Source organism: Meiothermus sp., from assembly GCF_026004075.1.
Taxonomy (GTDB): domain Bacteria; phylum Deinococcota; class Deinococci; order Deinococcales; family Thermaceae; genus Meiothermus.
Window position 1 is genome coordinate 487,501 of sequence record NZ_BPIK01000001.1, and the last position, 111,360, is coordinate 598,860.

Annotated in this window: 107 protein-coding genes, 3 tRNA genes, 1 rRNA gene and 1 pseudogene (2 of these 112 cut by a window edge); 53 read left to right on the plus strand and 59 right to left on the minus strand. The window is 61.7% G+C overall.

From position 1 onward, the window contains the following. The 9 genes from Q0X18_RS02320 to Q0X18_RS02360 all read right to left on the minus strand — a co-directional run. Positions 1-66 (minus strand): 23S ribosomal RNA (locus Q0X18_RS02320); it reaches 2,851 nt to the left of the window's first position. Between the two features lie 252 nt (positions 67-318). After that, a complete protein-coding gene (locus Q0X18_RS02325) occupies positions 319-1,215 on the minus strand; it encodes a response regulator (RefSeq protein WP_297558023.1) in 897 nt (298 codons plus the stop codon). 180 nt (positions 1,216-1,395) lie between these two features. Continuing rightward, positions 1,396-2,133, minus strand: a complete 738-nt coding sequence (locus tag Q0X18_RS02330; protein WP_297558026.1) for a DUF4388 domain-containing protein — start codon at positions 2,131-2,133, stop codon at positions 1,396-1,398. Positions 2,134-2,205: 72 nt separating this feature from the next. Next, positions 2,206-4,950, minus strand: coding sequence for a response regulator (locus Q0X18_RS02335; RefSeq protein WP_297558028.1), 2,745 nt, complete (start codon positions 4,948-4,950; stop codon positions 2,206-2,208). Between the two features lie 8 nt (positions 4,951-4,958). Next, positions 4,959-7,277, minus strand: coding sequence for a methyl-accepting chemotaxis protein (locus tag Q0X18_RS02340; RefSeq protein ID WP_297558031.1), 2,319 nt, complete (start codon positions 7,275-7,277; stop codon positions 4,959-4,961). 11 nt (positions 7,278-7,288) lie between these two features. Further along, positions 7,289-9,265: a methyl-accepting chemotaxis protein gene (locus Q0X18_RS02345; RefSeq protein ID WP_297558033.1), complete on the minus strand. Its 1,977-nt coding sequence runs from the start codon at positions 9,263-9,265 to the stop codon at positions 7,289-7,291. 284 nt (positions 9,266-9,549) lie between these two features. Next, positions 9,550-10,305, minus strand: coding sequence for an MHYT domain-containing protein (locus Q0X18_RS02350; protein WP_297558036.1), 756 nt, complete (start codon positions 10,303-10,305; stop codon positions 9,550-9,552). 27 nt (positions 10,306-10,332) lie between these two features. Further along, positions 10,333-10,800 (minus strand): chemotaxis protein CheW, encoded by a 468-nt coding sequence (locus Q0X18_RS02355; protein WP_297558038.1) that lies wholly within the window; start codon positions 10,798-10,800, stop codon positions 10,333-10,335. A 46-nt stretch (positions 10,801-10,846) separates the two neighbouring features. After that, a complete protein-coding gene (locus Q0X18_RS02360; protein ID WP_297558041.1) occupies positions 10,847-11,203 on the minus strand; it encodes a response regulator in 357 nt (118 codons plus the stop codon). A 303-nt stretch (positions 11,204-11,506) separates the two neighbouring features. Here Q0X18_RS02360 and Q0X18_RS02365 point away from each other — a divergent pair, with 303 nt between their 5' ends. Continuing rightward, positions 11,507-11,923 (plus strand): universal stress protein, encoded by a 417-nt coding sequence (locus tag Q0X18_RS02365; RefSeq protein WP_297558043.1) that lies wholly within the window; start codon positions 11,507-11,509, stop codon positions 11,921-11,923. A 40-nt stretch (positions 11,924-11,963) separates the two neighbouring features. On the opposite strand, the gene Q0X18_RS02370 is transcribed toward Q0X18_RS02365, so the two are convergent. Next, entirely contained in the window at positions 11,964-13,610 is a 1,647-nt protein-coding gene (locus Q0X18_RS02370) for a dynamin family protein (protein ID WP_297558044.1), read from the minus strand. A 466-nt stretch (positions 13,611-14,076) separates the two neighbouring features. Here Q0X18_RS02370 and Q0X18_RS02375 point away from each other — a divergent pair, with 466 nt between their 5' ends. Further along, entirely contained in the window at positions 14,077-14,430 is a 354-nt protein-coding gene (locus tag Q0X18_RS02375) for a hypothetical protein (RefSeq protein ID WP_297558047.1), read from the plus strand. A 26-nt stretch (positions 14,431-14,456) separates the two neighbouring features. Here the strand turns inward: Q0X18_RS02375 and carB are convergent, their stop codons facing one another. Further along, a complete protein-coding gene (carB, locus tag Q0X18_RS02380) occupies positions 14,457-17,588 on the minus strand; it encodes a carbamoyl-phosphate synthase large subunit (protein WP_297558049.1) in 3,132 nt (1,043 codons plus the stop codon). Between the two features lie 191 nt (positions 17,589-17,779). On the opposite strand from carB, the gene Q0X18_RS02385 reads away from it, so the two are divergent. Beyond that, the gene (locus Q0X18_RS02385; protein WP_297558051.1) at positions 17,780-18,277 is read left to right on the plus strand and encodes a ferritin; all 498 of its coding nucleotides are present in this window, start codon (positions 17,780-17,782) and stop codon (positions 18,275-18,277) included. A gap of 134 nt (positions 18,278-18,411) precedes the next feature. Next, positions 18,412-18,711: a rhodanese-like domain-containing protein gene (locus Q0X18_RS02390; protein WP_297558055.1), complete on the plus strand. Its 300-nt coding sequence runs from the start codon at positions 18,412-18,414 to the stop codon at positions 18,709-18,711. Positions 18,712-18,717: 6 nt separating this feature from the next. On the opposite strand, the gene Q0X18_RS02395 is transcribed toward Q0X18_RS02390, so the two are convergent. The 4 genes from Q0X18_RS02395 to Q0X18_RS02410 form a co-directional block, all read right to left on the minus strand. Then, on the minus strand, positions 18,718-20,058 hold the full coding sequence (locus Q0X18_RS02395) for a hypothetical protein (protein WP_297558056.1): 1,341 nt from the start codon (positions 20,056-20,058) through the stop codon (positions 18,718-18,720). A 101-nt stretch (positions 20,059-20,159) separates the two neighbouring features. Further along, the gene (locus Q0X18_RS02400) at positions 20,160-21,020 is read right to left on the minus strand and encodes a sulfurtransferase (RefSeq protein ID WP_297558058.1); all 861 of its coding nucleotides are present in this window, start codon (positions 21,018-21,020) and stop codon (positions 20,160-20,162) included. Positions 21,021-21,174: 154 nt separating this feature from the next. After that, positions 21,175-21,693 carry an Rrf2 family transcriptional regulator gene (locus tag Q0X18_RS02405; protein WP_297558061.1) on the minus strand — a complete coding sequence of 173 codons (519 nt, stop codon included), beginning with the start codon at positions 21,691-21,693 and terminating at the stop codon, positions 21,175-21,177. 9 nt (positions 21,694-21,702) lie between these two features. Beyond that, complete coding sequence (locus Q0X18_RS02410; RefSeq protein ID WP_297558064.1) at positions 21,703-22,662, minus strand: nitrilase-related carbon-nitrogen hydrolase; 960 nt, start codon at positions 22,660-22,662, stop codon at positions 21,703-21,705. Between the two features lie 99 nt (positions 22,663-22,761). On the opposite strand from Q0X18_RS02410, the gene Q0X18_RS02415 reads away from it, so the two are divergent. Both Q0X18_RS02415 and Q0X18_RS02420 read left to right on the plus strand, forming a co-directional pair. Then, positions 22,762-23,130 (plus strand): hypothetical protein, encoded by a 369-nt coding sequence (locus Q0X18_RS02415; RefSeq protein ID WP_297558066.1) that lies wholly within the window; start codon positions 22,762-22,764, stop codon positions 23,128-23,130. 37 nt (positions 23,131-23,167) lie between these two features. Further along, positions 23,168-23,243, plus strand: a tRNA-Ala gene (locus Q0X18_RS02420). A gap of 93 nt (positions 23,244-23,336) precedes the next feature. On the opposite strand, the gene Q0X18_RS02425 is transcribed toward Q0X18_RS02420, so the two are convergent. Continuing rightward, a complete protein-coding gene (locus Q0X18_RS02425; protein WP_297558069.1) occupies positions 23,337-24,383 on the minus strand; it encodes a chromate transporter in 1,047 nt (348 codons plus the stop codon). A gap of 89 nt (positions 24,384-24,472) precedes the next feature. On the opposite strand from Q0X18_RS02425, the gene Q0X18_RS02430 reads away from it, so the two are divergent. From Q0X18_RS02430 to Q0X18_RS02445, 4 genes are all read left to right on the plus strand, one after another. Next, positions 24,473-26,044 carry an ABC transporter substrate-binding protein gene (locus tag Q0X18_RS02430; protein WP_297558072.1) on the plus strand — a complete coding sequence of 524 codons (1,572 nt, stop codon included), beginning with the start codon at positions 24,473-24,475 and terminating at the stop codon, positions 26,042-26,044. A gap of 68 nt (positions 26,045-26,112) precedes the next feature. Continuing rightward, positions 26,113-27,120, plus strand: a complete 1,008-nt coding sequence (locus Q0X18_RS02435; protein WP_297558074.1) for an ABC transporter permease — start codon at positions 26,113-26,115, stop codon at positions 27,118-27,120. A gap of 15 nt (positions 27,121-27,135) precedes the next feature. Then, positions 27,136-27,990: a nickel transporter permease gene (nikC, locus tag Q0X18_RS02440; RefSeq protein WP_297558077.1), complete on the plus strand. Its 855-nt coding sequence runs from the start codon at positions 27,136-27,138 to the stop codon at positions 27,988-27,990. An 8-nt stretch (positions 27,991-27,998) separates the two neighbouring features. Further along, positions 27,999-28,487, plus strand: a complete 489-nt coding sequence (locus Q0X18_RS02445; RefSeq protein ID WP_297558080.1) for a GNAT family N-acetyltransferase — start codon at positions 27,999-28,001, stop codon at positions 28,485-28,487. Between the two features lie 4 nt (positions 28,488-28,491). Here the strand turns inward: Q0X18_RS02445 and Q0X18_RS02450 are convergent, their stop codons facing one another. Beyond that, positions 28,492-28,725 (minus strand): hypothetical protein, encoded by a 234-nt coding sequence (locus Q0X18_RS02450; RefSeq protein WP_297558083.1) that lies wholly within the window; start codon positions 28,723-28,725, stop codon positions 28,492-28,494. 104 nt (positions 28,726-28,829) lie between these two features. Between Q0X18_RS02450 and Q0X18_RS02455 the strand changes: the two genes are divergently transcribed. Further along, complete coding sequence (locus Q0X18_RS02455) at positions 28,830-29,636, plus strand: IS5 family transposase (RefSeq protein ID WP_119342530.1); 807 nt, start codon at positions 28,830-28,832, stop codon at positions 29,634-29,636. Here Q0X18_RS02455 and Q0X18_RS02460 read toward each other — a convergent pair. The 3 genes from Q0X18_RS02460 to Q0X18_RS02470 form a co-directional block, all read right to left on the minus strand. After that, positions 29,629-29,802, minus strand: a complete 174-nt coding sequence (locus tag Q0X18_RS02460; RefSeq protein WP_297558086.1) for a hypothetical protein — start codon at positions 29,800-29,802, stop codon at positions 29,629-29,631. The genes Q0X18_RS02455 and Q0X18_RS02460 overlap by 8 nt on opposite strands. A 60-nt stretch (positions 29,803-29,862) precedes the next feature. After that, on the minus strand, positions 29,863-31,419 hold the full coding sequence (locus Q0X18_RS02465; RefSeq protein ID WP_297558088.1) for a methylmalonyl-CoA mutase: 1,557 nt from the start codon (positions 31,417-31,419) through the stop codon (positions 29,863-29,865). A gap of 91 nt (positions 31,420-31,510) precedes the next feature. Further along, a complete protein-coding gene (locus Q0X18_RS02470; RefSeq protein ID WP_297558090.1) occupies positions 31,511-31,675 on the minus strand; it encodes a hypothetical protein in 165 nt (54 codons plus the stop codon). Between the two features lie 191 nt (positions 31,676-31,866). Between Q0X18_RS02470 and minD the strand changes: the two genes are divergently transcribed. Together minD and minE are read left to right on the plus strand one after the other, a co-directional pair. Continuing rightward, a complete protein-coding gene (gene minD, locus Q0X18_RS02475) occupies positions 31,867-32,670 on the plus strand; it encodes a septum site-determining protein MinD (RefSeq protein ID WP_297558093.1) in 804 nt (267 codons plus the stop codon). Then, positions 32,670-32,894, plus strand: coding sequence for a cell division topological specificity factor MinE (minE, locus tag Q0X18_RS02480; RefSeq protein WP_297562917.1), 225 nt, complete (start codon positions 32,670-32,672; stop codon positions 32,892-32,894). Before minD ends, minE begins: the two co-directional genes overlap by 1 nt. Positions 32,895-32,985: 91 nt before the next feature. Here the strand turns inward: minE and Q0X18_RS02485 are convergent, their stop codons facing one another. Together Q0X18_RS02485 and trpS are read right to left on the minus strand one after the other, a co-directional pair. Beyond that, complete coding sequence (locus Q0X18_RS02485) at positions 32,986-33,660, minus strand: chromosome segregation protein ScpA (RefSeq protein ID WP_297558096.1); 675 nt, start codon at positions 33,658-33,660, stop codon at positions 32,986-32,988. Positions 33,661-33,663: 3 nt separating this feature from the next. Next, complete coding sequence (trpS, locus tag Q0X18_RS02490) at positions 33,664-34,704, minus strand: tryptophan--tRNA ligase (protein ID WP_297558098.1); 1,041 nt, start codon at positions 34,702-34,704, stop codon at positions 33,664-33,666. Between the two features lie 87 nt (positions 34,705-34,791). Here trpS and Q0X18_RS02495 point away from each other — a divergent pair, with 87 nt between their 5' ends. Beyond that, a complete protein-coding gene (locus tag Q0X18_RS02495) occupies positions 34,792-35,229 on the plus strand; it encodes a sigma-70 family RNA polymerase sigma factor (protein ID WP_297558100.1) in 438 nt (145 codons plus the stop codon). Between the two features lie 361 nt (positions 35,230-35,590). On the opposite strand, the gene Q0X18_RS02500 is transcribed toward Q0X18_RS02495, so the two are convergent. The 4 genes from Q0X18_RS02500 to polA form a co-directional block, all read right to left on the minus strand. Continuing rightward, positions 35,591-36,760 (minus strand): LCP family protein, encoded by a 1,170-nt coding sequence (locus Q0X18_RS02500; protein WP_297558103.1) that lies wholly within the window; start codon positions 36,758-36,760, stop codon positions 35,591-35,593. Between the two features lie 111 nt (positions 36,761-36,871). Then, entirely contained in the window at positions 36,872-37,741 is an 870-nt protein-coding gene (locus Q0X18_RS02505) for a phosphohydrolase (protein ID WP_374707519.1), read from the minus strand. A gap of 118 nt (positions 37,742-37,859) precedes the next feature. Then, positions 37,860-38,663 carry an enoyl-CoA hydratase/isomerase family protein gene (locus Q0X18_RS02510; protein ID WP_297558107.1) on the minus strand — a complete coding sequence of 268 codons (804 nt, stop codon included), beginning with the start codon at positions 38,661-38,663 and terminating at the stop codon, positions 37,860-37,862. Between the two features lie 91 nt (positions 38,664-38,754). After that, a complete protein-coding gene (gene polA / locus Q0X18_RS02515) occupies positions 38,755-41,283 on the minus strand; it encodes a DNA polymerase I (protein ID WP_297558109.1) in 2,529 nt (842 codons plus the stop codon). 120 nt (positions 41,284-41,403) lie between these two features. Between polA and Q0X18_RS02520 the strand changes: the two genes are divergently transcribed. After that, complete coding sequence (locus Q0X18_RS02520; RefSeq protein ID WP_297558111.1) at positions 41,404-41,661, plus strand: hypothetical protein; 258 nt, start codon at positions 41,404-41,406, stop codon at positions 41,659-41,661. Positions 41,662-41,663: 2 nt separating this feature from the next. Here the strand turns inward: Q0X18_RS02520 and aspS are convergent, their stop codons facing one another. The 7 genes from aspS to Q0X18_RS02555 all read right to left on the minus strand — a co-directional run bounded on the left by aspS (position 41,664) and on the right by Q0X18_RS02555 (position 46,717). After that, the gene (gene aspS, locus Q0X18_RS02525; RefSeq protein WP_297558114.1) at positions 41,664-42,935 is read right to left on the minus strand and encodes an aspartate--tRNA(Asn) ligase; all 1,272 of its coding nucleotides are present in this window, start codon (positions 42,933-42,935) and stop codon (positions 41,664-41,666) included. Between the two features lie 188 nt (positions 42,936-43,123). Next, positions 43,124-43,528 (minus strand): HRDC domain-containing protein, encoded by a 405-nt coding sequence (locus Q0X18_RS02530; RefSeq protein WP_297558117.1) that lies wholly within the window; start codon positions 43,526-43,528, stop codon positions 43,124-43,126. A 24-nt stretch (positions 43,529-43,552) separates the two neighbouring features. Beyond that, on the minus strand, positions 43,553-44,632 hold the full coding sequence (locus Q0X18_RS02535) for a fatty acid desaturase (RefSeq protein ID WP_297558120.1): 1,080 nt from the start codon (positions 44,630-44,632) through the stop codon (positions 43,553-43,555). 114 nt (positions 44,633-44,746) lie between these two features. Further along, positions 44,747-44,953 (minus strand): cold-shock protein, encoded by a 207-nt coding sequence (locus Q0X18_RS02540; RefSeq protein ID WP_027877707.1) that lies wholly within the window; start codon positions 44,951-44,953, stop codon positions 44,747-44,749. Positions 44,954-45,150: 197 nt separating this feature from the next. Further along, entirely contained in the window at positions 45,151-45,627 is a 477-nt protein-coding gene (locus tag Q0X18_RS02545; protein WP_297558126.1) for an 8-oxo-dGTP diphosphatase, read from the minus strand. Further along, a complete protein-coding gene (locus tag Q0X18_RS02550) occupies positions 45,627-45,983 on the minus strand; it encodes a carboxymuconolactone decarboxylase family protein (RefSeq protein WP_297558129.1) in 357 nt (118 codons plus the stop codon). Before Q0X18_RS02550 ends, Q0X18_RS02545 begins: the two co-directional genes overlap by 1 nt. 47 nt (positions 45,984-46,030) lie before the next feature. Further along, positions 46,031-46,717: an HAD family hydrolase gene (locus Q0X18_RS02555; RefSeq protein ID WP_297558132.1), complete on the minus strand. Its 687-nt coding sequence runs from the start codon at positions 46,715-46,717 to the stop codon at positions 46,031-46,033. Positions 46,718-46,894: 177 nt separating this feature from the next. Between Q0X18_RS02555 and purB the strand changes: the two genes are divergently transcribed. The 7 genes from purB to purF are packed head-to-tail and all read left to right on the plus strand — an operon-like array spanning position 46,895 to position 54,316. Next, positions 46,895-48,220: an adenylosuccinate lyase gene (gene purB / locus Q0X18_RS02560; RefSeq protein ID WP_297558135.1), complete on the plus strand. Its 1,326-nt coding sequence runs from the start codon at positions 46,895-46,897 to the stop codon at positions 48,218-48,220. A gap of 25 nt (positions 48,221-48,245) precedes the next feature. Beyond that, the gene (gene purC / locus Q0X18_RS02565; protein WP_297562920.1) at positions 48,246-48,947 is read left to right on the plus strand and encodes a phosphoribosylaminoimidazolesuccinocarboxamide synthase; all 702 of its coding nucleotides are present in this window, start codon (positions 48,246-48,248) and stop codon (positions 48,945-48,947) included. Further along, positions 48,944-49,195, plus strand: coding sequence for a phosphoribosylformylglycinamidine synthase subunit PurS (gene purS, locus Q0X18_RS02570; RefSeq protein WP_297558138.1), 252 nt, complete (start codon positions 48,944-48,946; stop codon positions 49,193-49,195). The genes purC and purS overlap by 4 nt, the downstream gene beginning before the upstream one ends. Beyond that, positions 49,192-49,884 (plus strand): phosphoribosylformylglycinamidine synthase subunit PurQ, encoded by a 693-nt coding sequence (gene purQ, locus Q0X18_RS02575; RefSeq protein WP_297558141.1) that lies wholly within the window; start codon positions 49,192-49,194, stop codon positions 49,882-49,884. Before purS ends, purQ begins: the two co-directional genes overlap by 4 nt. Before the next feature lie 31 nt (positions 49,885-49,915). After that, positions 49,916-50,662 (plus strand): HAD family hydrolase, encoded by a 747-nt coding sequence (locus tag Q0X18_RS02580; RefSeq protein ID WP_297558143.1) that lies wholly within the window; start codon positions 49,916-49,918, stop codon positions 50,660-50,662. 52 nt (positions 50,663-50,714) lie between these two features. Further along, complete coding sequence (gene purL / locus Q0X18_RS02585; protein ID WP_297558147.1) at positions 50,715-52,919, plus strand: phosphoribosylformylglycinamidine synthase subunit PurL; 2,205 nt, start codon at positions 50,715-50,717, stop codon at positions 52,917-52,919. Next, complete coding sequence (gene purF / locus Q0X18_RS02590) at positions 52,919-54,316, plus strand: amidophosphoribosyltransferase (protein ID WP_297562923.1); 1,398 nt, start codon at positions 52,919-52,921, stop codon at positions 54,314-54,316. The genes purL and purF overlap by 1 nt, the downstream gene beginning before the upstream one ends. A 179-nt stretch (positions 54,317-54,495) precedes the next feature. On the opposite strand, the gene Q0X18_RS02595 is transcribed toward purF, so the two are convergent. The 5 genes from Q0X18_RS02595 to Q0X18_RS02615 form a co-directional block, all read right to left on the minus strand. Next, on the minus strand, positions 54,496-55,389 hold the full coding sequence (locus Q0X18_RS02595) for a ferritin-like domain-containing protein (protein ID WP_297558150.1): 894 nt from the start codon (positions 55,387-55,389) through the stop codon (positions 54,496-54,498). 11 nt (positions 55,390-55,400) lie between these two features. Further along, entirely contained in the window at positions 55,401-55,904 is a 504-nt protein-coding gene (locus Q0X18_RS02600; RefSeq protein WP_297558153.1) for a CHRD domain-containing protein, read from the minus strand. 9 nt (positions 55,905-55,913) lie between these two features. Next, positions 55,914-56,546 carry a ferritin-like domain-containing protein gene (locus Q0X18_RS02605; protein WP_297558155.1) on the minus strand — a complete coding sequence of 211 codons (633 nt, stop codon included), beginning with the start codon at positions 56,544-56,546 and terminating at the stop codon, positions 55,914-55,916. Positions 56,547-56,611: 65 nt separating this feature from the next. Beyond that, the gene (locus Q0X18_RS02610) at positions 56,612-57,553 is read right to left on the minus strand and encodes a ribose-phosphate pyrophosphokinase (RefSeq protein WP_297558158.1); all 942 of its coding nucleotides are present in this window, start codon (positions 57,551-57,553) and stop codon (positions 56,612-56,614) included. Positions 57,554-57,662: 109 nt separating this feature from the next. Continuing rightward, positions 57,663-58,802 (minus strand): Xaa-Pro peptidase family protein, encoded by a 1,140-nt coding sequence (locus Q0X18_RS02615; protein WP_297558160.1) that lies wholly within the window; start codon positions 58,800-58,802, stop codon positions 57,663-57,665. Between the two features lie 70 nt (positions 58,803-58,872). On the opposite strand from Q0X18_RS02615, the gene erpA reads away from it, so the two are divergent. The 6 genes from erpA to Q0X18_RS02645 all read left to right on the plus strand — a co-directional run bounded on the left by erpA (position 58,873) and on the right by Q0X18_RS02645 (position 67,091). Beyond that, positions 58,873-59,280, plus strand: coding sequence for an iron-sulfur cluster insertion protein ErpA (gene erpA / locus Q0X18_RS02620; RefSeq protein ID WP_297558162.1), 408 nt, complete (start codon positions 58,873-58,875; stop codon positions 59,278-59,280). 342 nt (positions 59,281-59,622) lie between these two features. Continuing rightward, complete coding sequence (locus Q0X18_RS02625; protein WP_297558164.1) at positions 59,623-61,497, plus strand: peptide ABC transporter substrate-binding protein; 1,875 nt, start codon at positions 59,623-59,625, stop codon at positions 61,495-61,497. Positions 61,498-61,678: 181 nt separating this feature from the next. Continuing rightward, complete coding sequence (locus tag Q0X18_RS02630) at positions 61,679-63,526, plus strand: peptide ABC transporter substrate-binding protein (RefSeq protein WP_297558167.1); 1,848 nt, start codon at positions 61,679-61,681, stop codon at positions 63,524-63,526. A gap of 258 nt (positions 63,527-63,784) precedes the next feature. Further along, positions 63,785-64,795, plus strand: coding sequence for an ABC transporter permease (locus Q0X18_RS02635; protein ID WP_297558169.1), 1,011 nt, complete (start codon positions 63,785-63,787; stop codon positions 64,793-64,795). Between the two features lie 8 nt (positions 64,796-64,803). Further along, positions 64,804-66,021, plus strand: a complete 1,218-nt coding sequence (locus Q0X18_RS02640) for an ABC transporter permease (protein WP_297558172.1) — start codon at positions 64,804-64,806, stop codon at positions 66,019-66,021. 92 nt (positions 66,022-66,113) lie between these two features. After that, a complete protein-coding gene (locus Q0X18_RS02645) occupies positions 66,114-67,091 on the plus strand; it encodes a hypothetical protein (protein WP_297558174.1) in 978 nt (325 codons plus the stop codon). On the opposite strand, the gene truA is transcribed toward Q0X18_RS02645, so the two are convergent. The 12 genes from truA to Q0X18_RS02705 form a co-directional block, all read right to left on the minus strand. Beyond that, a complete protein-coding gene (truA, locus tag Q0X18_RS02650) occupies positions 67,079-67,879 on the minus strand; it encodes a tRNA pseudouridine(38-40) synthase TruA (protein ID WP_297558177.1) in 801 nt (266 codons plus the stop codon). The genes Q0X18_RS02645 and truA overlap by 13 nt on opposite strands. 26 nt (positions 67,880-67,905) lie before the next feature. After that, positions 67,906-68,997 (minus strand): ABC transporter ATP-binding protein, encoded by a 1,092-nt coding sequence (locus tag Q0X18_RS02655; RefSeq protein ID WP_297558179.1) that lies wholly within the window; start codon positions 68,995-68,997, stop codon positions 67,906-67,908. Continuing rightward, positions 68,994-70,562 (minus strand): iron ABC transporter permease, encoded by a 1,569-nt coding sequence (locus tag Q0X18_RS02660; protein WP_297558181.1) that lies wholly within the window; start codon positions 70,560-70,562, stop codon positions 68,994-68,996. Before Q0X18_RS02660 ends, Q0X18_RS02655 begins: the two co-directional genes overlap by 4 nt. A gap of 411 nt (positions 70,563-70,973) precedes the next feature. Next, positions 70,974-72,317: an MFS transporter gene (locus tag Q0X18_RS02665; protein WP_297558183.1), complete on the minus strand. Its 1,344-nt coding sequence runs from the start codon at positions 72,315-72,317 to the stop codon at positions 70,974-70,976. Further along, the gene (locus Q0X18_RS02670; RefSeq protein WP_297558186.1) at positions 72,314-72,826 is read right to left on the minus strand and encodes a carbonic anhydrase; all 513 of its coding nucleotides are present in this window, start codon (positions 72,824-72,826) and stop codon (positions 72,314-72,316) included. The genes Q0X18_RS02665 and Q0X18_RS02670 overlap by 4 nt, the downstream gene beginning before the upstream one ends. A gap of 53 nt (positions 72,827-72,879) precedes the next feature. After that, complete coding sequence (locus Q0X18_RS02675; RefSeq protein WP_297558189.1) at positions 72,880-74,226, minus strand: nitrate/nitrite transporter; 1,347 nt, start codon at positions 74,224-74,226, stop codon at positions 72,880-72,882. After that, positions 74,213-74,965, minus strand: coding sequence for a respiratory nitrate reductase subunit gamma (gene narI, locus Q0X18_RS02680; RefSeq protein ID WP_297558192.1), 753 nt, complete (start codon positions 74,963-74,965; stop codon positions 74,213-74,215). The genes Q0X18_RS02675 and narI overlap by 14 nt, the downstream gene beginning before the upstream one ends. After that, positions 74,962-75,531, minus strand: a complete 570-nt coding sequence (locus tag Q0X18_RS02685) for a nitrate reductase (protein WP_297558194.1) — start codon at positions 75,529-75,531, stop codon at positions 74,962-74,964. The genes narI and Q0X18_RS02685 overlap by 4 nt, the downstream gene beginning before the upstream one ends. A gap of 116 nt (positions 75,532-75,647) precedes the next feature. Then, complete coding sequence (gene narH, locus Q0X18_RS02690) at positions 75,648-77,156, minus strand: nitrate reductase subunit beta (RefSeq protein ID WP_297558197.1); 1,509 nt, start codon at positions 77,154-77,156, stop codon at positions 75,648-75,650. Between the two features lie 25 nt (positions 77,157-77,181). After that, positions 77,182-80,772, minus strand: coding sequence for a nitrate reductase subunit alpha (locus Q0X18_RS02695; protein WP_297558199.1), 3,591 nt, complete (start codon positions 80,770-80,772; stop codon positions 77,182-77,184). Beyond that, positions 80,769-81,569 carry a c-type cytochrome gene (locus Q0X18_RS02700; protein ID WP_297558202.1) on the minus strand — a complete coding sequence of 267 codons (801 nt, stop codon included), beginning with the start codon at positions 81,567-81,569 and terminating at the stop codon, positions 80,769-80,771. Before Q0X18_RS02700 ends, Q0X18_RS02695 begins: the two co-directional genes overlap by 4 nt. After that, complete coding sequence (locus Q0X18_RS02705) at positions 81,566-81,757, minus strand: hypothetical protein (protein WP_297558205.1); 192 nt, start codon at positions 81,755-81,757, stop codon at positions 81,566-81,568. Before Q0X18_RS02705 ends, Q0X18_RS02700 begins: the two co-directional genes overlap by 4 nt. 90 nt (positions 81,758-81,847) lie before the next feature. Here Q0X18_RS02705 and Q0X18_RS02710 point away from each other — a divergent pair, with 90 nt between their 5' ends. The 5 genes from Q0X18_RS02710 (at position 81,848) to Q0X18_RS02730 (ending at position 86,062) form a co-directional block, all read left to right on the plus strand. Beyond that, on the plus strand, positions 81,848-83,809 hold the full coding sequence (locus Q0X18_RS02710; RefSeq protein ID WP_297558207.1) for a BTAD domain-containing putative transcriptional regulator: 1,962 nt from the start codon (positions 81,848-81,850) through the stop codon (positions 83,807-83,809). Between the two features lie 8 nt (positions 83,810-83,817). Next, entirely contained in the window at positions 83,818-84,498 is a 681-nt protein-coding gene (locus tag Q0X18_RS02715) for a Crp/Fnr family transcriptional regulator (RefSeq protein ID WP_297558210.1), read from the plus strand. A gap of 285 nt (positions 84,499-84,783) precedes the next feature. Then, a complete protein-coding gene (locus Q0X18_RS02720; RefSeq protein ID WP_297558213.1) occupies positions 84,784-85,122 on the plus strand; it encodes a hypothetical protein in 339 nt (112 codons plus the stop codon). Between the two features lie 44 nt (positions 85,123-85,166). After that, positions 85,167-85,367, plus strand: coding sequence for a hypothetical protein (locus Q0X18_RS02725; RefSeq protein WP_297558215.1), 201 nt, complete (start codon positions 85,167-85,169; stop codon positions 85,365-85,367). A 113-nt stretch (positions 85,368-85,480) separates the two neighbouring features. Then, the gene (locus tag Q0X18_RS02730; protein WP_297558218.1) at positions 85,481-86,062 is read left to right on the plus strand and encodes a hypothetical protein; all 582 of its coding nucleotides are present in this window, start codon (positions 85,481-85,483) and stop codon (positions 86,060-86,062) included. 153 nt (positions 86,063-86,215) lie between these two features. Here the strand turns inward: Q0X18_RS02730 and Q0X18_RS02735 are convergent. Both Q0X18_RS02735 and Q0X18_RS02740 read right to left on the minus strand, forming a co-directional pair. Further along, a tRNA-Phe gene (locus Q0X18_RS02735) sits at positions 86,216-86,291 on the minus strand. A 45-nt stretch (positions 86,292-86,336) separates the two neighbouring features. After that, positions 86,337-86,413: transfer RNA gene (locus tag Q0X18_RS02740), tRNA-Asp, on the minus strand. Positions 86,414-86,487: 74 nt separating this feature from the next. Between Q0X18_RS02740 and Q0X18_RS02745 the strand changes: the two genes are divergently transcribed. After that, the gene (locus tag Q0X18_RS02745; protein WP_297558221.1) at positions 86,488-86,841 is read left to right on the plus strand and encodes a hypothetical protein; all 354 of its coding nucleotides are present in this window, start codon (positions 86,488-86,490) and stop codon (positions 86,839-86,841) included. Here the strand turns inward: Q0X18_RS02745 and Q0X18_RS02750 are convergent. Then, on the minus strand, positions 86,796-87,422 hold the full coding sequence (locus tag Q0X18_RS02750; RefSeq protein WP_297558224.1) for a phosphoribosylanthranilate isomerase: 627 nt from the start codon (positions 87,420-87,422) through the stop codon (positions 86,796-86,798). The genes Q0X18_RS02745 and Q0X18_RS02750 overlap by 46 nt on opposite strands. Positions 87,423-87,579: 157 nt before the next feature. Here Q0X18_RS02750 and Q0X18_RS02755 point away from each other — a divergent pair. After that, a pseudogene (locus tag Q0X18_RS02755) lies at positions 87,580-89,733 on the plus strand (S8 family serine peptidase). Positions 89,734-89,803: 70 nt separating this feature from the next. Here Q0X18_RS02755 and Q0X18_RS02760 read toward each other — a convergent pair. Both Q0X18_RS02760 and Q0X18_RS02765 read right to left on the minus strand, forming a co-directional pair. Beyond that, positions 89,804-91,198: a LutB/LldF family L-lactate oxidation iron-sulfur protein gene (locus Q0X18_RS02760; RefSeq protein WP_297558226.1), complete on the minus strand. Its 1,395-nt coding sequence runs from the start codon at positions 91,196-91,198 to the stop codon at positions 89,804-89,806. Then, positions 91,195-91,923, minus strand: coding sequence for a (Fe-S)-binding protein (locus tag Q0X18_RS02765; protein WP_297558229.1), 729 nt, complete (start codon positions 91,921-91,923; stop codon positions 91,195-91,197). Before Q0X18_RS02765 ends, Q0X18_RS02760 begins: the two co-directional genes overlap by 4 nt. Positions 91,924-91,956: 33 nt before the next feature. On the opposite strand from Q0X18_RS02765, the gene Q0X18_RS02770 reads away from it, so the two are divergent. The 14 genes from Q0X18_RS02770 (at position 91,957) to Q0X18_RS02835 (ending at position 103,620) form a co-directional block, all read left to right on the plus strand. Further along, complete coding sequence (locus tag Q0X18_RS02770; protein WP_013013103.1) at positions 91,957-92,295, plus strand: heavy metal-binding domain-containing protein; 339 nt, start codon at positions 91,957-91,959, stop codon at positions 92,293-92,295. Positions 92,296-92,312: 17 nt separating this feature from the next. Further along, positions 92,313-92,825 carry a DinB family protein gene (locus tag Q0X18_RS02775; protein WP_297558231.1) on the plus strand — a complete coding sequence of 171 codons (513 nt, stop codon included), beginning with the start codon at positions 92,313-92,315 and terminating at the stop codon, positions 92,823-92,825. 85 nt (positions 92,826-92,910) lie between these two features. After that, positions 92,911-93,240 (plus strand): helix-turn-helix transcriptional regulator, encoded by a 330-nt coding sequence (locus Q0X18_RS02780; RefSeq protein WP_297558233.1) that lies wholly within the window; start codon positions 92,911-92,913, stop codon positions 93,238-93,240. A gap of 14 nt (positions 93,241-93,254) precedes the next feature. Continuing rightward, positions 93,255-93,728: a DUF6428 family protein gene (locus Q0X18_RS02785; RefSeq protein ID WP_297558236.1), complete on the plus strand. Its 474-nt coding sequence runs from the start codon at positions 93,255-93,257 to the stop codon at positions 93,726-93,728. A 63-nt stretch (positions 93,729-93,791) separates the two neighbouring features. Continuing rightward, positions 93,792-94,241 (plus strand): arsenic resistance N-acetyltransferase ArsN2, encoded by a 450-nt coding sequence (gene arsN2 / locus Q0X18_RS02790; protein WP_297558238.1) that lies wholly within the window; start codon positions 93,792-93,794, stop codon positions 94,239-94,241. A gap of 50 nt (positions 94,242-94,291) precedes the next feature. After that, complete coding sequence (locus Q0X18_RS02795; protein ID WP_297558240.1) at positions 94,292-95,536, plus strand: MFS transporter; 1,245 nt, start codon at positions 94,292-94,294, stop codon at positions 95,534-95,536. Between the two features lie 29 nt (positions 95,537-95,565). After that, the gene (locus Q0X18_RS02800) at positions 95,566-96,036 is read left to right on the plus strand and encodes an arsenate reductase ArsC (protein ID WP_297558242.1); all 471 of its coding nucleotides are present in this window, start codon (positions 95,566-95,568) and stop codon (positions 96,034-96,036) included. 168 nt (positions 96,037-96,204) lie between these two features. Beyond that, positions 96,205-96,474, plus strand: a complete 270-nt coding sequence (locus Q0X18_RS02805) for a hypothetical protein (protein ID WP_297558244.1) — start codon at positions 96,205-96,207, stop codon at positions 96,472-96,474. Between the two features lie 136 nt (positions 96,475-96,610). Further along, a complete protein-coding gene (locus Q0X18_RS02810; RefSeq protein WP_297558247.1) occupies positions 96,611-97,504 on the plus strand; it encodes a 4Fe-4S dicluster domain-containing protein in 894 nt (297 codons plus the stop codon). A gap of 9 nt (positions 97,505-97,513) precedes the next feature. After that, on the plus strand, positions 97,514-98,638 hold the full coding sequence (gene nrfD, locus Q0X18_RS02815) for an NrfD/PsrC family molybdoenzyme membrane anchor subunit (protein ID WP_297558249.1): 1,125 nt from the start codon (positions 97,514-97,516) through the stop codon (positions 98,636-98,638). After that, a complete protein-coding gene (locus tag Q0X18_RS02820; RefSeq protein ID WP_297558254.1) occupies positions 98,635-101,841 on the plus strand; it encodes a molybdopterin-dependent oxidoreductase in 3,207 nt (1,068 codons plus the stop codon). The genes nrfD and Q0X18_RS02820 overlap by 4 nt, the downstream gene beginning before the upstream one ends. A gap of 115 nt (positions 101,842-101,956) precedes the next feature. Continuing rightward, the gene (locus Q0X18_RS02825) at positions 101,957-102,295 is read left to right on the plus strand and encodes a helix-turn-helix transcriptional regulator (protein ID WP_297558257.1); all 339 of its coding nucleotides are present in this window, start codon (positions 101,957-101,959) and stop codon (positions 102,293-102,295) included. Continuing rightward, positions 102,292-103,329, plus strand: a complete 1,038-nt coding sequence (locus tag Q0X18_RS02830) for a permease (RefSeq protein WP_297558259.1) — start codon at positions 102,292-102,294, stop codon at positions 103,327-103,329. The genes Q0X18_RS02825 and Q0X18_RS02830 overlap by 4 nt, the downstream gene beginning before the upstream one ends. Before the next feature lie 9 nt (positions 103,330-103,338). Further along, a complete protein-coding gene (locus Q0X18_RS02835; RefSeq protein ID WP_297558261.1) occupies positions 103,339-103,620 on the plus strand; it encodes a thioredoxin family protein in 282 nt (93 codons plus the stop codon). On the opposite strand, the gene Q0X18_RS02840 is transcribed toward Q0X18_RS02835, so the two are convergent. Then, positions 103,617-103,943: a helix-turn-helix transcriptional regulator gene (locus tag Q0X18_RS02840; RefSeq protein WP_297558263.1), complete on the minus strand. Its 327-nt coding sequence runs from the start codon at positions 103,941-103,943 to the stop codon at positions 103,617-103,619. The genes Q0X18_RS02835 and Q0X18_RS02840 overlap by 4 nt on opposite strands. Positions 103,944-103,999: 56 nt before the next feature. Here Q0X18_RS02840 and Q0X18_RS02845 point away from each other — a divergent pair, with 56 nt between their 5' ends. From Q0X18_RS02845 to Q0X18_RS02855, 3 genes are all read left to right on the plus strand, one after another. Further along, complete coding sequence (locus tag Q0X18_RS02845) at positions 104,000-104,806, plus strand: IS5 family transposase (RefSeq protein ID WP_119342530.1); 807 nt, start codon at positions 104,000-104,002, stop codon at positions 104,804-104,806. Between the two features lie 328 nt (positions 104,807-105,134). Continuing rightward, positions 105,135-105,614, plus strand: coding sequence for an arsenate reductase (azurin) small subunit (locus Q0X18_RS02850; RefSeq protein ID WP_297558266.1), 480 nt, complete (start codon positions 105,135-105,137; stop codon positions 105,612-105,614). Positions 105,615-105,624: 10 nt separating this feature from the next. Next, positions 105,625-108,204, plus strand: coding sequence for an arsenate reductase (azurin) large subunit (locus Q0X18_RS02855; protein ID WP_297558269.1), 2,580 nt, complete (start codon positions 105,625-105,627; stop codon positions 108,202-108,204). Positions 108,205-108,265: 61 nt separating this feature from the next. Here Q0X18_RS02855 and Q0X18_RS02860 read toward each other — a convergent pair whose 3' ends face one another. Beyond that, positions 108,266-108,472: a GDCCVxC domain-containing (seleno)protein gene (locus Q0X18_RS02860; RefSeq protein ID WP_297558271.1), complete on the minus strand. Its 207-nt coding sequence runs from the start codon at positions 108,470-108,472 to the stop codon at positions 108,266-108,268. A gap of 52 nt (positions 108,473-108,524) precedes the next feature. Between Q0X18_RS02860 and Q0X18_RS02865 the strand changes: the two genes are divergently transcribed. Beyond that, entirely contained in the window at positions 108,525-109,571 is a 1,047-nt protein-coding gene (locus tag Q0X18_RS02865) for a tetratricopeptide repeat protein (RefSeq protein ID WP_297558274.1), read from the plus strand. Between the two features lies 1 nt (position 109,572). On the opposite strand, the gene guaB is transcribed toward Q0X18_RS02865, so the two are convergent. Continuing rightward, complete coding sequence (gene guaB / locus Q0X18_RS02870) at positions 109,573-111,087, minus strand: IMP dehydrogenase (RefSeq protein WP_297558277.1); 1,515 nt, start codon at positions 111,085-111,087, stop codon at positions 109,573-109,575. Between the two features lie 90 nt (positions 111,088-111,177). Next, on the minus strand, positions 111,178-111,360 hold the final stretch of the coding sequence (locus Q0X18_RS02875; RefSeq protein WP_297558279.1) for an acyl-CoA dehydrogenase family protein. 1,011 nt of this gene lie beyond the right edge of the window; only the last 183 of its 1,194 coding nucleotides appear in the window; the start codon falls outside the window, past its right edge; it ends in the stop codon at positions 111,178-111,180.

Sequence of the window (111,360 nt, forward strand, 5' to 3'; positions counted from 1 at the left end):
AGGTAATCACGTCCTTCATCGGCTTAGGTGCCAGGGCATCCACCGTGTGCCCGTTCTATCTTGACCTTTATTCCCTCCTCAGAGTCGCCCCTGAAGATAAGGTCTATTCCAACCCACCCCATAACACCTCTACCGCTATCGCAAATAGAAGCCTGGGATGGACTTCCTTCCTTCCTCTACAGCCCCTTTTTCATGATCCTCGCGCCTGACTTCGTATCGCGGCGCAACGAAGAGAGTACCGAATACCCTAAAATCTGTCAACACCTCTGAGTAAAAAAGTGCAGGGATGTACAACTCCCCGCAACGGGAAAAGCCTACCTAACCGCTTAAAGCGGCTTTGAGTTGGGGCATTTGCTTTAGCACCAGGTAGCGAATTACACCCGTTCCACCGGTACCACGCAGTATGAGCGCCAGCGATGACTTATCGCCAATGCGGTTGATGATAAGGGTTTTCCCAAGATACTCGAGGTTCAGGCTTTGGACTGAGGAGAGATGGTATTTTTCGCCCATAACATTGCTGATGGATAAAAGCGTGTGTACATAAGTCGCCAGCAGCTCAGGCTCGTCTAGGGTTTGCCCTAGCCAGGTTATTAACTGGCCTGTACTATCAATCACAAAAACACTTTCGATCTCGGGCTTGTCCAAAAATGGCTTGAGCTCGTCCAACAAATTTGGGGCGGGCGGGGTCTTTAAGGGCTTAGGAACACTTTGTGGAGAGGGTTCCTGATTGGCAAGACTGGGAACAGGTGGAGGTGGGGCGAAAGGCTCGGCTGGTGTGGGGGATGGTGTGGTGACAGGATTCGATATTGACACCGCCTCATCAACGGCCAAGAACGACTGCTTGACAGCGTTAAGCGCTCGCTCAACTTTGGGGAAGAGATCGTCGGGTGTAAAGGGTTTAGAGACCACATCGAAGGCTCCGGCTTGTTGGGCCTGGGTTATTACACCTTCGTTGATGATGCCGGAAATTAGAATCACCGGTATGCTTTTAGTGGAAGCCCGCATTTTGATCATCTGACATAGTTCAAAGCCGCTCATACCGGGCATCACTACGTCGGCGATGATCAGGTTGGGGGCGCTGTGGTTGATCGCCTCGAGGCCTTTTTCGGCAGATTCGCTGGTCGTGACAATCAGTCCACGGGACGCCAACAGCTTCTCGAGCACCTTTCGTACGCTGGTGCTGTCATCAACAACTAGGACTTTGGCTCCTTGCATAAGCACCCTAATGGTAGGGCCATCACAGGCTTTACCCAGTGATGTGTGACCATTACGGGTACAACATATTTTGCCGCTCAAACTGACTTTTGCCGCCAGCATTGACGGCAAAAAGCTAGTCCTGTGCCTTTTTTGAATTTCGTAGAGACTACCAGATTCTTTTCGAGAACCACTCTAGATCTAATTGATTCGCTGCTGGCGGTGATCCATTTCAACGGCAAGGGAGAGCAGCAGTTGATCGGTGCTTTTGCGTATGGTAACGGGTTCCAAAAAGAAGTCGGCTTCGGTTAGGGGCTCGAAGCGAAAGTGACCGGTAGGATGATTTTCGACCTGGAGCAGTAGGTGCAGTACGGCATCCTCGCCACTTTTTCCTGCGTACTCGGCGTGGATGAGCTGTCCTTTGCTAAACAGCCAACTGGCACTATCACCCTGAAGCTCGACCCGAAGCCGTCCGGTTTTGGCGGACTTGGCCAGCCACTGGGCTAGCTCGAACAGGCTCATATCGCCTAACTGCCCTTGTATGCCTTGATGCGCTACGGGATTGGTGGGCTCACTGATATAAGTTTTGCGGGTGAGCTCGAGGATCAGTTTATATGCACTCCGAACCACCTCCGCAGCCGGGGTATCTGGGGGCAAGACCAGGTCGAGGTCGCCAACCTGGGTCGGGGTGGTATCGCTGAGTAGAACAAAAGGAACTAAAGCAAGCTGGGGGTCGGAACGCACCATATCGAAGAATTCCGCCCCTGTTAGGTCGCTTAGTGAGGCCGTGCTAACGATCACATCGGGGCGGTGGCGCTCCAACAGGGTCATGGCGTAAAGAGCACTATCCTCGACCTGGGCATCAAACCCCGACAGCGTAAAGCTGTCTTTGAGCGCGATGCCACGCTTGGGTTGACCGGTCAGGATCAGGGCTTTCATCGAAAAAACTCCTTTTTCAAGGGAGTCTCACAGCAAGCAAGTGGATTTGGGAGGAACCTGAAACGCATATAGCTAGATCTCTCGCAAGAACTGTTCCAATTCTACCTCGTCGGCAGGCTTGGTCAGGTAGGCATTTGCACCAAGTTCGATGGCGAGGTCGCGGTGCTTGGCCGAAGCCCTTGTGGTCAATACGGCAATGGGCAGATGGGCGAGGCCGGGGCGGCGGCGCACCTCCTCTAACAGCTCGAAGCCGGACATGCGGGGCATCTCGAGGTCGGTCACCACAGCCTGGAATGGCTGTTGCTCCAGTAGCTCGAGGGCCTCTTGGCCGTCCGACGCGGTAACCACCTGGTGGCCAGCTTTACGTAGCATCTGGGCTACTATTTTGCGAACCGAAAGTGAGTCATCGACCAGCAACACAGGCAGGTGTCGGCTGGCTGGGGTTTCAATGCGAGCCTGGATGGGCAAAGGGGCGCTCAGGCTTAGCAGACCGCTTGGACTCAACACCAGAACTACCTGGCCGGTAGCTGAAACAGTTGCGCCAATCAGATGGGGCAGCTCGGAAAGAGGCGCGGCGAGGGGCTTAACCAGGGCTTGTTGCAACCCAATAAAGCGCTCGACAGCCAGAGCTACCAAGGTGCCGCCACGCCCCTCCACTACGGCCAGCGTATACTCCTCTTGCTCGGCAGGGGGTAGGCCCAGTAGTTCGCTGAGATGCTTGATGGGGAGGGCGCTTCCCTCGTGGATCACCTCCTGCTGGCCAGAGGGCGCGGTGAGCAGGGTTACCAGACTCTCACGCGGTAAGGCAAAGGTTTGCCCACCGCTTTGAAGCAGCAGGATGTCTGAGACTGCCAGGTTCTGCGGAACCTTTAGGCGGAAAGTGGTACCCAGACCGCTGCGGGTTTCGACGGCCAGATCGCCACGCAGGCGGCGGATGATGGTGGCTACGGCGTCCAGCCCCACCCCCCGCCCGGCCACATCCGATACTGCCGAGGCGGTGGAAAGGCCGGGGAGGAAGATAAGCTCCACCGCTTCTTCTGGGCGCAGAGCCTCTACCTGGGCCTGCGTACGCAAGCCCTTTTCCACAGCTTTTTGTTTGATGGCCTCGAGGTCGATGCCGCGGCCATCGTCGCTGATTTCCAGTATCAGGTTACTGCGCTGTTGCTGGGCGCGAATGGTCAGGATGCCCTTAGGCGTTTTGCCAGCAGCCAGGCGCTCGGCGGGGCTTTCTATGCCGTGAATTACGGCGTTGCTAACCAGGTGGAGCAGCGCCTCCGAAAGACCATCGAGCAGTACGGAGTCAACCTCGACCTGTTCGCCCTGCAACTGTATATGCACCTGCTTCTCGCCAGCTATCTGTTGTACTTGACGTGTAATTCGGGTGTAGAAACGCCCTATGGGCACCAGGCGAGCCCGGCCTACTTCTCCGCGCAAGTCTTGCGTAAGCTTGCCAAACAGCTCGGTTTCTTGCCGAAAGGCCTTGATCTGGTCACTGAGGGCATTTTGCACCTCGGCCAGGTCGCTGGTCATCTCCTGGATGGAGCGGGCCAGGATGTTAAGGTCGTCGTAGCGATCGAACTCGAGCTCGGAAAAAAGCTCCTGTACGGTTTTGCCCAGGGTGCTCTGGGCCTGGGGCGTTTGAGCTTCTTTGGCAAGGGCGAGACGTGGATTAAGGTAGCGAGCTTCAAAGTCTGCAGTGGTGCGCTCGAGCCGTTGGCGGGCTGCCTCCAACAGTTGATCCATCTCCTCGAAGCGCCGGGCCAGCAGTTCCAAGCGCGAATGCGCTACGAGGGTTTCACCAGCCAGGTTGAGCAGGGTATCCAGACGCTCGAGGCTCACCCGTACCGATGTGCTCTGGCCGGGCCGAGCTGGCGTTGCTGGAGTGGGTGGGGCAGATGGTGTGGGGCTAGCAGGGGTAGGCGCTGGAGCTTCTTTATCTAGCAGGTGGGCCAGGCGGCCCTGTAACTCAAAGAGCCGGTGATGAAGGGTCTGGGTGGCCAGGGGGTCTTTGCCTTCGGCTACCATCAGCATCTGGCCCAGCACCTGCGACCCCTCCAGAATGAGCTGTGCAATTGGATCACTCCAGGTTTGCTGCCCCTCGCGTACCGCCACCATGAGGTCTTCGAGCTGGTGGGCCAAGGCTCCAATGGGCTTGCAGCCCACCGAGTAGGCGGCTCCCTTGACCGTGTGCATAGCCCGGAACAAAGCCCGCAGGTGCTCTCCGCTCTCGTCCCCTTTTTGCAAGCTGACCAGGGTGTTGGCGACAAGCTCGAGGTTCTCGAGGGTCTCTGGCGCAAAAAACTCCCAGAACTCGGCGTTTTGCCGATAGAAGTTTTGCAACTCTTCCACCACTCCTACCTGGGATGGGGGAGGCTCGAGGGCTGCTGCTTCGGGGGGCTCGAGGCTATCCACTGCAAAGGCCTCGGGGTTGAGGGTCGTAAGCTCCTGGATAAGGTTCGCTGCCCCCAGGTGGCCTAGCTCGAGGCCCACACGACCTTCCTGGCCGTGGATGGCTATGTTTTCCAGCGCAGTAATCAGTACGGCCGTGAGCTGATCGATAAACTCGACAACCTTGACCTGCTGTTGCTCGGTGTAGCGGGGGGCGGCCTCCAGGATTCGCTCGGCGAGAGCGCCAAGGTTGGCAATCTGGGGGAAGCCATACAACCCCGCCGAGCCTTTGAGGCGATGGGCTATGACTACCAGGGGCTCGTGGCGTTTTATGGCCAGGAACTCGGCCGCCTGCTCGAAGACGGCCACGGTTCCCCAGGCCTCCTCGAGAAAGCTTTGCAACAGATCGGGCGCGGCTGCAGTAGACATGACCACTCCTAGTCAGGTAGGCGGAAGCGACCCAGGTTTTTAGAAAGCTCCTGAGCCAACACCCGCATCGCCTCGGCGGACTGCCGTCCTTCCTGGCTTTCGACCCCGGTTTGCTGGGCCGTCTGAGTAATTTTTTGCACTGCCTGGTCGACCCGTTCCACCACCGATACCTGGTTTTGGGCCAGGCTCGAGATTTCCTGCGCCAGGCTAGCGGACTGCTCAGCCAGTTTTGCGATTTCCTCGAGGCGGCTGCCAGCGCTGTTGGCGGTGCTATAGCCGGTTTCCACCTCGCGTACCCCTTCCCGCACCAGCTCAACCACCCGACTAATATCACTCTGCACCTGCTGTACCAGGTTATTAACTCGGCTGGTCTCACGGGCCGATTCCTCGGCCAGCTTACGGATTTCATCAGCCACGATGGCGAAGCGGCGACCTGCTGCGCCCGCCCCTGCGGCCTCGAAGGAGGCGTTGAGGGCCAGCAGGTTGGTTTGTGAGGCGAAGTCCTCGAGCACCTTGGTGATGTTTTCGATCTCGGCAGAACGCTGGGCCAGCGCCGTAATGTTCTCGGCGATAGCCTGCATCTCCCTACGGATGTCGCTCATGCCTGAGAGGGTCTGGGTTACGGCCTGGCGGCCTAGCTGGGCCGACTCGAGCGTGCGGCGGGCGGCCTCAGCGGTGATGCTTGCGCTCTGGGCCATCTGACGAATATTTTGAGCCACGACCTGGGTCTGATTTTGTACCCGGACTACTTCCTGGGCTTGCGAAAGGGCCCCGGCAGCGATAGAGGCCGTGATCTGATCCATCTGCATCGCGTTCTGGTTGACCGACTCTGCTGCCTGCTGCACTGCTTTGAGCAGATGCGCAATCTCCTCAATGGTTAGGTTTACGGCGTCTACCACGTTGCCGAGCACGTCGTTGGTGACCTGGCCTCGCTTGGTAAGATCACCCTGGGCAATCTCGGTGGCGACTTCCATGAAACGCCGTACGTTTTCCTGGAGCTGTAAGCTCCGCTGGCGCTCAGCCTCCTGCTGCTCCAGGAGGGAGCGCAGGGTTAGGATGGACTGGTTCAGGGTTTTACTAACCAGCCCCAACTCGTCGTTGGAGCGAAGGTGGGCCAGGGTGGAAAGATTGCCCTGCCCAAGGTTTTGGGCCACTGCTGTAAGCTCTCGCACTGGAGCAAGAATCGAGTTCAAAACTCCAACAATTAGCCATGCAGATAGCAGTAGTGTTGCAGCTACGATAAACAAGCTAAGCACCTGCTGGTTGACCAGCTGTCCCAGGCGCCCATCGAGCAGGTCGTCAAGCTGGTTCAAAGCTGCCGCTTGTACGGCGAAGTAGGCTTCAATGGGGCGGCTTAGCTGGTCGAGGTACAGGGCGGGCTCGAGGCCAAAACGCTTACTCAATATCTCCCGGCGGGCTAGCTCAACCGCCGATTCGGTGATGGCTTTGGCCGAGTTGACTTGCTCGCCCAGGCCTTCGCCCAGCGCCGGGTTGGTAGCCAGGGCGTTTTGCACCGAGCGCTCGAGGGCTGCCGTTACCGATGCCACCTCACCGAAGCCGGTATCCCGATTGGCCAGCGAGGCCAGAAGCCCGCTCAGTCGCCTTTCTTGCTCTGGGGTTAGCTGCTTGGACTGCAAGGCGATAACCCCAATGGCCTGTACCTGACTCAGAGTCTCCATGACCGATTGCAGCCGATAGACCACCGAGTCCACCAGCCAGTAACTTTGCGCGGTTGGATCAAGGATCAGGTTGGAGCTGATGGCAATTCGCTCGTAAAGCCTTAAAAACTGCCCGATGAGCCGGGTGTGCTCCTGGAAGCTTCGAGTAGGGGAGTGCGGTACAGCCAGTAGCGTATCCCAACTGGTCTTGAGCGCCTCGAGTCTTTCCCCGATGCCAAAGGAGTCTCCCTCGGCTTGGTTCATCTTGACGAGCAACTGTAGGCCACGGTTTATCTCCTCGGCTTTCTGGGTGCGTGGAACAACAAGTTCTTGATTTCCGGACAGGGTGGCCACACTCAGGCTTCGATGCTCGGCCATGGCCTTGATCAGACTGCCGGTGCTTTGCAGAAAGATGACCCCCTGCTTTTCAGTTCGTACGAAGTTAATATCGTTGCGCTGCTCGGAAACCAGTGCGAAAAGCAAATAAAAGATGGGCAGCAGCAAGGGAACGACCAGCAGTGCCAGCTTATAAGGGACACGGAGTTTGCCAAAGAAGCCGGTATAGGGGGCCTCGAGGGTTTCGGCATCCACCCGCACCTTGCGGCTTTGGGCACCCAGGAGCCCTACTTGCTTGACTTCTACCTCGCGAAGGTCGCGTTGCAATGCCATAGTGAATTCCTTTAGGCGGGCAGCCGGAAGCGGGTCAGGCTTCGGCTGAGCTGTTGGGCTAGGACTTGCAGCTCTTCCGCGATCTGGCGGCCTTTGCGGCTTTCCTGGTCGGTTTGTAGGGCGGTGTCGTAGATATCCTGCACCACACTGGTTACTTCTTCCACTCGAGCCACCTGTTCCTGAGCAGCCTGAGCGACGAAACGAGCAGCCTCGGCGGATTGCTGAGCCAGAGCGGCAATTTGCTCGAGCTTGCTTCCGGCCTCGGTGGCAATACGATAGCCTTGCTCCACCTCGCGGGTACCGCCTTCTACCGAGATCACCACACCCTGAATTTCAGTTTGAATACCCTTGACCAGCAGGTTAACGCGCTGGGCAGCCCGGGCCGAGTCCTCGGCCAGCTTACGCACCTGATCGGCCACAACTGCGAAACGAGCCCCGGCCTCACCTGCACCCGCGGCCTCGATGGCGGCGTTAAGAGCCAGCAGGTTGGTTTGCTTGGCAATGCGCGAGATGGTGTCTACCACTTCGGAAATTTCAAGCGAGCGATCGGAGAGCCCCTTGATGCTCTTGGAGATGCTTTGCACTTCGCGTCGAATGTTCTGCATGCCGCTGAGAGTGTTTTGTACGGCGTCCTGACCCTCCAGGGCAGCTTCTTTAGCCTGCATGACCAGCTCGGAGCCCTGCACGATTTGCTCGGCCATGCTGCGGATGGAGTCGGTGGTATCGAGCGCCTCAATGCGGGCCCGGGCCGAAAGCTCGGCCTGTGACTCGGCTTTTTCTTGCACGGCTGCAGAGCTTTGGGCCATTTGCGCGGCGCCCTGGTTAACCATCTCAGCGGCGGATTGTACCTGCTTGAGCAGATAAGCGATTTCTTCGATGGTTAGGTTTACCGCGTCTACCACGTTGCCCAGCACGTCCTCGGTTACGCGCCCGCGCTTGGTCAGGTCGCCCTGGGCGATATCCATGGCTACGTTCAAGAAAGCCCCGATGTTTTCTTGCAATAGCTGGCTTTGGCGAAGCTGCTCGGCGTCGGCCTCGGCCTTGGCCTTGAGCTGCACTACGGTGTCGTTGAAAGTACGGGCCAGCGAGCCCAGCTCGTCAGAGGATTGTATGGGCACCTGTACCCCCAGATCGCCCTTACGCAGGCGCAGAGAGGCGTTAAACAACTGCCCTACCGGGCCTGTAATTGAGCGAACTACGGCCCCCACAATTCCCAGCGCCAGCGTTAGGGCCAGCGCGATCATTATAAATAGCACAGCCTGCCCGCGCTGGACTTGCTGCCATTCCTGCAGGGCATTATTTCTCAATACCTGTAAGGCGTTTTGCTTGTGCTCTGTGAGGCTGCTGTCGATCTGGTTGAAGGTGCTGCCATACTCTCTTGGACGAAGCGTAGGGCGAGCAGTAGCTAGAATGGAGTTAGTAACGAAACTACTAATGAAGTCTATTTCTGTGATGACTTGCTCAGTCTGCTGGGTTATTGCTTCCAAGCCGCGAACCTGCCCCAAGTTGCTCTGGGTCAGGGCCAGCAGGGTGTCCTCGGTTTGCTTAGATACTCGCTCGAGCAAGTTAATAATTTGCTCCCGCTCGTAAATCAAAGCTGAACCTCGAGCCAGTACCTCCATGCCCAAGAAGCGCAACTCAGCCAGGTTTTCATGCAGCTCGGGTAGATGCCGTAGGGTGATTTCAGTGAGAAGAAATGTTTCTTTGCTGGTATTCAACAACATTCCTGAAGACAGGCTCAGCTTTTCGAGGGTTTGTTGGAGTTGCCCAATTGCCTGGTGGTGCATCTCAAACAGGGCGTTGTTGCCGGCAGCTAGGTTTTGGTTTTTTATCCTGGCCCAGCTTTGACTAAAATTGGAAATCGACTCGGCGATGCCAAAGCGATCCTGCGTGCCCTCGTTAAGCTGCACGAGCCGTGCTAGGGCACCATCTACATCGGTAGCTTCTTTGACCAGGTCAACCTTGCTACCTAGGAGCCGGTTATCCAAGCTGTAGCGGCGGTGCTCCCCTACTTGCTGGATGACGTTGGTAAGCGCTTGGGCCAGCTGGTATCCCAGTAGCTGGTTGTAAACGAGCTCGTTTTGGCGTTTCTCGAGGAAATATAAGATTGAAATAGGTACGGCGCTTACAGCCGAGAAAGCTAAGACAATCAAAAGGAGTTTCTGCCAAATTTTTAGCGACCCCAGCAACCCGCCCGAGGGTAACAGCTGGGTGGGTGCAACCGGCGTGAAACGGCGGGCCGGGCGAGTGATTGTTTTTGGGCTGCCACGAGTCATGCTTCCGCCTCCAGGGCATGCTCTGCAGAGGTCTCAAGCAGCGACGTAAGAAACATTGGGAGCCCCACCACCGCCACCGCCAGCAACAGGAAAATATTCAATGAAAGCAGGCCACCGCTTGCGACCATGCTGTGAATTTGACTGTCACCGGCGTTGGTAAAGCGGACAGCCAGCATGGCGGTATAGTGCATGAAGGGAATGGCCAAGCCGGTGATGGATGCGGTAACCAGCTGACGAAGCGGAATCCGATTGAAGGTCGGACTAACCAGCATCCAGACACCAAAGGTGCCTAGCATGACGGCCACCAGAACTGAGACCGCTACCAAAGGGAGGTTGAAGATGAGCTTTGCCTCCATGCGCATAGCAAACATGCCCACGTAGTGCATGGTTCCAATCCCTGCGCCAAGAAAAAAACCTGCGCCCAGTATTTGTGCCATGCCGACATTGGGCCGACTGACCATTTGAAAGGCTGCTGCGGCCCCTACGATCGCAAAAAGTACCGAGATGAGGGTAAGGAGTGGATCGTAAGCAACCACCAAATTGAGTTGGAGGGCAGTCATGGCCGTGAAATGCATGGCCCATACCCCCAGCCCAAAGGTGATGGCGCCCAGCCACAACCAGATTTTGCTGACCCCGACCTGTCTCAGGCGGTTGATGATGGCCAATGCGGCGTAGGCTGCGAAGATGGCGATAAGAAACGAGACGCCGACCAGCAGGGGATCGTGGTTCATGTCAAGGTGGGTTTGTTCCATGGAGACTCCTTTAGAAAGTATTGGGTTTTAGGCTAGAGGGGCAGCTTGGACGGGCCCTGCTGTAGAGAGGGGGATAGACATTTGAGCGGCGAGGTACTCAAGCAGGCGCTTTGGGTTCAGAACGCGGATATTTTGGCTGCCGTCCTCCAAGGCAGCACTAAACAAGGATTCTTGGCCGGGGGTTATCAAGGCCCCGTTCAGATTGGTGCGAAGCCCGGCTACTTCGCTAACCAGGAAGGCAAGGGGTTGACCCTCCACTTCCACCAAGGCGGCAAGTCCAGAATCTGCCGGCAGAACCTGCAATACCTGACTCAGGTCGAACACCGGCACGATCTGTCCGTGGTTGCTCAGCAGCCCCAAAAGGAGCGGAGACGCCAAGGGAACGGGGGTGAGCTGCGTGACTTCCAGCACTTCTTTCAAGGCCCTTGGTTCTATGCCTAAAAAGATGTTACCAAGACGTAAAACCCAGATTTTGTCGATATGAATAGCGTTCATGAGCCGTGCTCTTATGGCTGCGGATAGCCCGACAAGCCGCACTCCGCTAGAGGATTTCCTGAACGGCTTTGCGCAAGGCTTCGGGGGTATAGGGCTTGGTTAGGTAGCCGTTGGCGCCCTGGCGCTTACCCCATTCGATATCGGTGGGCGCGCTCTTGGAACTAATGATCAGCACCGGGATGTGCTTGGTTGAATCGCTGCGCCGTAAGGAGCGAAGCACCTCGTAGCCATTGCGGCCCGGCATGACCACATCGAGCAAAACCGCATCGGGCTTTTCGGCTTCGATGTGCTGCTCTACATTCTCACTACCCTGATACAACACAACTTGATGGTATGGAGCCAGCGACTGTTCGATGAGCTTTAGATCTGCCATGGAGTCATCTACTGCGATTAGCTTTGCCATATTGACCTCCGGGCTTGCGGGCAGAGCTAGGGATGACTGCACACGAGGTATACCTACCCGCAACATGAGCTAAAGTTACGCGAGGCGTTACGCCGAACCTGTGACGAATGCACAAGGCCGAGATATCCAAGCGTTACGTCCAAATTTTGGGGCATGCATTTAACAAATTGACGCCCGCTGATGATCGGTGCAGGGGACGCACAGCCCCCAGCTTGAAGTAGGCTGGGCAAGGCGCCTAGAGTTGAGGGTAGATGGTTACCGCTGCCAAACCTGGCCGGTACCCAGATTTTGAGGGGGAGACTTATGTTCAAAAATATCTTGCTGGCGTTTGATGGTTCGGCCCATGCCCAAAAAGCCGCCCAGATTGCTGCCGACCTGGCCCGGCAGTACCGCGCTTGGCTGTGCTTGGTGCACACCTACGATCCTGTGCCGGACTATTTGGGGGAGCCTTTTCTACAAGAGGTTATTTCCAGACGAACCGAGGCTGCCGATCGGGTGGTAGCCCAGGCCCTGGCCCTGCTGGGTGAGCTGCCCCAGCTCGAGACCGAGATACTGGAGGGGCCCCCAGCCGAGGCTATTTTGCGAGTGGCAGAGGTTCGCAAGGTAGACCTGATTGTGATGGGTACCAGGGGTTTAGGCCAATTGCAGGGCTTGCTGCTGGGTAGCCAAAGCCAGAAAGTACTGACCCACGCTGCGTGCCCAGTGCTGCTGGTGCGATGAGTGTACGCCCTTGCCTAAAGCCGGGGCTGGGATGGTAAGGCTAATCCAGGCGACTGCGTAGCTCGAGGGCTGCTCGCTTCAAGCCTTCAAGCATCTGCATATCGGCTAGAGTGGCTTTACGGGTGTTTTCCAGGCGCGTGCAAGGAGTGCGGTACAGGCTATTGAAACGTTCGCGGGTGCGGTGTAGCTCTGTTTCCAGGGTTTCGCTCAAAGCCCGCTCGAGGGTGCTCCTAAGTTCGGCCAGCCGCTCACGCAGGCGGGTTTTGGCCACCTCTTTGCGGCGGGGCAGGATGGAGGTAGCCAGAATTGCCCCGAACAGCGTGGCAAAAATGCCCAGAATATCGAAAGCAATTTTTTGGGCCACCAGCAGGATAGTGAGACCCAGGCCCATCACTCCTACTTCAGCTAGTGCGGTGCCGCGCAGGCTCTCCTGAATAAAGTCGCGCAACTGAATGGCCTCGGCCTCGGCATCGAACGAACGCAGCGCCTCTTCTAAATTGCCTGCGATGGTGCGTTCTTCCGAGCCAACCTGCTCGGCTTGGCGCAGGCCAGGGGCCTCGCGCAGCAACGAGAGGGCATCTTCCAGCAGTTCGCGGTCGCGTCTGGCTAGCCAGTTCATGGCCTCGAGCACCCGGCGCTCGATCTCCTGGTTGGCCCCTCTGACCACCTCGTCTATAAAACTCTGCTTGAGCTTACTGGATTGCATGAGTTCGAGGAACTTGGAGAACCGCACCTTCTCATCCAGCCAGCGCTCACCTCGAGCGCGTACCTCGTCGATGGCCTGCAGCGCCAGCGCAATTTGTCCAGTAAAGTCGCGGCGTGTACGCTCTTCGTGCCGCTCGAGTAGATGATCTAGCTCGCGGCAGGTGGCGAGCTGCTTCTCGGATTCTTTGAATTTGGCTTCCAGTACAGGTATGGCCTCTTCGGTAAGCCGGGCCAGCACACCCAGCGGTGAGCCCAGCTTGAGGATAGCGGCCTGGTGGGTGAGCACCTGCCGGATATGGGCCTCGAGCTCGGGTACGTGGCTTGTGGCTATTTCGCCTTGCCGTGCTCGGCGGGCCGAGACCGCAAAAATGGGGGGAACCTGCCCCAGGGTTTGGTCAGCGCCTTTTTTGACAAACTCGAGTACCTGTTGCAACTCGGGCTCGGTGAGCAGATCCATTTTGTTGATGACGATGACCACCTTTTTGCCCCAGGCCCGAATAAAACTTAGAAAGTTGGCCTCGGATTGCGTGAAGGGCCGGTCGGCGCTGGTGACAAACAAAATTAAGTCGGCGCGTGGAAGAAATTTTTCGGTTAAAACTTGATGGTGCTGCAAAATGGCGTTGGTGCCGGGCGTGTCTACCAACCGTACGTCCTTGAGCATGGGGTGGGGTAGCTGGATTAGCACCAGTTCGGGCGAATGCGGTTCTAGCTTGGGCTCAGGGCCATAGCCTATCAGATTGATGCGGTCGGTAGTGGGCGTGACGCCCTCTTTCAAAAAATCGCCGCCTAATAGGGCATTGAGCAACGAAGACTTTCCGCTGTTAAACTCGCCAACCACCACGAGCAGAAAAGGGCCATCGAGATCCAATAAAGCCTGCTTGAGCGGTTTGGTTTCAAGGCCCACTCGAGCCAACGCATCCAGCCCTTGGGTAAGCAGCGCACGCACATCCTGGGCTAGGGCCTGGGTCTTGGAATCCAGCATGTAGGGTATTGTATCGCAGGGACATGCAGGCGCTATGCAACAGAACTGCTGCATTCGATATTCCCGCAAGTTACTTTGCCAAGACAAATTGCCTGTACTGGGGCAGCTATAGTAACTCCAAGCTGTTTATGCCTTCGCGTGGGGTTGCGACCAGCGATATTGATTAAGATAATCGAGCAAAAGTTGCGCGTACTCAATAAACGCGATGAGAAAGGGAAAAAGCTAAAAATCCGCTCCGCGTTGGATGGGTTTGAAATTCACCAACGGATTGTATTTTGTGTATAAAAAGCACACAACATATTGTATAGTGAGGCTCAGTGGAGAAACAATCTAACAGCGCCACTCGTTCCCAGCGGACACCAGGCCTCTTTGGCGTTGTGTGGCTGGGCGAATCATCCGCTGGATAGCGCATGATTTGGAGAGTAGGGCTTAGACCTCTCCACACTGAACTAAAGGAGGTATACACATGCCTGAACAAACCAAAAAATCTGAAACAACCAAAAAGCCTGCTACTAAAAAGGCCGCTGCCAAGCCTGCAGAGAAGAAGACCGCGACCAAAACTGCTGCGAAAGCCCCTGCTAAAGCTGAGGCTAAAACGGCTACTAAAGCCACTACCAAGCCTGCGGCGAAGAAGACCACGGCTAAAGCGGCTGCAAAACCCGCTGCTAAAGCCACGGCCAAGCCTGCTGCAAAGGCTGCTACTAAAACCACCGCTAAGAAGACCTCGGCCAAAACCGAAGCGAAGTCTACGACAAAGAGTGCCGCGAAGCCCGCGGCTAAAAAGGCGGCTGCGCCCAAGAAATCGGCTACTAAGCAATAAAGGGCTTTCTCTGCCAACCGGCCCTGTTACAGGGCTGGTTTTTTTGCGCCATGCCAGGCTTGCAGCGACCTAACCGATAGACTCGAGCTACGTGCGCGAAGAATGGCTTCGAGGCTCCACCGGGCCCCCTCGAGCGTGGTGATGAAGGGCTTGCCGGTCTCCACCGCGCGGCGCAGCTCGGGGTGGGGGGTGAGGGCAATCAGCAGGTCGTAATCCCCTTCGGAGACCTCAAAACCGGCGGCCTCCCAGTCGGGCTTAAGCTCTTCGGCCCCGATGAAACGCACCCTGCCGGAAAGCGGCAGCCGCTGGCCCACCCCCAGCTCGGCCCGGTAGTAGGCCAGGTAGGGGTCGGTGTCGATGCCCATGCTCTCGCCGGTGGAGCGCATCTCGGGCCCCAGCACCGGGATCACCCCGGGGAACTTGAGCCAGGGAATCAAGACCTCTTTGACCGAGTAGAAGCCAGGGGTGGGGTCTTCGGTGAAGCCCAGCTCGTCCAGGGTTTGGCCCACCGCAATCAGGGCCGCGTACTTGGCCAGCGGGTGGCCGATGGCCTTGGAGACAAACGGCACCGTGCGCGAAGCGCGGGGGTTGGCCTCCAGGATGTAGACCACGCCATCCTTGAGGGCGTACTGCACGTTGATTAGGCCCCTGACCCCCACCGCCAGGGCCAGTTTGCGGGTGTAGGCTTTGACGGTCTCGAGCTGCTCGGGCGTGAGGGAGATGGGCGGCAGGATGGTGGCCGAGTCGCCGGAGTGCACCCCGGCCCGCTCGATGTGCTCCATGATGCCCGCTACCACCACCCGCTTGCCATCGCAAAGCGCGTCTACGTCGAGCTCGAGGGCGTTTTCCAGGTACTGATCCAGGAGAATCGAGGGCCGCTCGGCCAGCGCCGCGTAGATGCCACTCAGATACCAGCGCAGTTCTTCGGGGTTGCGCACCACCTGCATGGCCCGCCCCCCCAGCACGTAGCTGGGCCGGGCCATCAGGGGATAGCCCAGGGTCTCGGCCAGCTTGAGGGCCTCCTCGGGGTTGCGGGCTACCGCGCCCTTGGGCTGGGGGATGCCCAGCGCGGCGCAGAGCTGATTGAACTCGGCCCGGTCCTCGGCTTTGTGGATGGCTTCCCAACTCGTCCCCAGCAGCGGAACACCGGCCTCGGCCAGCTTTCTAGCCAGCTTTAGGGGGGTCTGGCCGCCCAGGGTGGCAATGGCCCCGATGGGCTGCTCGTGAGCGGCCAGGTTGAGCACATCCTCGAGGGTAAGGGGCTCGAAATAGAGGCGGTCGGCGGTGTCGTAGTCGGTGGAGACGGTCTCGGGGTTGGAGTTGACCATGATGGTCTCGTAGCCCCGTGCCCCGGCTTCGCCGGGCCGCTCAGGCGGTATCACTGCTTCGCGCAGGGCCCAGACCGCGTGCACGGTGGCATAGTCGAACTCCACCCCCTGTCCGATGCGGATGGGGCCGCTGCCCAGAATGACCACTTTGGGCTTGGAAGTCTGGCGCACCTCGTCTTCCAGCTCGTAGGTGCTGTAGTGGTAGGGGGTGTAGGCCTCGAACTCGGCGGCGCAGGTGTCCACAGTTTTGTAAACCGGCTTGCAGCCCGCTGCCAGGCGCTGTTTGCGGGCCGCGGCCTCGGAAACCCCCAGCAGCTCGCCCACTCGAGCATCCGAGAGGCCCAGGCCCTTGACGTAGCGCCAGTCCTCGAGGTCTTCCAGGCGGTGCGGCTCGGTCTCGAGGTCGTGTTCGGCCTCCGCCACCTCCTTGAGCTGGGTCAGGAACCAGGGCTCAATTCTGGTCTTTTCGTACAGACGATCCACGGGCTCACCCCGCCGCAGCAATTCCAGGACTGCATAAATTCGCGTGGGGTTGGGGTAGAGCCGGGCCTCCAGCTCCTCGGTGGTAAGCCCCGAGAACTCCGAGCGCACGTCGGCCTCGAGGCTCCTGAGGGCCTTGCCAAAGGATTCCTTGAAGGTGCGGCCAATGGCCATCACCTCGCCCACGCTTTTCATCTGGGTGCCGAGCCGGTCGGAGAAGCCGCCGGGGTTGGTGTTGGGCAGGGTGCTGAACTTCTCGAAGGCGAAGCGGGGAATCTTGGTGACCACGTAATCGATGGTGGGCTCAAAGCTGGCCGGGGTCTTCTGGGTGATGTCGTTGGGGATCTCGTCCAGGGTGTAGCCTACCGCCAGCAGCGCGGCAATTTTGGCGATGGGGAAGCCGGTGGCCTTGGAGGCCAGGGCGCTGGAGCGGGAAACCCGGGGGTTCATCTCGATCACGATCATCCGCCCGCTCTTGGGGTCAACGGCGAACTGGATATTGGAGCCCCCGGTCTCCACCCCAATCTCGCGGATGATGGCGATGGCCGCGTCGCGCATGCGCTGGTACTCCACATCCGAGAGGGTCTGGGCCGGGGCTACGGTGATGGAGTCGCCGGTATGCACGCCCATGGGATCCACGTTCTCGATGGAGGTAATGATCACCACAGTATCGTTTTTGTCGCGCATGACCTCGAGCTCGTACTCCTTCCAGCCCACGATGCTCTCCTCCACCAGGGCAGAGTGGGTGGGGGAGAGCGAAAGCCCGCGGGTCAGGATTTCCACGAACTCGGCTTCGTTTTCCGCGATGCCCCCGCCGGTGCCCCCCAGGGTGAAGCTGGGCCGCACCACCACCGGATAGCCGGTCACCTCGCGGGCAAAGGCCAGCCCCTCTTCCAGGCTGTGTACCATCTTGCCCCTGGGCACGTCCACGCCAATCTTGAGCATGGCTTTTTGGAATTCCTCGCGGTCTTCGCCCTTCTTGATGGCGGCAGCATTGGCCCCAATTAGCTCGACACCGTACTTTTCCAGAATGCCCTGTTCGTAAAGGGCCATCGAGAGGTTGAGCGCGGTCTGGCCGCCCAGGGTGGGCAGGAGGGCGTCCGGGCGTTCGGCAGCGATAATTTTTTCTAAAAACTCCACCGTGAGGGGCTCGAGGTAGGTGCCCTCCGCAAGCTCAGGGTCGGTCATGATGGTGGCCGGGTTGGAATTTACCAGCACCACCTGGTAGCCCACACTGCGCAGGGCCTTGACAGCCTGGGTTCCCGAGTAATCGAATTCTGCCGCCTGGCCGATGGTGATGGGGCCGGAGCCGATAATCATAATCTTTTTCAGGTCGGTGCGAGCAGGCATACCAAGGGGAGAGCATAGCACTTATTGGGGCCTGTGGCTACCCAGTTTTTGCATAGTATTGCGTTGTTTGGGTATAAACACGCAATCTTCTGACATGGGGGATGGATTACTTTAGGACTCTTCAGGCGTGCTACGCTCGAAGTGTGTAGTTTGCAGTGGGACGACCGCTTCAAGAACCAAAGGAGTCGAATATGCCAAAGGCTGCACAGTCTATGATCTCGAGCAAACTCGCCCAGAAACTCGGAGAGCAGATTGGCCACGAACTCGGTGCGCACCAGCAGTACCTGGCCATCGGCACCTACTTTGCCCAGCAAAACCTGGACAGGTGGGCCGCGCTCTTTTACCAGCAGGCTGCGGAGGAAAAAGAGCATGCTATGAAGATTGTGCGCTTTCTGACCGATGTGGGCCAGACCGTGCACTTCCCGGCCATCCCGGCGGCTTCCACCGGTTTCAAAAGCCCGGCGGATGCGGTTGCCCAGGCCCTCAAGTGGGAACGCACCGTGACCGAGCAGTTCCAGACCATGGCCAAAATTGCCCTGGCCGAAGGTGATTATGTAGGCTTCCAGTTCTTGCAGTGGTTCTTAGAAGAGCAGGTCGAGGAAGTAAGCAGCATGGAGAAGTACCTGGCCCTGGTTGAAAGCGGCATTAACCTCTTCCAGGCCGAGGCCTTGCTGGAGACAGAAGCCTAGATTGGCAGTTGGCCCCCAAATCATTTCTCTGTACGCACGGTGCGAACTGCGTTGGGTAAATCACCGGTTCGCTCGGCGTCCAGGGGCTTTTATCCACATTTGAGGTACTGGCAGATATACTTGATATCAAACCTATGCGGATGCTCAAACCGGAGTTGCTGAAGAACTTTCTACAGGACAACCCTGTGATCGTGGACGTGCGCCCGCCCGAACAATACAACCGCGCCGACCTCGAGGGCGCCTTGCATATCCCTCTGCACGACATCCAGCAGGGCAACCACAGCCTGCCCAAAGACCGTCCCCTGCTGCTGGTTTGCGAGCGGGGGGTGACTAGTGAGCTAGCCGGGCTTTACCTGGAAGCGGCGGGTTATGAGCAGGTCTACAACCTCGAGGGCGGCCTGCAAAAGCTGCGCAAGGTGACCGAAGGGCTGTAGCCCGGTTTACCCGGTGCGCCTGGGTAGCTCATCCAGCCGCAGGCCGTGCCAGGTTTCCAGGTGGGTGCGGTGGGTTGGCAGGTAGGCCCCCGGCTCGAAGAAGCGGTCGTAGTACTCGAGGTCGAGGTGGTGGGTTTGCAAAAACATCAGGCTGTAGATGGTGGGAACGGTGGCGGGGAACTTCCCAAAGGTATCAAAGAGGTACTGGGCCTGGGTAGCCACCACCTCTACCAGCCATTCTTCGTGCGGGAAGGCCTGGGCGCGCACCGCAGGGGTGTCTTTCCAGGGGCCGGGGGTTTCGGGGTTGAAGGGGCCGCCTGGCTGGTATTTGCGGGCCACCAGGGCCTCCACCGCCTGGCGCATACTGGGGTAGTGTGGGGGGCAGTGGCCCTCAAAAACGCCCTCGAGGCCGGTGGGGTTGGGCCGCGACCAGCCGGGCTTGAAATCGTAGCGGAAGCCCAGCCCCGGCACCTCGGGGTCGCCCGAAGCCCCCAGGGTGCGCACCCGGTCGAGGCCATTCAGCATCCAGCCGCCCAGGCCCATGGCCTGCTGCATCAGGTGGCCGGCAAACACCGCGGTGCTGATCTCCGCCGAGACCTCGGCCAGGGTGGCCTGGTCGAAGGCGGTGAGGGGGTAGGGCTTGTCCACCGCCACGTAATCCTTGAACTTTTCCAGGCCGGGGATGCTCCGGTTGTGCACGTCGTCGTAGAGCACGAAGCCGTTTTGGGCGATAAACAAAAGTTTGAGAAGCTGGTGCTGGGCCACGTCGGCCACCGGCCAGACCAGGAGGGAGCCGGGCTTGTTGGCGTTCCAGGCGTTGTGTCCGGCCATATAGGGCTCCCGTGGGGGTATGTAGAGCCGCTGGTCGGACAGACGCTGAATGTACTGCCGGTGGGCCAGCAGCAATTCCCACACATCCACCTGCCCATGTTCGTTGCGCGGTACGGGTGGCGCGGCGTCGCGGGTTTTGAAGATATACGTACCGCTGTCGTCGGTGAAGAACACCTGGCTGGTGTGAAAGCCCGCCGCGCTGGGGAAGGTGCGCCCGGCGGCCATGCCCGAGTAGCTGGGCAGGTATGGGGCCACGTTTTTGTGGTGGCTAATCAGGTTGTGCCAGCCAGTCAGGCCGCCCACCGTGGTCAGGATGAGCAGGCGCTCGAGCTCGGAAAGCGGGTAGGGCTCGTAGCGTGAGCGGTAGGCCAGCGGCCCCTCGGGCAGCTCGCCCCCCAGGGCAAAACGGCGGCTGCGGCGGCCAAACAGGGCCTCGGTGAGCGGAAACTTTAGCAGCGCCTCGAGGGCCTGGCGCTCGTGAAGGTGAAAGATCGGCTCAGACTCGGCGTGTGGCATTTTCTATAGTCTAGCCCCGATTTCACTGATGGTATGTAATCGGTAAAAACAAAACATCCCCATGCTGGATTCCGGCAGGGGATGTGCTGATGGGCTTCAGGCTACTTTTCCGGGCCTTTTTCGATGGGCACCCCCACCGCATTGCCCCACTCGGTCCAGCTCCCGTCGTAGTTCTTGACGTTGGGGAAGCCCAGCAGGTGCTTGAGCACGAACCAGCTATGGCTGCTGCGCTCGGCGATACGGCAGTAGGCGATCACCTCCTTGTCGGGGGTGATGCCCTTGCTTTCGTAAATGGCCCGCAGCTCTTCGGCGCTCTTGAAGGTGCCGTCGGGGTTCACGGTGGTGGCCCAGGGGATGCTCTTGGCGCCGGGGATGTGGCCGCCGCGCAGCACCCCTTCCTGGGGGTACTCGGGCATGTGGGTCTTCTCGCCGGTGAACTCGGCGGGGCTGCGCACGTCTACCAGGGCGCCCTTGCCAGCCTTCACCTTTTCCAGGTGGGCCAGCACCTCGTTGCGGAAGGCCCGCAGGTTGGGGTCGCGCTGGCCGGGGGTATACGTGCCTTTGGGGTAGGTGGGCACCTCGGTGGTCAGGGGTTTGTTTTCCTGAATCCACTTAATGCGCCCTCCGTTCATCAGCTTGAGCTTCCGGTGGCCGTTGTAGCTAAAAAACCAGAAGGCATAGGCCGCCCACCAGTTGTTCTTATCCCCGTACAGCACGATGGTGGTGTCGTTGGAGATGCCCAGCCGCTCGAACAGGGCGGCCAGTTCGTGGGGTTGAATGAACTCGCGGATGGTGTCGTCCCAGAGGTCGGCCTGCCAGTCTATTTTTTGGCTGCCAGGAATATGCCCGGTGTCGTAAAGCAGGATGTCCTCGTTGACCTCGAGGATGCGCACCTCGGGGTTGTTCAGGTTTTCCAGCACCCAGTCGGTTGAAACCAGTACGTCGGGGTTGGCGTAGCTCATCTTATCCTCCTTTGCACTGCATCAGTTAACCCAAAACAGCTTAGGGCAAAGATGTCTAAGGTTACGCTGACATAGATTACAAAAAATGTAATCTATGAATGGAATCCTACCCCCAAGCGCCCCTCATTGCAACGGTCGTGTACAAATCAAGCAATCAGTTCTTCGACCTCGAGCGGGTGCCGTTCTTGCCCGCGCGGCGGGTAAGAAGCTCGCTCGAGGGCAGCAGATGCCCCAGGCACTCGGTGTAGTCCACCCCCTGCCGGAAGTCGGCGGCCAGGTCGGCCACGCTCACCTGGCTTAGAACTTGCAATGCCGCATCCCGCACCTTGAGCCAGACCACGCTGCGCGCGTGGCAGCGCTTTTCCTCCACGCAAGCCTTGGGCCAGTTGAGGCTCACACAGGCCAGGGGGGCGATGGGGCCGTCCACGGCCCGAATTACGTCGCGCAGGTTGATCTCTTCGGCCGGGCGTGGGAGGGCATACCCCCCACCCTGGCCCTTTTTGGAAGTAACCAGGTGGTGGCCTACCAGGGCGGCCAGAATGCGTGTCAGGTAGGTGTGCGGTACGCCGGTGGCCTTGCTGAGTTCCTCGCTTCCAACAAGGCGATCCGGGGCCTGAGCGCCGAGATAACCCAGGATTTTGAAGGCGTAGATATCGGTTTTGGAGAGGCGCATGACCCCAATTTAGCCCAACGCCCGCGCCTCCGGCAGTTCTACCACCGCGCGCACAAAAGCGTCGCCTACCGCGCGATCGGCCAGGGCCAGCGGGCCACCGGCCTGGTAGACGCCGCTTCTGCCCTCGAAGTACAGGTCGTAGAGCTGCCCGTTGAGCATGGGGTTGAGGCCGTAGCGAAGGTGCTCCCGGTTTTGCAGCTTTTTAGCCAGCCCTTCGCGCAGCCAGACCTCCCCCTCCACCTGGTTCGGATCGGCGCTCCAGGGGCCGTCCCAGCGGGCGGCATTGGCCGAGGGCTGCACCACCAGCCAGGCCCCGGCGGCATCGGCCTGCTCGAGCAGGCTTTCGTGAAAGGCGTCCAGGCAGATCAGGTTGGCGATGGGGCCCAGCCGGGTTTTTAGGATCTGTCTACCAGGCCATCCCCCTGACAGAAAAGCCCCGCGTTCGTGAGCGGTGAGGTTGACCTTGGGCACCCGCCCCAGGATGGTACCCTGGGGTGAAACAACCAGTGATAGGTTGTAGACCCGCCGGCCCAGGGCGTGTAGCTGCCGTGTGGGTTCCCAGTCCATGAAGGGACTGAAGATGCTGCCGGCCACCACATAAGCCCTGGCGGCCTGGGCGGCCTCCCGAAAAGCCTGCTCGTACACCGGCCAGACCTTCCGGGCCCGCAGATGATAGAACACGGCAGGGCTCAAAACCCCCAGCCCCAGGGCCGCTTGCCACTCTTCCCGTAGCAGCACCAGTGCTGCTTGCAGGCTGGTTCTGGCTTCACGCATGGTTCGGGGTGTCTCCATCCAGAACAATAGCGGCAGGGCGAAGGCCTCGGGGAAGGCGACAAGGCGGGGCTCATGTTCCGGGAGCCCGTGAATGGCGGCTTGAGCCAGCTCCCGCACATACTGCCTGAAGCTCTCGGCGCTGCTGTAAGGCCGGGTGTGCAGCTCAGTTTGTACCGCAACCAGATGCACCCGCATTGCGCCCACCTTACTACAGACGCGTACCGGGCGGATCATAAAAGAAGCCTTAACGTCCCTCACACACAGCCGCGGATACCCCGGGGTTAGGGTAAGGGCATGCGTGGTTTGCTTATTTTGCTGGTTTTATGCTCGATGGCCTTTGCCCAGATCCGGGTGACGCTCGAGGCCCCGCCCCCACCCACCCTCACCATCAGCGCCGACATCCGCATTGCCCTGGTTCCGGGCCTTGTGGTGGTGGAGCGGATGCCTGAACCCCAGGGGATTGTGGTGGTGTACCGCAGCAACCGGGCGGCCGAGGTGTACGCCCACCACCACCGCGACCTGGTGGCCCGCGGCTGGACAAGAGTCAAATATCAGGCCGGTGATGGCCGCTACAAGTCCGAGTACCGCAGAGGTCGGGCCAAGGCCAAGCTGGAAGTGCGCGACCGCCGGGGCCGGATCGAGGTGCGGGTCAGGGAAGGCTAGACAGCCGAACGGCTCCCGGCTACACTAAACAACGCTTGGGGCCGTGGCGCAGTTGGGAGCGCGCTTGAATCGCACTCAAGAGGTCGGGGGTTCGAGTCCCCTCGGCTCCACCAGGCAAAAACCTTCAGTATCCGAGGGTGTCTACCTTCGGATTTTGCTTTTTGGAGCAACTGGAAGCAGGTTTGCTCCTCAAGGTAGGGGGTGGCTTATCCCCACACATTTCTCCATAGTGCGCCACCCAGCCCAAAAAGCCCCAGTAAGGGAATAGGGGGAAATTGGCGCAGCAGGAGGCCTAGCGCTAGCAATATAGCAAGCAGCTCAGCCCAGCCCACCAGGGTTTCGCGTCCCAATAGCCACAGTGCCCAGGCGATGAGTCCCAGGGCCGCCCCTGAGGCCCCCTGAAAAAAGGCTTCGGCGATGGGATGCTCCTGCCAGCGGTGCAGGAGGCCGGCCACCAGAAAGGTAAATATGAACGAGGGTAAAAAAATGCCAACGGTTGAGAGCACCGCTCCAGGGATGCCTGCTGCCAGGTAGCCTGCCGCCGTGGCTGTGGTTAGCAGGGGCCCCGGTGTGATCTGACCCAGGGCCAGGGCATTCAGGAGGTCGCTCGAGCCCAGCCAGCCCCGGCTTACCATCTCCTGCATCAGCCCAATCAACACATAGCCCGAGCCGAACAAAGTGGAGCCTACCAGGAAAAAAAACCAGAACAGACTGAGGGGCTCTACGCTCAACACCCTCGCGCTTCTGCCCAGTACCACCAGTAGACCCACCAGCAATACCACCGCCCACTCCACCACACCCAGCCCGGCCAGCACCAGCCCAGCCAGGGCCAGCATCCAGGTTTGGGGTTGTTTCTTGGGGTGGGGCAGCAGATTCCAAAGGGCCTGGGCAATCAGGGCCACCACGGCCAGCTTGAGCCCCAGGAACGCGCCCTGTACTAAAGCCAGCGAGGCCACCTCCCGGTACAATGCCGCCAGCGCTAGCGTGACCCCTGCCGCTGGAACGATAAACCCCAGTCCTGCCAGCAGCAGACCCCAGTGGCCCGCTCTGGCAAAGCCCAGAAGCATGGCCGTCTCAGTGGAGTTGGGGCCCGGAATCAGGTTGACGGCGGCCAGCATCTTCAGGTACTGCGCTTTGCTCACCCATTTACCTTCCCCGACCAAAAGGCGCTGGAAAATGGCAAAATGGGCCGCTGGGCCGCCAAAAGCGGTCAGACCCAGCCAGACGAAGGTTTTCAGCACGTGCCAGGGCATCGGGCTCAGTATATGCCCGTACGTCATTGCAATGTCTTGACCTGCCGTGTGTTTATCGGTATTGTTGCGACGTATCGAAAGGAGGCTTCATGAGGCTAGTAAAAGCAGTTGGGCTTATTGCGGCTTTAAGCCTGGGGGGTGCCCTAGCCCAGGACCGCACCCAGACCCTTATTTATGGTGGGGACTGGTCTGACCTTATTACCATGGATCCCCAGGTTTCCTACGAGTTTTCCGGTGGCCTGGTTACCGACAACCTATACGAGACCCTGGTCAAGTACGAGGGCACCGACCTCTCGACCCTAAAGCCGGGCCTGGCCGAGAGCTGGAAGGTAGACCGGGGCCGGGATACCTGGGAGATCACCTTCCGCCTGCGCCGGGGCAGCAAGTTCTCCAGCGGCAACGAGGTGACGGCCAAGGATGTGGTTTATACCTTTGAACGGGCGCTGGCAATTAAGGGGCCGGGTTCGTTCCTATTCACCGAAATTGCCCAATTAAAGCCGGGGGCTACCAAGGCCGTGGACAACTACACGGTGGTGGTGAGCCTGCCCAAAACCGCCTCGCCGGGCTCTTTCCTTTCGATTCTGACCTTTAACATCGGCGGCATTGTGGACTCCGAGACTGTGCAGAAAAACGCCAAGGGCAACGACTTTGGCAAAGAATGGCTCACCAACAACTCAGCTGGTTCGGGGCCCTTCCGGTTAGTGCGCTGGGATCGGGGTTCGCAGGTGTTGCTCGAGGCCAACCCCAACGCCCGCATCAAGCCCAAGCTGCAGCGCATCATCCTGCGCGAGATCAAGGAACCAGCGGTGTTGCGCACGGCCCTCGAGTCGGGCGAGATTGACATCGCCGAGGGGCTCACCCCGGAAGCCCTGCGGGCGCTGGCCGGCAACCCCCGATTTAAGACCCTCAAAGCCGACAGCCTGCGCCTCAACTACCTGGGCATGAACGTCAAGGAAGGCAGCCCCTTCGCCAACAAGCTGGTGCGCGATGCGGTGCGCTACAGCATCAACCAGGACGAGCTGGTGAGCGGGCTGGTGCAGGGTAACGGCACCAAGATCCAGACCCTCATCCCCAAAGGGCTGCTGGGCTACGACCCCCGCACCCCCTACACCTTCGACCCGGCCAGGGCCCGGCGTCTATTGGCCCAGGCGGGGTATCCGAACGGCCTCGAGTTCGAACTGCTGGTAAGCACCGGAATCTGCGGTGGGGGCATTCCCTGTGCGGACATTGCTGCTAAAATCCAGTCCGACCTAGCCAAGGGGGGCTTTAAGGCCAACGTCAAGGCCATCGCCAACGCCGAGGTGCTGCGCACCTACCGGGCCCAGAACCACCAGATGGTCCTGGTGGGCTGGAGCCCCGACTTCCCCGACCCCGACGGCAACGCCACCCCCTGGGCCAACTTCGAGGCCCGCAGCCTGGCCTGGCGCAACGTCTGGAACGATCCCACTGCCATCCGGCTGACCAACCAGGCAGCCCTCGAGACCGACCCATCCAAGCGGGTGGCGCTGTACCGGATTCTCACCGATTACGTGCTGAAAAACGGCCCCTACGCCGTGCTCTACCAGCCAGCGGTGCCCATTGGCCTGTCGGCCAAGGTGGAAGGGTACGTGCGCAACGCCCAGGGCCAGGTGCGCTTCGAGAACATTAGCAAACTTCCATAAGCAGCCCAGGGTTCGGGGCTCAGGGCACGGCCTAGGACGCCCTGGGCTCTGAACCCTAAATCATGGTTATGTTTCCTTACCTTTTACGACGACTTTTTTTTGTGATTTTTGTGGTCTGGGGGGTCACCTTTGCCACCTTCTTTATCGCCAATGTGGTGCCGATTGACCCCGCCATTGCTGCCCTGGGCGACAACGCCCGCGAGGAGCAGATTAAGGAATTCCGGGAGCGCTACGGCCTGGATAAGCCCATCTGGCAGCAGTACCTGATTTACATGGGCCGCCTGCTGTCCGGCGACCTGGGCAACTCGCTGCGCACCCAGCGGGCTGTGGCTGAAGACCTGAAGGAGTTTTTTCCTGCAACCCTCGAGCTCTCGGTCGCGGCTTTTCTGGTGACCCTGTTGTTGGGGGTGCCCGCCGGTATCCTGGCCGCTTTGCGACAGAACAAGGCCACCGACGTTACGGTGCGTATCCTGGCCCTCATCGGCGGGGCCACCCCGGTGTTTTTTCTGGCGGTGTTGCTGCAGTACGTGTTTGCCCGGCAGTTCGATTTATTGCCTGTGCAGGGGCGTCTGGACGGGTTTACCTTTCCGCCGCCCAGGGTTACCGGTATGGTGGGCATCGATGCCTTGCTGGCCAGGGACTGGGGGGCTTTCCTGGACTCCCTGCGCCACCTGGTGCTGCCGGCGTTTGTGCTGGGTCTGTTTTCGGCGGCCATTCTGGCCCGCATGACCCGTGCCACCATGCTCGAGGTGCTCTCGCAGGACTACATTCGCACCGCTCGAGCCAAAGGGGTTCCCGGCAGGGCTGTGGTCTTTCGCCATGCTCTCAAAAACGCCTCGCTGCCGGTGCTCACCTTGCTGGGGGGTCTGCTCGGCGGCCTGCTCTCCGGTGCGGTGCTAACCGAGACCATCTTTAGCTGGCCCGGCATCGGGCGCTACGTGACCCAGTCGGCCACCAGCCTCGACTTCCCCGCGGTGATGGGGGTTACGCTGCTGGTGGGGCTGGTGTACGCCCTCATCAACCTGATTGTGGATCTGCTTTATGCCTTTCTCGACCCTCGCATCCGCTATGCCTAACCCGACGGAGTATCCATGGCTGCTGTAGTTCCTGCTGGACGCCCGTCCCGCCCCCTGCGGCGCTTTTTGCGCAACCCCGGGGGCCTGATCGGACTTTTCTTGCTGGTCTTGCTGGTGCTGGTGGCCCTGCTGGCACCGGTCATAGCCCCCGACCCCATCAGCCAGAACATCGCCCAGCGCCTGCAGCCGCCCTCGGCAGAACACTGGCTTGGCACCGACCAACTGGGCCGCGATGTCTGGGCTCGGGTGGCCCACGGTGCGGGTATCTCCCTGCGGGTTGGGTTTGGCGTGGTGATTCTGGCGGTGTTGATTGGGGTGGCGGTGGGACTTTTGGCCGGTACCCTAGGCGGGGCCTGGGACAACCTGCTGATGCGCGTGACCGATATCTTTTTTGCCTTCCCCTCGCTCATTCTGGCCATGGCTATTGCCGCCGCACTGGGGCCCAACCTCAACAACACCATCATTGCAGTGGCCCTGGTGAGCTGGCCCATCTACGCCCGGCTGGTGCGGGCCAATGTGCTGGCCCTGCGGGAGCGGGAGTTCGTGGAGGCGGCGCGGGCCTTGGGCTCCTCCCAGGGGCGCCTGATGCTGCGCCACCTGCTGCCCAACACCCTCACGCCGGTGTTTGTGCAGGCCAGCTTCGATGTGGGTGGGGCCATCCTGACCGCCGCGGGCCTGTCGTTTATCGGCTTTGGGGCCCAGCCGCCCACCCCGGAGTGGGGGGCCATGGTCTCCGAGACCCGCAGCTACATCGCCGAGGCCATCTGGGCCCCCACCGCGCCGGCCATGGGCATTCTGCTCACCGTGCTGGCCTTCAACCTGCTGGGCGATGCCCTGCGGGACGTGCTCGATCCCCGGGGGCGGGATTGAGGGTGGAGATGCGGCCCGCCTCGGTGGAGGAAGCCGCGGTGGCTTCCGATATCCTCAGCGAAGCTGCCCGGTGGCTGATGGAGCGGGGCGAGACGCTCTGGCACCTCGAGGAACTCACCCCCGAACTGCTCCGTCCGGTGGCCCGGCAGGGGGAACTGTTCCTGGCCTATTGGCAGGGGCAGGCCGTTGGCACCCTCATCTACCAGCACGCCGATCCCCTCTTCTGGCCCGAGGTTCCGGCGGGCACCTCGGCCTTCGTGCACAAGGTGGCGGTGCGGCGGGCGGTGGCCGGGCAGGGGGTGGCCGCGGCCATGCTGGCCTGGGCCCAGGAGCGGGCCAGGGCCGAAGGTTTGGCCTTTCTGCGCCTGGACACCGATTTCAACCGCCCGAAACTGCGCAGCTTTTACGAGGGCCTGGGTTTTGTATGTGTGGGGGAGAAGCGGGTAACCCGCATGGGCTACGCCCTGCACGTGGCGCTGTACGAGTTAAGGCTTTAGCCGGCTACAACCCCCCACAGCCCCGGGGGGCCGAGGGATTGCCTAGCATGCGCCATTCGCCACCCTGCCACTGCCCGGCCTGGTAGTAGATGTGACGGGGGCTCTCCGGGTCTTCACGCTCCCCTGCCGAGGCCAGTGCGACCTCGAGGGCCAGGCACTGCTCAGGGGTCGCGCCAATGGTGTAGAGCTGGCCCCGCTGCGGCATCTCGGCCAGGGTAAAGCCATCGCTCAAGGACACCCATTGGTGTAGCTTGATCTGCACTGCACAACCCCCGGCCCTCAAGGCTTTTAGAATCTACAAACCACCTTACCCAAATCAGGCACTGCAGTTATGTTTAGAGCATGAACCGCCGTGCTTACCCATCGGACGTCCGTGATGAGGAATGGGCTCTGGTGCTGCCCTATTTGACCCTCGCCCCGCTGGAAGCACCCCAGCGCAAGTACGACCTGCGCGAAGTGTTCAACGCCCTGCGCTGGATGGTTCGAACCGGTGCTCAGTGGGACTACCTGCCCCACGACTTCCCACCCCCCCATATCGTTCAGGCGCAAGCCTACCGCTGGATGAACCGGGGGGTCTTCGAAGACCTGGTACACGACCTGCGCATGACCCTGCGAATGCTCCAGGGCAAAGCCGCCCATCCCAGCGCTGCCATCTACGATGCTCGCACCCTACAGTCCACCCCGCAAAGTGGGGAGCGGGCCGGATACGATGGGTACAAACGACGCAAGGGAAGCAAAGTTCACCTGGCGGTAGATACCCTGGGGCATCTGCTGGCCCTGGTAGTAACGGCGGCCAGTGAACAGGAACGGGCCCAGGTGGGAGCCCTCAGTCAACAGGTGCAGGAAGTGACGGGGGAGCAGGTGGAAGTGGCCTTTGTGGATCAGGGTTACACTGGGGAGGAAGCGGCACAAGCGGCAGAGGCGGAAGGCATCGCCCTGTGTGTGGTCAAGGTGGAAGGGGCCAAACGAGGATTCGTGCTGCTGCCGAAGCGTTGGGTGGTGGAACGTTCGTTTGCCTGGACATCCCGGTTTCGCAGGCTGGCGCGAGACTATGAGCGGCTGGCTGAGACCTTGCGAGGTTGGCACTGGTTGGCTTTTTCGATTCTGATGACAGCGAAAACTGTGGAGCTTTTACGAACAGCTAGTTAGCAGGCTCTAGGTGCATAACCTGCCCGGTGGCGGTGTAGGTGCGGTAGGGGTCAGTGGGCCCAGCCTGGGAGGGTTTATGATTGCGCATCCACAGGCTGCCGCCGACCCCTGAGGCTGCCAGTACAGCAATCCCCCCCACCATCCACCAAAGTTTCGGCCAGGCCATCCTTCCACCATTAGGCTCGAAGGGAGGGGCCTCGGGTATGAGGGCCAGCTAAAGGCAGGTTTAGTAAGAGGGCTGGTACTCGCCCCACTCCTCGCGCAGCACGCCGCAAATCTCGCCCAGGGTGGCCCGGCGGCGGAAGGCCTCGAGGATATAGGGCATCAGATTCTCCGGGCCCCTGGCGGCTTTTCGCAGGGCCTCGAGGGCATTGGCAGCAGCCTGGCCGTCGCGCCCCGCCCGGAAGGCCTGAATCTGGGCTCTGCGGCGATTGGCCAGCGCATCGCTGATTTTTTGCACGGGGGTGTGCTCGTTGAGGGGGGAGTCGGGGTTGTTGAAGCGGTTGACCCCTACGATAATCCGCTGGCCGCTTTCCACCTGGCGCTGGAATTCCCAGGCCGCTTCCTCGATTTCCTGCTGGAAGAAGCCGGCCTCGACCGCTGCCACCGCACCCCCTAGCTTGGCGATCTGATCGAGGTAGTCCTGCGCCTGGGCCTCGAGCGCATCGGTCAGGTGCTCCACGTAAAAGCTACCCCCCAAGGGATCCACCGCACGGGTGATGCCCGACTCGTAGGCCAGAATCTGCTGGGTGCGCAGGGCCAGCAAGGCGCTTTTTTCGGTGGGCAGGCCCAGCGCCTCGTCGTAGGCGTTGGTGTGCAGGCTCTGGGTGCCCCCCAGCACCGCTGCCAGGGCCTGGTAAGCGGTGCGCACCACGTTGTTCAGGGGTTCCTGGGCGGTGAGGGTGGAGCCGCCGGTCTGGGTGTGGAAGCGCAGCATCCAGCTTTTGGGGTCTTTGGCGTTGAACTCCTGGCGCATGATGCGGGCCCACATGCGCCGGGCTGCGCGGAACTTGGCGGCCTCCTCGAGGATGTCGTTATGCGAAGCAAAGAAGAACGAAAGCCGGGGCGCAAAGGCATCCACATCCAGCCCGGCCTCTATGGCCGCCTGCACATAGGCCTTGCCGTTGGCGAGCGTAAAGGCAATTTCCTGTGCGGCGGTGGAGCCGGCCTCGCGGATGTGATACCCCGATATGCTGATGGTGTTCCACCTGGGTACTTTTTCGCTGCAAAAAGCAAACACATCGGTAATGAGCCGCATGGAGGGGCCCGGGGGGAAAATGTAGGTGCCGCGGGCGATGTACTCCTTCAGGATGTCGTTCTGGATGGTGCCGCCCACCTGATCCCAGCTTACGCCCTGCTCCTCGGCCACCAGCAGATACAGGGCCAGCAGCATGCTGGCGGGCGCGTTGATGGTCATGCTGGTGGTGACCTTATCCAGGGGGATGCTGTCCAGCAGGGTGCGCATGTCCTCGATGCAGGCGATCGAGACCCCCACCTTGCCCACCTCGCCCACGCTGAGGGGATGGTCGGGATCCATGCCGAGCTGGGTCGGCAGGTCGAAGGCCACTGAGAGCCCGGTCTGGCCCTGCGAAAGCAGGTAGCGGTAGCGGGCGTTGGACTCCTCGGCGCTGCTAAAACCGGCGTACTGCCGCATGGTCCAGGGGCGGTCGGTGTACATCCGGGGGTAGACCCCCCGCGTAAAGGGATACTCACCTGGGCGGCCCAGGCGCTCCTTATAACCTTCGGGGAGCGATTCGAACAGATATTCAGCTGTGGTAGGCATGAGCCCTCCTTTCAACAACGTGGCCCCCGTGTGGGGGTTTTCCCTTGAAGCCGCAACCGGGGCGACAAAGATTCAGAAACGATGACCGGGGTCAAAAGACCACATAAAAGAACAGCAGTACCAGTGCGGCAGCGCCGAAAATTAGCAGGAGCGGGGGGAGCAGAAGGGAGTAAGCCGCGATGACCAGGGCTATAAAATCTTTCCAGTCGGGCTTGAGTTCCCCCTGTTTTGTACCTTGGTTTTTGGGGTCGTACATACTTTGATTGTAATGCCTCGCGGGGTTCCATTCAGCCCCTACTATCGGGCCGGGAGCAGGGGCCTGGGTAGTGTGTTTTGTACCCAGGCCTGCCCTGACTGCGGCCTGACACACCGGCCCGGTTGGCCGTATACTAGGGCCAGCGTTTTGCAGTCCAAGCCAGTCTGGCTTGAATCTTTGGAGGATTGAGCGTGAATGCCCGTGCAATTGTGGTGACATCAGGGAAAGGTGGGGTAGGGAAGACCACCACCACGGCCAACGTGGGTGCTGCATTGGCCAGGTTGGGCGAGAAGGTGGCTGTGGTGGACGTGGATGTGGGCCTGCGCAACCTCGATGTGGTGATGGGCCTCGAGGGCCGGGTGGTCTACGACCTGATTGACGTGATCGAGGGCAAGTGCAAGCTGCGGCAGGCCCTTATCCGCGACAAGCGCATCGAGGGGCTGGCCCTGCTGGCCGCCTCGCAGACCCGGGACAAAGAGGCGCTCGACCCCGAGAAGTTCCGGTATATCGTGAAAGCCTTGCTAGAAGAGGAGGGCTTCGACCGGGTGCTCATCGACTCGCCCGCCGGCATCGAGAAAGGCTTCCAGACTGCTGCTACTCCTGCCGAGGGGGCTTTGGTAGTGGTGAACCCGGAGGTCTCGAGCGTGCGCGATGCTGACCGGATTATCGGAATGCTGGAAGCCCGCGAAATCCGCGAGAACTTTTTGGTCATCAACCGGCTGCGCCCCAAGATGGTGCAGCGCGGCGACATGCTCTCGGTGGAGGATGTGGTGGAGATCCTGGGCATCAAGCCCATCGGTATCGTGCCCGAGGACGAAGGGGTGCTCATCTCCTCCAACCAGGGGGAGCCCTTGGTGCTCAAGAACGGCAGCGGGGCAGCCAAGGCTTTTGTCGAGATTGCCCAGCGGGTACGCGGCGAGGACGTGCCTTTTGCCCCTCTGAACGACTCGCCGGGTTTTCTGGGCACCCTGCGGCGGCTGTTTGGGGGTAGATGATGTGGCCCTGGCAGCGCAAAAGCAAGGACACCTTGAAAGAACGCCTCAAGGTGGTGCTGGCCTACGACCGGGCCCACCTGAGCCCTGGTATGGTGGAGCAGCTCAAGCAAGACCTGCTGGCCGTGCTGAAGCGGTATTTTCCGGATGAGGAAAACCTGGAAATCCACGTCGAGACCATTGACGACAAAATGAAGCTTCAGGCCGATGTGCCGATCTCCAAGTAATGAACCAGGCGGCCCTCGACGCAGCTCTGGAGAGCCAGATACCCCCATCCAGTTGGACAATTTCCCCAGGGCGGCAGTAGAAAACGGACGACTAGTGGGTGGTTTTGAGCTCGACCTCGAGCGCCCCGAAATTCTCTTGCTGGTGTAGCTCCACCTGGCCCTGCTTTTTGGCTTCCAGAAGGGCGGCAAAGGCCACGGTCTGCTCGTTCCAGCCCCGCAGCGGCAGTTGTCCAAACAGGGCCCGGCGCAGGCCCCACAAAAAGCCCTTGATGCGCTCCCAGGCTTCCTTAAGCCCGAAAGTCTCGGGCTCGAGGTGCAGCTCAGCCCGCCGCGCGAAAGGCTCAACCGCCCGCACCAGCAGTTGCAGGGGCATGGGGCGCAGGCGACGGTCCTTGGGGAGCGGGGGCGGAGGCACTGGCAGCACCCGGGCCCGCTCGCGGGAGCGCTGCTCGAGGAAAGCAATGGCCTCTTCCAGGGCCACCAGGGTCTCGAGGAAAGCCGGGCCGCTCTCCTCGAGGAATTCCTCATCCTCGGCCAGCACGACCTCGGGCCGCCTGGCGAAGGCCCGCAGCTTGAAAAGCACCAGCTCGGCCAGGATGGGCAACAGCTCGCTCCGCTCGGAAAGCCCCAGGGTCTGCACCTGGGCCAGGGCCTGCTCGGTGAGGGTCAGCACCGGCAGGTCTTTGGCAACGATCCTGCCCTTGCGTATCTGCTCGGCCAGCTCCCTGGGCGTTCCGCTGAATTGCTCGAAGCGTAGGGTAATCACGGTTTACTTGGAGGCCACTTTTACCGGCGCGGGCGTTCCGGAAGTCCGGCTTTTGGGCCGGAGCAGCCCAAACTTGTCGCGCACCTCTTCCATGGTGGCCTGGGCGATGCGGCGGGCTTTGGCGGCGCCCTCCTCGAGGGCCCCCAGTACCCGGTCGGGGTGGGCCCGCAGCTCCTCGGCGCGTTCGCGGATGGGCCGCAGGGTTTTCATCATCTCCTGCATCAGAAGCTGCTTGACCACTAAGGTGCCGATACCCCGCCGGCGGTACTCCTCGCGCAGCACCTGCACCAGCTCGGGCGGGGCGAAGTACTGCAGAAACTTGAAGACCACGCTGCGCTCGGGGTCGCCGGGGTCGGAGAGCCGGATGCGGGCCGGGTCGTCGGGCATGGTGCGTATTTTGGCCCAGATGCTCTCCTCGTCCTCCAGGAGCCCGATGGTGTTGCCCACGCTCTTGGACATCTTGGCCTTGCCGTCGATGCCGGGCACGCGGGGGGCGTGGGGGTTCAGGTAGATTTCCGGTTCGGGGAAGGTCTCGCCGTAGGTCTGGTTCCAGCGACGGGCAATCTCGCGGGTGAGCTCGAGGTGCTGGGTCTGGTCGTCGCCCACCGGCACGGTATCGGCTTTGTAGAGCAGAATATCGGCGGCCATCAGCACCGGGTACATCAAAAGCCCCGCCGGCACCGACTCGAGCTTGGCGGCTTTGTCCTTGAACTGGGTCATGCGGGTCAGGTCGCCGTAGGGGGTCTGGGTGGTGAAAATCCAGGCCAGCTCGGTGTGCTCGGGCACGTGCGACTGCACGAACAGAATCACCTTGTTGGGGTCGAGCCCGGCCGCGATATTCACCAGCGCCGCCTCGAAGGTGCGCTGGCGCAGGAGGTCTTTGTCGTAGGCCGCCGGGTTGGTGGGGGCGTGGTAGTCCACAATGCAATAGATGGCGTCCTGGCCCAGCTTTTCGCCTAAGGCGATATAGTTGACCATCGCACCCAGGTAGTTGCCGATGTGCAGGTCGCCGGTGGGCTGGAAGCCAGAAAAAACCCGTTTCACGCTGGATAGGATAGCAGGCCGGAGGGCTTCGTGCACCCTTTGAAAACCAAAACCCGAGCCAGATACCTATGCTAACATAGGCCGAGCATGAGCCTCAAGGCCTTCTCAGACGAAGCTTTGCTGGCTTTGGTGGCCAGAGGAGAAGAGGCCGCCTTGCAGCAGATCTTTCGGCGCTATGCAGGGGCTTTCCTGGGCCTGGCGCGCCGCTTAGGCCTCGACTCAGCCAGCCAAGAGGATGTGGTGCAGGAAGTTTTTAGCAAGATCTGGAGAAACGCCCGCGAGTTTGACCCTCGGCGGGCCTCGGCGCGGGCCTGGCTTTTAGCGATAGCCCACCACACCACGGTGGATCACCTACGGCGCCTCGAGGCCCGTCCCCAGGCCCTCGAGCCCACCGAGGAGGAGCCCGAGGCCTTCGATCTGCCCGGCCCCGGCCTGGACGAGGAGCACCATCTGGATCGCATCCGGCTCCGCAGGGCCCTGGCCCACCTCGAGCCCGAGGAGCGGGAGGTTATCGAGGTGCTGTAGGGGTATGTCCATCCTCAAGCTCAACATCCCCGTTTGGGCTCCCGCAATTCCCTTCGGTCGGCTTGAATCCTTCACCGTTGGACGAAGTCATAGGTGAAGGATTCAAGTGGAAGCGGTATAAGTGGTGCTTTATATGCTACTCACACGCAGCGCTGGTATGAGTAACGCCAGACGCTTTTTTCAAACCAGATTCGGCTAATTCGTCGCCGAACAGTGCTAAACCGGCCGAAGTCATCGCGGTGGAGGGCATCATCGCTTGCTGGCTTGCTGGAGGAGGAGCATTTTCTTCGCCCAGTGCTGCCAGGGGTGTGCTCTGGGCTTGAAACAAACGATCCCCTGGGTTTGTTTACATATGCCAGCCCTACTGGCTTTTCCTGCTGATATTTGCGAAATCGGCCCCAATACGCACCGTAAGGTCGGCATATAAAGCGGCCTCACCCGATATGCGAGGAGGTAATCCGATAACCTCACCCAGCACCTCGGCCAGCTCCGAAGCCCCGTTGGCCAGCACCTCGCTGCGCGGTGGTACGCTCTCCACCTCCCGCAACAACACCCGTAGCCCCAGCTCGCGCAACCTGTGCCGCATCTCGATGGCGGCGGTTTCCTGTGGGGCAGCGTAAAGCACCACAGCCTCTCGGCCTTGCAAATCTTCCAGGGTGGCTTTAGCTGTATTCGATGAATTGACAAAGTAGCGTTGAACCACTTTTTGCAACTCGGCCTGATCCACCTCCCAGCCCTGACCAAACCGGCCTGGCGTTAGGAGGGAGACCAGTTGCGGCTGTTGTATAGCAAAGCCCATCAGGCCAGCTATCTGTTCGCGGGTTAGGTCGGTACGAATGTTTTGCTCCACGCTGGCAATGGCCTGGGGCAAACGCAACAGGCCACTGGGCGTGAGAATTTGCTGCTTTAGAGCATGAAAGAAGTTTTGCTGGCGCTGGATACGGCCAATATCACCCAGGGCATCGTGGCGAAAACGCAAATACCCTTCGGCTTGTGCACCGTTTAGAAGCTGGCAGCCGGGCTCGAGGTCGATATCCAGCTTGGCGGCGGTATCCTTATATTTCATAGGTTTTTCTACGCAAACAGTTACGCCCCCCAACGCATCTACCCCATTGCGGATGGCCTCGACACTCACGGCCAGATAGGCGTCAATCTCGACCCCAGTCAGGTTGCTGACGACCTGCTTGGCTAAGTCGGGGCCGCCAAACTTGTTGGCGTGGTTGATGATGTACCAGCCATAGCCGGGAATCGGCACATACACATCCCTTGGAATTGAGAGTACGGCAACGCGCTTGGACGAGGGGTCAAACCGAACCAGCAGATTGACATCCGACAGGCCGCGAAAGTTCTCAGGTGCACGCTGATGGTAATACTTGTACTCCGGAGCCACCCCCAACACCAGAACCGTCAGGGGGCGCTCGAGGTTGCGCGGCAAAGTGCCGTAGCGCAGTAGGGGTTGAAGCAAAGGATAGGCCCACCAGATGAGGCCCAGTAGAAGAAAGAGAACCAGAAAAGGAACGACACGCCGCATATCCTTGCTAGTCTAGCCTACCAAGGGTGAGAAAATAGCGGCTACTTCAGGCCGAGCTGGGATGGAAAGCCGCCACTGAACGGTTGAATGAACATCTCTTCCAGGCTGGTATCAGTCCAGGGTAAAGCGGGGTTCCGTCTCGTGCAGACGCACCCGACGGATAATGCGCTGGTCGTGTTCGGTGTCGTGGGTGCTGGCAATGACCGTTACATAATCGCGAATGGGACTCCGCAGCACCTTTTTGGTCAACACTTCTTCGACCTGAAAGATCCCAGCAGAGTTGTTCATGACCACCCGAATCTCTACAGGAACCTGCTCGCCTTTGAGGATCTGTACCTCGTCTACAGCCAGCGCACTAATCGAGTGAATATCCACCGAGCCCAGGGCAAAGGCTTTGCGTCCCCGGCCTTTGGTAATATCGGTACCATCGGCTACCGCGGTGATACCGGCCTCGATGGTCAGGGGCTCGGGCTCGAGGTCGTGACTGTTAATCGAGTGCAACATGAAAGCCCGCAGCTCGATGCGCTGTTCGGGGTCGCGATAGATTTTCTCTAATATCCTGTCCAGGATGGGAATCGCCAGCATCACGCTAAACGCCTCGTGGCGCACCCGGTGCACCTGATTGCCAATGTCGTGGAGCATAGTGGAAAGCAATACCGTAAGGAAGGTGTCGTCCAGGTCGCCTACCCCGCTTTCCATCACATCGGGCTTGACCCCGTGGTCGACCAGTAGCTGCAAGATGGTTACGCTGGCCGCGCCAGTCAAGAGGGCGTGCACCCTTCCGTGGTCGTTGTAGCCCAGCTTGCGCACGGTGATGTAGTTGGCCATATCCCAGTGACCCCGAGCCTCGGAATCGGCGGTGAGCATCTCGTAGGCAGACAGTGCCTTGGGGTAACGCTGCAGGCCTTCGCGGATAGCCAGGTCGGCCTCGACGTATAGCTTGGCCTTGGGCTGGGTAACCTGAACCGTGCGCTCATTCATGACCGTACTGCCATCGCCCATACCCAGATGGTAGAGCCTGAAGGTTCAGGAAGGCGTGATAAAAGCCACAGGTGCATATCGAATTCCTCCGCTTGTACTATTTGTACCTGCTCCTTTATCACTCCCCCTTGAACTGCGCAGGGCGTTTTTCCAAGAACGCCTTGGTGCCTTCGCGCATGTCCTGAGTCGCACAGGCCAGGCCAAACAAGTCGGCTTCGACCTCGAGGGCTTCCTGTAAATCCAGATTCTCGCCCCGCCCTACCGCTTCCTTGGCCAGAGCCAGGGCCACCGGGCCGTTTTTCAGGATGGCCGCGGCCAGCTCTTTAGCGGTTTGCAGGGCATCTTCGCCCACCCGATTAACCAGGCCCAGGCTCAGGGCTTCCTCGGCAGGCACGTGCCGTCCGGTAAAAATGAGATCCAGGGCGCGGCCCCGGCCTACCAGGCGGGGCAGGCGCTGGGTTCCACCGAAGCCGGGAATGATGCCCAGCCCCACCTCTGGAAGGCCCAGCTTGGCTTTGTGGCTAGCTACCCGTAGGTCGCAGGCCAGAGCCAGCTCGAGCCCACCCCCCAGGGCATATCCGTTGATGGCCGCAATGCTGGGCACTGGCAGGGCCGCAATCTCGTTGAAGACCGACTGGCCCATAATGGCAAACTCCCGTGCAGCAAACACATCCTGCAGGCTGGCAATCTGAGCGATATCGGCTCCCGCTACAAAAGCCTTGCCCTCTCCGGTAAAGATGGCCACCTTGACCTCGGGGTCTTGGGTGATAACCTCGGTTACGCTGGCCAGTTCGATAAGCAAATCTTGGTTGAGGGCGTTGAGGGCCTGGGGACGGCTGATGGTGACAATACCCATCCCGTCTTCGACACGGTAGGTCAGGTATTCAAATTCGGGCATCTCGAGTTCAAAGGTTTCTGCCATAACACACCTCATGCTCTATGGTTGGGCTGCAACAGCGCCGCACCTGCATGGGCCAAGCATAACAGAAGCCCAGATGAGCCGGGCTAAAGGCCTACTTGGCCTCGAGCCAGTTCTCCCCGATGCCAATGCCGACCTCGAGGGGCACCTCTAAAGCCCAGGCCTGCTGCATGACCTCGCGCACCACCCCGGCCACCGCCTCGGCCCTATCGGCAGGGGCCTCGACCAGAAGCTCATCGTGCACCTGCAGCACCAGGTGGGCTTTCAGGGGCTCGAGCTCGGGCTGGAGCTTGACCATGGCCAGCTTGATCAGGTCGGCAGCGGTGCCCTGCACCGGCATATTGAAGGCCATGCGCTCGGCGGCTTCGCGCACGCTGCGAATGCGCGAGTCTAGGTCGGTCACGAAGCGGCGGCGGCCAAACATGGTTTCTACGTAGCCGTTCTGCCGGGCAGCGGCCAGCACCCGCTCAATCCAGGCCCGCACCTTGGGGTAGGAGGCAAAGTAGCGCTCGATAAAGTTCTCGGCCTCGGCGTAGGGGATGGAGAGCTCATTGGATAAGCGGTGGGCCGACATGCCGTAGAGCACACCAAAGTTAATAGTCTTCGCGGCCCGGCGCTGTTCGGCCCCCACCTTGTCCGGCTCCAACCCGAACATCCAGGCCGCGGTCTGGGTGTGAATGTCCCGGCCTTCGCGGAAAACCTGGATTAGGTTTTCGTCGCCCGAGAGGTGGGCCAGCACCCGCAACTCGATCTGGGAGTAGTCGGCCACCACCAGCTTCATCCCCGGTGCGGCCCGGAAGGCCTTGCGGATGCGGCTGCCAATTTCGGTACGAACGGGGATGTTTTGCAGGTTGGGGTCTACCGAGGAAAGCCGTCCGGTGGCGGTGCCGGTCTGGTTGAAGCGGGTGTGCAGGCGGCCCGTCTTGGGGTGGATCAGCTTAGGGAGCGGGTCGAGGTAGGTGCTTTTGAGCTTGGTCAGCTCGCGGTAGGTCAGGATACGGTCAATGATGGGGTGCTGGCCTAAAAGCTCCTCGAGCGCGCTGGCGGCGGTGGAGCGTTTGCCGGTCTGGGTCTTGCGGCCTGAGGCGCTCAGTTTGAGCTCGTCGTAGAGCACCACCTCGAGCTGATCCCGCGAGTTCACATTAAAAGGACGCCCGGCCAGCCGGTGAATCTCGGCCTCGAGGTAGGAAATTTCCTTGGCAAGTTCTTCCGAAAGTTGCAACAGGTATTCGGCATTGAGGGAGATGCCCCGGGCCTCGATTCGGGCCAAAACCGCTGAGAGCGGTTTTTCGATCTGCTGATACAGCCACTCGATTTTGGGGTTCTCACCGATGCGGCTTTGCAGGGTCTGCCACAGGATGTGGGCAGCCTGGGCCCGCTCGGCAGGGTCGGGGCTCCAGTCCCCCGCCCCGTAGCGCCGCACGGTGCTGGCGGGGTCGGAGTTGGAGGGGTCGTAGAGGTAGGCCAGCAGCATGGGGTCGTCGCCGGGGGGCACCCAGACGCCTTCTTTGAGGGCCAGCACCGACAGGTCTTTGGCTACCATGCTTCGAATCTCGGGGAACTTTTTGAGCTCCTGTAGGCTGGGCTGGCCCCGGTACACCCGGCCCTCGGCAAAGGCGGCCAGGCCCACCCAGTTGGCCCACATGGGCTGGGCGCGGTCGAGGGTGTAGCCCAGAAAGGCCTCGGGCGGCGGCGGCCAGGGGGCTTCCTCGGCGGCGGGAGGGGCGGCCAGCAGGTTTAGCTCGCGTAGAATGGAGCCGAACTCGAGTTTTTCCAGGGCTTCGCGCAGGGCCATGCGGTCGGGTTCGCGGCGGTGGCAGTCGCGGAAGTCGATCTCGATGGGAAGGTCGGTGTGGATCTGTGAAAGCGCGTGGGAGAGTTGGATGTTGTCCCGGCTTTCCTCGAGGCTGGCACGAATTTTGGGGGACAGGGCTTCTAAGTTTGCGTACAGACCTTCCAGCGATCCCCACTCCTGCAAGAGCTTGGCCGCGGTCTTTTCTCCGATGCCCTTGGCTCCCGGCAGGTTATCGGAAGAATCGCCCACCAGCGAGCGGTAATCCACCCACTGCGCCACCGATACACCGTACTTCTCCTGCACGGCCTGGGGGTGCATTAGCCGTCCGTCGGGCAGCATCACCTGCACGGCCTCGGAGAGCAGCTGAAAGCTGTCGCGATCGCCGGTCAGGATGCGCACTGGATAGCCCTCCTGTTCTGCTTTTTTGGCCAGGGTTCCAATCACGTCGTCGGCCTCGTAGCCCGGCACCTCGAGCCGCCGGAGCCCCATCAGGTCAACAAGCTCCTTGATTTTTTCCAACTGCGGGTGGAAGTCATCGGGGGTGGGGGCCCGCCCGGCCTTGTAGGCCTCGAAGGCGTCGTGCCGGAAGGTTTTAGTTGGGGGGTCGAAGACCACAATCACGCAGTCGCCGTCTTCCTTGAGGAGTTTGAGCAAGGTGCGCAGAAAGCCAAAAATGGCCTGGGTGGGTTCGCCCCTCGAGGTCGCCAGCTTTTCGAAGGCAAAGTAGCTGCGGTAAGCCAGATGATGCCCATCCACCAGCCAGATGCGATCGGGCCTGAGCAGCTCGACGGACGGGCTTTCGCTGCTGAATAGACTGGGTTGCTCCACCCGAACATTCTACCCTCATTCGGTTACTAACAGAAAGCGCGCCGAGCGCACCGGGGCCAGGAGGCTGGTAGGATGATGGGGCTCGTTCTGGCCTCCGGGTCAGCAGAAGAAAGGAAAGCTATGCAGAACGAAGTTGAGAAGCTCGAGTGGTTCGAAATCCAGCTCCGCATCAAAACCATCGAGGTGATGCTGGGCCCCAAATACCGCGAGGCCATGGCCGTTACGCTGGGCACCCTGTACGACGAGCAGAAGATCGTGGCGATGGCCAAGCGCCTGGGGGTTTCCCCCGAGGGCCTCCTGGAACGCCTGGAGAAAATGCGCCTCGAGCTCGGTATCGAGCAGGAGATCACCAAAGGCGTGCTCAAGCTGAAAAAGTAAAATTACGGCGTCAGGCGGTGGCGGTCGCGCGGGAAGGCCCGGGCATAGCGCACGTTGGGCAGCCCCACCAGCTTCTGGGTGAGGCGCTCGGCCCCGATGGCAAAGCCGCCGTGGGGAGGCATCCCGTACTTGAAGACCTCGAGGTAGCCCGCAAAATGGGCGGGGTCGTTGCCCTTCTTTTTAAGCTGCTCTACCAACACCTCGTACTGGTGAATGCGCTGCCCCCCCGAGGTAATCTCGAGGCCCCTGAACAAGAGGTCGAAGCCTCGGGTAGAGCCGTCGCCTTCGGGGTAGGCATAAAAGGGCCGGGCGGACTCTGGGTACTTGGAGATGAACAGGAAGTCCACGCCCCACTTCTCCTTGGCCCAGGCCCCCAGGGCCCGCTCGGCTTCCTCGTTGAAGTCGGCCCCTACCGGCATCCCCAGCTCTTCGCGCAGGATGCGGCGGGCCTCGGGGTTCTCGAGGCGGGGCATCTCGGATAGGTTGGGCCACTCCACCCCCAGTAGCTCGCACTCGGGTGCAGCGGTGTGGCGGGCCTCGTCCAGCATGGCCCGGATGAGCTCCTCCTCGAGATCCATCACGTCGTGCTCCGACTCGATGAACCCCATCTCCACGTCCAGCGACAAATACTCGTTGAGGTGGCGGCTGGTGGCGTGCTGCTCAGCCCGAAACACCGGCGCAACCTCGTAGACCCGCTCGAAAACCCCCACCATAATCTGTTTATAAAGCTGGGGCGACTGGGCCAGGTAAGCCCGGTGCTCAAAGTAGTCAATGCCAAATAGGTTGCTGCCCCCCTCGGCCCCTGCCGAGACAATCTTGGGGGTAAAAATCTCGGTGAAGCCCTGGCTATCCAGATAGTTGCGAAAGCCGCGCACCAAAGCCGCTTGAATTTTCAGAGGCGCGCGGGCTTTCTCTCCGCGCAGGCTCACATAGCGGTACTCCAGCAAGGTCTCGGGGTTGACCCGCCACTCTTCCTTGGGAATCTCGATGGGGCTGGGCTCGCTGGCCTTGGCATAGAACTCGATCTCCTGGGCCACCACCTCGTAGCCGCCCGGTGCTTTGGCATTGGCTACCACCTGGCCCACCACGCGCATCGAGGACTCGGCGATGGGTAGCTCGAAACGCTTATCCACTACTACCTGTACAATGCCGCTGCGGTCACGCAAAAGGGCAAACCGAATCCCGCCCAGGTCACGCTTCCAGTGGAGGAAGCCTTGTAGGGTAACGGTCTGGCCTACGTGCGCTGCAATCTGACTGGCAAGGGTTCTTGACATGCGTACTCCTGTGGGACAGGCGGGCTTGGGTTCAACGAAAAACCCCCGATACAACGAGGTATCGGGGGTCAAAGTCGCACCCCCACTATAAATTGTTGTCCGCCCGTAACATCCTGCTCAGCATCTTACGTGCCAACCCTCACTTGGTCAAGGCGAAGCAGGGTTTCGCTGTGTGATTTTCGTAAAGATTACTTCAGGAGCGACAAAAGTTCCCGGCCATACTTGGCGGCCTTTGCTTTGCTGAAACCCTTCACCTGAGCAAGCTCCTCGAGGGTCTTGGACTGCTCCTCAAGAATCGCCTTTAATTCGGCATTGGTTGCAACCACATAGGGTGGAACGCCCTCTTCCTTGGCCTTGCGACTACGCCATGCGCGCAGGGCCTCGAACCTCGGGTCGCTGGGGGTATGGACAGCCTCTGCTTGTTTGGGTTGCGGGGCCGTCCCCTCGTAAAACACCAGCACGCTCCAAAAGGGTTTGTTACCCGAAACCAGGCTGCTGGATACCTGGATGGGCATTACCTGAGCCAAAAAGCTGTTGAGGCGCTCGAGGTCCTGGGCATTGTCTAGGCGTAGGGTAAAAGTCTGACACTGCATGGCTAGCACCTGTCGCCCATCCCCTTAGTCGCGAAGCCGCTTTTTGCCCAACTTACGACGGGCAGGTTTGGGTCGCCGGAACTTGCCGTCCTCCAGGCCAAAGCCCAGCGTGCCAAACACCTGGCCAGTGGTGGGCTCGATCAGGTTCCGGTGGTCGCGGTAGAGGCGGGGGGTCTTCCAGAGGTAAAACAGGGCTTTCCAGTGGGGCAGCTCGTTGTAGCGCTCGGGCCAAAGCTCTTTGATTTTTTGCGCCACCACATGGGCGTACTTGGGCGAAAGCACCGGAAACACATGGTGCTCGATATGGTAGCCAAAGCCCAGGGTGAGCCACTCGAGCCACCGGGGGTTCCGCACCGTGAGACTGTTGAGCAGGGGGTCGTTGGTTTCGGTGATGGGGTTGAGCAGGTGGTTGGTGGCAATAAAGCTCATAGCAATGAAGTTGGCCATTAGCCAGGGAAGCACAAAGACAAACAAAAAGTTGAGCGGCCCTGCCCAGAAGAGCACCAAGAACCAGACCAGCACCGGTAAAACCGCCTGGAAAATTACAACAGGCCGCTCACCCGGTTTGAACTCGGGCAGGAAACGCCGGAGCATCAAGTGGGCGTGCAAACTGAACCAGAAGGTAAAGGAGAAAAACAGGAAAAAACTCCGCAGCGCCGGCACCTGGCGAAACATCCACTTCACAAAAGGTTTTTGAATCGCCGTTTCCAGGGCCCCCATGGCATCGGGGTCGTCGTGGGGGTGCTGGGTATGGCCATGGTGCTCGACGTTGTGCCATTTGCGCCATAGCCGGGCCCCTACCAGCAGCGGTATAAAGGCAATAGTTCCGGCCACCGAGCGTACGATGGGGTGTTTGGTGACCGCACCGTGCAGGATCTCGTGGGCCAGAAACCCCAGCCCAATAAACGAATACCCAATCCCAAATGAGAGCAGTAGCTTGAGCCAGACATAGGGCGTTGCCACAATGCCCCAGGCACACAGGCCAAACAAGGCCAGAAACACCGGCAAATAGACCAGGCGGGCCGGAACCGGCTCAAAGAAGTAACGGGGTAGCTTTGCTTTAAGGGCTTTTGTGTACTCACGCAGATGCTGTTCTTCAGTCATGGGTGCTCCCGGCAGGTTTGGAGGTTGAATAGTGACAGTATACGACAAACTAAATTCCTTGAAACCTGTACAAAAAAGCTCCCCAGGACTGGGGAGCTTTGAATGGTGAAATGCTTAGGCAAGCTTCACATTCTTGGCTTGGGGGCCCTTGCCATTCTTGCCGGGCTCGATCTCGAACTCTACGCGATCGCCCTCGTTGAGACTCTTGAAGCCCTGGCCCTGGATGGCGGTGAAGTGTACAAACACATCGGGGCCACCTTCTTGGGCGATAAAACCATAACCTTTTTCCGCGTTGAACCACTTGACGGTACCTTTGTTCATCTACTACTCCTAATGTCCTACTGAAACCTGCTGGTTTTAGGGGGACACCGAAGATTAGCATGAGCGAGAGAATAAAGTCAATAGTGTGTAATCGGTCAACCTGAGGGCATCTAGCAAAAACAGCGACGGGAACGCTTTTATCACCAGCACAGGAGATTTGGCGAACCCAAACAAGCTTCAAAGGGGCTAGGAGTCTTTTACTGGTTTTGCTCGAGCGCCTCCACCAACCCCACCGTTCGGTTGTCCTGGTTGTAGGTAATGCGCAACATGGGGCGAACCCCCTGCAATACCTGGGGCAGCCAGTAGGGCACGTCGGCCCACATCTGATCCAGGGGCAGTGCATCAAGGCCAAACCACTGGGGGCGAATCTCGCTGGATTCCTCGGGCTCGCCTTCCCAGAACTCGAGGCGAAAGACGTGCACCAGGCGGTTCCAGTCCGGAGAGGCCGGAAACACAAACTCCAGCCGGGCCGCATACCAGAGGTTGTGGGGTTTGGCCATCAGGCGCGACTCCTCCCAAAGCTCGCGGATGGCCGCCATCACCAGGGTCTCACCCGGCTCGAGCTTGCCGCCAAAACCCACGTACTTGCCCGCCCCAAACCCGGTCTTCTTTAACCCCAGCAAGATGCGGTGCTGGGGCCGATCCAGTGGCAGCACCAGCACATTGGTCAGCATCACTCCCTCGAGGCCTGACGTTTGCGCAGCAGGGCTTGAAAGGTTTTCATGGCCCCCAGCGCATTGGGAAACCCCACAAACAGCGCCGACTGGATGATGGTCTCGCGCACTTCCTGCTCGGTCGCGCCGTTGCGCAGGGCCCCCTCCAGGTGGGTGGCAATCTCCTTGGGCGCGCCCAGGGCAATCAGGCTGGTGATGGCCAGCAGTTCGCGGGTTTTCAAGTCCAGGCCGGGGCGGGCCAGCACCTCTTCGTAGGCGAAATCGCGGATGTAGGCATAGAGGTCGGGGTCTACCTCGCCCAGGTTTTGCTCGATGGCTTCGAAGTTATCCCCCCAGATGGCCTTGCGAACGCTCATGAAGGCCAGTCTGGAGGGTCTGGGGGCTATACGTCAAGGGCCCGGCGCTATAACCTGCCTGTGCGGCCTGTAGCGTACTCGATCACCCTGGCCAGATCGCTCACGGCATTGGGATTCTGCCGGTATGGGTCGAACAGAATAGGCCGAACCCCGGCGGCTGTGGCCCCGGCGATATCGTCCTCCGAGTCGCCCACGTGAATCGCTTGCTGTGGCTCCATGCCCAGATGGCCCAGCACGATCTGGAAAAACCGCGGGTCGGGCTTGGCTACCCCCTCCAGCGCCGAGACCCCCACATAGTCGAAGAAATCGGCCAGGCCCGTGGCCCGCAAAACCCCCGGCAGCGTCCAGTCCCAGTTGGAGACCACCCCCAGCTTGAACCCCAGGCTTTTCAGCTCGCCCAGCACCTCTTTGGCCCCCGGCGTGAGCGGCCAGACGTGGGGGCTCTGCCAGTGTTCTTTCAGGTAGTCGGCCACCTCGTCGGCGTAGGCCCCCAGCCCGATGCCGTTCATGATCTCCCAGTGAAAAGCCCGCCAAAACGAAAGGGCCGTGGCCTCGTCGGTGGCGCGCATGTGATGGTCAGAATAATGGGCGTAGGCATCCTGAATGGCCTGAGGAAGGCGTTTTAGGTCGGCCTGGTGCGCAATGCCTTTGGCTTGCAGGATAGGCCATAGCCAGTACCTAGGGTGTCCCAGAATGAGCGTATCGCCTACATCGAACAACACCGCACGGATCATGGCCCCAATACTAACCCGGCAGGATGAAAACAAACCGAGGCTCGCGGTTGCCCCCACTCCCAGAGCATGATAGGCTCATGGCGTTGTTCACCAGATTGTCCGGCGAGGCAATGAAGAACAACAAGTGATCCCGAGTGAAAAAAACGATATGGTCTTTTAAGGTACGGGGGGAGGGCTATGATTGAGCGTTACCAAACCCCCGAGATGCGGCTCTTATGGAGCGAGGCCCGCAAGTACCAGGTCTGGGCCGAGGTGGAAATTCTGGTGATGGAAGCCTGGGAAAGCCTGGGGCAGGTGCCCATCGGCACAGCCAAACAGCTGCGCGAAGCCCTGCAAAAAAAGCCGCTGGATGTGAGCTTTGCCCGACGCGTCGAGGAAATCGAGGCCGAGACCCGGCACGACATCGTGGCCTTTACTCGAGCGCTCACCGAGTGGGTGGAAGATGTGCAAGGCTCGAGCCCCGAGGTAGCCCGCTGGCTGCACCTGGGCCTGACCAGCACCGATGTGGTGGACACCGCCCAGAACGTGCTGCTGGACGAAGCCCTGGGCCTGATCGAACAGGAGCTGGATAAGGTTCTGGCCGCCCTGAAGCACCTGGCGGTGCGGTACAAGCACCTGCCAGCGGTGGGGCGCACCCACGGGGTGCACGCCGAGCCCACCAGCTTTGGTCTGCGTTTTCTGGCCTTTTATGCGGCTTTGCTGCGCGACAGGGAGCGCCTGGGTAGAGCCCGCGAGGGCATTCGGGTGGCGATGATCTCGGGCTCGGTGGGGAATTATGCCCACGTGGAGCCCGCCGTCGAAGCCTGGGTGGCCCAGAAGCTGGGCTTCCAGATTGAGCCGGCCTCGAGCCAGGTAGTACCGCGCGACCGCCACGCCGAGCTGATGGGCGCGCTGGCCATCCTGGGGGCCGACCTCGAGCGCATCGCGGTGGAGCTGCGCCACCTGCAGCGCACCGAGGTGCTGGAAACCCAGGAGCCCTTTAGCTACAAGCAGACCGGCTCCTCCTCCATGCCGCACAAGAAAAATCCGGTGGCCCTGGAAAACATCTCGGGGCTGGCCCGGCTGTTGCGCAGCAACCTGCAGGCCGAACTCGAGAACATTCCGCTCTGGCACGAGCGCGACATCTCGCACAGCTCGGTGGAGCGGGTGATCCTGCCCGACACCACCACCCTGGCCCACTACATGCTGCGCCGATTGGGGCGGGTGCTGGAGGGGCTGGTGGTGTTTGAGGAAAACATCCAGCGCAACCTCGAGCGCACCCGCGGCCTGGTCTACTCCCAGCGGGTGCTGGGCCTGCTGATTGAGGCAGGCCTGGATCGCACCGCGGCCTACGAGATCGTCCAGCGCAACGCCCTTAGGAGCTGGGCCGAGGGGCAGGACTTCCGGGCGCTGCTCGAGGCCGACCCGGCCTGCCCCCTCAAGGGCGAGGCGCTGGCCCAGGCCTTCGACCCCGGCTACTTCTTGCGCCACGTGGATGCCATCTATGCCCGCTTTGGGCTGTAGTAGGGGTAGTATGGAAGAGGTTCGGATGGAGAAACTCTACGAGGGTAAAGCCAAAATTATCTATCCCAGTTCCGCGGCGGGGATGGTGCGGGTCTATTTCAAGGACGACGCCACCGCCTTCAACGGGCAGAAGCGGGCCCAGATTGCCGGTAAGGGGGCTGTGAACAACCAGATTTCTTCGGCTCTGTTTCGCTACCTGGAAGACCACGGCATCCCCACGCACTTTGTGCGGCAGCTATCCGAGCGGGAGATGCTGGTGCGGCAGGTGCAGATTGTGCCGCTCGAGGTGATCGTGCGCAACCGCACCGCTGGAACCTTTGCCCGGCGCTATGGAGTAGAGGAAGGCCGGGTGCTCCCCAAGCCCCTGCTGGAGTTCTCCTACAAAAACGATGCCCTGGGCGACCCCCTCATCTACCCGGAAGCGGCCCTGGCCCTGGGGCTTTTGAGCGAGGCCGAGCTGGAGCACATCCGCACACTGGCCCTGCAGATCAACACCCTGCTAAAAGACTATTTCGCCCAGCGCAACCTCGAGCTCGTAGACTTCAAGCTGGAGTTTGGCCGCCTGGCGGATGGCCGGTTGGTGCTGGCCGACGAAATTTCGCCCGACACCATGCGCCTGTGGGAGATGGAAACCGGCGAAAAAATGGACAAAGACCGCTTCCGCCGCGACCTGGGCGGGGTGGAGGAAGCCTATCAGGAAGTGCTGCGGCGGGTGCAAGGGCTATGAAATACCACATTACCCTCCTGATCGAGCTTAAGGACGGCATCCTCGACCCCCAGGGGCGGGCCGTGGAAGGGGTTTTGCAGGGCTTGCAGTACCCGGTCGAGAACGTGCGGGTGGGGCGGGTACTGGAGATGGAACTCGAGGCCCCCAGCGAGGCGGAGGCCAGGGCCACCGCTCATAACATCGGCAAGGCGCTATCCAACCCGGTGATGGAAGTGTTTGTGGTGGAGGCGGTGAAGGAGCTAGCATGAAGGTGGCGGTGATTCAGTTTCCTGGCTCCAACTGCGACCAGGACGCCCTTTGGGCCCTGCGGCTGGTGGGGCTTGAAGCCGAGCTGGTCTGGCATACCGAGCGGAGCCTCGAGGGCTTCCAGGCCGCCCTGCTGCCGGGAGGGTTCTCCTACGGCGACTACCTGCGCGCGGGGGCGCTGGCCAAGTTCTCGCCGGTGATGCAGGAGGTGCGGCGGCTGGCCCAGCGCGGCTACCCGGTGGTGGGCATCTGCAACGGCTTTCAGGTGCTCACCGAGGCCGGACTGCTGCCCGGCGCGCTGCTGGCCAATACCAACCTGCACTTCACCTGCAAGGAAGTGTTTTTGCGGGTCGAGCGCACCGACCTGCCCTTTACCCGCGCGTATACCCCAGGGCAGGTGCTGCGGATTCCCATCGCCCACGGCGAGGGCCGCTACTACGCCGACGCAGAAACCTTAGAACGGCTCGAGCAGAACCACCAGGTGGTCTTCCGCTACGCGCCCAATCCCCAGGGCACCCAGCCCTACAATCCCAACGGCTCCCTGAACGACATCGCGGGTATTGTGAACCCAGCGGGCAATGTGCTGGGCCTGATGCCCCACCCCGAACGGGCGGTGGAAAGCGTCCTGGGCTCTGCGGATGGGCTGCCGTTTTTCCAGAGCCTCAAGCAGGCCCTCGAGGTAGTGGTCTAAGCCGGACAACAATTGAACAGGAGGTATGGGCATGGTAAAGGCAATCACCTTCGACTTCTGGGGCACCCTTTTCATCGAAGGCCCGGAGTATGCCGGGCAGGTCAAGAACCTGCGCAACGAGATCCTGCTGGACGCGGCCTCCGAGGCCGGCGTGCCCGCCGAGCCCGCCGCGGTGATGGAGGCCTGGCGGCAGGCCGCGCTGGACTTCGATGCGGCCTGGAACGCCGGTCAGGCCATGACCCCCTTCGAGCGGGTCACCCGCATCTTTGCCTACCTGGGCCTGCCCTACGACGAAGGCCTGGTGGCCCTCACCACCCAGCGCATCGTGGAGGCGGCCCTGCAGGGGAGTCTGGTGCCGCTGCCGGGGGTGCTCGAGGCCCTGCCCAAACTGGCCCAGCGCTACACCCTGGGCATCGTTTCCGATACCAGCGTCTCCACCGGGCGCATCCTGCGCGAGCAGCTCATGCGCCACAAGCTGCACGACCTGTTTAGCGGCTTTTCCTTCTCCGACGAAACCGGGGTGGTCAAGCCGCACCCCGAAGCCTTCCTGGCCGCCCTGGACGAGATGGGGGCCAAGCCCCAGGAAGCCCTGCATATCGGGGATATCCCCCGCACCGACATCGCCGGGGCCTTCCAGACCGGCTACCCCTACGCGGTGCTCTACACCGGCCACACCCACCGCAACGGGCAGCCCGAACCCAGCGCCCGCATCGGTAGCCACCTCGAGCTGTTCCCACTGCTCGAGAACGTCTTTGGGCATCCACCGAGGGCTCTGTGAACCCTCTTCTGCACGAGGGCCAGAAGACTGCGCCTTTAGAGACTATCGGTTTATGACCCAGGAAACCCAACCCTCCCTCCTCCAGGAAACCGGCATTCCGCTGGGTGAGTACCAGGCCATTGTGCGCCTGCTTGGGCGCGAGCCCAACCGGCTCGAGCTCTACTTGTTCAAGGTGATGTGGAGCGAACACTGCTCCTACAAGAACTCCCGCCCGCTGCTGCGGCTGCTGCCCAAGGAGGGCCCCGCCGTGCTGCAGGGCCCCGGCGAGAACGCCGGGGTGGTGGAGATTGGGGAGGGCTGGGCGGTGGCCTTCAAAATCGAGAGCCACAACCACCCTTCGGCGGTGGAACCGGTGCAGGGCGCGGCCACCGGGGTGGGGGGCATCATCCGCGATATCGTGGCCATGGGGGCCCGGCCCATCGCCCTGCTGAACTCGCTGCGCTTTGGCCGGCCCGACGACCCCCGCACGCGCTACCTGGTGCGGGGGGTGGTGGAGGGCATCGCCCACTACGGCAACGCCATCGGCGTGCCCACGGTGGGGGGCGAGGTCTACTTCCACCCGGACTATCAGGAGAACCCCCTAGTAAACGCCATGTGCGTGGGCCTGTTGCGCGTAGAGGAGCTTAAGCGGAGCCGGGCCTCCCTGGGGCGCCCGGTCTACTACGTGGGCTCCAAGACCGGCCGCGACGGCATTGGCGGGGCGGCTTTTGCCTCGGAGGAGCTTTCGGAGGAGAGCGAGTCCAAACGGCCCAGCGTGCAGGTGGGCGACCCCTTCCTGGGCAAGCTGACCATGGAGCTGACCTTGGAAGCCATCCGGCAGGATCTGGTCGAAGGGGTGCAGGACATGGGGGCCGCCGGGCTCACCTCCTCGCTCTCCGAGCTGGCCCACAAGTCGGGGCTGGGCCTCGAGCTCCACCTCGACCGGGTGCCCCAGCGCGAGGCGGGCATGAACCCCATCGAGCTGATGCTCTCGGAGTCGCAGGAGCGCATGGTGCTAGTACCCCGGCCCGGCCAGGAGCAGGCCCTGGAGGCCCTGGCGGCGCGCTACGGCCTGGACGCCGTCCCGGTGGCCCACACCATCGCCGAGCCGGTCTTCCGGGTGGTGCAGGCAGGCCAGGTGGTGGCCGAGGTGCCCACCGCGGCCCTGGCCGACTGCCCCACCTACACCCGCGAAGGGCAGGAAGACCCGGCCATCGCCCGGCTGAGGGCGGCGGACTTGAGTACCCTACCGGTTCCTTCCAACCTGCAAGAAATTCTGCTCCGGCTGCTCTCCTCGCCCAACCTGTGCAGCCGGGCCCCCATCTACGAGCGCTACGACCACCAGGTGGGCACCAACACCGCGCTGGTGCCCGGCTCGGGCGATGCGGCCATCCTGCGCATCAAGGGCACCCAGCGGGGCCTGGCCGTCAAGGTGGATGCCAACCCCCACTACAGCAAACTCTCCCCTCGCCTGGGGGCCATGCACGCCCTGGCCGAGGCCGCCCGCAACGTGAGCGTGGTGGGGGGGCGGCCCCTGGCCTACACCGACGGCCTCAACTGCGGCAACCCCGAGACCCTCGAGGGCTACTTCGAGCTTGCCGAGACCATCCGGGGCCTGGCGGAGGCCTCGAGGGCCCTGGGGCTGCCGGTGGTCTCGGGCAACGTCTCGCTCTACAACGAAGGGCCCAACTACCGCATCCCGCCCACGCCCATGGTGGGGGTGGTGGGGCTGCTGGAGAACCTCGAGCACCGCGCCCAGCAGGGCTTCCAGCGGGCGGGCGATTTTATCGTGCTCATCGGCGCGCTGGAGGGTCAGTTGGGGGCCTCGGAGTACCTCTGGGTGGTGCACGGCCAGGAGGCCGGGAGCCCGCCGCCCCTGGATCTGGCCCAGGAGGCCAGGGCCCAGGCCGCCATCCGCGAGCTGATCGGGCGGGGCTGGGTCAGAACCGCGCACGACGTGGCCGAAGGGGGCCTGGCGGTGGCCCTGGCCGAGATGTGCCTGCCTCTGGGTCTGGGGGCCACCCTCGAGGTGCGCAGCCCGGCCCGGCCCGATGCTGTGCTGTTCGGGGAAGCCCCCAGCCGCATCCTGTTCAGCGTGAACCAGGCCCACTTGCAGGCAGCGGTCAAACTGCTGGAGAACCACGGCCTGCCCTACCACATCCTGGGGCAGGTGGGGGGGCCAACCCTCACCATCCTGACCCCCAAAGCGCGCCTGGAATGGCCCCTGGCGGCCTTGCGGCAGGCCTGGGAAGCGCCCTTGCGGGAGGTGTTGCCATGATGGACAAACCCCGGGAGGAGTGCGGGGTTCTGGGCCTGTGGTCACCCGAACCCCTGCCGGTGGCCGAGCTACTGCAACTGGGGCTCTTCGCCCTGCAGCACCGGGGGCAGGAAGCCGCGGGAATTTGCGTCTCAAACGGAAAAGATCTGGTGATCGAAAAAGACCTAGGCCTGGTTACCCAGGTCTTCGACGAGGCCCGGATGCAGCGCCTGCGCATCCAGGGTGCCAACCTGGGCATCGGGCACACCCGCTACTCCACCACCGGTTCCAACCTGCGCTTCAACGCCCAGCCCCTCAACGTGCGCAGCTCCAAGGGGATTCTGGCCATCGCTCATAACGGCAACTTTGTGAACGCCCTGCATATCCGCCAGCAGCTCCTCGAGCACGGCGCAGTCTTCCAGACCACCAACGACACCGAGGTGATGATCAACCTGATCGCCCGCTACGCCAAGCTCAACCTGGTGGAGGCCACCGCCCGGGCCATGCGGGAGCTTACGGGGGGCTTTAGCGTGGTGCTGATGGACCGGCAGACGGTGCTGGCGCTGCGCGACGGCAACGGGGTACGGCCCCTGGTGATCGGGCGGCTGTCCAACGGTGGCTGGGTGTTTGCCTCGGAGCCCCCAGCCCTGGCCCTGATGGGGGCCAGCTTCGTGCGCGACGTGCGGCCCGGCGAGCTGGTCTGGGTGGAGTCGGGGGAGCTTCGCTCCATGCAGGTGCTCGAGCCCCGCCCCACCCCCTGCGCCTTCGAATGGATTTACTTTGCCCGGGCCGATGCAACCCTGGACGGCATCGCCACCCACCCTGCCCGCATCCGCATGGGCGAGGTGCTGGCCCAGGAAGCCCCCGCCCAGGCCGACCTGGTGGTGCCGGTGCCCGACTCCGGGATTGGGGCGGCCATCGGCTACAGCCGGGCCTCGGGGATTCCTTTCGACTACGGCCTGCACAAAAACCCCTATGCGGGCCGCACCTTTATTCAGCCCACCCAGGAGATGCGCGACCTGAAGGTGCGGCTCAAGCTGGCCGCCACCCCGGTGGTCGCGGGCCGGCGGGTGGTGCTGGTGGACGACTCCATCGTGCGGGGCACCACCTCCGGGCGCATCGTGCAACTGCTGCGCGAGGCTGGGGCCGCCGAGGTGCACGTGCGCATTTCCTCCCCGCCCATCAAGTTCCCTTGCTACTACGGCATCGACACCGCGGCCCGCAAGGAGCTGGTGGCCTCGACGCACACGGTGGAGCAGATCCGCCAGCTCATCGGGGCCGACTCACTGGCTTTTTTGAGCGAGTCCGGGGTGCGGCAGGCCATTGGAGGGCCGGTCTGCCTGGCCTGCTTCAACGGGCAGTACCCGGCCGGCCAGCCCGAGGAAGAGGTGCGTAAAGAGGCGCTCGAGCAGGCCTGAAAAAACCGGGCGGAACCCCCATCCGGTCGCACGAAACCGGTGTCATACGCATTTCGGTAGTATCGTTCACTTTGACAAGCCTAAACGATACTACCGAAATGCTTTTCTACTCCCTTCGGTCGGCTTGAATCCTTCACCTCTGACTCGTCCAACGCTGAAGGATTCAAGCGGAAAGGGTATCAAGTGGTCTTGATGCTGCCGTTGAGCCCCATGGGGAAGAAGCTCCCCATGCTCACGCCGGCGTTGCTGGTGAGATACACAATCTTGAGCACCTCGCTGGTGGTGCGCCCATAGGCCACGGCATTGGCGTCGGCGGCCACCAGGTTGGCTTTACTCATCTTGGTAATGCCCTCGTCCTTGCCCCCACCCACGCTGCCGCGCAGGTCGCTGATGGCCTGCACCACCTGCTCCACGGTGAGGCTCGAGGTCACCATCATGTCCTTGCGTTCATGCAGCAGCAGCCGGATGAGCCCGGCGTGGTAAGCCTCTACAGCCAGAATACCCGCAGCCGGATCCAATACATTGTTCTTGTCGGTGATGAGCTTGGCGGCCCCCTTGTACGCGGTCACCCCGACATCCTCAAAGATAAAGGCCCCGTGAATGAAGAAGAGCTCGTTGGCAAAGGGATTGAAGTTGGTGATGGCCCCATTGCTGGCAGCATTGCCAGCAGCCCTGAAAGCCTGGTCGAGGTCGATCACCGGGCGGTCTACCGCCGCCGACCCCAGAGCCTGACGCAGGAATTTGACGTGGGCCAGCTCGTCCTCGGCAATTTCCTGGGCATACTCGAGCACATCCGGGCTCATCCCGGCGATTGGGCTGGTGCCATCGAAGCCCGAAGGCAGGCGAATCTCGGCGTTGCCACCAATGTTTTTGATCTCGTTAATGCGCCCCACCGCAGCCAGGTAAAAGGCCGCCTCCAGGTACTCCAGATTGAGGGCGAAATTCAGAACGGCCACGTCCTGGTTGGGGCTCTGGCTCATACCGGGGGTGGTGGCGCAGGCTCCCATCACACCCCCCAGCACCAGGCCCGTGCCCATCAGCCCAGTTTGCTTCAGCATCTCCCTACGGTTCATAGCTTACCTCCCTACATAATCTGAATCTGTCCGCGCAGCTCGCCCGCCCGGAAGGCCGCGGTGTGAATATCGAAGTAGAGTTCTCCCCGGTACAGGCGGTTCAGGTCGTCCAGGCTTAGCTCGAGGCGATCCATAAAGGTGGCGCTCCGACCATCGGACGCCGGCATCACCTTGAGGGCCTGCAACAGGGGGCCGTTCTGCCCCTTGGGGCCGCGGTGCAGGTGTACGGCGCTGGTCAGCCGGGCGTTCAGCGCCGGGTCGTCCACCGGGTCGCGGGTGTAGTCGCGGAAGGGCCCGGCCAGGTTGGCGACCGCGCCCTGGATGCTCAGGGTGGAACCCATGAGCTCGAGGCGCACCACCGCCAGGGCCGGGGTGTTGGCCGCGTTGGGCACCACCTCGGCCCCACTCAGCACCACCGCCCGCACCGCACTGCCCATCCCCTGGGCCCGGGCGCTGCCCAGGCCCAGCAACAGCAGGCTGGCCCCCATGCCGCTTACAAATGCACGACGCTGCATGGACTCCCCCTACTTACGAATAAAGCCCTGCACAGCCTGAGTGACCTGCTGGGGGGTGATGGCGACGGCCACCGCCCGGCCCACCGGGGTCTGCGGGCCTTCCACCCGCCCGCCCAGGGTCAGCACCGCGTCGCGCAGGATGGCCAGGTGGGCCTCCTCGTTCATGGCGATGCTGGCCGCCGCCGAGAGCACGGCTTTGTTCTGAATCAGGGGAATGGCCCCCAGGTAGGCCCCGGTAAAGGCGGTCTCGAGGGCCACCAGGGTTTCCAGTACTTTCAGCCGGTTGGCCGCGTTGAACTGCAGATCGCCGTAGGTAAACTGCGGACGGGCCACGGGCATGGCGTTGAAGGGGCCCCGGATGGTGTCGGTCAGGGCCTTGACGTGGGCCTCCTCGTGCTTCAGGGCTTCGGCCAGGTAGTCCCGGATCTCGCTGGGGAAGCTCACCGTGAGGGCGCGGGTGTAGGCATCGGTAGCCAGGTACTCGGCCGTGAGGGCCAGGTTGAGCACATCCAGGTCGCTCACGTTTTGCGACTGGGCCAGGGCCTGCCCCACCAGGTTATGGGCCAGGGCCGTGGAGAGGCCGGCTGCGGTCAAGACCTTAACGAACTTCCTACGGGCCAGATTTTGGGGTTGCGGTTCCATTTTGCACCTCCACCCTGCTATTCGCAGGGGAGGAGGTTTTTGGATTAAGGGCCCGTACCGCTCATTTAGGTAAACAGGCTCGAGACCGATTCCCCCCGGTGAATCCGCCAGATGGCCTCGGCGAAAAGGGGCCCCACACTGAGCTGCTGGACTTTGCTGCTGGGCTTGGCCTTGTAGGCGCAGGTATTGGTTGCCGCCACCTCGGCAATGGGCGCTTTCTCGATCCGGTCAATGGCCGGGCCCACATACACTCCGTGCGTGAAGGCCGCATAGACAGCCTGCGCGCCATTTTGCATGAGGGAATCGGCGGCCTGCACCAGGGTTCCAGCTGTGGAAACCTCGTCATCTACCACCAGGGCCGTTTTGCCCCGCACATCACCCACCAACCCCCTCGAGGTCACCTCGGTATCGGAAAGCCGCTGCTTATCGATGAAAGCGATCGGCAGGGCCAGACGGCGTGCCAGCGAACTCGCCCGCTTGATATCGCCAGCGTCGGGTGCTACCACCACAGCATTTTCTAGCCTTTCTACACGGGTAGCAAAGTAGTTGGCAATCACCGGTTCGGCCGAAAGGTGGTCTACGGGAACCTTAAAAAAGCCGTGCACCTGGGCTGAGTGAAGCGTCATGGTCAGCACCCGGTCGGCCCCGGCGGCCTGGATCAGATCGGCGACCAGCCTTGCCGCAATCGAGATACGGGGAGCGTCTTTTTTGTCGCTGCGGGCGTAGGCGTAGTAGGGAATGACCGCAGTGACGCGGGCCGCGCTGCTGCTTTTGGCCGCGTCGATCATCATTAGAAGCTCTACGAGATGATCCTGCACCGGGGGCGTGAGTGATTGAATGATGAAAATATCGCCCTCGCGAAGGCTTTGCTCGTATCGAACGAAGAGACAGTCGTTGGCAAAGCGCTCGGTAACGCTCTTACCAAGAGGAACCCCCAGGTTGTCGGCTATTTCTTTGGCCAGGGGTAGATTGGACTGTCCGCTAAACACCATCAAGGGTCGTTCCATAACCGCCTGAAAGCATACAACGACCGGAGATACGGGCAGTAGGTGCCAGCCAGAACTTCATCTAGTTCCCAACGCCTTTTTGGCTCTTAATGCCCCATACCCGTATCTGCTAGAGCTGCTCCATTTCTTGTTGTAGACCGGTGGTCACCTCGGGGCCTGTTTTGTGCAGGAAGACGTTAATTTCACTGCGGATGCCGAATGGGCCGGGATAAACGCCGGGTTCGATGGTAAAAGCCAGGCCGGGAATCAGGGGGCGGGTATCGTGGGTCTCGAGGTCGTCGAGGTGGGTGCCGTTGCCGTGGGTGGCGCTGAAGCCCAGGTGGTGGCCGGTGCGGTGCAGCACATAGGCCCCCAGGCCAGCCTGCTCGATCACCTGCCGGGCCGCCCGGTCGAGTTCGAACCCCCGGGGTTGTCGCCCGTCGGCATAGGCCTGTCGGCAGAACTCGAGCGCCGCGTTCCGCGCGTCGCGCACCACCGCCCAGGCACGGTGAACCTCTTCGGGTACATCCCAACCGGCCATCCAGGTTACGTCGGCGTAGGGGCCGCCGGGTTCTTTGCACCACAGGTCAATCAGCATCACCTGACCCCGCTCCAGCCGGCTTTCCCCCACGGTGTGGTGGGGATTGGCGGCGTTGGGGCCGTAGGCCACCATGGGGGGATGATCGAATACCAGTCCTCTGGAGGCAAACACCTTGCTGATTTCGGCCTGCACCTCGAGCTCGCTTGGGGGGTGGTCGAGCCGATTTCGTACAAAACCCAGGGCGTGTTCCAGAGCGGCCTCGATCCCCGCGGCCGCGCGCTTATGAGCGGCCAGGTCGGCAGGCGTCCAGGTTTGGAACTGCAACAGGATTTCCGCCGAGGAAACCACCTCGAGGCCCATACCCCGCAGCAGCTCCAGGGTTCCAGCGTCGATGCGCGAGAGGTAAGGAATCCCCCCGCCAGGGTGATACTCCATAGCAATGCGGCCCAGTGGGGCTACATACGTTTGCAAGGCTTGCACAAACTGCTGGTAGCTCGAGAACACCACCCACCGGCCCGGGAGGTTGGGAAAACTGGTCTTTTCGATGGCATGAACGATAAAGATGAGTTCGCCGTAGGCTGGTATCAGATAGGCAAAGCGGCGGCTAAGCATAAGTCCCTGTAGCCCCAGAGCTTCCAGGGCCAGAATGTTGCTCCCCTGAAAACTGTAGAGCAACCAACCGGGGATGCGGGCTTCTTGCAAGGCTCCTTGGGCTTTGGCAATGTCCATGCGTACATACTACCGGGCGGTCTGGGGTGCTCTTGCTTACGTTTTAGCTTGGCTGAAGTGCTAGTCTTGGATGAGGAGGTTGTTTGTGGTTCAGGAGCAGACGGTGCTTTCCATTACGCCCCTGGCGGCTGAACGCGCCAAGGAGATTCTCCACCGCTATAACAAACCCGATGCGGCGATCCGGGTGTTCATTAAATCCGGCGGTTGTAGTGGCTATCAGTACGGTATGGCGGTGGATGAGCGGCAGCTCGAGGGCGACACCGTCGTGGAAATGCACGGGGTGCGCCTGGTGATTGATCGCATGTCTCTGCCGTTGTTGGCAGGTTCCCAGGTAGACTGGGTCGAAAACCTTATGGGCGGTGGCTTTAGCGTAAATAATCCCAACGCTACCTCTTCATGTGGCTGTGGGCACTCATTCCGCACCGATGGGGCTAAGGCTCCCGCGAGCGAGGGTAGCGGTGGCTGCTGCAGTGGTTGACGCCCAACAGCCCGCACCCCACCTCACCGCCCGCCGCAAACGGCGGGCGTTTTGCGTGCTATCACCATGTATCAAACCCGGGGCGGGCTAAAACCAGATACCTGGCCGCAGGACGACCCAAGCTTTATCAGCGGTGCGATGGAGCATCTATCCATCAGTTGGTGGATGAGTTTTGCTCAAATGGTTAGATTGGCGTACCAGACTAAATAGACGCTCAAGCCCCGGATACCTACAGCTCACTCAAGCGTTATTTGACGGGTTGAATAGGATGGCTATAATAGGGACGGCAAAATGCCATAGTTAAACGATTCTGCAGTAACGCAGAATCCCAAAGGAGGCTAGATGAATCGTTATAGCAAGATTGTTGCACTTGGTCTAACCTTGGTGGCCGGTGCAGCGCTGGCGGGCCCAGCCGACAACAGCCTGGTGATTGGGGCTTCCCAAGAGCCGCGGGTGCTGGGAGGCGACTTCCTAAGCGTGATCTCCAACCAGTCCATCAAGACCGAGATCGAAAACTACCTCTTCGCGCCCCTGATCGTGCAAAACCTGAAGGCTGAGAACGAGGCAGTGCTGGCTACCGAGGTGCCGACGCTGGCTAACCGCCGCCTGCGGGTAACCGATATCGGTGGGGGCAAACGCCGTCTGGAGATCGATATCACTCTGAAGCCCAACCTGCGTTGGTCGGATGGCGATCCCCTGGACACCGACGACTTCGCCTTCTTCTACGAAGTGGGCAAGGCCAAGGGTATGGCTGTGCTCAACCCGGACTACTGGGAGCGGGTTAGCCTGCGGGTGCGCGACAAGCAAAACATGACCGTGGTCTTTGAGCCGGCCTACTACTACGATACCTATGGTTCGCCCATCGGGTACGCGCCGGTGCACAAGATGGGCCCCGAGTGGGAGAGGGTCAAGGCGGCTGCGGCTCCCCTCAACCCCGACCGTGATGCCCAGCGCCTGAACGAGCTGTACCGCAACTTCTTCCAGCAGTTCAGCTCGAACCAGGCCATCAACGCCGGGCGCATGGTCTACAGCGGCCCCTTTAAGGTGCAGCGTTGGGTCTCCAACAGCTCCATCGAGCTGGTGCGCAACCCCAACTTCAACGCTATTGTGCCCCAGGGCGGTGCCGATAAGTACGTGCAGCGCGTAATCTACCGCATCATCCAGAACACCAACTCGCTCCTAGTAGCCATTCTGGGCGGTGGCATTGACGCGACCTCCACTGTGGGTATCTCGGCCGACCAGGCCCGCAGCAAGCAGCTCACCAGCCGTGCGCCGGGTCGCTTCGATATCTGGGCCATTCCGGGTGCCATCTGGGAGCACATCGATATCAACAAGTTCACCAACGTGCAGCGCGTGCGCGACCTGACCCTGGACGACAAGCGCACCCGCCAGGCCCTGTTGCACGCCATCAACCGTGACGCCTGGGTGCAGGCCTTCTTCGATGGGGCCGAGCCGGTTTCCCACACCTGGGTGGCGCCTTCCAACCCGCTCTTTAACCCCAACGTGAAGAAGTACGAGTACAACCCGGCCCGTGCCCGCGAGCTGCTGGCCCAGGTGGGCTGGCGCCCTGGCCCGGACGGCATCCTGCAACGCACGGTGGATGGCCGTACGGTGCGCTTTGAGATCGAGTGGGTAACTACCGCTGGCAACGCCATTCGCGAGCGTACCCAACAGCTCTTCATCGAGCAGTGGCGTCAGGTGGGCATTGCCGTCAAAACAGCCAACGCTCCCAGCGCGGTGGTCTTCGCCGACGACTTCATCCAGCGGGCTGAGGAAGGTAAGTGGCTGATGTTCATGTTCGCTTGGGTGAGCAGCCTGGCCGAAGATGGCAGCCTCTTCCAGCACAAGAACCTCAACACCGGTGCGGTGCAGATTCCCACCAAGGATAACAACTATGCCGGCCAGAACATCGGCAACTGGCGCAACGAGGAATTCGACCGCCTGACCAGCCAGGGCGTGCTCGAGTTCGACGAAGCCCGCCGCAAGCAGCTCTTTGCCCGTGCCCAGGAGATCTGGGCCGAGGAACTGCCTGCCCTGCCCTTGCGCTTCCGCTCCAACTTCCTGGTGGTGCGCACCGGTCTGGTCAACTACGTGGCCTCGACCTACTCGGGCGGCAACGGCTACCCCGGGTGGAACTCCTGGGAGATTGGCTGGGCCAGCCGTGGGGCTGTCAAGCGCCACGACCAAGCCCAGGCCGGCGGTATTGCCATCAAGTAAAACCCACTCAAAGGCAGCAAAACCAGGGGGATCCCCCTGGTTTTGCCCTTTAGAGACCCTGATCGCAGAATGAATGGCTTGCTGGATACATGTATAAAGACAGGTCGTCAAGCGTCTACACAAATTGCCCTACGAACAATACAATCAGGCCCAGCCAAAGACTGGCTAATGAGGAGGAGCGATGAAACGTAAGCTCATTGCGCTAATGGTTTTGGGCGGACTGACGCTGGCAGGCCCTCAGGACAACAGCCTGATTATTGGAGCAGCTCAGGAGCCCAGGGTACTGGCGGGAGATGTGGTGAATGCCATCTCCAACCAGTCCATCAAGTTCGAAATCGAGAACTTTCTGTTTGCTCCCATTGTGCAAACCACCCGCGATCTGAATATGATCCCGGTGGTGGTGACGGAGGTGCCCACGCAACAAAACGGGCGCTTGCGATTTACCAATGTCCGGCCTGGGGTAAGGCGCCTCGAGCTCGACTACACCATCCGGCCCGATGCGGTCTGGTCGGACGGGCGTCCCATCACCACCGACGATGTGGCCCTGTACTTTGAAATGGGCAAGACCAGGGGCGTGCCCTCTACCAATGTCGACTTCTTCGACCGGGCTACCCTGCGGGTACGGGATGCCCGCAACTTTACGGTGACCCTCGAGCCGGCCTACTTCTACGATCTGGACATCAACCAGGTCTACTATGCCCCCAGCCACATCATGCGTGCCGAGTGGGACAGGGCCAAAGCTGCGGCAGCCCAGACCACCGATGCCGCGCGGCAGGCCGAGATTTTCCGCAACTTCTTTACCCAGTTTTCCACCCCGCAGTACCTGAACAGTGGCCGGATGGTCTACTCGGGCCCTTTTACCCTGACCCGCTGGGTGCCCGGTAGCAGTATCGAGATGCAGCGCAACCCTCGCTTCTGGATCAAGCCCCCAGGCGGCGAAGACAAGTATGTGCAGCGGGTAATCTACCGTATCATCCAGAACACCAACTCGCTCCTGGTGGCCATTCTGGGGGGAGGAATTGATGCGGCCTCGAGCGTCTCGATTTCCTTCGACCAGGGCCGCAGCAAGCAGCTCACCAGCCGCGCACCGGGCCGCTTTGAAATATGGGCGGTGGAAACGCCATTTTTTGAGCACCTGGAAATTAACCAGTTCACCAACGTGCAGCGGGTGCGCGACCTGATGCTGGATAACGTCAAGACACGCCAGGCCCTGATCTATGCCATGAACCGTGAGGGCATTACCAAGGCCTTCTTTGATGGGCTGTACACGGTGGCCCCCACCTGGGTTTCTCCAAGAAACCCCATGTTTAACCCCAACGTCGCCAAATACCCCTACAACCCGGAACGGGCCCGCCAACTCCTGGCCGAACTGGGTTGGCGGCCGGGGCCCGACGGCATTCTGCAGCGCACCGTGGATGGTCGCACCGTGCGTTTTGAAATCGAGTGGGCCACCACTGCCGGCAACCAGGTGCGCGAGCGCATCCAGCAGTTTGTGGCGGAGAACTACCGCCAGGTGGGGATTGCGGTGCGCATTAACAACGCACCCAGCGCAGTTGTACTCGGAGCGCAGTATCGGGCCAGGGCCCAAGAAGGCACCTGGACAGGCTTCCTGCACTTTGCCTTCAGTATGGGCCAGGCCGATGATGGGGTGCGTTCGGCCTGCCGCGACGAGGAGGGGAAGGTGGTCTATGTTCCCACTCGCGAAAACGGCTTCCGCGGTCTCAACTTTGGCGGCTGGTGCAACGAGGAGTACGACCGTTTGCGCAACCAGGCGGTCACCGAGTTCGATGTAAATCGGCGCAAGCAGTTGTTTGCCCGTATGCAGGAGATCTGGGCCAATGAAGTGGCGATGATCCCGCTGTACTTCCAGTCCGATGCGCGCGTGTACAAGGTGGGCCTGCTCAACTATGTCTCCTCGACCTTTGCTAACTCGGCCTACCCGACCATCGAGCCCTGGCTCATCGGCTGGCAGTCGCGCGGAGCCCAGAAGGTTTACGACCAGGCCAAGTACGGCCAGCCCATCAAGTAGGCGCGGTTTTTAGCCTAAAAGATGTCCCCGCTCAGGGGGCATCTTTTTACTTGAATCAGGGCTGGTGCATGGTAAAGGCGGCATGCTGCAATGGCTTTTGCAGACTGCACGCATCCATCGATTGGTGGATAAGCCAGCCAAAGGACGCAACAAGCACGTCCTGGACGGTAAAACGTACTATCTTGCCCGGTTGATGGCGGGCTTTGAAAACCCGGAACATGCATTCACAAGACATCTTGAAACAGTATTATGTAGGGCGTGTTTGCTTACACGGTTCGCCGACTGCTGCAAATGATTCCACTGTTGTTTGCAGCCTCTGTAGTGATTTTCACCTTGTTGGCCCTACAACCCGGAGATCCGCTGGACGAGCTACGCCAGCAGAACCCACGGATCACTGCCGAGCAGCTCGAGCAGCTACGCCGTGCCTACGGCCTGGATCAGCCCCTGCATGTGCGCTATTTCAAGTGGCTGGGGCGGGCTATTCAGGGCGACTTTGGTCAGTCGCGCACCTACGCTTCGCCGGCTGGGCAGATTATTTTTGGTCAGCGCTTGCCGCGCACGCTGATTCTGTCCGGGGCGGCGCTTACCCTGGCCTTGCTGATAGCCATACCGGTGGGCATTTTCTCGGCGGTAAGGCAGTACAGCCGAGCCGACTACATAATCACCTTCTTCTCGTTCGTGGGCTTCTCGATGCCAATTTTCTTCCTGGGCATCTTGCTGCTGTTCGTTTTTGCAGTGTGGTTGCCGGAGCGGGTACCGTGGTTCCCCAAGTTCCCGGTGCAGAGCATCTCCGACTTCCAGTGGTCACAGGTGCTCAACGGCGAGATCACCTTCTTCCAGTTCATCGGCGACTGGGCTTTCAAGCTGGTGCTGCCAGTGCTGGCCCTCTCCACCATCCAGATGGCTGCCTGGACGCGCTATATGCGGGCGAGTTTGCTCGAGGTTCTGAACCAGGACTATGTACGCACGGCTCGAGCCAAAGGCCTGAACGAGCGCATCGTGCTCTATAAGCACGCCCTACGCAACGCCCTTATCCCCATCGTGACGCTGGTGGGTCTGGCGATCCCGGGTGTTTTTGGAGGGGCGGTTATTACCGAAACGATCTTCTCATACCCCGGCATGGGACGGGCTATCTTGGACTCTCTAATAGAGAAAGACTATAACGTAGCAATGGCAGCGCTGGCTTTTCTGGCCTTACTGACGGCTGTTTTCAACCTACTGGCCGACTTGATGTATGCGGTGGTAGATCCCCGCATCCGCTATAGTTAGGGGGCTTTATGGCTGCTGTTGCAACTGCTTCTAAACCAAAATCCCAATCCACGTGGGCGCTGGCCTGGCGCCGCTTCCGCAAGCACAATGCTGCCATGTTTTCCCTGGGAGTTGTAATCGCCCTGGTGTTGATGGCGATTTTTGCTCCATGGATTGCGCCTTACAGCCCCACGGCTCAACCGACGGGCGAAAACCTGGCCGACTTCTACTTCCTGGGGCCAACTCGCGAACATTGGCTGGGCACCGATGAACTGGGCCGGGACGTGCTTTCCCGCATCATTTACGGTGCCCGCATATCGCTCTTGGTGGGCTTTGTGGCCGCCTTTGCTGCGGCTTTGCTGGGTACTACCCTGGGGGTCATTGCGGGCTACTTCTCGGGCCGACCCCTGCGCTTTTATGTGGGGCCTCTGGCTAAAGTGGCCGATGGTTGGAACCCGTGGCCCTTTGCGGTGTGGCGGATAGTCTCATGGTTCCTCCTGTACGGCTTACTGTTTCTGGCTGCCGATCTGGCTTGGACGCTGTCGGGTGCGAACATTCAAGCCCTGTTTGCGGGCACCGCCACCTTTAACAATGTGCTTTCGTTGCTGGGCTTGATTCTTATGTGGGGCTTGGTGCTGCTCGTTGGGGGCTGGGGTCTGTTTGGTCAGGGCAAGATCGACCTGGACGTGGTCATCTCGCGTTTTATGGACTTTATGCTGACCATTCCCGAGCTGCCCCTATTGTTGGTGCTCTCGGCGCTCTTGCGGGATACCCAGGGGGTGGTAGGTCAGTGGGCGCAGGGTGTGTTTGGGGAATCGGCTTCAGTGTTCATTATCATTACCATCATCGTGCTGTTTGGTTGGATCGGAACAGGACGTCTGATTCGGGGGGCGGTGCTGAGCCTGCGAGAACAGGACTTCACTACCGCGGCCCAGGCCCTGGGGGCTGGGGAGGCCCGTATCATGTTCCGACACCTGGTGCCCAATACCCTGGCGCCGCTGATTGTAAACGCTACCCTGGCAATCGGGGGGGCTATTCTGACCGAAGCCGCGCTTTCGTTCCTGGGGTTTGGAATTCAACCGCCCGTAGCGACCTGGGGTAACATGCTCACCAAGGCCCAGGAGTACATCTTTACTGCACCCTGGCTGGCCCTGGCGCCGGGCTTCATGATCTTCCTGACGGTACTGGCCTTCAACTACCTGGGTGATGGGCTGCGGGACGCCCTCGACCCGCGCAGCCGCCTCTAAGACTACGCACGTGAAATCGGCAGGGTAAGGCAGCCCTGCCGATTTTTTGTTTTTGGATCGAATCATGCCCTGAAGAGCGGTATTGTAGGGGAATGCGTGCTCTGGCTATTGGTTTGCTGGTTTTACTGCAGTTTGCGTTTGCTCAGGAGAATAGCGAGTTTCGGGTTGCGTGGAACTGCACGGTTCCAGACGAAAAGGTGGTCTGCCTGCGGCCCTCCGGGCTTGTGCAGTGGGGGCTTAGCTACTCGATTCAGTCGGGGTCAAGCGATATGGGGCTGGCCCTGGGTACGCGTCTGCAAGCCCAGACCCAGCGGGAGGGCGTACACTATCAGGCCGAGTTTGGCCTGTGGTACGAGGCGGCGCTGCAGTGGGGCCTCCTCGAGGCTTTTGTTGAGCAGGATTTGGGTATGTTTTGGCTCAGCCTGGGCAAGCGCCGCGATTACAGCGGCCCCTGGGACGACACCCTGATGGGGCGGGACGGACGCTGGGGGGTGTTTACCCGCTACAACCCTGGCGAGCTACCCTGGCTGGGCCTCGAGCTGGCCTACCTGCCCAACGCGGGGTGGGCTGGGGGACAGGGTTTTGTGGGGGGTAGGGCGGATATTTTCCAGGTGGGTACATTTGTTGAAGTTGTGCAGGTACCCAATGCCCTGGGAGAACCGGGGCCCTCCATCCAACTTGTTCCCCGGCTGGGGCTGCTGGGTCAGGAGGTGGAGATCTTCTGGCAGTGGGATTGGGGTTTTTGGGGTAGGTTTTCCCTGCCGCTCCCCTTGGGCCAGGCGCTGGCCCTGGTGTTGCAATGCCCATGCGAGGCCGAGACCCAGGCCCAGGTGGAAGCCCTGGATAAAAGCCGGCTGGAAGGGCTCTTGTGGTGGAACCCGGAGTGGGACTACTTGGGTGAGAGCAGCCCCTATCTGCCCGAGGATCGCCTCAGGGCCTGGTTGCAGGAACCGCGCAAACTGCTGGTGGGGCTTGCGTATAGCTGGAACGACCAGCTTCGGCTGGGGGTAGATCTGTCCAGGGCCCCGGTGGAGGCAGTACGGATCTATGGGCAGCTCTACTGGCGGTAGGGCTGGTAGCCAGCCCGCACAAAATACAGGCCCTGGGCGGGCGCGGTGGGGCCAGCGTCCTTGCGTGTGCCGTTTGCGAGCAGGTTCTGGATGCTGCTCGAGTCCCGTTTGCCCAGCCCAATCTCTACCAGGGTGCCTACCATGCTGCGCACCTGGCCGCGCAAAAAGCCCGAACCCACGAACTCGAGCCAGACTTCCCGCCCCCCCTCGGTGGGCCAGACCTCGAGGTGGGCACGGTAGATTTCGCGCACCGTAGAACGCTCTTCCTTTACGGCAAAAGCCCTGAAGTCGTGGGTGCCTACCAGAAATTCCAGCGCATGGCGCATGGGAATCAGGTTGAGCGAGTGCGGAATCCACCAGACCCGGTGGCGGTCTAAGGCCGGGGGCATGCGGCGCTGCAGGATGCGGTAGCGGTACTCACGCCAGTAGCAGCTTTTGCGGGCATGAAAATCCGGTGCGACTTCCTGGGCTGCGATGGCCCGGATATCCGTAGGCAACAAGCTGTTGAGGGCGTAAGGGATTTTTTCGGTGGGGATGCTGTCCAGGGTATCGTAATGCACCGGCATGGCAATCGCATGCACACCGGCGTCGGTGCGGCCACAGGGCCATATTTTGGGCCTTGCGCCGGGAATTTTGCTAAGGGCGGCCTCGAGTTCCTGCTGCACCGTGCGTTCGCCCTGGGCCTGGGTTTGCAGGCCGGCGAAGCCGGTGCCGTCGTACTCGAGGGTGAGCAGGATGCGCCTGCGTGGGGGGTTGGGTAGCTCGAGGTCTTCCAAAGCGATTGACATTGTATCGGCAACGCTTCATGGACGTTCTACCTACCCCGCCCCACCACCACGGCCTTGGCCCGTACCAGCACCCGCACCTTATCGCCGGGGTGGAAGGGGCTTTCGGGGCTTTCCTGCACGATTAGCTCGCGGCTGCCAAGCTGGATGCGGTAGGTCATGTCGTGGCCCTTGAACTCTCGGGCCAGCACGGTGCCCTCGATCTGCTTGCCATCGATGCCCAGATGCCCCAACGGCATGGCCAGGCCCAGGCCCTCGGGCCGCAGGGAGAGCAGCACCGCGCCCTGGGCCTCCTCCGTGAGCAGGATCCGCCCCAGCGGGGTCTCGGCCTCGAGGCCCCTGGCTTCACCCGGAATCAGGTTGGTGCGCCCTAGAAACTGGGCCACGAAGGGGGTGCGGGGGTGGTGATAGACCTCTTCGGGGGTACCCACCTGCTCGAGCTGCCCGCTGCGCATGACCGCCAGCCGGTCGGCAATGGAGAGGGCTTCTTCCTGGTCGTGGGTGACCAGGATGGCCCCAATGCCCGCCTGCTTCAGCAGTGCGCGCACCTCGTCGCGGGTAGACTGACGCAGGGCGGCGTCCAGGCTGCTGAAGGGCTCATCAAGCAGCACCAGCTTGGGGCCGGGGGCGATGGCGCGGGCCAGGGCTACGCGCTGCTGCTGGCCCCCGGAAAGCTCGCCGGGCTTGCGGTCTTTGAAGACGGTCAGGCCCACCAGACCCAGCACCTCCATAACCCGGGCCTGCCGCGCTTTACCCCGCAGGCGGCGCAGACCAAAGGCCACGTTCTCAAACACGCTCAGGTGCGGAAACAGGGCATAGTCCTGAAACACAAAGCCGATACCCCGCTCCTCTGGGGGCAGCTTGGTAATTTCCCGTCCTTCCAGCCAGATCTGGCCGCTGTTCGGCTGCTCGAAACCGGCAATGAGCCGCAGGGTGGTGGTCTTGCCGCAACCCGAGGGGCCCAGCAGGGCAAACACCTCGCCCTGCTCCACCGTAAAACCCACGTCCTCTACTACGGGGGGAAAGTCGGGGTGGAAGCGTTTGGTCAGGCCCTGCACCCGCAGGATGGGGGTGTGGGTCTGGGTAGGGGCGGTGGGTCGTTCGGCGTGTTGGGTGTTCATCGTCGTTCCTGGGAAAGCAGCAGGCCCACCAGTCCAGCCGAGAATAGCACGATCAGCAGGGCATAAGGAGCGGCCTCGGCGAACATCGCTTCTGAAGTGTAGCCCCAGATGCGGGTCGAGAGCGTAGAGTAGCCTACCGGGGCCAGCAGGAAGGTGAGGGGTAGTTCCTTTACCGCCGACAAAAAGACCAGGGCCATGCTGGCTAGCAGGCCCCGCCGCAGCAGGGGAAAGGTGGCTTTGAGGAAGGCCTGCAAGGGGGTGTAACCCAGGCTGCGGGCGGCCTCCTCGAGCCGAGGTGGGGCCTGGTAGAGCGCGCTGCGGATAGGGCCGATGGCCTCGGCCAGGAAGTGCAGCGCATAGGCCAGTATCAGCAAGGTCAGGGTTTGGTACAGAAAGGGTACCCCGCGCAGGCTGAAGAAGATCAGGGCCAGGGCAAAAGCCAGCGGAGGGGTGGCGTAGCCAATGTAGGCGGCGCGCTCCAGGAGCCTCGAGAGCCGGCCTGGGTAACGCACCCCCAGGTAGGCCAGCGGCAGCGCCAGACAAGCCGCCAAGAATGCGGCTGGAGCCGCGGCCTGCACGGAGTTGCGCAGGGCTTCCAGAATACCCCCCAGGCCGTTGACATAGGTGCTGGGGTGCTGCGCCAGCCAGTACCCAATGGAGGTGAGCGGTACCACCAGGGCCCCCACGATGGGCACTGCCATCAGGCCCAGCGAGGGAAGCAGCCAGAACCCCAGGCGTACCGGTTGGGGTTTTCGGGCGCTACCCAGCCCCACCCGGCTCAGGGAGAGGTTTTTGAGCAGGCGGGCCTCGAGCCAGAGCAGGCTCCCGGTGAGCAGAATGAGCATCAGCGAGAGCCAGGCTGCATAGACCCGGTCAAAGGAGGCCGAGTATTGCAGGTAAATGGCGTAACTGAAAGTCTCAAAGCGCACCAGGCTGACCACCCCAAAGTCGCCCAGCACGTGCAGGCCAATCAGAAGCCAGCCGGCAAACAAGGCGGGCCTGAGCTGGGGCAGCACCACCCGCCAGAAGACCTCGAGGCCCCTGTAGCCCAGACTGCGGGCCGACTCCTCGAGGCCCGCGTCCAGCCCCAGCAGTGCCGCCCGCAGGTTCAAAAACAGATAGGGATAGGTAAAAAGGGTCAGCACCCCCAAGGCCCCCAGGTAGCCCGTGGGCCGGGGCCAGGGAAAGCCCAGGAGGTGCTCGAGCCAGCCGCCAGCCCCGGTAGCCCCAAAGAAGCCAAACACCCCCACGTACCCCGGCACCGCCAGCGGCAGGACCAGCAGCACCGTCCAGAAGCGCTTGCCCCGCAGGTTGGTGCGGCTGGTCACCCAGGCCAGCGGGAGGGCCAGGGCCGTGGTGAGGGCAATCACCCCCACCAGCAGCGCCACGGTGTTGCCCAAGAGTTGCAGGTTACGCTCCCGCAGCACAATTTCGGCAAGCTGCTGGGGTTCGGCCTGGGCTGCCCGCAGTACCAGGTATAGGAGCGGCAACAGCACCGCCGCACCCACCAGCAACGCTACCGCCAGCAGGGGTTTGGGGATGGGTTTGGACAGACCATAGACCATGTGCGTAGCGCAAGCAGGCCGCCTTGGGGCCGTGCATCCCCAAAGCTAGCAAGCTATAGAATATAAATCAAGTATCTTTGTCGGTTTTTGGTGCTTTAGAGGACTCCAAAGATTGGGAAACGCACCTTCCGAGGCGTGGTTGGCCGAGGAATCTGTTGGGGTGTGGTCAAGGAAATCGGTCGTGTCCGTGCCGTATCAGATTCCTCCTTCGTCGGAATGACCGGTGTTGGGTGATGGGAGCTCGAGGATTCCTGCATGGGATTTGAGGAAAGAGATCCCTCGGACGCGCCCAGTGGCCCTTGCACGCAGAGTTGGTATCAGCACTGGCCGGGTTCGCAAAGTGAAAGAGGCCTTGCTATGAGGCCTCTGGGTAACGGATTTGTGTGAACCCGCTTGCATAGAAGGGGGAGCTTAACAAGGTTTTTCAGCGCCCCTCCGGGCGTAGTAATACCAGTTGAGCAGCACGTTGAGGGCATAGAAAACCGCAGCTCCGTAGAAAAAGCCGACAGCAGAGCCGGTGCTGCCAATGACGGCCCCAATCAGGGAGGAGAACGCGAAGGGGCCATAGGCGGCGATGGCGGCCGTCCAGCCGATCACCCCACCGGCCTTACGCGGCTCGAAGATCATGGGCATCTGCTTGAAGGTGCTGGCGTTGCCGATGCCGGAAAACAAGAAGACCAGCAGCATAAAGAACACAAACCAGGGGAACTGCTCGAGGGAAACGGGTCGCAGGAAGAAGGTGACGCCAATGGCCGAGATAAGCAAGCCAATGCCGCTTACCTGTGTCCAGATGGCCCCGCCGTAGCGGTCGGTGAGGGGGCCCATCAGTACCCGGAGGAGGGAGCCCACTAGCGGCCCCAGGAAAGCAAAGGCCAGGGGGTCGGGGGCCCCTTCAAACTTGCCGTACACGGTGCGTATAAGCAGGGGGAAGGTGGCCGAGAAACCCGAGAAAGAGCCAAAGGTCATGATGTAGAGGCTGGTCATGATCCAGGTGTGCTTGTCGCCAAAGATATCAAACTGCTCGCGGAAGTTGGCCCGCACCGGCACGCTTTTTAGCCAGAACCAGGCCAATGCTGCTCCCAACAACACCAGCGGCACGTACACCAGGGTGGCGTTTTGCAGCCAGATGGGTTTGCTGACCTCGCCCTTGGTGAAGGTTTGCGGGTCGCCCAGCAACGAGCCCAGCAGGGCAAAGCCGATAATCCAAGGGGTCACAAACTGCACCACCGAAACCCCAAAATTGCCCACCCCGGCCTGAATCCCCAGGGCTGTGCCCTGTAGCTTTTTGGGGAAGAAGTAGCTGGTGCTGGGCATAAAGCCCGAGAAGTTGCCCCCGCCAATCCCGGCCAGAAAAGCCAGCACCATCAAAACCCAGAACGGGGTGGCGGTGTTTTGTACGGCCCAGGCCCAGCCCAGCAAGGGTACCAGCAGTAGCAGCGTGGAGTAGGTGACCAGATGGCGGGTTCCCAGGATGGGCGGCAAAAAGGTCCAGATGATGCGCAGGGTGCCCCCGGCCAGCCCCGGCATGGCGGCCAGCCAGAAAAGCTGCGATGTGCTCAGCTGAAAACCCACATTGGGTAGGCGCACGACCAGGGCGCTCACCACAAACCAGGTGATAAAGGCCAGGGTTAGGTTGAAGGTGGTAATCCAGAGGGTACGCCAGGCCAGGACTTTGCCCTGGGTTTCCCAAAACTGGGGGTCTTCGGGCTCCCATCGGGTTAGCCAGGTGGTGGGAAGGGGTTTGGAAGGGTTCATGGGTTCCTCTCGAGGCCCACCCAAGCAGCCTCATGTGCTGGGGTATGGGCATCCAAAACGACCAGGCGGTGGTCTTCCACACGGTACAGAAGCGGTACGACCGGAAGCCCCAGTCGTGCGGTCAGTTTGCGGGCTTGGCGCCGGGTGAAAGGTTCTACCTCGCCAATAGCCAGCGCGGCAATCTGGGCGCGGTAGTGCTGGATATGATGCTCGTTGGTAGGTAGGTGGTTGAGCACATAGGGGTCGGGGTACTGCATTGCGCAGTCGGTGTGCCCAATCAGGGCGATGGCCCCAATGCCCATGCGGGCTACCGAGAAGGCCAGGTAGGGCTCTACAGGTGCGGGGTTGGCCCCCCCAGTGCGCAACACGAAAGCGAAGTTTTCAGGCATGTGTAGGCGGATGCGAAAGTCCATACAGGTCACCACAGCCAGGACAGGGCGGTCGAAGGGCGGGAAAAACTGGCCTTGGTTGTGGCTTTGCAGCAAGATTTGGATGGGTTCAGGCAACATGGGCCACCTCCATACGCCTTGTAGAGCCCTTATGCATTTGCTAACCCGCCCCGTCAGTGCCCCTCGGGGTGGTGCTCGATTTTGCCCCGGAGGTGTGGTGCAGCCTGGTTGAGCATGGCGATAACCGTAAGGTGCATCCAGATGGCGCTGATGGCGGTGAGGATAAACAGCACCACAAAGGTCATCTGGGGCAGCCCTGTCCAGGCCTGGGCGTAGGCGAAGAGCGGGGGCAGGAAGAACCCACCCAGCGCACCCAGCATGCCCACCAGACCGCCGACCGCCCCCACATCTTTGGGGAAGTACTCGGGGATGTGCTTGTACACCGCGGCCTTGCCAATGCCCATAGCTATCCCGACCAGGAAGACCAGAAGGGTAAAGGGCCAGACCGTCATGGTGTAGTGCATGACCTCGCGCATGCCGTCGGGCTCGATCCGGCTGGGCAGATACAGCACGATGTGCCCGTCGGGCATGGACAGGAGCCAGGTGGCAAAAAGCATGGTGCCAAAGGTCCAGTACATCACCCGCCGGGCCCCGTAGCGGTCGGAGAAGTAGCCCCCCACCGGGCGCAGCAGACTGGCCGGGAAGATAAACAGGGCGGTGAGCAGGGCGGCCTGGTAGAGGGGTAGCCCGAAAACATCTACGTAATACTTGGGGAGCCAGGCCGAGAGCGCCACATAGGCCCCAAAGACCACCACGTAGTAAAGGCTAAAGCGCCAGACCCGGATGTTCTTCAGGGGGCGCAGCATTTCCAGGAGGGGCCGACCCTGACCGGGCTTGCGATCTGTGCGGGGTGTAAAAACCCACATGGCCAGGGCCATCAAGACCAGCAACACCGCATATAGAAAGGGCACAAAACGCCAGCCGCCCGGTACCAGCCCGCCCAGGTAGCCCGCTGCCGGTACTGAAGCGATGATGGCCGGGCCGATGAACTTGGTGACGCTGGCCCCCACATTACCGGCCCCGAACACCCCCAGGGCAAACCCCTGCTGCTCCCGTGGGAACCAGGCTGCATTCCAGGCGATGCCCACACTAAAGGCGTTACCGGCAAAGCCGACCAGGAAGGCATAGAGCAGAAGTGCTTCGTAGCTGCTGGCCTGGGAGACCAGATAGGCCGGGATGGCGGTGAAGAGCAGCATGGCGGTAAAGACCACCTTGCCCCCGTAGCGGTCGGTGAGGATGCCGGCCAGAAGCCGCCAGATGGAGCCGTTCAGAATGGCTACCGCCGAGAGCCAGCTAAGCTGTACGTCGGTCAGGCCGAACTCCTTGCGGATGGGGATGCCCAGCACCCCGAACATCAGCCAGACGGCAAACATCAGGGTGAAACCCAACGTAGAGAGGGTGAGCACTTCCAGGCGCTGTTTGCGCTCGGAAGAATTGGCATGGGGGCTAGTCTGTACCATAAGCACCTCCTTTTTCGGCAGTTTGAGGCTGGGCAGATGGGCGGGCAGCGGCGGGTACAGCGGAGCGGCGGTGTTTGCGTACCCAGATCACCAACTGCCAGGGCCGCCACAAGTAGCCCAGCGGTACGGTGATGATGTGAATCAGTCGAGTAAAGGGGAACAGCGCCAGCAAGACCCAGAAGTTGAAGACGTGGAGCTGGATCCAGAAGGGCAGGTCGGCTACCAGCTCGGGGCGGGGGCGCAGGGTGAGGATGGACCACAGGTAAGGGGTGAAGACCGAGGGGAACCAGTAGGAGCCGTAGCGGTACAGCACGGCGGTGAGAACACCCGTAACCACCGAGACCAGTAGCAGCAGCAGCACGATTACATCGGAGGGGCGGGTTACGGCCAGGATGCGCCGGTTGGAGAGCCGGCGGTAGAGCAGCACCAGCAGCCCCCCCAGCGTCCACAAGGCCAGGGCCAGGCCGGTGATCTCGAGCAGGAAGAGTCGGATGGGCACGGCGTTCCACCACAGGAGGCCCTGTGGTACCAGAACGGCCAGCAAGTGCCCTAGCAGAATAATCAGAATGCCCCAGTGAAAGGGGATAGAGCCGAAAAAGAGCAGCTTGCGTTCGAGCAACTGGCTCGAGAGACTGCTGACGCTGAAAGGCTTACCGCGCATCCGCTGGAAGCTGACGATAACGAGGAGCGCCAGCGCCACATAGGGAAAGACTTGAAACAGCAGCACGTTCCAGTTCATTCGCGCCCTCCTTTGGATAGGCTGCCGAAGAGCGAACCCACCACCACAGGCAGTTGCAAGTCGGGGGCTTTGGCGTAGGGTTTAACGGCCTCGAGCGTCGCTTCCAACAGCATCAAATAAGGATTGCTGGGCTCGAGGGTCTTGAGGGTCTGGATCATCTGGTGCAGGGCCGGCTCCAGCAGCTGGCGTAGCTCGGGTAGGGGTGTTGGGGCTTTGGCCAGATAGCGCAGGATGGGGATCAGGTGATCGGGAATCTCACCCGCGGTGTCTATTCCCAGGGCCTGGTAGGCCGCATTGAGTTCGGCCATCAGGCGGCCCCGCCGGTAGTCCTCGCCGTAGACGGCATAGCCGATATAAGGCGCGGTGAGCGGGGTGAGCTCGAGGGTGCGGGTGAAAAGCTCCTCGCGCTCGGCCAGCTTGAGCTCGGAGAGGGCCTTGAGGAAGCGCTCGAGCAGGTCTTTGGCCCTCGATTTTGGTAGATCCTGTAGCCTCTCCCACAGGGCCTTGGTGGAGCCCGGTTGGGGGTAGTGGTAGGCGAGTGCTAGGGTTGTGAGTAGGTCGTCCATAGGTACCTCTGAAGGGGATGAAAGGCGAGGAAAGAGAAAAGGGGAAGGAGGAAAGCAAAGGCCTTTGACTTCACTTTTCTCTTTCTTCTTTCCTCCTTTCTCGCCTTGTCGCCGTTCTAGTCGCCCCTGACTGGCAACTCGATAAACCCAACGCCGGTCTCGCCCTTGTGGGCCAGGGGGTCGTTCCAGACCTCTACCGCCATCTCGCGGTGGTAGGGCGGCACCACGAAGCGCTCTGCAAGGGTGGGCTTGGCGGTGAGCTGGTAGATGGCCTCGATCTCCTCGGGGGTGGTTCCGGCCGCTTCCACCAGCCGCAGGGTGGCCTCGTCCATGTGGCCCTCCACGCTTTGCCGGCGCTTGTAAATGCGTACGGCCAGCAGCTTGCGCAGGATGGGCTTGACCACCTCTACGTTGCCTGCAGCGAACAGGTTGGCCAGGTACTCCAGCGGCAGACGGGCTTTTTCCAGGTGATTGAACAGCTCGAAATCTATTTTTTCGGGGGGGAGCTCGAGCCTGACCAGGCCCTCCTCAATGCTACTCACGATGGGGGAGAGCGGCGGGATGTAGAAGAGCATGGCCATGGTGCGGTACTCGGGGTGCAGCGGCAGGGCCAGCTTCCAGACCTTCACGAACTTGTATACCGGCGAAGCCTGCGCGGCCTGAATCCAGTCGTCGCCCAGGCCGTTCTCCTTGGCGGCTGCAATCACGGTGGGGTCGAAGGGGTCGAGGATGGCATTGAGCTGGGCCTGTACCAGGTCTTTGATATCGGCGTGGGCGGCGGTGGCAATCTGGTCGGCGTCGTAGAGGATTACCCCCAGGTAGCGGATGCGCCCCACGCAGGAGTGGAAGCAGGCCGGGGCCTGACCGGTCTCGAGGCGGGGGAAGCACAGGATGCACTTCTCGCTCTTGCCGGTGGCCCAGTTGTAGTAGACCTTTTTGTAGGGGCAGGCTGCTACGCACATGCGCCAGCCCTTGCACTTGTTCTCGTTGACCAGCACCACCCCGTCCTCGGCGCGTTTATAAATTGCGCCGCTGGGGCAGGCTGCTACGCAGGCCGGGTTCAGGCAGTGGTTGCAGATGCGGGGCAGGTAGTTGAAGGCCACCCGCTCGATTTCGGCCATCTGGGCCTGAATTTCCGGGGACACGCCGGCCCAGTTGGGGTCGTTTTGGGCGTAGAGGTTGGAACCCCCCAGGTCGTCGTCCCAGTTGGGGCCTGCGGCGATGTTCATGGGCTCGCCGGTGATCATCGAGATGGGCCGGGCTACCGGCTGGTCGTCGCTCTCGGGGGCGTTGAAGAGGTGCTGGTAGTCGAAGGTGAAGGGCTCGTAGTAGTCGTCAATCTCGGGCAGGGCCGGGTTGAAAAACAGGTTGGCCAGGCCCCGGGCGCGGGAGTGCAACTTGAGCTCGAGCCGCCCGTTCTTTTTCTCCCAACCCCCCTTAAACCGCTCCTGGTCTTCCCAGCCGGTGGGGTAACCCGTACCGGGCCGGGTCTCGACGTTGTTCCACCACATGTACTCGGTGCCCTTGCGGTCGGTCCAGAGGTTTTTACAGGCGACCGAGCAGGTGTGGCACCCGATGCACTTATCGAGGTGGAAGGTCATGGAAACGTGTGCACGTACGTTCATGGCTATCTCCTTGGCAAGAAACCAGCTACCACTGGGGCTGCTCGATACGCCGCACATACACAAAGGTGTCGCGGTTGACCCCTACCGGCCCCCAGTAGTTGAAGGCGTAGGTGAACTGGGCATAACCCCCGCTCATCAACACCGGCTTGAGGCGGGCGCGGGTGATGGAGTTGTTCATGCCAGCCCGTTTGCCCCGCAATGGCGACTTGGGTACCGAGAGGGTGCGCTCGGTGGCGTGATAGACAAAGACCGTACCCCTGGGGATGCGGGCCGAGACGATGCAGCGCTGTACGAAGACCCCGTTGTCGTTGAACAGCTCCACCCAGTCGTTGTCGCGGATGCCCATCTCCTGGGCGTCTTTGTCGTTGAGCCAGATGGGGTAGCCGCCGCGGGAGAGGGTCATCATGCGGTGGTTGTCGGAGTAGGTCGAGTGGATGCTCCACTTGCCGTGGGGGGTGATGTAGTTGAGGAGCTTGCCCTGGGCCTCGGCCCTGGTAATCTCGGTCTCGAGCAGCATGGTGTGGTCGGGGCGCGGCTTGTAGGTGGGCAGGTGCTCGCCCCAGGCCAGGTAGTTCTCGTGATCCAGGTAGAAGTGCTGTCGCCCGGAGAGGGTGCGCCAGGGAATCAGACGCTCGACGTTGAGGGTAAAGGGGCTGTAGGCCCGGCCCCCGTTGATGATGGCGCTCCAGGTGGGGGTGGTGAGCTGACGGCGCGGCTGGGCCACGATGTCGGCGAAGCTGATGCGGGTGTCGCGCACGGGCTCGGCTAGGTCGGTGAGCTTTACGCCGGTCTTCTTCTCTTCGTCCTTGAAGGCGCGGTAGGCCAGCTCGCCGTTGGAGACGGGGTCGAGGTAGAGGATGGCCTCGGCCACCTGACGGGCGCTTTCCAGGCTGGGATACACCGCGCCGTTCAGCTTGCGCCCTTGTCGCTTGCGCAGGTCGTCGTAGAAATCGCCCGCGGGAATGCTGAGGCCGTGCATTCCTACGCCGTTTTTCTCAATTCCATCGCCCAGCGAGACCATCTTCTCGTACACCAGCGGATACTGCCGCTCGACCACGCGAAACTTGGGCATGGTTTTGCCGGGGATGGGCTCGACCTGGCCTTTCTTCCAGTCGCGGTCGTCGGGCTGGGCCAGCTCGTCCACGGTGTCGTGCTGGAGCGGGATCATCACAATATCCCTGACCGGCTGGGCCAGGTGTTTCTGGGCCAGCTCGCTAAAGCGCTGGGCGATGGCCTTGTAGATATCCCAGTCGCTCTTGCTCTCCCACAGCGGGGGCACGGCGGCCTGCATGGGGTTGATGTAGGTGTGCAGGTCGGTGGTGTTGAGGTCGTCCTTTTCGTACCAGGAGGCGGTGGGTAGCACGATGTCGGAGTACAAGGCGCTGGTGTCCATGCGGAAGTTCAGATCCACCACCAGATCGAGCTTGCCCTGGGGCGCTTCTCGGCGGTACCTGACTTCGCTCAGGTGTCCGTTAGCCTGCTCCTGGGCCACGGTGTTGGTGTGGGTGCCCAGGTAATGCTTGAGGAAGAACTCGTGCCCTTTGGCGGAGGTGCCGATGGCATTGCCGCGCCAGATAAACCAGACTCGAGGCCAGTTGGAAGGCGCGTCGGGGTCGTCTATAGCGAACTCCAGCCGCCCTTCTTTGAGCTGCTGAACCACATACGCCACGATCTCCTGCTCGGTTCTGGCGCCGGCCTTCTCGGCCTCTTTGACGACCTCGAGGCTCGACTTGTTGAACTGCGGGAAGAAGGGCAGCCAGCCCTTGCGCACCGCTCGGGCCTGGTGGTCAATGGTGTGGTCCCCGTTCTTCTCTACGGTTTTGTCGTAGTCCTTGTAGCCCCGCTCGTAGCGCCACTGGTCGGAGTGGACGTAGTGGAAGCTGGGGGTGTTTTGCTGCCGGGCCGGGTAGCCCCAGTCCCCGGCAAAGGCGATGGGCCCCCAACTGGCCTGGTTGGCGAGTTTTTCCTGCCCTACGTAGTGGGCCAGCCCGCCGCCGTTGACGCCCACCGCCCCAGTGAGCATCAGGGCCACAATGCCCGCGCGGTAGAGCAGGTTGTTGTGGTACCAGTGGTTGGCCCCTGCCCCGATGATAATCAGGTTTTTGCCCTGGGTCTTCTCGCCGTTTTCGGCCCACTCGCGGGCGTAGCGAATCAGGGTGTCGCGGTGGATGCCGGTGTACTGCTCCTGCCAGGCCGGGGTGTAGGGCCCTACCTCGTCGTAGCTTTGGGGGTAATCGCCACCCAGCCCCCGATCCACCCCGAACTGGGCCATCAGCAGGTCGAAGACGGTGGTAACCATCACCTGCTGGCCGCCCTTGGTGGTCAGCTTCTTGACCGGAACGCCGCGCTGGGTCTTTTTGTCCGCGCCGAAGTCGTCGAACTCGAGCTGGAGCACTTCATCGGCCTGGTCGCGGAAGCTCAACAGCGGGTCAATTTCCTCGCCGGTTCTGGCATCCTTGAGCTCCAGGTTCCACTTGCCCTTCTGGCTCTGCCAGCGGAAGCCAATGGTGCCACCGGGCATCCGGGGTGCGCCCGAGCGCTCGTCCCAGACCAGCAGCTTCCAGTCGCCGTTTTCTTCGTCTGCGTAGTCGGCCAGTTGGCTGGCCCGCAGGTAGCGGCCTGGCCTGCCGTCCTTGACCTCGACCAGCATGGGGCTGTCGGTGTAGCGCTTGAGGTAGTTGACAAAGTACGGCACTTGTTTGAGGAGGTAGAACTCCTTGAGGATGACGTGGTTCACCGCCATCCAGAAGGCCCCGTCCTGGCCTGGGTTGATGGGCAGCCACCAGTCGGCATACTTAGCGACCTGGTTGAAGTCCGGCGCAAAAACCGTGAACTTGGCCCCGGCGTAGCGCCCCTCGGCCACGTAGTGCACGTCGGGGGTACGGGTCATGTTAAGGTTGGAGCCCACCACCGCAATAAAACGGGCGTTGTACCAGTCGGCGGCCTCGTGCACGTCGGTCTGCTCGCCCCAGATTTCGGGGCTGGCGTTGGGTAGGTCGCAGTACCAGTCGTAGAAGCTCATCGGCACGCCCCCAATCAGGCTCAAGAAACGCGAGCCGGCGGCGTAGCTGATCTGCGACATGGCCGGAATGGGACTAAAGCCGATAATCCGGTCGGGGCCGTATTGCTGGATGGTATGGATTAGCGAGGCAGAAATAATGTCCAGGGCCTCGTCCCAGCTAAACCGTCTGAAACCCCCCTTGCCCCGTGCCCGCTGCCAGCGTCTGCGCTTCTCGGGGTCGCTCACCAGGCTCTTCCAGGCGGCTACTGGGTCGGCGTGCTGTTCCCGTGCTTCGCGCCACAGGTCAATGAGCGCGCCGCGCGCGTAGGGATACTTGACCCGGATGGGGCTATAGAGGTACCAGGAGTAGCTCACCCCGCGCTGGCAGCCCCGGGGGGTGATGTCGGGCAGGCTGGGGTCTATGGCGGGGTAATCGGTGGCCTGCAGCTCCCAGGTCACGATACCGTCCTTGACGAAGACCTCCCAGCTACAACTGCCGGTGCAGTTGACCCCGTGGGTGGTGCGCACCCGTTTGTCATGGGCGAAGCGGTTGCGGTAAAACTCCTCCCACTTGCGTTCGGTGGGGGCTTCCAGTTCCTTGATCCAGTCGCTCATGTGCTCCTCCTACGAATGCGTTCGGCCAGCCCCAGTCGGCGGTTGTTCCAGTAGAGGTACATCACCCCAAACAGAACCAGCAGCCCCAATAGCCCGGCAAAAAGCATGCGGGCGGCGTCCATGGTGGCCGTATTGCCCGGCTTGCCTGCGGTTTGGGCAAAAAAAGCGGTGAGGGCGGTGATTTCCTCCGGCGTGAGCGGCTTGCCCTTGTAGCTCTCGCGCATCACCGGGAAGGCGATGTTGCTGAGCACCCCCTGGATTCCAGCCGCCCCCAGCCGGGTGTGGAGGTCGGTGAGGTCTTTGCCCAGGCTGCCGCCGCCCATCGGGCCAAAGTTGCCCGCGGTGTGGCAGGCCATGCAGGGCGCGCCGCCGTTTTTGAAGGGCTGCTGACCCAGGAACAGGGCCCGGCCTTTATCGGCCAGCGCGGGGTCGGTGGGGGCTGCGGGTGCGGAAGCCGTGGGCGCTGGCGCGGGTTCTGCCGCTGCACCTCCCAGCCCTTTCAGATAGCCCGCGATGGCCTTGGCATCGGCTTCGCTCACCTGCGGCATGGCGGGCATCACCCCGTTGTAGGTTTGCCCGCCCACCTCGAGCGGCCCGCTAATTCCCTCGCGGATGACCTTTATCACATAGGCTTCATCCTGCATGCGCGGGTTTCCCGCCAGCGGAGGGAAGGCTCCCGGAATGCCCTGGGCGTTTGCCCCATGGCAGCCTGCACAGTTTTGGCTGTATAGCTGCTGCCCTTCGGCAGCCAGGGCCAAACCGAGCAGGACGGCCAAGCCAACCAGTCGTCGTTTCATGCCAGCCTCCTTTGGTTGTGGTTCTCCAGCCAGGACAGGAGCTCTTCGATGGCGTAAAAGGGATGTTCGGCCCCGGTCTTGGCGTCTTTAATCCGGCCCTCCCAGCGACCCGTCTCGTCCCGCCACAGGAGCACCAGGTACACCGGCGACCTGGGTGGGGGCAGATGACGGGGGGTGGGTTCGGCCATACAACCCTAGCTTGGGTCTTGGGTCTTACAGGCCACTTACAGGCTTGGGACATTTGCACCATCCGAACTTCCTAATCTGGAGGAAGAGTTATGAACCCGGTGCACTGGCAGCTCGACGAACAGGGGCGGATCGTTGCCTGGAACAGGGATGCGGCCAACTTTTTTGGCCTGCCTGCTTCGGCGGTGCTGTCCAGGCCCTGCGCCGAGGTGGTAGGGGGCACCGACCCCTTTGGGCGTCCCCTGTGCGCGCGCTGTCCGGTACAGCGGGAGATTCGCTACGGGGCCTACCAGGCCAGCACGCCCCTGACCTGGCAGGGCCGGCGGCTCTGGTGTCAGGGTTATGCCGACAACGGCATTCGGATCGAACTCAAGGCCAGTGCCGGGTGTCAGCCGGGCGACCTGCTTACCTCGCTGGCCTGGGCTACCCGTCGGCTAACGGCCGAGCCGGGTCGCTTTTTCCAGACGCTGCAGGCTTTTCTGTCTGTCCTGCGCAGGGGGTTGGGCATGGAGGCTGCCGAGCTATTCTTGGCCGACCCCCAGGAGCATTACCTGGTGCTTACCGCCTACGACGGCGTACACCGCGAAGCTTTCATGGAGAGGCCCTGGTTCGCCTGGGGCGAGGGTTATCCGGGGCTGGTGGCGCTGGGCCACCGGGCGTTGGTGACGCACGACCTGGCCACCGACGAGCGCTATTTGCGGCAGAAGGTCAAAAAGCTGGGCTACAAAACCTACGTGTGTTACCCCCTCGAGCTCCCCCACGGCCTGATCGGGGTGCTCAACCTGGCCAGCCGCAACCCGGACGTGGAAGACCAGGCCCTTTTGCAGACGCTCAACCTGGTGGGGCCGGTGCTGGCGGCCTCGCTGTACACGGTGCTGACCCGGTTGGGTGAGAACGGCCTGTACGCCATCGCCCAGGCCCTGCACCGCGGCGCCGAAGCCGAGGGGCTCGAGGTGCTCCTGGGCCATGCCATGGAGCTGAGCGGGGCCTCGGGGGTGTGGCTGGCGCTGAAAGATGGGCGCAATCTTTCCCAAGGGCGGCCCGCGGCGGCCTGCCCACACCTGGCCCGGTGTGGGGTCTGGCAGGGCCGGGTTCAGGGGGTCAAGACGGGCCTCGAGCCCTGCCCCCACGTCCAGGATGGGCGGCCCCGCTACTGCCTGCCGCTCTGGTCGGGTGCCAGGGTGATGGGCGTGCAGCAGTTTCACTTTGCCCGCCTGCCCCAGCCCCCTGGCCGGGCGGTGGCGGCCTTGCAGTGGCTCCTGCGGCTGGGGGCCGAGGTGCTCTGGCCCACTGAGATCAAGGCGGCAACAGAAACCCCTCGGCTGGAGATATTCACCCTGGGCGGGCTGCGGGTACGCCGGGACGGTGAAACCCTTTCGGCCAAAGCCTTTGGCCGCCGTCAGGCCCTCACTCTGCTGAAGTTGCTGCTGGCCTACCGCGGCCAGACCCTCACCCGCGACGAGCTGTGCGCCCACCTCTGGCCGGGAGAGGAGCCCGAGCAGACCCAGGGGCGACTGCACGTGCTGATACACGATCTGCGCCAGGCCCTGGAGCCGGAACCCAGCCAGCCCCAGGTGGTGGTGCGGGAAGGGGAGGGCTACCGTCTGGCCCTCCAGGCGCCCTATTTTCTGGATGTGGAGCGCTTCGAGGAACTTTTGCGGCAGGCCGAGCGCGAAGAGGGGGCTGTGGCCCTCGAGCTCTTGCGCCAGGCGCTGGCCTTGTACAGGGGGGACTTTCTGGCCGATGAACCCTACGCCGACTGGGCCGAACTCGAGCGCAGCTACCTGCGCGAGCGGGCTGTGGGGGCCTGGTTCAGGGTGGCCGAGATCGCCCTGGCTCTGGGACAGCCCCGCGAAGCCCTCGAGGCCTACCGCCGCATCCTCACCCTAGACCCCTGGCGCGAGGAAGCCTACGCCGAACTGATACAGACCCTGATGATGACGGGGCAGGAGCCCGAGGCCAGGAGCATCTTCCAGCAGTATCGGGTGCGCATGGAGCGTGAGGGCTTGCCAGTATCTACTTACTTAGCCCAGATGGCGCGGGTGAGCGCCTGAATCCGCTTATGCTGGATGCTCATTCGGTTCTGGCTCGCTGCCCACTGTTTGAAGAACTGAGTCCGGCCGACCTCGAGGCCCTGGCCCAGCAAGCCCAACCGCGCAGCCTCCGCAAAGGCCAGACCCTTTTCCTGCAAGGAGACCCGGTGCTCTCCTTGTATGTGGTGGCCTCGGGGATGATCAAAATCTACCGCCCTGATCCCAAAGGGCAGCGACAGGTGGTACTGCACCTGGAGGGGCCGCTGCGCCCGGTGGCAGCGGTGGCGGTGTTTTTGGAGCAGCCCTACTACCCAGCTTCGGCGGAGGCTCTGGAGGATAGTCAATTGCTGGCCATTCCTAAGGAAGGCTTTTTTGGCCTGGTGGATACCCGACCACCAGTGGCCCGGGCCATGATTCGCTTCCTGGCCAAACGACAACAGCAGCTTGTACACCTGCTGGATCGCTTGGTGTTTCACGAAGTGGCGGCGCGGCTGGCCGAGTACCTGCTCGAGCAGGCCAGGCAGGCAGGTGAGGGGTTCCGCCTTCCCACCAACCCCGAACTGGCTGCTCTGCTGGGTACTGGGCCCGAGCCTGTCAGTCGCAAGCTGGGCGAATTTTTGCGCCAGGGCTTCATCGAGATGCAGGCCCGTTGCGTCTGGATCAAGAACCCAAAGGCCTTGCGGCAAATAGCGGGCGAGCAACACATCTAGCCCTGATGCTAACCCTGCGCTTGAGTGGTGTATTAAGCGCTACTTGTCGCACTTCTCTCGATTGCTTTTTCGTGCGCACGATTTGTCGAGTGTGGCGGTTTTTCTGTAATGGCCCCGAGGCCGCTCTAGAAGCTCAAAGCTGTTTGGCCGCCATGCCTCAGTGGCCCGGGATGGACTGCATAAGCTCGAGGCATTTTCTGCCTAGCAGAACCGTCTATTTCAACTGCGGCTCTACCATGAACTTCTGCCTCTGCCAGAGGCAAGGGCGAAGAAAGGAGCTGTGCAATGGAACAGACCCCACCTGAGTTTGTATACCGCGACTGGTGCATCCATGACCCCGTAAGCTGGCCTTCTTCCCGTCTGCGCAAGCTGGGCCTAGACCCCGCCGACGACCCCGAACTCTACTACTGGAACGGCTGGCTGTGGGTGCGGGAGTACCCCTCGGGCGTGTTTCGCGCCCTGACCCCGGTGGACGAGAGCGAGCTGGACAAGGACGTGCAGAAGCGGCTCCAGCGCTGGCGCGAGTACGGGATGCTGCCCCTCGACGAGAACGACCCCGAGCAGGTAGAGCGGGCTAAAGCCGAGTGGAGAAAGCGGGTATGGGCGGCCCCTAACCCCTGGTGAAAAGGGGAAATCGAGGAGTAAGCCTTTGCGCATAGGAGGTAGCGATGTCAAAGAAGCATGAATGGATTGAGGACGGTATCGACTTTACCCGCCTGACCAAAGTGCCTGAGGGCGTGGGCCGGGAGATGGTCACGAGCGACGGCTACGAGAGCCTGGAGCTCTACGCCGATATGTTCATGCTGGACGATGAGGAAGTGCAGACCCTCAAGGCGATTATCAAGGCCAGGCGGAAGGGCGAGCAGTAACGTGAGGTAGGCGGAATATAAGGAACCGCCTGCTGCCCAAAGACTGACCAACCAGCAGCGATGTTTGATACCTTCCCCGCAGCGGAAAAGAAGCCTCCCCTACCATCTGAAGTATGAGAGACGAGATTAGCTCCATCGAGTTCCCTTTTAGTGCTTTTGACATCAACCGCCGTATCACCAGCGCCGGGCTGTTCTCCTATAAAGGCCGCCACCCGGACGTGACCGCGAAAACCTTTACCGTCAAAGACCTGCCCCCCGGCAAGTACACCTTCGCGGCCCCCTTCCGCGTCCCCGACCCCAGGGCGGGGGGCGGCTGGGTGGCGGTGATGGCGACCGAGACCCACGCCTCCCCCTTCGGCGGCCCGGCGGCCAACATGGACTTTGGCCCCCTGCAAATCCTCTGGATAAACGGCAGGGGTGAGTGGGGCTTCTCGGCGCACCGGCTTCTTGACGAAAAGACAAGCCTATTTGATATGAGGGCCAGCCTGGCGAGGCTGCGGGCGCTCATCCGCCCGGTGCGGGACATCCCCGGCTTTCGGATGCCCAAGGAGCCCCTGTTTAGCAACCTGCTGGAGGCCAACGAAGAGGACGGCTGGCCCCTGGAGCGCCTGGTGGCCCTGGCCCGTGGGGAGGTGGAGGTGCGCAACGACGCCATGCAGTTCTGGACGGAAGAAGGGGTGCCCCCCGCTTGGTGATATAGTCATCCAGCCCCCTGACGGCTCGCCTCGAGGCCAAGCTGAAAACTCGAGCCAAGGCATGAATCTTGCTTCTTGAGTCGCCGAATCGAGTTTTGTTTGGGTCAAACGCAAACCCGAGGATTCGCACCCTCGGGTTTTTACGTTCTGGACTGGTGCCAAGGGGCGGAATCGAACCGCCGACACTGCGATTTTCAGTCGCATGCTCTACCGACTGAGCTACCTTGGCGTGGTTTACGCCGAGCACAGGTTTTGTTTGCGCTCGGCGTAAATTTGGCGCTCCGGACGGGACTTGAACCCGCGATCTCCCACGTGACAGGCGGGTATGTTAACCAACTACACCACCGGAGCAGGTTGTGGCACTGCGTCGGAGTCGTCCGAACAGGCACATAGGATAATAGCGGTTGGCCTGTTGGGTGTCAAGCATGATGACCTGGAAAGAAGTACTCGTCAGACACAAGACCCTGCGGGGGATAGGCCCGCGCAGCCTGCTGGTGGATCGGGGCGAGTCCGGCTATAAAAACCGCTTCCTGCCCGATGGCTCCATTCTGTATCCGGGCGAGGGGCTCTCGGGAAACCAGCAGCCAACGGGGGGAAACCGGATTCTGCTTCTGGCCCTGGCTGCCCAGACTCCCCTGCGGGTGTACCTTCGCGAGCGAACCAACTGCTGGCGCGACTGCGGCTGGTTTCTTGTAGCAAGCGTGGAGTACCGCTGGGAAGAGTCGGAGCGCCGCTATGTGTACTGGTTCCGGCTGGTGCCGTTGAAGGCCGCGACCTGAGCCAGAAAAGCCCGGAGCTTGTGGGGGTCTTTGATCCGGGGGGCGGCCTCCACCCCGCTGCTCACGTCCACGGCGTAGGGCGCTAACTCCAGGGCTGCCGGCAGATTTTCGGGTGTCAGGCCCCCGGCGATAATCAGCCGGGGATGTTGCCGAAGGGGCGTGATCCAGTCCAGTGGGTAGCCCTGCCCGCTGCCGGGGCTCACCCCATCCACCATGAGGGCATCGGCGGGGTAGCTGAGCCAGTCGGGCTGGGCCGGGCCTTTTAGCTTGAAGACTTTGATAACCGGGTAGAAGCGGCGGATGCGCTCGGCCCATTCGGGGGGTTCGTTGCCGTGGAGCTGGGCCACCTGGAGCCGGGCGGCCTCCATCTGATCCAGCACCTCCTCGGGCGGGGTGTCCACAAAAACCCCAACCCGAACGATAAAAGGCCCCAGAGCGGTGCTGATGGGCCGAATTTGTGCGGGCTCGAGGTAGCGCGGGGTTCCCGGGGCCAGAATAAAGCCCAGGGCCCAGGCCCCGAGCTGCTCAGCCAGCAGGGCATCTTCTAGCCGGGTAATCCCACAAATCTTGGCACGTACCATGGGTTTTAGTGTCTCATACTTTACCTTTGTCTCAATCACATGAGGGGCTCAATGTAACGGTGAAATAACGGCAGGTGTGCAATAAAGCTGTTGTGCAATGTAACTGTGGGTAGAGCCGCGCTCAGGAGGTGGGCCGGTGAAGATATCTCGTGTGTGGATGCTGCTGGTGGTTGCTGTGTTGGCTCTGTTGGCCTCTTGTGGGGATGGGGGCCCCGCCTCGGGCAGCATCTCGGGCCTGGTGGGCTTTCCTTCGGGGGGTAGCCAGGCCGGGGCCATCAAGGTCTCGCAAAGGCCCTTTGCCCAAACCAGTGAAACCGATTTTGTACCTGGGGAGGTGATTGTCAAGTTTCGGCCGGGGGTGAGCCTGCAAACGGTTGGGAGCCTCCAGGTAGCCGGGGTGGAGCTACAGCGGGTAGAAGACCTGGACACCCAGGGCATGGCGCTCTTCCGGGGTGTTGCCGGCAAACCTCAGACCCTCGAGGTCGTCCAGGCCCTGTCCCGCCGCGCCGATGTGCTCTACGCCCAGCCCAACTACATCCGCCAGGCTTTCAAAACCCCCAACGATTCTTTTTATCACCTTCAGTGGCATTATCCGGCCATCAACCTGCCTGCCGCCTGGGATATCGAAGATGGGGTTGATCCTACCGTGGTGGTAGCGGTCATAGACTCGGGCATCGTGGGAGCCCACCCCGATATCCCCAAACCCATCCTGGGGTACGACTTCATCTCCAACCCACAGATTGCCAACGATGGGGGTGGGCGGGACAACAACCCCGAGGATACCGGCAACGTAGCACCCGGTGTACCCGAAGAGGCCCTGACCGGCTACCACGGCACCCACGTGGCCGGAACGGTCGCGGCGGCCACCAACAACAACCTGGGTGTGGCGGGGGTCAGTTGGGGGGCCCGCCTGCTGCACATCCGTGCCCTGGGCGTGGGTGGGGGCAGCGATGCCGACATTATCGCGGCCCTTCGCTGGGCAGTGGGGCTCTCGGTTTTGGGCGTGCCTGCCAACCCCAATCCGGCGGCGGTGGTCAATATGAGCCTGGGGGGCCGGGGTACCTGTGCACCGGCCTAGCAGGATACCATCAAACAGGCCGCCGACCAGCCCCAGCGGCCCATTATTGTGGTGGCGGCTGGCAACAGCGCCGAAAATGCCTCCGGTTTCACCCCGGCCAGTTGCAGTGGGGTCATTACCGTGGGAGCTACCGAGACCCGGGGTTTTCGCTCCTACTACTCCAACTATGGCGCCCGTATAGACGTCATGGCGCCGGGTGGGGATGTATCCATTGACCGTAACGAAGATGGCTTTGTAGATGGGGTGCTGAGCCCGCTCAAGGACGATTCGGCAACAGGGGCCGATCAATTCAACTATGTTTTCTACCAGGGTACCTCCATGGCCAGTCCGCATGTGGCGGGCCTGGTGGCCCTGATGAAAGCGCGCCGCCCCGATCTGACCTATTCGGAGGCGCTGGACATCCTCAAAAGCACGGCGGTGCCGCTGAGCGGGGCCAGTTGCACGGGCCGCCCATCGGATCAGATCGCCCCCAGCTTCCCCACCCTGACCAGCAGCGACTGTGGTGCGGGCCTGGTTAATGCGCAAGCTGCCGTCAATGCTGTGGGCAACGTGACGCCGAGCTTCACCCTGGTGCTGAGCCCCACCTCGGCCACCCTGAGCCCCACCTCGGGCAGCAGCGTGGATATAAGCGTCAGCATCGCACGCATTGCGGGTTTCACCAATGCCGTCAGCCTGACCCTGAGCGGCGCTCCGAGTGGGGTGAGCGGGCAATTCACCCCTAGCAGTGTCACCGGCAGCACCAGCACCCTGCGTCTACAGGTGAGCGGTAGCCCGACCCCTGGAACCTACAACCTTACCATCAATGGCAGTGGCGGCAGCATCAACCGCTCGGTGGGGCTTGCCCTGACGGTGGGCACGGCTGCGCCCCCGCCCACCGTGCAGGGTACGACGGTCTTTGCCCTGTATATTGCAGGCAACGACATTGACCTCAATAAATCAGCGATTGTGAGTATCAGCCAGACAGGCCTGAGTGCACCCTATCAGTTCAACAACCTGGCGGGTGGCGATTATGTTGTGATTGCCTGGAAAGACCTGGATGGTGACGACGACATTACGCCGGGGGATTACCTTGGAGGCTATACCAATGCCGATGGTGATCTGCTCCTGGTACGCCCCACCTCCAGCAACATCAACGTACCCCTGTCGGTGGTGCAAGGCACGCAAAACCTGAAACGGCCCGGCCTGGAGGGGGTTTCCCTACTGCCCAGTCTGCGACAGCTTTACCGGCGCTAGAGCCAAAACCATGCTTCGCCTCCCCCGATGGGGGAGGTTTTGGTATGGGAGAACCGCAGAAGATTTTGGTTCAAACCTCTCCGGCCTCCCACATCTGCTGAAAGCTTTTCGGGCTGGGTTTGAGGCCGGCCCGGCCTGCGGTCCAGGCCTTTATCACCGGCAGGATGCTGTTGTCCAGGGCTTTTTCGGGCAGCAGGCGCAGGGCCTTGCTGGCCAGGCGGTACATCCAGGGCTGGGTCATGGCCAGGGCAAAGCCTTTGATGGCGGCGGCCTCGAGCCGCGGCGTCAGGCCCTCCGCCACCGCGCGGTTGCGCCAGGTGAGCAGCAGCTTGGGGATGGGGATGCGCACCGGGCAGGCCTGAAAGCAGGCCCCGCACAGCGAGGAGGCGTAGGGGAGGGGTTTGGTTTCCTCCAGGCCTACGAGCCCCGGCGACAGAATGGCCCCGATGGGGCCGCTGTACACGTAGCCGTAGGCATGCCCGCCGGTCTGGCGGTAGACCGGGCAAGCATTCAGGCAGGCCGCGCAGCGCACGCAGCGCAGGGTTTCCCAGGCCTCGAGGTCGGCCAGCACGCTGCTGCGCCCGTTGTCCACAAACACCACGTGCACCTCTTCGGGGCCGTCGGGCTCGTCGGGCTGGCGCGGCCCCTGGATGAGCGAGACGAAGGTTCCCAGCCGCTGCCCGGTGGCGGCGCGGGCGGTGAGCTGCAAGAAAATCGCAAGGTCGGAGAAGCGGGGCAGGAGCTTCTCGAGGCCCACCAAAGCCACGTGGATGCGCGGGGCCGAGGTGGAAAGCCTTATGTTGCCCTCGTTTTCGATCAGGGCCAGGGTGCCGGTCTCGGCCACCACAAAGTTGGCCCCCGAGATGCCCATATCGGCCTTTAGAAAGCCCTCGCGCAGCAGGCCGCGGGCCACGGCGGCCAGTTGCTCGGGGCTGGCCTCGAGAGGGGTCTGGAAGCGCTGGTGGAAGAGCTGGCGAATCTGGTCGAGGTTCAGGTGGATGGCCGGCCCCACGATGTGCGAGGGGGGCTGGTTCAAAAGCTGGATGATGTACTCGCCGAGGTCGGTCTCGAGCACCTCGAGGCCCATCCCTTCCAGCATGGGGTTGATGCCCAGCTCCTCCGAGACCATGGTCTTGGCCTTGACCACCCTGCGCACCCCGCCTTTGCGGGCGATCTCGGCTACGATGCGCCGGGCGTCGTCGGCGTTCTCGGCCCAGTGCACCTGCACCCCGTTCTGTTGTAGTTTTTCCTCGGCCTGGAACAGGTATCTGTCCAGGTGCATCAGCAGGTGGTTCTTGACCCCTTCGGCCCAGTGCCGCCAGGCTTCGGCGTCCACCTCGGCGTAGGCCTGCCGCCGCTTGCTGTCGAAGTTGAGGGTGGCCCCCGTTACCGACTCGCGCACCTGGGGCTCTTCGCGCAGGACTCGAGCCGCTTCCTGGGGGTACCGGTTGGCCGCTAGCTTCATCCCACCGCCTCCCACAAGACCGAGGCCAGCGGGCGCACGGGCAGGTTAAGGTTCTGGTTCTGCATGCGCCCCATCAGGTGCAGCATACAGCCGCCATCGGTGCTGGTCAGCAGGTCTACCTGGCCCGCGGGGGGCAGGGTGGCGAGCTTGCGGTCGGCCATGCCCAGGGCCACCTCCGGCAGCTTGACCGAGAACAGCCCGCCAAAGCCGCAGCACTCCTCGGCGGCGGCCCAGTCCACCACCTCGGCCCCGGCGTTGCGCAAAAGCGTTAAGGGTTCTTGCTTGAGGCCCAGCTCGCGCAGGGCGTGGCAGCCGTGGTGGTAGGCGATGCGTTTGCCCGTCAGACCCGAGCCCAGGTGGCTTTTCCCCAGCACCTTGACGATGAACTCCGAGAGCTCGTAGGTCTTCTGGCTCAAAGCCAGGGCCCGGGCGAACATCTTGGGGTGATCGCGGTAAAGCTCGGGGTAGAAGGTGCGCAGCATGGTGGTGCAGGAGCCTGAGGGCAGCACCACATACTCCGCGCCCTCGAGCACCTCCAGGGTGTGGGTCGCCACCTGCCGGGCCTCAGCCCAGTAGCCCGCGTTGTAGGCGGGCTGGCCGCAGCAGGTCTGGCCCTCGGGGAAGTCCACCGTGCAGCCCAGGTGGCGCAAAAGCCGCACCGCCGCCACCCCCGCCTCGGCGAAAAACTGGTCGGTCAGACAGGTGACGAAAAGGGCCACTTGCATGATGCTGTAGATTATAGCCGGGGGAGCAAAACCATGCGACGCAAGATCACCCTAACCACCTCGAGCCAGCTCGAGGGCTACCAGATTACCGAGTACCTGGACGTGGTGTTTGGCGAGGCCATTGTAGGGGCCAACATCTTCCGCGACCTCCTGGCCTCGGTGCGGGACATCGTGGGGGGCCGCAGCGGGGCCTACGAGGCCGAGTTGCGCAAGGCCCGCGAGATTGCCCTTGAGGAGCTCGAGCAGGCCGCCATCGCCCGCGGAGCCGATGCGGTTATTGGCATCGACGTAGACTACGAGACCGTCGGCCAGGGCAACATGCTGATGGTCACGGCCTCCGGAACCGCGGTAAAAGCCAGCCGCAAGTACTGAAGTATAGAATGACCCATATGCAAACACCTCCACAGTTGGCCCCCTTTTTGCGCGGCGATCTAGAAGGCGTGCACTGGCTGGTATCGGTCTGGCTGCGAAACCTGGAAGAAGTAGAGGAGACCGTTCAGAAATGGGCTGGGGGCCTTACACCCGAGGGTTTCTGGTGGGTGCCGGCCCCCCAGGCCAACCCCATAGGAGGCCTGGTACGGCATATCGGTGGGTCGTCCTACCGGCTGTTGCTACGGGGCACCGGCCAGGAGATCCCCGAGGCCCTGCGCATCCGGCCTGCCGAGGAGATGGCCCCCAGCGGGCGGGCCCCGGAGGAGGTGCTGGCCGAGTTCGCTCAGAACTTTAAGCAAGTTCGGGAAGGCTTGCAGGCCCTGCGGGACGAAGACCTCATGCGCATCGTGCAGGTAGGCCCTCATCAGGTCAAAGCGGTGTACGTGCTCGACCACATTGCGGCCCATGCCCAGCACCACGCCGGCCAGGTAATTACCACCCGCAAGCTGTGGGAGGCTAAAAACCGGTAGGTGAGGTTGGGGCTGAGGTCGCCCAATCGGGTAGTTGTTGCTATATACATTGACGGATTTAGATTTATCAATGTATAGTGAACCCATGACCCCGGTTCTCCTGCACCCCGAGACGGATTTACTCGAAGCCGCCGCCGAGGTCTTCAAGGCCCTCTCCGACCCGGCCCGGCTCAGGATTCTGGCCCACCTGGCCAGGAACCCCCAGGGCGCATGCTGTGGCCCCGAGCCGGGGGTGTGCGCCTGCGACCTCGAGGCCGTCACCGGGCTTTCCCAGCCCACCGTCTCGCACCACATGAAGTGCCTGGTCTCGGCCCGGCTGGTCAAGGGTGAAAAACGGGGCAGGTGGATGTACTACCAGATTGACCCCCAGGGCTTCACCTTGGTGAAGGAATTTTTGCCCGCCATCGGCGGCTAGAAAAGGAGAAACCCATGACCACACAGGAACTGCTGAACGCCCTGGCTAAGCACCCGGACAGGCCCCTGGTCTTCGAGGCCGACGGCCAGACGGTAGCCCCCGGCTACCACGTTACCGAGGTGATGAACGCGACCTACGAGAGCATGGACTGCGGCGGGCAGGCCAACTTCTGGCGCGAGACGGTGGTGCAGCTCATGGGGCCAGGCCCCGCCGACCCCCCCGAGTTCATGACCGTGCAGAAGTTCCTCGGCATCTACCGCCGGGTGGCGGCCTCGGTGCCGGTGCGGGACGAGGCCGAGATCCGCTTCGAGTACGGCGATGCCGCACGCCCTGCCGTGCACTACCACGTGGGACAGGTGGGCTTGCAGGGCGAGTATCTGGTGGTGCGCCTGAGCCCGCCCGGCGTGACCTGCAAGGCCCGCAACCGGGCTTCGGACTGTTGCGGGCCCAAGGCGCTCGAGCTGGAGGCGGCCCCGCGCTGCTGCTAGGGGGCCCAAAAGTAGTGCGCGGCTTTTTGCGATGCGCTATCTGGACAATACCCTGGGGGAACCATGATTACCTACTGCACCGCGACCTCGAGCGACCTACCGGAAGTGCGGGCCCTGCTGGCCGCCGCTGGCCTGCCGAAAGCGGGCCTGGAAGATCACATCCTGAACTTTATGCTGGCCCTCGAGGGCGATAAGGTGGTGGGCTGCGCGGGCCTCGAGGCCCACCAGAGCAGCGGCCTTTTGCGCTCGGTGGTGGTGGCCGAGGAATACCGCGGAATGGGAATTGGGGCCAAGCTTACCGAGGGTATGCTGGATCTGGCCCGCTACAAAAACCTCTCCTCGCTCTCGCTCCTCACCGAGACCGCCGCGGATTTTTTCAGCCGCTTCGGTTTTGCTGTGGTTCCACGCGCCGAGCTACCCGCTGCCTTGCATGCTTCCCAGGAACTCCAGGGGGCCTGCCCCGATACCGCCATCGCTATGACCCTCTCGCTGACACCCCCATCCGAAGCCTGAGGCCCGCGCTCTGGCCGAGTTTCATACCGACGATCAAACGAAATCAACGCATGGCCCGTTCCATACCGCCTCCCAATGGCTTTTACGGCTGGCGCATCGCCTGGGCCCTGGCCCTGACCCAGACCATTGGCTTTGGGGTGCTGTACTACGCCTTTGGGGTGTTCGTAAAGCCCATGGAGGCCGAGCTGGGCTGGAGCCGGGCCGAGACCTCGGCGGCCTTCTCGCTGGCTTTGCTGGTCTCGGGGCTGGCCGCCTTTCCGGTCGGGCGCTGGTTCGACCGGCACGGGGCTCGAGGCCTCATGACCGCGGGCTCCATCTGGGGCGCTTTGCTGGTCTGGGGCTGGGCCCAGGTGCAAAACCTCACGGTGTTTTACCTGCTCTGGGCGGGCCTGGGCCTGGCCATGGCCATGGTGCTCTACGAGGTGGCTTTCGCGGTGCTGGCGGTCTGGTTCCGCCGCTACCGCCCCCGGGCCATGCTGGTCGTAACCCTGATGGCCGGGCTGGCCAGCACCATCTTCGTGCCGCTAAGCACCTGGCTGGTGCAGGCCGTGGGCTGGCGCGGGGCGCTGGAGATACTGGCCCTCATCTTTGCCCTGGGCACCATTCCCCTGCACGCGCTGGTTTTGCGGCGCCGCCCGGAGGATATCGGGCAGCGACCCGACGGCGAGTTTTTTTTGGACAGCTCGAGCCGCCCTGCACCCGAACCCGGCGTGAGCGTTAAGGAAGCCCTGCGTCGGCCCACGTTCTGGTGGCTTTCGCTGGGGTTTGCCCTTTCCCGAGCCACCAGTATCGCCCTTACCGCCCACATGGTGCCCCTGCTCCTCGAGAAGGGCTATAGCCCGGCGCTGGCCGCCACCGCCGCCGGGATGGTCGGGGTGATGCAGTTGGCCGGGCGGATTCTCTATACCCCTTTTAGCCAGAGGGGCTCGCTCTTTTACCTGAGCGCGGCCTTTCTGGGCGGCTACACCCTGAGTCTGCTGGGCTTGCTGTGGGTTCCGGGGGGGCTTGGGCTCTGGGCCTTTGTGTTGTTTTTTGGCCTGGCCAACGGCTCCATATCCCTGGCCAAACCGGCTCTGATTGCCGAGACCTACGGGGCCAAACATTACGGCAGCATCAACGGCAGCATGACCTCCATCATCGCAGTTGCCCAGACCATCGCCCCTTTTGGGGCCGGCGCACTGCACCAACTCACCGGCGGCTACAACGCTGTGCTATGGGTATTTGCCGCCCTGGCCGCGGCCTCGGCCCTGGCCATTGCGCAGGCCCAGCCCAAACCTGATCACCCTATGACATGAGCCTGACAATTGGGCGATAATGTTCAGCAGTGCGTATTCTGGTGCTCTGTACCCACAACTCGGCCCGCAGCCAGATGGCCGAAGGGTGGCTGCGCTACTGGGCCAGCCGCCTGGGCTTTCCCTGCGAGGTCTGGTCGGCGGGCACCGAACAAACCTTTGTGAAGCCCGACGCCATCGCGGTGATGCAGGAGGTGGGCATAGACCTGGGCGGGCATACCTCCAAAACCCTCTTCGACCTGCCCGACCCCTGGAACTTCGATCTGGTGCTTACCGTCTGCGACGCGGCCGCCGAAAACTGCCCGGCCTACCCGGCCAAAACCCACCGGCTGCACGTGTCCTTCCCCGACCCTACAGGTAAGGGTTTGGAGGAATGGCGCAGGGTGCGCGATGCCCTGGGCCGGATGTCCGAGCACCTGATCCGGAGCCTCCAGAAAGGCCAAATCCCCACCGAAGCCGATTTGCTCGAGGCCGCCGGGCTCGAGCAGGAGCAGGCCACCTGAGGATGGCAAGCCCCACCTGGTAATCGTTTGCGAGCGGGCCGGGCAGGAAAGCCTGCTTGCTGGCGCTACAGGCCTTTGCGTACTCCAGCACGGCCCAGGAGTCTAGCTCGAACAACGTAACGTCCGGCACCGCACCACCTCGACCCACTTAAGCCTATAATCGGGGGCATGCGCAGCCTACAACGCCGAGTTCAAGACTTTCTGGACGAACCGCTGCCCGACGAGATCGCCCTCAACCACAACCCCGACTCCCTCACCGAACTGGTGCTCAGTACCTACGCCAGTGGCCAGCATTTCGATGCGGGCCTGATTAAGATGGCCCAACTCTGCCTGGGTGAAATTGATAATGCCATGGGCGAAATCGCTACCGAGGCCGGGCGGACTTATCTGATTAACTGCCGCAAGCTGCTGGTCGAGGTTTTGCAAGAAGTAATGTAGCCCAATTGACCCCAACCTCCCCTGCGAAAGCGCCCCCAAGGCGCTTTTTTTTGCTTGCAGGGGCTTTATGGGGACAAAAGACCTAGGACAACTGACCTGCCTCCTCCGGCTATCTTATATAGCGAGGAGGCAAAGTATGCCAGAAAACAATTCCACGCAACCCAGTGCGGATGGGTTGGAGAACCGAAGGGCCTTTCTGGGTAAATTCGCCAGTGCGGTGTTTGCCGGGATGGTGCTGGGGGGCGCTCCGGTCAAGGCCGAGGAAAGTAAGACCACCTTTGCGCTGCCGAGCAGAAGCCCCGACGGCCCCATTCGGCCCGAGCTCGAGTACGAAGACGTACTGGTGAGGATGCAGCGGGAGCTCGAGGCGGCCCTCGAGCGACCCATCCAAAAGTGGGTCATGGTGATTGATACCCGCAAGTGTGTGGGCTGCCACGCCTGTACCATCGCCTGCGCAGTGGAGAACAAACTGCCTCCCGGAGTGGTCTACCGCCCTGTCATCGAAGAGCAGATAGGCGAGTACCCCAATGTCTCCTGGCGCTTCACCCCCCGCCCCTGCATGCAGTGCGATAAACCGCCCTGCGTGCCGGTCTGCCCGGTAGGGGCCACCTGGAAGAGCGCCGACGGCATCGTGGACATTGACTACAACGCCTGCATCGGCTGCCGCTACTGCCTCACGGCTTGCCCCTACCAGGCCCGCACCTCCGACTTTGGCGACCACTGGACCGACGGCACCCCCGGCCAGGGCCAGATGCCCTACGAGGAACTGCCCATGTTCGAATACGGCAAGGAGTGGAAGCGGGATGGTCATAAAAGCCCGGTAGGCAACGCCCGCAAATGCCATTTCTGCCGTCACCGCCTGCAACAGGGCCTGCTACCCCAGTGCACCACAAGCTGCATCGGGCGGGCCACCTTTTTTGGCGATGCCAACGACCCCAATTCCTTGGTATCGCAGCTCATCCACAAACCCAACGCCACCCGGCTCAAAGAAGAACTCGGTACCGAGCCACGGGTCTACTACCTGGTCTAGGAGGGAAGCATGAACCGCACAACTGGTTGGATTTTGTTTGCGATCCTGGCCGTGGTGGGACTGGTCGGAGTTTTTCTGCGCTTCACCAGCAGCCGCGACCTGGCTGCGTACGGCAGCTACATTCCCTGGGGTCTGTGGGTGGCTACCTACATCTTCTTCGCGGGCCTTTCGGCCGGGGCCTATGTGGTCGCGGTGCTGGGGCACGTGTTTGGCGTGGAAAAACTCAAACCGCTGGCCCCGCTGTCCCTGGCCATCGCCCTGGCCTGCCTGGGGGCGGCCCTGGTTACGGTCTGGTTCGATCTGGGGCACATGGAACGGGTCTTCAATGTCTTTTTGCGGCCTCATTTCACCTCCATGATGGCCTGGATGGTCTGGCTCTACACGGCCTATGCCATAACGGTCTTGCTGGCCCTGTACGGCTTGTGGCGTGGCAACCTCAACCTCACCCGAATGGCCCTGACCATAGGCACCCCGCTGGTGGTCTTCTATCCGGGGGCCGCCGGGGCCCTGTTCGGTACGGTGGTGGCCCAGAGCCTCTGGCATAGCCCGGTCTTTCCCATCCTGTTCTTGTTTGGGGGGGTGCTCTCGGGGGTGGCCCTGGTCACCTTTGCCAGTGCCTTCTTCACCCGCCGCAACGACCCCGGCTACCCAGAGCGCATCCACCTTTTGGGGCGCATCACCCTGGGGTTGGCTGTGCTGTACTTGCTCCTGGAGTGGGCCGAATACTCCATCCCGATGTGGTATCAGGTAGGGCATGAGTTTGAGGCGCTGATGGGCGTACTCTTCGGGCCCTTCTGGTTTGTGTTCTGGATCTTCCACCTGCTGCTGGGAATGGCCGTGCCCATCTTCCTGCTGGCCCGCTACCCACGCAACCCTGTGGCAGTGGGGTGGGCGGGCTTTTTGGCGGCCTCCATGTTCTTGGCGGTGCGTTTGAACCTGGTCATTCCCAGCCAGGTGCAACCGCAGCTCGAGGGTCTGGTCAACGCCTACCGCGACCGCCGCTTGAGCTATAGCTACGTTCCAACCCTGTTTGAGTGGTCGGTGGTGGCTTTTTCGGTGGCGCTGGCCATTGCCATTGCCTATGCCGTGATCTGGTTCTTGAACCGTGAGAAGAAGCTCGAGGTGACCCAATGAAAGGTATTCAACGACGCGACCTGCTCAAGCTAGGGGCCTTGGGGGGTGGGGCGGCCCTGTTGGGTAAGCAAGCCGCCGAGGTGCTTCAGGCCAGCGCCGCTACCGTCCCCGGCAGCTACCCCATCCAGGAGCCCGAAAATACCCTGTACTCGGTTTGCTTGCAGTGCAACACCGGCTGCCCCATCAAGGTCAAAATCTACGAAGGGGTGGCAGCCAAAATTGACGGTAACCCCATCACCCCCTGGACCATGTACCCGCACCTGCCGTACAAAACCGATCTCAAAGACATGGCCCACGTGGACGGGGCGCTATGCCCCAAGGGGCAGTCGGGCATTCAGACCGTCTACGACCCCTACCGCATCCGCAAGGTGCTCAAGCGGGCCGGGCCGCGCGGCAGTGGTAAATGGGTGGAGATCCCCTTCGAACAGGCCATCCAGGAGATTGTGGAGGGCGGCCAGACCTTTGCCTCCATCGGGGATCAGCGCCGCTACCCCGGCCTCAAGGAGTACTGGGCCCTGCGCGACCCCAAGGTGATGAAGGCCATGAGCAAGGCAGTGGATGCCATCTGGGCCGAGAAGGACAAGGACAAGAAAAAAGCCCTGGTCGAGCAGTTCAAGGTAGAGTTCAAGGATCACCTCGACACCCTTATTGACCCCGATCACCCCGACCTGGGCCCCAAGAACAACCAGGTGGTTTTCAACTGGGGGCGGCTCAAGGGCGGGCGCTCCGACTTCTTCAAGTGGTTCTTCGAGCAAAGCTTCGGTACGGTCAACCTGCACGGCCACACCACCGTCTGCCAGGGCTCGCTCTACTTCACCGGCAAGGCCATGAGCGAGCAGCTCGACTTCGACGAGAAAAAGGGCAAGTTCGACTGGACCGGCGGTAAGAAGTTTTACTGGCAGGGCGACCTGAGCGGGGCCGAGTTTGCCATTTTTGTGGGCTCCAACGTGTACGAAGGGGGCTATGGCCCGCCCCTGCGGGTCAACCGAATTACTCAGGCCGTTACCGAGGGCAAGCTCAAGTTTGTGGTGATAGACCCCCGTGCCCAAAAAGCCGTAGCCCACGCGGCCAAATGGATTGCCCCCAAACCCGGCACCGACGCGGCCATCGCCCTGGGCATGATTCGCTGGATTCTGGATAATGGCCGCTACGACGCCAAATACCTCTCGGCAGCCAACAAAGCCGCCGCCAAGGTCATAGGCGAACCCACCTGGAGCAACGCCACCTGGCTGGTCAAGCTGGACGACAAAGGCTTCCCGGCCAAGCTGCTGCGGGCCAGCGACCTGGGCCTGCCCCCTTTTAGCAAAACCGTCAAGGACGTAACCACCGAGTTCGACCCGCCCATCGCGCTGGTCAAAGGGGTTCCTACCCGCATAGACGTGCAGAGCGAGGACACCCCGGTGGTGGGGGATTTGTTCGTCAACACCACCCTGGGTGGTATCCGGGTTAAGAGTGCTTTGCAGCTCATCCGCGAGGAAGCCAACAAGCAGAGCCTCGAGGGCTGGGCAGAAATTGCCGGCATCCAACCCGAGGACATCGCCTGGCTGGCCTTCGAGTTCACCAACCACGGCAAGCGGGCCGCCATTGACATACACCGGGGGGTTAGCCAGCACACCAACGGCTTCTACAACGTGCTGGCCTGGTACACCCTGGGGGCCCTGATTGGCAGCCACGACTGGCAGGGCGGTTTGGTGCAAAACAGTACCTACGACGCCCTGGGCGAGAAAGCCGAAGGCCCCTTCTTCCTCAAGGAGCTGCACCCCAAAAAGCTCTCTCCCTTCGGTATCTCCATCATCCGCCACGGCATCAAGTACGAGAACACCACCCTCTTCGAAGGCTATCCGGCCAAGCGCCCCTGGTACTACAACGCCTCCGACGTGTATCAGGAAGTACTGCCCTCGGCAGCCCAGGGCTACCCCTACCCCATCAAGATTCTCTTCCACTACATGGGCTCCCCGGCCTATGCCCTGCCGGCAGGCCAGACCCAGATCGAGGCCATGCTCGACCCCGACAAGATTGGGCTGATTGTGGCCTCGGATATCGTGGTGGGGGATACCTATGCCTACGCCGACTATATCTTCCCCGACCTGTCGTACCTCGAGCGCTGGGAGTTCCACGGCTCACACCCCAACGTGATCTGGAAAACCCAGCCCCTGCGCCAGCCGACCATTGCCCCCATACCCGAAACCGTGCAGGTTTTTGGCGAGGAGATGCCCCTCTCGATGGAGGCTATGCTGTTGGGGCTGGCCGAAAAGCTGGGCCTGCCGGGCTTTGGGGAACAGGGCTTCGCCAACGGTATGCCCTTCAAACGGCCCGAAGACTTCTACCTGAAAATGGTGGCCAACCTGGCCTACGGCGAGGCCAAAGATGGCAGCAAAGCGGTACCCGAGGCCAACGACGAGGAGCTCGAGCTCTTTGTCCGTGCCCGCCGACACCTGCCCAAGAGCGTTTTCGACCTCGAGAAATGGAAGGCCGCCATCGGCGAAGAACACTGGCGGCGGGCGGTGTACGTCATGAACCGGGGCGGTCGCTTCGAGGACTTCAAGAAGGCCTTTGCCGAAGATGGCACGGTAGCCCATAAATACGGTAAGCAGATCAACCTGTACTTAGAAAAACAGGCCGGGGCCAAAGACGCTATGACCGGGAAGCCCTACTACCCCATTGCGGCCTACTTCCCGGCCTACCTGGATGCCACCGGCCAGCCCATCGCCGACACCGAGGAAGGCTTCGAACTCACCCTGATCACCCACCGCATCATCACCATGACCAAGAGCCGCACCGTCTCGAACTACTGGCTGCTGAACGTGCAACCGGAAAACTTCATTGCCGTACCCAAAGAAGACGCAGAGCGCCTGGGGCTGCGCGACGGCCAGATGGTCAAGGTGGTCTCCAAAAGCAACCCCGAAGGGGTCTGGGAGCTGGGGAACGGCAAGAAAAAACCCATGATCGGCAAGGTCAAGGTTGTGCCCGGCCTGCGCCCGGGAAACGTGGCCTTTTCGCTGGGCTATGGTCACTGGGTCTATGGTGCTACCGACCTCGAGGTCAACGGCCAGGTGATCAAGGGCGACCCCCGCCGGGCTACCGGCATCCACGCCAACGCCGCTATGCGGGTTGACCCGGTACTCAAGGATGTAACCCTCTCCGACCTGACCGGCGGTAGCGCGGTCTTCTACGACAGCAAGGTGCGTCTGCTCCCTGTGTAGCGCTGGGATGTTTACCCGCACAGAAGTTCGCCGCCGTACGGCGGCGAACTTCGATTGTGGGCCACGCCGGACATCTGTCCTTGAACGGTGCGGGCTGGACTAGTATATTTCAACCATGGTTGAATCAATGACTGTTGAACCATCCGGCCTTGCGCCCCAAAATGGGTTACAGAGGGGCTTTCAGGCTCTCTCCGACCCCACCCGATTGCGCATACTGGGCCTACTGGAAAGTGGCACGCGCTGCGTCTGCGAACTCCAGAGCGGCCTTCCCGAGGTGGCCCCCAACCTGCTCTCGCATCACCTGCGGGTTCTGCGGGAGGCTGGGCTGGTGCACGCAGTACGACGGGGACGCTGGATTGACTACGCACTGAACGCCGAAGCCCTCGAGCAGCTCCGAAACGCCATCCCCCGCCCGAGGGCTTTTTCTACTGCCTGCACCTGTGAGGATCTATGAATACCCTGCGTCTGAGCAAACCCTCCCCCTGGATTGGCCTGGGGTTGGCCGCGCTGGCCTGGATAGTGCTGTACCGCTCGATTCTGCCCTTCTGGGACTGGGTGGTGTACGGGCTGCTGGGCCTGCGCGCAGACACCCGGCTGGGCGAGGCGGTGCACTTCTTCCTCTATGACACCAGCAAGATTGTGCTGCTGCTCTGCGCGATTATCTTCGTGGTGGCGGTGCTACGGAGCTTTTTCAGTCTCGAGCGCACCCGAAATCTGCTGGGTGGCCGGCGGGCCGGGGTGGGCAACCTGCTGGCCGCCATCTTGGGGGTTGTCACGCCATTTTGTTCGTGCAGTGCGGTTCCGGCTTTCATTGGCTTTGTCTCGGCGGGTGTGCCCCTGGGCATCACCCTCACCTTTCTGATTGCCAGCCCCATGGTCAACGAGGTGGCCCTGGTGCTGCTCTATACCCTGTTTGGCTGGAAAATTGCCGCACTGTATCTGGTTTCCGGTCTGGTTCTGGCCATAGGCGCTGGGCTGGTGCTGGGCCGCATGGGCCTCGAGCGCTACGTGGAGCCCTTTGTCTATCAGACCAAAGTGGGCAAAACCAGCTTCGACCCCGCCCTGGGCATGCGCTGGGAAGAGCGCTTTGCCGTGGGTCTCGCCGAGGTTAAGAGCATCCTGGGCAAGATCTGGCCCTACCTGCTTTTGGGCATTGGGCTGGGGGCGGTGATTCACGGCTGGGTTCCGGCGGACTTGTTCGCCCGCTATGCCGGGCCCGAGAACCCCCTGGCGGTGTTGTTGGCGGTGCTGCTGGGCATCCCGCTTTATTCCAACGCGGCGGGCATTCTGCCGCTGGTGGAAGTTTTGCACCAGAAGGGCATTCCGATGGGCACCCTGCTGGCCTTCATGATGGCGGTGGTGGCCCTTTCCCTGCCCGAGATGATTCTGCTGCGGCAGGTGCTCAAGCTGCGCCTGATTGCTATCTGGGTAGCGGTGGTGGGCCTGGGCATCGTGCTAACTGGCTACTTGTTCAACGCGGTTTTGTAGGAGGAAGTTATGAATATCGAATCGGAAATGCCTACCCCTTCGAGCCCAGCCCACATCAAGGTCTTGGGGCCCGGCTGCAAAAACTGCCAGTTGCTCGAGACCCACGTCAAGCTGGCCCTGGAACGCATGGGCAAGAACCTCGAGGTGGAAAAAGTTACCGAGATTCCCCAAATCCTGGCCTACGGGGTGATGAAAACCCCCGCACTGGTAATTGGGGACGAGGTGGTGGTCTCGGGCTTTGTGCCCTCCCCAAGGCAGATTCAGGAGATGCTCGAGGCACGGCTGGCCTAGCCGACCTCGAGCTTTAAGGCCTTGTGGGCTTGCTTGAGATAGTCCAGGTCGTGTAGCAGCCCCTCGATACCCGCAGGGTGCAGACGGTAGTACGACCAGCGCCCCGCCCGCACCACCTCAATTAATCCCGCTTCGCGCAGGATTTTCAGGTGGTGGCTCACCGTAGGGGCAGATAACCCCAGCCGCTCGGTCAGATGGCAAAAACAAGCCCCCAAGGCTGTGCCACAGCGGGGGTCGCGCACCGTGTGTTCATCAGGCAGCTCGGCCAGAATCCGCAACAAACGCACCCGGGCCGGGTCGGCCAGGGCTTTGAAGCGCTGCACGGCTAGAATCTACAAACCACCTTACCCAAATCAGGCACTGCAGTTATGTTTAGAGCATGAACCGCCGTGCTTACCCATCGGACGTCCGTGATGAGGAATGGGCTCTGGTGCTGCCCTATTTGACCCTCGCCCCGCTGGAAGCACCCCAGCGCAAGTACGACCTGCGCGAAGTGTTCAACGCCCTGCGCTGGATGGTTCGAACCGGTGCTCAGTGGGACTACCTGCCCCACGACTTCCCACCCCCCCATATCGTTCAGGCGCAAGCCTACCGCTGGATGAACCGGGGGGTCTTCGAAGACCTGGTACACGACCTGCGCATGACCCTGCGAATGCTCCAGGGCAAAGCCGCCCATCCCAGCGCTGCCATCTACGATGCTCGCACCCTACAGTCCACCCCGCAAAGTGGGGAGCGGGCCGGATACGATGGGTACAAACGACGCAAGGGAAGCAAAGTTCACCTGGCGGTAGATACCCTGGGGCATCTGCTGGCCCTGGTAGTAACGGCGGCCAGTGAACAGGAACGGGCCCAGGTGGGAGCCCTCAGTCAACAGGTGCAGGAAGTGACGGGGGAGCAGGTGGAAGTGGCCTTTGTGGATCAGGGTTACACTGGGGAGGAAGCGGCACAAGCGGCAGAGGCGGAAGGCATCGCCCTGTGTGTGGTCAAGGTGGAAGGGGCCAAACGAGGATTCGTGCTGCTGCCGAAGCGTTGGGTGGTGGAACGTTCGTTTGCCTGGACATCCCGGTTTCGCAGGCTGGCGCGAGACTATGAGCGGCTGGCTGAGACCTTGCGAGGTTGGCACTGGTTGGCTTTTTCGATTCTGATGACAGCGAAAACTGTGGAGCTTTTACGAACAGCTAGTTAGCAGGCTCTAGGCGCTCGTTCATCAAGAAGTTAGCATACTCGAACTACGTTACCTTTGCCAGAGAAATTTCACTTTCGGATATCGGTTTACCTAAATCGACTTCAGGGCAGGGTTGCCGATAGCTTTGCACATAATAATTGCTTTCACAAAAAGGAATGATCGCTTATGTATTGATTTTTGTATGACATTAAACCCGTAGTATTCGGAAATTCTCGTGTTGCATAGTCTTGCAATACGATATTGACATTTGCCTATTCAATTCGAAGATAATAGAACCCGTCCAGTAAGTATCGAACAATGGACATAGCAACCACAAGTGGAGGTACTTATGGTGGTAAACCGTAGGCGTGTGGTACAGGTGTTGGGTGGGGTCACCATGGCCTCGCTCACCGGCGCAGGAAAGGCGCAGTTCTGGTTCGCCCCCAGCCTGACCTATCCAGCCATTAAAGTTGGCAACGTCAATACCCTCAAAAACAACGAGCCGGTCTACTTCAACTATCCCGATGCCCGCTCGCAAGGCATCCTGGTCAAGCTGGGCAGGCCGGCTATTGGGGGTGTGGGCCGTGGTCGCGATATTGTGGCATTCTCGGCAGCCTGTACCCACATGGGCTGTGGGGTGCAGTACAAAGACGGGCGCTTCCTATGTCCCTGCCACTACTCGATGTTCGACCCCGCTAAAGCGGCAGCCGTCTACCAGGGTCTGGCCAGCACCGGGCTGCCCCAGATTCAGCTAGGGGTGGCACAAAACGGGGACATTTTTGCTCGAGCCGTCAACGGCCTGATCTGGGGCCGCGTAAAAAACATCTGAGGGAGGAACCATGAGCAACATCGGACGTCGCGACGCACTGCCCATCCCCCCGACCACCGCAGAGGTGAAAAACACGGTCTGCCAGTACTGCACGGTGGGGTGCGGCTACAAGGTGTACACCTGGCCGGTAGGTTCCCAGGGGGGGTTGGCCGCTAACCAGAATGCTTTTGGCGTGGATCTGCGCAACCCGCAGAACCCCCTGGGCGGGCTGGTCTACACCGAGACCATGCACTCGATTGTGACACGCAAGGATGGTCGCCAGTACCACGTGGTGATCGTGCCGGCCAACGACTCGCCCATCAACCTCAAGCGCGACCACTCCTCGCGTGGGGCGACCAATGCCATTGCCACGTGGAGTGATGCGCGGGCTACCCGTGAACGTTTGAAGTACCCCTTGCTGCGCATGGGCGACCAGTTCCAGGTGATTACCTGGGACGAAGCCCTGACCATCCTGGCCGGGGTGGCCAAAGGCATCCGCGACCGCGATGGCAACGACGACGCTATCGCCGTCAAAGCCTTCGACCACGGGGGCTCGGGAGCCGGCTTCGAGAACAACTGGGGTGTGGGCTCGCTCTTCTTTAAAGGCTTCAGCGTCAAGCACATCGCCATCCACAACCGCCCGGCCTACAACTCCGAGGTCTGGGGCAGCCGCGAGCGGGGGGTGCACGAGCTCAACTACGACGCCATTGATGCCCGCCTGGCCGATACCATCGTGCTGTGGGGCGCCAACCCCTACGAAACCGCCAGCGTCTTCTACACCGAGCACATGCTGCCCAACTTCCAGGGGGCCACCCTGGCCGAAAAGCAGAAGGAGCTGAGCCGCGGCGAGCCGGTTGAGGCGGGGTATCTGATTGTCATTGACCCGCGCCGTACCAGCAGCCTGACCGTGGCCGAGACGGTCGCCAGTGGCCGCACGCTGCACCTGGCCCCTAACCTGGGCACCGACTACATCCTGGCCAACGCCATTGCGCGGGTGATGTGGGAGCGCAAGTACTACGACCAGCGTTTCCTCGAGACCCGCACCGACATGGCCAAGTTCGAGGAGTACAAAGCCAAGAGCCTGAAGGTGGGGGTGCCCTACGCCCAGTTCATGGCCGAGGTGGAAAAAATCACCGGGGTCAAGCGCGCCGACATCGAAAAAGCCGCAGACTGGATTGCCAAACCCAAAGCCGGAGGCTTTGCCCGCCGTACCCTGACCATCTACGAAAAAGGCATCATCTGGAATATGAAAAACTACGACCAGGTGGCGGCCATCGTGCAGATGGCGGTGTTGGGCAACAACGTGGGCCGGGCCGGTACCGGCTGCGGGCGCCTGGGCGGCCACCAGGAGGGCTATGTGCGTCCCCCTTCGCCTACCCCTGGCTCGATTTACAACGGGGGGCCTCCGGTCAACGTCGACAAGTACCTCACCGATGGCAACGGCAAGCTCTACTGGGTGATCGGCACCAACCCCTACCTCTCCACCCCCAACAACCAGCTTTTCCGCAAGCGTATTCGCGAGCGCACCAAGGCCTTGTCGGACTACCTGGGCCAGTCTGGCGAACCCGGCACCACGCAGGAGCTGGTCAATAAGATTGTGGAGGGCCTGTACGCTATCAACGGGCTGTTTATGGTGGTGCAGGATCTCTACCTGACCCACACTGCCCAGGATGCCCACCTGGTGCTGCCGGCCAGTGCCTGGGGCGAGGCCAACCAGACCTCCATCAACTGCAACAGCCGCTTGCTGCGCCTGTATGAGAAGTTCATGGATCCGCCCGGCGAGGCCAAACAAGACTGGGAGATCTGCAAACTGATGGGCCTTAAGATGGCCGAGCTGTACCGGGCCGAGGGCAAGGAGGAGGAAGCCAAACGCTTTGAGTTCGGCAAGAACTGGCGCACCGACGAAGATGTCTTCCTGGATGGTGGTAACTCCTACCCCAACAACGCCATCCCCGCCAGCGAGGAGGCCACCCTGCCCGCCGAGTGCTATAAAGGTGTTACCTACGCTTTCTTGCGCCAGGTGGGCCAGCAAGGCATCCGCACGCCGGTGCGCGTCGAAAACGGTAGGCCGGTGGGCACCCTGCGCCGCTACAGCGTGAAGTTCGGCACCAAGGACGGCAAGTTTAGCTGGTACGGCACCGACGACTGGGAAGGCTACCCCGAGGAGGTTGCCAAGTACCTCGAGGGCGACAAAGCCAAGCAGTACCCCTTCTGGATGACCTCCGGACGGGCCCAGGCCATCTGGCAGACCATGTACAACGACCGCTTCCTGCCCGAGAAGATGAGTCTGGTACCCATGCCCTACATCGAGATCAGCCGCCAGGACGCCCAGGCCCTGGGTGTGAAGGGCGGCGACCTAGTGCAGGTCTGGAACGAGGAGGGCAACGGTACCTTTGTGGTCTACGTGACCGATGCGGTCAAACCGGGCATGATTTTTGCTCTAATGTACCACCACCTGGGCACCTCCAACAGCATGACCTCCGGCTACACCGACCCCAAGACCACCATCCCCTGGTACAAAGGTACGCGCGTGGCCATCCGCAAGGTGCGGGGTGCTTTGCCCGACCTGCAGCAGTCCACCAGCTTCCTGCAGCAGAACAAGTTCGATTAAACCCAGTACAACCAACGTCCCACCCGCCAAGGGTGGGACTTTTCGTGTGCACTGGAGGTCTTTATTGCATACCCAGCTTTTCCCTTTGCTTGGGCGGGCAGGGCACGTCCCCGTAGCTGCAAAACACGCAACAGTCCCCCGGCCTGGGCCGCATCCAGTGGCCGCACTGTTCGCACTGATAAAAGTGCTGGCAGGCCTCTTCCGGCATGGTGAGCAGCGTTGCGTGGCCGCAGGAGGGGCAGCGGAGGGTAGACTGGAGGATAACCATGTATGTATTGTAGCCCGTGGGTGCAGTGAGCTGGGTCTGCCATAATACATAGGTGCTTCTACCTCGAGCAGCCCTCACCCTGGCCGTTTTCATGAGCCTGGCCCTGGCCCAGCCGGGTTCGGTTTTTTTATCGGGCGCAAAGCACGAGTACCAGCGCTACAACAACTGTGGCCCCGTTACGCTGGGTATGGCCCTGAGCTACTGGGGGGGTTCGCTTACGCAGTACCAGATTGCCCCAGTGCTCAAACCCAACAAAAACGACAAAAACGTAAGCCCCGAGGAGATGGTCGCCTTCGCGCGCAAGCAGGGGTTTGGCGTGCACGGGGGGGTGGCCGGCGATCTGGGCCTGCTCAAACGCCTCTTAGCCGGGGGCTTTCCGGTGATTATCGAGACCTGGTTTGTGACCCCCGACCACGGCGGCATGGGGCACTACCGCCTGCTGGTGGGCTACGACGACCGCCTGGGCCACTTCAACGCCTTCGATAGCTACTACGGCCCCAAGGTAACGCTGCGCTATGGCGAGATGGACGCTTTGTGGCAGGTGTTCAACCGCACCTATCTGGTGGTGTATCCCCCCAGCCGCAAGGCGCAGCTTGCCACCTTGCTGGGGAGCCGGATGAACGGGCCGACCGAACTGCGGATGGCCCTCGAGCTGGCCCGGCGCGAAACCCAGGCCAGCCCCCACAACGCCTTCGCCTGGTTCAACCTGGGCAGCACCCTGCTACGGCTTGGCGATGCCGAGGAAGCGGCCAGGGCCTACGACCGCTCGCGCCAGATTGCGCCGAGCCGCGCCCTCGACCCCCGCCGCCCGGCCAACGCAGCGAGCAACTGGCCCTGGCGGATGCTGTGGTACCAGTTTGGCCCCTACGAGGCCTACTTCAAAACCGGGCGCTACCAGGAGGTGATCGCCCTGGCCAACGACGTGCTGGGCCGTATTAACGACCACGAGGAGAGCTACTACTGGCGCGGCCTGGCCCGCAAAGCCCTGGGCAACCTGGAAGGGGCCAGGGCCGACTTTCAGGCCGCGTTACGCTACAAACCAGGCTACCTCGAGGCGGCGTTGGCTTTGCAAAACCTGCGGGCACAAAGCAACCGCTAGGCTACCTCGAGTAGTTCGGTGCTTCCTTGGTAATGGTCACCCCGTGCGGGTGGCTTTCGATCAGGCCGGCGTTGGAGATGCGGGTGAAGCGGGTCTGGGTGCGGAAGGTCTCGAGGTCGGGTGCGCCGCAGTAGCCCATCGAGGCCCGCAGGCCCCCCACCACCTGGTAGAGCACGTCGCCCACCGGCCCCTTGTAGGGCACCATGCCCTCGATGCCCTCGGGTACGAGTTTTTTGGCCTCGAGCTGCTTGGCGCTGCTGCCGGACTCCTGGAAGTAGCGGTCGGCGGAGCCCTGGCGCATGGCCCCCAGGCTGCCCATGCCCCGGTAGAGCTTGTAGCGGCGGCCATCCTTGAGCACCTCTTCACCGGGGGCCTCCTGGGTACCGGCCAGCATGGAGCCGAGCATCACGCTGTGGGCCCCGGCGGCCAGGGCCTTGGCTACGTCGCCGGAGTATTTGATGCCGCCGTCGGCAATTACCGGTACATCCAGGCCCTCGAGGCCCGCCACCGCCTCCATAATGGCGGTAATCTGCGGCACCCCCACCCCGGTCACCACCCGGGTGGTGCAGATGGAGCCCGGCCCAATCCCCACCTTGACCGCGTCGGCCCCGGCCTCGGCCAGAGCCCGTGCACCCTCGGCGGTGGCAACGTTACCGGCGATAATCTGCACTGCCTCACCAAAGGTTTGTTTGAGCTGCCTGAGGGCCTCCAGAATGCCCCGGCTGTGGCCGTGGGCGCTGTCCAGCACCAGCACATCCACGCCGGCTTCCACCAGGGCTCGGGCCCTGGCTTCCAGATCCTTCGAGACCCCCACCGCCGCCGCCACCAGCAGGCGGCCCTGGGCATCCTTGGCCGCGAAGGGGAACTTCTGGCGCTTGGTCAGGTCTTTGAGGGTCAGGAGGCCCCTGAGCCGCCCTTCGTGGTCTACCAGGGGCAGTTTTTCAATTTTGTGCTGGCGCAATAGCTGCTCGGCTTCCTCCAGGATGGTGCCGGGCGGCGCGGTCACCAGGCGCTCCACCGGGGTCATCACCTCGGAGACCAGCCGCCCCATATCGCGCTCGAAGCGCAGGTCACGGTTGGTGACCAGGCCCAGCAGCTTGCCGTAGAAGTCCACCACCGGTAGCCCCCCAATCTTGAACTCGCGCATCAGGCGCTCGGCGTCCTCCAGGGTGGCGTTGGGGGCCAGGGTGACGGGGTCTTGGATCATGCCGGCCTCGCTGCGCTTGACCTTGCGCACCATGGCGGCCTGTTCGTCGGGGCTCAGGTTTTTGTGAATAACCCCCAGGCCGCCCTCACGGGCCATGGCAATAGCCATCTCGGCCTCGGTGACGGTGTCCATGGCGGCAGAGATGATGGGAATGTTGAGCCAGAGCTTGCGGGTCAGGCGGGTGCGGGTGTCCACATCGCGGGGCAGCACCTCCGAATAGGCCGGGATAAGCAGCACGTCGTCGAAGGTCAGGCCTTCTTGCTGGATTTTTTCTGTTCTGGAACGGGGTTTGTTGGGGGTCTCGAGCATATTCCCAGCAGTATAGCAGCCCCGCATTAAAGCAAAAACATACCCCCTAGGGTAAGCAGGGCCTACCCGCCTTTGGTGTGGGTCGGGCGGTTACCTCGAGCCCACCACTTCCTTCCTGGGGCTCTCGCCCAGGGCGTTCTCGCCGGTCAGTTCGCGGCCCAGAATCAGGGTGTGGATGTCGTGGGTGCCCTCGTAGGTGTCCACGGTCTCGAGGTTCAGCATGTGGCGGATGCTGTGGTACTCGAGGGTAATCCCGCTACCGCCCAGAATTTC

Excerpts from the sequence above, each read along its gene's own strand:
- Q0X18_RS02470 (WP_297558090.1), bottom strand. The coding sequence starts at position 31,675 with ATGTACGACCCCAAAAACCAAGGTACAAAACAGGGGGAACTCAAGCCC.
- narI (WP_297558192.1), bottom strand. The coding sequence starts at position 74,965 with ATGAACTGGAACGTGCTGCTGTTTCAAGTCTTTCCCTATGTGGCGCTG.
- Q0X18_RS02715 (WP_297558210.1), top strand. The coding sequence starts at position 83,818 with ATGCTGGATGCTCATTCGGTTCTGGCTCGCTGCCCACTGTTTGAAGAA.
- Q0X18_RS02695 (WP_297558199.1), bottom strand. The coding sequence starts at position 80,772 with ATGAGCGACTGGATCAAGGAACTGGAAGCCCCCACCGAACGCAAGTGG.
- Q0X18_RS02595 (WP_297558150.1), bottom strand. The coding sequence starts at position 55,389 with ATGAACCGTAGGGAGATGCTGAAGCAAACTGGGCTGATGGGCACGGGC.
- Q0X18_RS02830 (WP_297558259.1), top strand. The coding sequence starts at position 102,292 with ATGAATACCCTGCGTCTGAGCAAACCCTCCCCCTGGATTGGCCTGGGG.
- narH (WP_297558197.1), bottom strand. The coding sequence starts at position 77,156 with ATGAACGTACGTGCACACGTTTCCATGACCTTCCACCTCGATAAGTGC.
- Q0X18_RS02465 (WP_297558088.1), bottom strand. The coding sequence starts at position 31,419 with ATGCCTACCACAGCTGAATATCTGTTCGAATCGCTCCCCGAAGGTTAT.
- purC (WP_297562920.1), top strand. The coding sequence starts at position 48,246 with ATGGAGAAACTCTACGAGGGTAAAGCCAAAATTATCTATCCCAGTTCC.
- Q0X18_RS02365 (WP_297558043.1), top strand. The coding sequence starts at position 11,507 with ATGTTCAAAAATATCTTGCTGGCGTTTGATGGTTCGGCCCATGCCCAA.
- Q0X18_RS02835 (WP_297558261.1), top strand. The coding sequence starts at position 103,339 with ATGAATATCGAATCGGAAATGCCTACCCCTTCGAGCCCAGCCCACATC.
- carB (WP_297558049.1), bottom strand. The coding sequence starts at position 17,588 with ATGCCTGCTCGCACCGACCTGAAAAAGATTATGATTATCGGCTCCGGC.
- Q0X18_RS02710 (WP_297558207.1), top strand. The coding sequence starts at position 81,848 with ATGAACCCGGTGCACTGGCAGCTCGACGAACAGGGGCGGATCGTTGCC.
- Q0X18_RS02775 (WP_297558231.1), top strand. The coding sequence starts at position 92,313 with ATGCAAACACCTCCACAGTTGGCCCCCTTTTTGCGCGGCGATCTAGAA.
- minE (WP_297562917.1), top strand. The coding sequence starts at position 32,670 with ATGTGGCCCTGGCAGCGCAAAAGCAAGGACACCTTGAAAGAACGCCTC.
- Q0X18_RS02445 (WP_297558080.1), top strand. The coding sequence starts at position 27,999 with ATGCGGCCCGCCTCGGTGGAGGAAGCCGCGGTGGCTTCCGATATCCTC.
- Q0X18_RS02770 (WP_013013103.1), top strand. The coding sequence starts at position 91,957 with ATGCGACGCAAGATCACCCTAACCACCTCGAGCCAGCTCGAGGGCTAC.
- Q0X18_RS02810 (WP_297558247.1), top strand. The coding sequence starts at position 96,611 with ATGCCAGAAAACAATTCCACGCAACCCAGTGCGGATGGGTTGGAGAAC.
- Q0X18_RS02460 (WP_297558086.1), bottom strand. The coding sequence starts at position 29,802 with ATGGCCTGGCCGAAACTTTGGTGGATGGTGGGGGGGATTGCTGTACTG.
- Q0X18_RS02385 (WP_297558051.1), top strand. The coding sequence starts at position 17,780 with ATGCCAAAGGCTGCACAGTCTATGATCTCGAGCAAACTCGCCCAGAAA.
- purS (WP_297558138.1), top strand. The coding sequence starts at position 48,944 with ATGAAATACCACATTACCCTCCTGATCGAGCTTAAGGACGGCATCCTC.
- Q0X18_RS02785 (WP_297558236.1), top strand. The coding sequence starts at position 93,255 with ATGACCACACAGGAACTGCTGAACGCCCTGGCTAAGCACCCGGACAGG.
- Q0X18_RS02700 (WP_297558202.1), bottom strand. The coding sequence starts at position 81,569 with ATGAAACGACGACTGGTTGGCTTGGCCGTCCTGCTCGGTTTGGCCCTG.
- Q0X18_RS02510 (WP_297558107.1), bottom strand. The coding sequence starts at position 38,663 with ATGGCAGAAACCTTTGAACTCGAGATGCCCGAATTTGAATACCTGACC.
- Q0X18_RS02580 (WP_297558143.1), top strand. The coding sequence starts at position 49,916 with ATGGTAAAGGCAATCACCTTCGACTTCTGGGGCACCCTTTTCATCGAA.
- Q0X18_RS02670 (WP_297558186.1), bottom strand. The coding sequence starts at position 72,826 with ATGTTGCCTGAACCCATCCAAATCTTGCTGCAAAGCCACAACCAAGGC.
- Q0X18_RS02430 (WP_297558072.1), top strand. The coding sequence starts at position 24,473 with ATGAGGCTAGTAAAAGCAGTTGGGCTTATTGCGGCTTTAAGCCTGGGG.
- Q0X18_RS02705 (WP_297558205.1), bottom strand. The coding sequence starts at position 81,757 with ATGGCCGAACCCACCCCCCGTCATCTGCCCCCACCCAGGTCGCCGGTG.
- Q0X18_RS02325 (WP_297558023.1), bottom strand. The coding sequence starts at position 1,215 with ATGCAAGGAGCCAAAGTCCTAGTTGTTGATGACAGCACCAGCGTACGA.
- purQ (WP_297558141.1), top strand. The coding sequence starts at position 49,192 with ATGAAGGTGGCGGTGATTCAGTTTCCTGGCTCCAACTGCGACCAGGAC.
- Q0X18_RS02615 (WP_297558160.1), bottom strand. The coding sequence starts at position 58,802 with ATGGACATTGCCAAAGCCCAAGGAGCCTTGCAAGAAGCCCGCATCCCC.
- Q0X18_RS02725 (WP_297558215.1), top strand. The coding sequence starts at position 85,167 with ATGTCAAAGAAGCATGAATGGATTGAGGACGGTATCGACTTTACCCGC.
- Q0X18_RS02780 (WP_297558233.1), top strand. The coding sequence starts at position 92,911 with ATGACCCCGGTTCTCCTGCACCCCGAGACGGATTTACTCGAAGCCGCC.
- Q0X18_RS02425 (WP_297558069.1), bottom strand. The coding sequence starts at position 24,383 with ATGCCCTGGCACGTGCTGAAAACCTTCGTCTGGCTGGGTCTGACCGCT.
- Q0X18_RS02415 (WP_297558066.1), top strand. The coding sequence starts at position 22,762 with ATGCGTGGTTTGCTTATTTTGCTGGTTTTATGCTCGATGGCCTTTGCC.
- Q0X18_RS02745 (WP_297558221.1), top strand. The coding sequence starts at position 86,488 with ATGATGACCTGGAAAGAAGTACTCGTCAGACACAAGACCCTGCGGGGG.
- Q0X18_RS02795 (WP_297558240.1), top strand. The coding sequence starts at position 94,292 with ATGGCCCGTTCCATACCGCCTCCCAATGGCTTTTACGGCTGGCGCATC.
- Q0X18_RS02340 (WP_297558031.1), bottom strand. The coding sequence starts at position 7,277 with ATGGCATTGCAACGCGACCTTCGCGAGGTAGAAGTCAAGCAAGTAGGG.
- Q0X18_RS02410 (WP_297558064.1), bottom strand. The coding sequence starts at position 22,662 with ATGCGGGTGCATCTGGTTGCGGTACAAACTGAGCTGCACACCCGGCCT.
- Q0X18_RS02545 (WP_297558126.1), bottom strand. The coding sequence starts at position 45,627 with ATGCTGACCAATGTGCTGGTGCTGCCACTGGATCGGCCCCAGCACCGC.
- Q0X18_RS02370 (WP_297558044.1), bottom strand. The coding sequence starts at position 13,610 with ATGCTGGATTCCAAGACCCAGGCCCTAGCCCAGGATGTGCGTGCGCTG.
- Q0X18_RS02655 (WP_297558179.1), bottom strand. The coding sequence starts at position 68,997 with ATGAACACCCAACACGCCGAACGACCCACCGCCCCTACCCAGACCCAC.
- Q0X18_RS02850 (WP_297558266.1), top strand. The coding sequence starts at position 105,135 with ATGGTGGTAAACCGTAGGCGTGTGGTACAGGTGTTGGGTGGGGTCACC.
- Q0X18_RS02625 (WP_297558164.1), top strand. The coding sequence starts at position 59,623 with ATGAATCGTTATAGCAAGATTGTTGCACTTGGTCTAACCTTGGTGGCC.
- Q0X18_RS02375 (WP_297558047.1), top strand. The coding sequence starts at position 14,077 with ATGCCTGAACAAACCAAAAAATCTGAAACAACCAAAAAGCCTGCTACT.
- Q0X18_RS02435 (WP_297558074.1), top strand. The coding sequence starts at position 26,113 with ATGTTTCCTTACCTTTTACGACGACTTTTTTTTGTGATTTTTGTGGTC.
- Q0X18_RS02675 (WP_297558189.1), bottom strand. The coding sequence starts at position 74,226 with ATGGTACAGACTAGCCCCCATGCCAATTCTTCCGAGCGCAAACAGCGC.
- Q0X18_RS02685 (WP_297558194.1), bottom strand. The coding sequence starts at position 75,531 with ATGGACGACCTACTCACAACCCTAGCACTCGCCTACCACTACCCCCAA.
- Q0X18_RS02660 (WP_297558181.1), bottom strand. The coding sequence starts at position 70,562 with ATGGTCTATGGTCTGTCCAAACCCATCCCCAAACCCCTGCTGGCGGTA.
- Q0X18_RS02355 (WP_297558038.1), bottom strand. The coding sequence starts at position 10,800 with ATGAACGCTATTCATATCGACAAAATCTGGGTTTTACGTCTTGGTAAC.
- Q0X18_RS02760 (WP_297558226.1), bottom strand. The coding sequence starts at position 91,198 with ATGAAGCTAGCGGCCAACCGGTACCCCCAGGAAGCGGCTCGAGTCCTG.
- Q0X18_RS02805 (WP_297558244.1), top strand. The coding sequence starts at position 96,205 with ATGCGCAGCCTACAACGCCGAGTTCAAGACTTTCTGGACGAACCGCTG.
- purF (WP_297562923.1), top strand. The coding sequence starts at position 52,919 with ATGGACAAACCCCGGGAGGAGTGCGGGGTTCTGGGCCTGTGGTCACCC.
- arsN2 (WP_297558238.1), top strand. The coding sequence starts at position 93,792 with ATGATTACCTACTGCACCGCGACCTCGAGCGACCTACCGGAAGTGCGG.
- Q0X18_RS02455 (WP_119342530.1), top strand. The coding sequence starts at position 28,830 with ATGAACCGCCGTGCTTACCCATCGGACGTCCGTGATGAGGAATGGGCT.
- nikC (WP_297558077.1), top strand. The coding sequence starts at position 27,136 with ATGGCTGCTGTAGTTCCTGCTGGACGCCCGTCCCGCCCCCTGCGGCGC.
- Q0X18_RS02395 (WP_297558056.1), bottom strand. The coding sequence starts at position 20,058 with ATGCCACACGCCGAGTCTGAGCCGATCTTTCACCTTCACGAGCGCCAG.
- truA (WP_297558177.1), bottom strand. The coding sequence starts at position 67,879 with ATGTCAATCGCTTTGGAAGACCTCGAGCTACCCAACCCCCCACGCAGG.
- Q0X18_RS02860 (WP_297558271.1), bottom strand. The coding sequence starts at position 108,472 with ATGGTTATCCTCCAGTCTACCCTCCGCTGCCCCTCCTGCGGCCACGCA.
- guaB (WP_297558277.1), bottom strand. The coding sequence starts at position 111,087 with ATGCTCGAGACCCCCAACAAACCCCGTTCCAGAACAGAAAAAATCCAG.
- Q0X18_RS02825 (WP_297558257.1), top strand. The coding sequence starts at position 101,957 with ATGGTTGAATCAATGACTGTTGAACCATCCGGCCTTGCGCCCCAAAAT.
- Q0X18_RS02750 (WP_297558224.1), bottom strand. The coding sequence starts at position 87,422 with ATGGTACGTGCCAAGATTTGTGGGATTACCCGGCTAGAAGATGCCCTG.
- Q0X18_RS02845 (WP_119342530.1), top strand. The coding sequence starts at position 104,000 with ATGAACCGCCGTGCTTACCCATCGGACGTCCGTGATGAGGAATGGGCT.
- Q0X18_RS02335 (WP_297558028.1), bottom strand. The coding sequence starts at position 4,950 with ATGTCTACTGCAGCCGCGCCCGATCTGTTGCAAAGCTTTCTCGAGGAG.
- Q0X18_RS02605 (WP_297558155.1), bottom strand. The coding sequence starts at position 56,546 with ATGGAACCGCAACCCCAAAATCTGGCCCGTAGGAAGTTCGTTAAGGTC.
- Q0X18_RS02550 (WP_297558129.1), bottom strand. The coding sequence starts at position 45,983 with ATGAGCGTTCGCAAGGCCATCTGGGGGGATAACTTCGAAGCCATCGAG.
- Q0X18_RS02535 (WP_297558120.1), bottom strand. The coding sequence starts at position 44,632 with ATGACTGAAGAACAGCATCTGCGTGAGTACACAAAAGCCCTTAAAGCA.
- Q0X18_RS02730 (WP_297558218.1), top strand. The coding sequence starts at position 85,481 with ATGAGAGACGAGATTAGCTCCATCGAGTTCCCTTTTAGTGCTTTTGAC.
- purL (WP_297558147.1), top strand. The coding sequence starts at position 50,715 with ATGACCCAGGAAACCCAACCCTCCCTCCTCCAGGAAACCGGCATTCCG.
- Q0X18_RS02500 (WP_297558103.1), bottom strand. The coding sequence starts at position 36,760 with ATGCGGCGTGTCGTTCCTTTTCTGGTTCTCTTTCTTCTACTGGGCCTC.
- Q0X18_RS02600 (WP_297558153.1), bottom strand. The coding sequence starts at position 55,904 with ATGCAGCGTCGTGCATTTGTAAGCGGCATGGGGGCCAGCCTGCTGTTG.
- Q0X18_RS02765 (WP_297558229.1), bottom strand. The coding sequence starts at position 91,923 with ATGCAAGTGGCCCTTTTCGTCACCTGTCTGACCGACCAGTTTTTCGCC.
- Q0X18_RS02820 (WP_297558254.1), top strand. The coding sequence starts at position 98,635 with ATGAAAGGTATTCAACGACGCGACCTGCTCAAGCTAGGGGCCTTGGGG.
- purB (WP_297558135.1), top strand. The coding sequence starts at position 46,895 with ATGATTGAGCGTTACCAAACCCCCGAGATGCGGCTCTTATGGAGCGAG.
- erpA (WP_297558162.1), top strand. The coding sequence starts at position 58,873 with ATGAGGAGGTTGTTTGTGGTTCAGGAGCAGACGGTGCTTTCCATTACG.
- Q0X18_RS02330 (WP_297558026.1), bottom strand. The coding sequence starts at position 2,133 with ATGAAAGCCCTGATCCTGACCGGTCAACCCAAGCGTGGCATCGCGCTC.
- Q0X18_RS02530 (WP_297558117.1), bottom strand. The coding sequence starts at position 43,528 with ATGCAGTGTCAGACTTTTACCCTACGCCTAGACAATGCCCAGGACCTC.
- aspS (WP_297558114.1), bottom strand. The coding sequence starts at position 42,935 with ATGTCAAGAACCCTTGCCAGTCAGATTGCAGCGCACGTAGGCCAGACC.
- Q0X18_RS02855 (WP_297558269.1), top strand. The coding sequence starts at position 105,625 with ATGAGCAACATCGGACGTCGCGACGCACTGCCCATCCCCCCGACCACC.
- nrfD (WP_297558249.1), top strand. The coding sequence starts at position 97,514 with ATGAACCGCACAACTGGTTGGATTTTGTTTGCGATCCTGGCCGTGGTG.
- Q0X18_RS02390 (WP_297558055.1), top strand. The coding sequence starts at position 18,412 with ATGCGGATGCTCAAACCGGAGTTGCTGAAGAACTTTCTACAGGACAAC.
- Q0X18_RS02520 (WP_297558111.1), top strand. The coding sequence starts at position 41,404 with ATGCAGAACGAAGTTGAGAAGCTCGAGTGGTTCGAAATCCAGCTCCGC.
- Q0X18_RS02630 (WP_297558167.1), top strand. The coding sequence starts at position 61,679 with ATGAAACGTAAGCTCATTGCGCTAATGGTTTTGGGCGGACTGACGCTG.
- Q0X18_RS02400 (WP_297558058.1), bottom strand. The coding sequence starts at position 21,020 with ATGAGCTACGCCAACCCCGACGTACTGGTTTCAACCGACTGGGTGCTG.
- Q0X18_RS02665 (WP_297558183.1), bottom strand. The coding sequence starts at position 72,317 with ATGAACCCTTCCAAACCCCTTCCCACCACCTGGCTAACCCGATGGGAG.
- Q0X18_RS02495 (WP_297558100.1), top strand. The coding sequence starts at position 34,792 with ATGAGCCTCAAGGCCTTCTCAGACGAAGCTTTGCTGGCTTTGGTGGCC.
- Q0X18_RS02505 (WP_374707519.1), bottom strand. The coding sequence starts at position 37,741 with ATGAATGAGCGCACGGTTCAGGTTACCCAGCCCAAGGCCAAGCTATAC.
- Q0X18_RS02640 (WP_297558172.1), top strand. The coding sequence starts at position 64,804 with ATGGCTGCTGTTGCAACTGCTTCTAAACCAAAATCCCAATCCACGTGG.
- Q0X18_RS02645 (WP_297558174.1), top strand. The coding sequence starts at position 66,114 with ATGCGTGCTCTGGCTATTGGTTTGCTGGTTTTACTGCAGTTTGCGTTT.
- Q0X18_RS02360 (WP_297558041.1), bottom strand. The coding sequence starts at position 11,203 with ATGGCAAAGCTAATCGCAGTAGATGACTCCATGGCAGATCTAAAGCTC.
- Q0X18_RS02405 (WP_297558061.1), bottom strand. The coding sequence starts at position 21,693 with ATGCGCCTCTCCAAAACCGATATCTACGCCTTCAAAATCCTGGGTTAT.
- Q0X18_RS02555 (WP_297558132.1), bottom strand. The coding sequence starts at position 46,717 with ATGATCCGTGCGGTGTTGTTCGATGTAGGCGATACGCTCATTCTGGGA.
- Q0X18_RS02720 (WP_297558213.1), top strand. The coding sequence starts at position 84,784 with ATGGAACAGACCCCACCTGAGTTTGTATACCGCGACTGGTGCATCCAT.
- Q0X18_RS02350 (WP_297558036.1), bottom strand. The coding sequence starts at position 10,305 with ATGGAACAAACCCACCTTGACATGAACCACGATCCCCTGCTGGTCGGC.
- Q0X18_RS02540 (WP_027877707.1), bottom strand. The coding sequence starts at position 44,953 with ATGAACAAAGGTACCGTCAAGTGGTTCAACGCGGAAAAAGGTTATGGT.
- Q0X18_RS02610 (WP_297558158.1), bottom strand. The coding sequence starts at position 57,553 with ATGGAACGACCCTTGATGGTGTTTAGCGGACAGTCCAATCTACCCCTG.